Origin of the sequence: Halomonas sp. NO4, assembly GCF_010994375.1 — a bacterium.
GTDB lineage: Bacteria > Pseudomonadota > Gammaproteobacteria > Pseudomonadales > Halomonadaceae > Halomonas.
On record NZ_WHMA01000005.1, the window covers coordinates 109,457 to 200,428 of the forward strand.

At 68.3% G+C, this 90,972-nt stretch carries 79 protein-coding genes, 1 tRNA gene and 1 pseudogene (1 of these 81 running past the window's edge); 31 read left to right on the top strand and 50 right to left on the bottom strand.

All coding sequences use genetic code 11. The annotated features are described in order from the left end of the window. From trkA to FEF15_RS06205, 3 genes are all read left to right on the top strand, one after another. Positions 1–529, top strand: partial view of a Trk system potassium transporter TrkA gene (trkA, locus tag FEF15_RS06195; protein WP_163558281.1) — the 3' portion only. It extends 845 nt beyond the left edge of the window; the window shows 529 of its 1,374 coding nt (coding positions 846–1,374); its start codon lies beyond the left edge, outside the window; its stop codon occupies positions 527–529. An 88-nt stretch (positions 530–617) separates the two neighbouring features. Further along, complete coding sequence (locus FEF15_RS06200; protein WP_163558282.1) at positions 618–2,066, top strand: TrkH family potassium uptake protein; 1,449 nt, start codon at positions 618–620, stop codon at positions 2,064–2,066. Positions 2,067–2,132: 66 nt separating this feature from the next. After that, the gene (locus tag FEF15_RS06205; protein WP_163558283.1) at positions 2,133–3,377 is read left to right on the top strand and encodes a TraB/GumN family protein; all 1,245 of its coding nucleotides are present in this window, start codon (positions 2,133–2,135) and stop codon (positions 3,375–3,377) included. A 16-nt stretch (positions 3,378–3,393) separates the two neighbouring features. Here FEF15_RS06205 and FEF15_RS06210 read toward each other — a convergent pair whose 3' ends face one another. The 3 genes from FEF15_RS06210 to aceK all read right to left on the bottom strand — a co-directional run bounded on the left by FEF15_RS06210 (position 3,394) and on the right by aceK (position 6,904). Further along, positions 3,394–4,221 (bottom strand): DTW domain-containing protein, encoded by an 828-nt coding sequence (locus FEF15_RS06210; protein WP_163558284.1) that lies wholly within the window; start codon positions 4,219–4,221, stop codon positions 3,394–3,396. 151 nt (positions 4,222–4,372) lie between these two features. After that, positions 4,373–5,107: an NAD-dependent deacylase gene (locus FEF15_RS06215; protein ID WP_163558285.1), complete on the bottom strand. Its 735-nt coding sequence runs from the start codon at positions 5,105–5,107 to the stop codon at positions 4,373–4,375. A gap of 51 nt (positions 5,108–5,158) precedes the next feature. Further along, positions 5,159–6,904 (bottom strand): bifunctional isocitrate dehydrogenase kinase/phosphatase, encoded by a 1,746-nt coding sequence (gene aceK, locus FEF15_RS06220; protein ID WP_163558286.1) that lies wholly within the window; start codon positions 6,902–6,904, stop codon positions 5,159–5,161. 222 nt (positions 6,905–7,126) lie between these two features. Here aceK and FEF15_RS06225 point away from each other — a divergent pair, with 222 nt between their 5' ends. Together FEF15_RS06225 and FEF15_RS06230 are read left to right on the top strand one after the other, a co-directional pair. Next, entirely contained in the window at positions 7,127–8,290 is a 1,164-nt protein-coding gene (locus FEF15_RS06225; protein WP_163558287.1) for a glycosyltransferase family 1 protein, read from the top strand. Beyond that, a complete protein-coding gene (locus tag FEF15_RS06230) occupies positions 8,262–8,804 on the top strand; it encodes a phosphatase PAP2 family protein (RefSeq protein ID WP_163558288.1) in 543 nt (180 codons plus the stop codon). Before FEF15_RS06225 ends, FEF15_RS06230 begins: the two co-directional genes overlap by 29 nt. A 27-nt stretch (positions 8,805–8,831) precedes the next feature. On the opposite strand, the gene FEF15_RS06235 is transcribed toward FEF15_RS06230, so the two are convergent. Next, positions 8,832–10,514: a C69 family dipeptidase gene (locus tag FEF15_RS06235; protein WP_205598483.1), complete on the bottom strand. Its 1,683-nt coding sequence runs from the start codon at positions 10,512–10,514 to the stop codon at positions 8,832–8,834. 387 nt (positions 10,515–10,901) lie between these two features. Here FEF15_RS06235 and phnD point away from each other — a divergent pair, with 387 nt between their 5' ends. From phnD to phnE (FEF15_RS06255), 4 genes are all read left to right on the top strand, one after another. Next, entirely contained in the window at positions 10,902–11,876 is a 975-nt protein-coding gene (gene phnD, locus FEF15_RS06240; protein ID WP_163558289.1) for a phosphate/phosphite/phosphonate ABC transporter substrate-binding protein, read from the top strand. Positions 11,877–11,944: 68 nt separating this feature from the next. Further along, entirely contained in the window at positions 11,945–12,781 is an 837-nt protein-coding gene (gene phnC, locus FEF15_RS06245; protein WP_163558290.1) for a phosphonate ABC transporter ATP-binding protein, read from the top strand. Beyond that, complete coding sequence (gene phnE / locus FEF15_RS06250; RefSeq protein ID WP_163558291.1) at positions 12,778–13,587, top strand: phosphonate ABC transporter, permease protein PhnE; 810 nt, start codon at positions 12,778–12,780, stop codon at positions 13,585–13,587. The genes phnC and phnE (FEF15_RS06250) overlap by 4 nt, the downstream gene beginning before the upstream one ends. After that, positions 13,584–14,417: a phosphonate ABC transporter, permease protein PhnE gene (phnE, locus tag FEF15_RS06255; RefSeq protein ID WP_163558292.1), complete on the top strand. Its 834-nt coding sequence runs from the start codon at positions 13,584–13,586 to the stop codon at positions 14,415–14,417. The genes phnE (FEF15_RS06250) and phnE (FEF15_RS06255) overlap by 4 nt, the downstream gene beginning before the upstream one ends. Here the strand turns inward: phnE (FEF15_RS06255) and FEF15_RS06260 are convergent. Together FEF15_RS06260 and FEF15_RS06265 are read right to left on the bottom strand one after the other, a co-directional pair. Further along, positions 14,410–16,152, bottom strand: coding sequence for a bifunctional diguanylate cyclase/phosphodiesterase (locus tag FEF15_RS06260; protein WP_163558293.1), 1,743 nt, complete (start codon positions 16,150–16,152; stop codon positions 14,410–14,412). The two genes, phnE (FEF15_RS06255) and FEF15_RS06260, sit on opposite strands and share 8 nt — an antisense overlap. A gap of 138 nt (positions 16,153–16,290) precedes the next feature. Further along, positions 16,291–16,956, bottom strand: a complete 666-nt coding sequence (locus tag FEF15_RS06265; protein ID WP_163558294.1) for an SDR family oxidoreductase — start codon at positions 16,954–16,956, stop codon at positions 16,291–16,293. Positions 16,957–17,134: 178 nt separating this feature from the next. On the opposite strand from FEF15_RS06265, the gene FEF15_RS06270 reads away from it, so the two are divergent. Genes FEF15_RS06270 through FEF15_RS06280 form a run of 3 tightly spaced genes read left to right on the top strand, consistent with a single transcriptional unit; the run spans position 17,135 to position 18,998 of the window. Then, positions 17,135–17,914: a pseudouridine synthase gene (locus FEF15_RS06270; RefSeq protein WP_163558295.1), complete on the top strand. Its 780-nt coding sequence runs from the start codon at positions 17,135–17,137 to the stop codon at positions 17,912–17,914. Next, positions 17,911–18,753 carry a tRNA cyclic N6-threonylcarbamoyladenosine(37) synthase TcdA gene (gene tcdA, locus FEF15_RS06275; RefSeq protein WP_163558296.1) on the top strand — a complete coding sequence of 281 codons (843 nt, stop codon included), beginning with the start codon at positions 17,911–17,913 and terminating at the stop codon, positions 18,751–18,753. Before FEF15_RS06270 ends, tcdA begins: the two co-directional genes overlap by 4 nt. Before the next feature lie 20 nt (positions 18,754–18,773). Further along, a complete protein-coding gene (locus FEF15_RS06280; protein WP_163558297.1) occupies positions 18,774–18,998 on the top strand; it encodes a DUF1653 domain-containing protein in 225 nt (74 codons plus the stop codon). 5 nt (positions 18,999–19,003) lie between these two features. Here the strand turns inward: FEF15_RS06280 and FEF15_RS06285 are convergent, their stop codons facing one another. From FEF15_RS06285 to lptF, 8 genes are all read right to left on the bottom strand, one after another. Beyond that, complete coding sequence (locus tag FEF15_RS06285) at positions 19,004–19,771, bottom strand: ABC transporter permease (RefSeq protein ID WP_163558298.1); 768 nt, start codon at positions 19,769–19,771, stop codon at positions 19,004–19,006. A gap of 15 nt (positions 19,772–19,786) precedes the next feature. Continuing rightward, on the bottom strand, positions 19,787–20,563 hold the full coding sequence (locus FEF15_RS06290; RefSeq protein WP_163558299.1) for an ABC transporter ATP-binding protein: 777 nt from the start codon (positions 20,561–20,563) through the stop codon (positions 19,787–19,789). Beyond that, positions 20,560–21,648 carry an ABC transporter substrate-binding protein gene (locus tag FEF15_RS06295; protein WP_240454088.1) on the bottom strand — a complete coding sequence of 363 codons (1,089 nt, stop codon included), beginning with the start codon at positions 21,646–21,648 and terminating at the stop codon, positions 20,560–20,562. The genes FEF15_RS06290 and FEF15_RS06295 overlap by 4 nt, the downstream gene beginning before the upstream one ends. Positions 21,649–21,874: 226 nt before the next feature. Further along, positions 21,875–22,357, bottom strand: a complete 483-nt coding sequence (gene bfr / locus FEF15_RS06300) for a bacterioferritin (protein WP_163558300.1) — start codon at positions 22,355–22,357, stop codon at positions 21,875–21,877. A gap of 206 nt (positions 22,358–22,563) precedes the next feature. Then, a complete protein-coding gene (locus tag FEF15_RS06305) occupies positions 22,564–22,770 on the bottom strand; it encodes a (2Fe-2S)-binding protein (RefSeq protein ID WP_163558301.1) in 207 nt (68 codons plus the stop codon). Positions 22,771–22,871: 101 nt separating this feature from the next. Next, positions 22,872–23,354, bottom strand: coding sequence for an RDD family protein (locus tag FEF15_RS06310; protein WP_163558302.1), 483 nt, complete (start codon positions 23,352–23,354; stop codon positions 22,872–22,874). A 35-nt stretch (positions 23,355–23,389) separates the two neighbouring features. After that, positions 23,390–24,454 carry an LPS export ABC transporter permease LptG gene (gene lptG / locus FEF15_RS06315; protein ID WP_163558303.1) on the bottom strand — a complete coding sequence of 355 codons (1,065 nt, stop codon included), beginning with the start codon at positions 24,452–24,454 and terminating at the stop codon, positions 23,390–23,392. Next, on the bottom strand, positions 24,451–25,533 hold the full coding sequence (lptF, locus tag FEF15_RS06320; RefSeq protein ID WP_163558304.1) for an LPS export ABC transporter permease LptF: 1,083 nt from the start codon (positions 25,531–25,533) through the stop codon (positions 24,451–24,453). Before lptF ends, lptG begins: the two co-directional genes overlap by 4 nt. A gap of 161 nt (positions 25,534–25,694) precedes the next feature. Between lptF and FEF15_RS06325 the strand changes: the two genes are divergently transcribed. From FEF15_RS06325 to FEF15_RS06335, 3 genes are all read left to right on the top strand, one after another. Further along, positions 25,695–27,221, top strand: a complete 1,527-nt coding sequence (locus FEF15_RS06325) for a leucyl aminopeptidase (RefSeq protein WP_163558305.1) — start codon at positions 25,695–25,697, stop codon at positions 27,219–27,221. Next, positions 27,218–27,664, top strand: coding sequence for a DNA polymerase III subunit chi (locus tag FEF15_RS06330; RefSeq protein ID WP_163558306.1), 447 nt, complete (start codon positions 27,218–27,220; stop codon positions 27,662–27,664). Before FEF15_RS06325 ends, FEF15_RS06330 begins: the two co-directional genes overlap by 4 nt. 304 nt (positions 27,665–27,968) lie before the next feature. Then, complete coding sequence (locus tag FEF15_RS06335; protein WP_163558307.1) at positions 27,969–30,944, top strand: valine--tRNA ligase; 2,976 nt, start codon at positions 27,969–27,971, stop codon at positions 30,942–30,944. 204 nt (positions 30,945–31,148) lie between these two features. Here FEF15_RS06335 and FEF15_RS06340 read toward each other — a convergent pair whose 3' ends face one another. The 3 genes from FEF15_RS06340 to FEF15_RS06350 form a co-directional block, all read right to left on the bottom strand. Beyond that, positions 31,149–31,604: an META domain-containing protein gene (locus tag FEF15_RS06340; protein WP_163558308.1), complete on the bottom strand. Its 456-nt coding sequence runs from the start codon at positions 31,602–31,604 to the stop codon at positions 31,149–31,151. 31 nt (positions 31,605–31,635) lie between these two features. Next, positions 31,636–32,076 (bottom strand): VOC family protein, encoded by a 441-nt coding sequence (locus FEF15_RS06345; protein ID WP_163558309.1) that lies wholly within the window; start codon positions 32,074–32,076, stop codon positions 31,636–31,638. A gap of 200 nt (positions 32,077–32,276) precedes the next feature. Next, a complete protein-coding gene (locus FEF15_RS06350; RefSeq protein ID WP_163558310.1) occupies positions 32,277–32,735 on the bottom strand; it encodes a DUF411 domain-containing protein in 459 nt (152 codons plus the stop codon). A 203-nt stretch (positions 32,736–32,938) separates the two neighbouring features. On the opposite strand from FEF15_RS06350, the gene FEF15_RS06355 reads away from it, so the two are divergent. Then, positions 32,939–34,006, top strand: coding sequence for a metal-dependent hydrolase (locus FEF15_RS06355; protein WP_163558311.1), 1,068 nt, complete (start codon positions 32,939–32,941; stop codon positions 34,004–34,006). Between the two features lie 82 nt (positions 34,007–34,088). On the opposite strand, the gene FEF15_RS06360 is transcribed toward FEF15_RS06355, so the two are convergent. Then, on the bottom strand, positions 34,089–34,667 hold the full coding sequence (locus FEF15_RS06360) for a Fe-Mn family superoxide dismutase (protein ID WP_163558312.1): 579 nt from the start codon (positions 34,665–34,667) through the stop codon (positions 34,089–34,091). A 117-nt stretch (positions 34,668–34,784) separates the two neighbouring features. Between FEF15_RS06360 and FEF15_RS06365 the strand changes: the two genes are divergently transcribed. Then, positions 34,785–35,438, top strand: a complete 654-nt coding sequence (locus FEF15_RS06365; protein WP_163558313.1) for a metalloregulator ArsR/SmtB family transcription factor — start codon at positions 34,785–34,787, stop codon at positions 35,436–35,438. Here FEF15_RS06365 and FEF15_RS06370 read toward each other — a convergent pair. Together FEF15_RS06370 and metE are read right to left on the bottom strand one after the other, a co-directional pair. Beyond that, positions 35,425–36,216 carry an MliC family protein gene (locus FEF15_RS06370; protein WP_240454089.1) on the bottom strand — a complete coding sequence of 264 codons (792 nt, stop codon included), beginning with the start codon at positions 36,214–36,216 and terminating at the stop codon, positions 35,425–35,427. The genes FEF15_RS06365 and FEF15_RS06370 overlap by 14 nt on opposite strands. A 67-nt stretch (positions 36,217–36,283) precedes the next feature. Beyond that, positions 36,284–38,581 carry a 5-methyltetrahydropteroyltriglutamate--homocysteine S-methyltransferase gene (gene metE, locus FEF15_RS06375; RefSeq protein ID WP_163558314.1) on the bottom strand — a complete coding sequence of 766 codons (2,298 nt, stop codon included), beginning with the start codon at positions 38,579–38,581 and terminating at the stop codon, positions 36,284–36,286. A 102-nt stretch (positions 38,582–38,683) separates the two neighbouring features. Here metE and FEF15_RS06380 point away from each other — a divergent pair, with 102 nt between their 5' ends. Next, entirely contained in the window at positions 38,684–39,598 is a 915-nt protein-coding gene (locus tag FEF15_RS06380) for a LysR family transcriptional regulator (protein WP_163558315.1), read from the top strand. A 2-nt stretch (positions 39,599–39,600) separates the two neighbouring features. On the opposite strand, the gene FEF15_RS06385 is transcribed toward FEF15_RS06380, so the two are convergent. The 21 genes from FEF15_RS06385 to rplU form a co-directional block, all read right to left on the bottom strand. Then, positions 39,601–41,226, bottom strand: a complete 1,626-nt coding sequence (locus FEF15_RS06385) for an ATP-binding protein (protein WP_163558316.1) — start codon at positions 41,224–41,226, stop codon at positions 39,601–39,603. Beyond that, on the bottom strand, positions 41,226–41,939 hold the full coding sequence (locus FEF15_RS06390; protein WP_163558317.1) for a winged helix-turn-helix domain-containing protein: 714 nt from the start codon (positions 41,937–41,939) through the stop codon (positions 41,226–41,228). The genes FEF15_RS06385 and FEF15_RS06390 overlap by 1 nt, the downstream gene beginning before the upstream one ends. A 162-nt stretch (positions 41,940–42,101) precedes the next feature. Then, on the bottom strand, positions 42,102–47,387 hold the full coding sequence (locus tag FEF15_RS06395; protein WP_163558318.1) for an AAA family ATPase: 5,286 nt from the start codon (positions 47,385–47,387) through the stop codon (positions 42,102–42,104). Between the two features lie 34 nt (positions 47,388–47,421). Continuing rightward, complete coding sequence (locus FEF15_RS06400) at positions 47,422–48,975, bottom strand: hypothetical protein (RefSeq protein ID WP_163558319.1); 1,554 nt, start codon at positions 48,973–48,975, stop codon at positions 47,422–47,424. A gap of 159 nt (positions 48,976–49,134) precedes the next feature. Next, positions 49,135–49,833, bottom strand: a complete 699-nt coding sequence (locus tag FEF15_RS06405; protein WP_163558320.1) for a cyclic nucleotide-binding domain-containing protein — start codon at positions 49,831–49,833, stop codon at positions 49,135–49,137. Between the two features lie 301 nt (positions 49,834–50,134). After that, positions 50,135–51,427, bottom strand: a complete 1,293-nt coding sequence (locus tag FEF15_RS06410; protein ID WP_163558321.1) for a pilus assembly PilX N-terminal domain-containing protein — start codon at positions 51,425–51,427, stop codon at positions 50,135–50,137. Positions 51,428–51,438: 11 nt separating this feature from the next. Further along, entirely contained in the window at positions 51,439–51,888 is a 450-nt protein-coding gene (locus FEF15_RS06415) for a prepilin-type N-terminal cleavage/methylation domain-containing protein (protein ID WP_163558322.1), read from the bottom strand. A 5-nt stretch (positions 51,889–51,893) separates the two neighbouring features. After that, positions 51,894–52,310, bottom strand: coding sequence for a prepilin-type N-terminal cleavage/methylation domain-containing protein (locus FEF15_RS06420; protein ID WP_163558323.1), 417 nt, complete (start codon positions 52,308–52,310; stop codon positions 51,894–51,896). After that, on the bottom strand, positions 52,307–52,792 hold the full coding sequence (locus FEF15_RS06425; RefSeq protein ID WP_163558363.1) for a GspH/FimT family pseudopilin: 486 nt from the start codon (positions 52,790–52,792) through the stop codon (positions 52,307–52,309). Before FEF15_RS06425 ends, FEF15_RS06420 begins: the two co-directional genes overlap by 4 nt. After that, a complete protein-coding gene (locus FEF15_RS06430; RefSeq protein WP_163558364.1) occupies positions 52,767–53,195 on the bottom strand; it encodes a type IV pilin protein in 429 nt (142 codons plus the stop codon). The genes FEF15_RS06425 and FEF15_RS06430 overlap by 26 nt, the downstream gene beginning before the upstream one ends. 190 nt (positions 53,196–53,385) lie before the next feature. Then, a complete protein-coding gene (gene ispH, locus FEF15_RS06435) occupies positions 53,386–54,354 on the bottom strand; it encodes a 4-hydroxy-3-methylbut-2-enyl diphosphate reductase (RefSeq protein WP_163558324.1) in 969 nt (322 codons plus the stop codon). A gap of 59 nt (positions 54,355–54,413) precedes the next feature. Further along, positions 54,414–54,875 carry an FKBP-type peptidyl-prolyl cis-trans isomerase gene (gene fkpB / locus FEF15_RS06440; RefSeq protein ID WP_163558325.1) on the bottom strand — a complete coding sequence of 154 codons (462 nt, stop codon included), beginning with the start codon at positions 54,873–54,875 and terminating at the stop codon, positions 54,414–54,416. 140 nt (positions 54,876–55,015) lie between these two features. Then, the gene (lspA, locus tag FEF15_RS06445; protein WP_240454090.1) at positions 55,016–55,531 is read right to left on the bottom strand and encodes a signal peptidase II; all 516 of its coding nucleotides are present in this window, start codon (positions 55,529–55,531) and stop codon (positions 55,016–55,018) included. Next, the gene (gene ileS, locus FEF15_RS06450) at positions 55,524–58,358 is read right to left on the bottom strand and encodes an isoleucine--tRNA ligase (protein ID WP_163558326.1); all 2,835 of its coding nucleotides are present in this window, start codon (positions 58,356–58,358) and stop codon (positions 55,524–55,526) included. The genes lspA and ileS overlap by 8 nt, the downstream gene beginning before the upstream one ends. Positions 58,359–58,367: 9 nt before the next feature. Beyond that, positions 58,368–59,432: a bifunctional riboflavin kinase/FAD synthetase gene (gene ribF, locus FEF15_RS06455; RefSeq protein WP_163558327.1), complete on the bottom strand. Its 1,065-nt coding sequence runs from the start codon at positions 59,430–59,432 to the stop codon at positions 58,368–58,370. 140 nt (positions 59,433–59,572) lie between these two features. Beyond that, positions 59,573–61,147, bottom strand: coding sequence for a murein biosynthesis integral membrane protein MurJ (gene murJ, locus FEF15_RS06460; protein WP_276208202.1), 1,575 nt, complete (start codon positions 61,145–61,147; stop codon positions 59,573–59,575). Positions 61,148–61,280: 133 nt separating this feature from the next. Then, entirely contained in the window at positions 61,281–61,547 is a 267-nt protein-coding gene (gene rpsT / locus FEF15_RS06465; protein WP_163558328.1) for a 30S ribosomal protein S20, read from the bottom strand. A 209-nt stretch (positions 61,548–61,756) separates the two neighbouring features. Beyond that, on the bottom strand, positions 61,757–62,896 hold the full coding sequence (proB, locus tag FEF15_RS06470) for a glutamate 5-kinase (protein ID WP_163558329.1): 1,140 nt from the start codon (positions 62,894–62,896) through the stop codon (positions 61,757–61,759). A gap of 11 nt (positions 62,897–62,907) precedes the next feature. After that, positions 62,908–64,098 (bottom strand): Obg family GTPase CgtA, encoded by a 1,191-nt coding sequence (cgtA, locus tag FEF15_RS06475; protein WP_163558330.1) that lies wholly within the window; start codon positions 64,096–64,098, stop codon positions 62,908–62,910. An 86-nt stretch (positions 64,099–64,184) separates the two neighbouring features. Next, positions 64,185–64,442, bottom strand: a complete 258-nt coding sequence (gene rpmA / locus FEF15_RS06480; protein ID WP_089688443.1) for a 50S ribosomal protein L27 — start codon at positions 64,440–64,442, stop codon at positions 64,185–64,187. Between the two features lie 36 nt (positions 64,443–64,478). Continuing rightward, positions 64,479–64,790, bottom strand: coding sequence for a 50S ribosomal protein L21 (gene rplU / locus FEF15_RS06485; protein WP_163558331.1), 312 nt, complete (start codon positions 64,788–64,790; stop codon positions 64,479–64,481). Positions 64,791–65,032: 242 nt separating this feature from the next. Between rplU and ispB the strand changes: the two genes are divergently transcribed. The 3 genes from ispB to FEF15_RS06500 all read left to right on the top strand — a co-directional run bounded on the left by ispB (position 65,033) and on the right by FEF15_RS06500 (position 67,746). Next, positions 65,033–66,037: an octaprenyl diphosphate synthase gene (ispB, locus tag FEF15_RS06490; RefSeq protein ID WP_163558332.1), complete on the top strand. Its 1,005-nt coding sequence runs from the start codon at positions 65,033–65,035 to the stop codon at positions 66,035–66,037. 90 nt (positions 66,038–66,127) lie between these two features. Continuing rightward, positions 66,128–66,204, top strand: a tRNA-Pro gene (locus FEF15_RS06495). Between the two features lie 210 nt (positions 66,205–66,414). Beyond that, complete coding sequence (locus FEF15_RS06500; RefSeq protein WP_240454091.1) at positions 66,415–67,746, top strand: diguanylate cyclase; 1,332 nt, start codon at positions 66,415–66,417, stop codon at positions 67,744–67,746. 22 nt (positions 67,747–67,768) lie between these two features. Here FEF15_RS06500 and FEF15_RS06505 read toward each other — a convergent pair whose 3' ends face one another. The 3 genes from FEF15_RS06505 to FEF15_RS06515 are packed head-to-tail and all read right to left on the bottom strand — an operon-like array spanning position 67,769 to position 71,097. Further along, a complete protein-coding gene (locus FEF15_RS06505) occupies positions 67,769–69,274 on the bottom strand; it encodes an SLC13 family permease (RefSeq protein ID WP_163558334.1) in 1,506 nt (501 codons plus the stop codon). A 19-nt stretch (positions 69,275–69,293) separates the two neighbouring features. Continuing rightward, entirely contained in the window at positions 69,294–70,865 is a 1,572-nt protein-coding gene (locus FEF15_RS06510; RefSeq protein WP_240454092.1) for a phospholipase D family protein, read from the bottom strand. Beyond that, the gene (locus FEF15_RS06515; RefSeq protein WP_163558335.1) at positions 70,840–71,097 is read right to left on the bottom strand and encodes a hypothetical protein; all 258 of its coding nucleotides are present in this window, start codon (positions 71,095–71,097) and stop codon (positions 70,840–70,842) included. The genes FEF15_RS06510 and FEF15_RS06515 overlap by 26 nt, the downstream gene beginning before the upstream one ends. A 120-nt stretch (positions 71,098–71,217) precedes the next feature. On the opposite strand from FEF15_RS06515, the gene FEF15_RS06520 reads away from it, so the two are divergent. Then, on the top strand, positions 71,218–72,018 hold the full coding sequence (locus FEF15_RS06520) for a TlpA disulfide reductase family protein (protein ID WP_163558336.1): 801 nt from the start codon (positions 71,218–71,220) through the stop codon (positions 72,016–72,018). Between the two features lie 177 nt (positions 72,019–72,195). After that, positions 72,196–75,144, top strand: a complete 2,949-nt coding sequence (rapA, locus tag FEF15_RS06525; protein WP_163558337.1) for an RNA polymerase-associated protein RapA — start codon at positions 72,196–72,198, stop codon at positions 75,142–75,144. A gap of 20 nt (positions 75,145–75,164) precedes the next feature. Here rapA and FEF15_RS06530 read toward each other — a convergent pair whose 3' ends face one another. After that, on the bottom strand, positions 75,165–76,070 hold the full coding sequence (locus FEF15_RS06530; protein ID WP_163558338.1) for a TIGR01777 family oxidoreductase: 906 nt from the start codon (positions 76,068–76,070) through the stop codon (positions 75,165–75,167). Positions 76,071–76,160: 90 nt separating this feature from the next. Here FEF15_RS06530 and FEF15_RS19385 point away from each other — a divergent pair. The 5 genes and pseudogenes from FEF15_RS19385 to phrB form a co-directional block, all read left to right on the top strand. Beyond that, positions 76,161–76,322, top strand: a pseudogene (locus tag FEF15_RS19385) (FAD-dependent oxidoreductase); the annotation flags it as partial. Between the two features lie 175 nt (positions 76,323–76,497). Next, positions 76,498–77,196 (top strand): hypothetical protein, encoded by a 699-nt coding sequence (locus FEF15_RS06535; RefSeq protein ID WP_240454093.1) that lies wholly within the window; start codon positions 76,498–76,500, stop codon positions 77,194–77,196. A 25-nt stretch (positions 77,197–77,221) separates the two neighbouring features. Beyond that, the gene (locus tag FEF15_RS19610; protein ID WP_276208200.1) at positions 77,222–77,350 is read left to right on the top strand and encodes a hypothetical protein; all 129 of its coding nucleotides are present in this window, start codon (positions 77,222–77,224) and stop codon (positions 77,348–77,350) included. Positions 77,351–77,455: 105 nt separating this feature from the next. After that, the gene (locus FEF15_RS06540) at positions 77,456–78,370 is read left to right on the top strand and encodes a MerR family transcriptional regulator (RefSeq protein ID WP_163558339.1); all 915 of its coding nucleotides are present in this window, start codon (positions 77,456–77,458) and stop codon (positions 78,368–78,370) included. Positions 78,371–78,395: 25 nt separating this feature from the next. After that, positions 78,396–79,811: a deoxyribodipyrimidine photo-lyase gene (gene phrB / locus FEF15_RS06545; protein ID WP_163558340.1), complete on the top strand. Its 1,416-nt coding sequence runs from the start codon at positions 78,396–78,398 to the stop codon at positions 79,809–79,811. Positions 79,812–80,125: 314 nt separating this feature from the next. Here the strand turns inward: phrB and FEF15_RS06555 are convergent, their stop codons facing one another. Further along, positions 80,126–81,994: a GGDEF domain-containing phosphodiesterase gene (locus tag FEF15_RS06555; RefSeq protein WP_163558341.1), complete on the bottom strand. Its 1,869-nt coding sequence runs from the start codon at positions 81,992–81,994 to the stop codon at positions 80,126–80,128. Between the two features lie 251 nt (positions 81,995–82,245). On the opposite strand from FEF15_RS06555, the gene fabA reads away from it, so the two are divergent. Together fabA and fabB are read left to right on the top strand one after the other, a co-directional pair. Further along, positions 82,246–82,761: a 3-hydroxyacyl-[acyl-carrier-protein] dehydratase FabA gene (gene fabA, locus FEF15_RS06560; RefSeq protein WP_163558342.1), complete on the top strand. Its 516-nt coding sequence runs from the start codon at positions 82,246–82,248 to the stop codon at positions 82,759–82,761. 13 nt (positions 82,762–82,774) lie between these two features. Further along, a complete protein-coding gene (fabB, locus tag FEF15_RS06565) occupies positions 82,775–83,992 on the top strand; it encodes a beta-ketoacyl-ACP synthase I (protein WP_163558343.1) in 1,218 nt (405 codons plus the stop codon). A gap of 72 nt (positions 83,993–84,064) precedes the next feature. Here the strand turns inward: fabB and FEF15_RS06570 are convergent, their stop codons facing one another. Genes FEF15_RS06570 through FEF15_RS06585 form a run of 4 tightly spaced genes read right to left on the bottom strand, consistent with a single transcriptional unit; the run spans position 84,065 to position 87,790 of the window. After that, positions 84,065–84,829 carry a lysophospholipid acyltransferase family protein gene (locus FEF15_RS06570; RefSeq protein WP_163558344.1) on the bottom strand — a complete coding sequence of 255 codons (765 nt, stop codon included), beginning with the start codon at positions 84,827–84,829 and terminating at the stop codon, positions 84,065–84,067. Beyond that, positions 84,826–85,713, bottom strand: a complete 888-nt coding sequence (locus FEF15_RS06575) for a sugar nucleotide-binding protein (RefSeq protein ID WP_163558345.1) — start codon at positions 85,711–85,713, stop codon at positions 84,826–84,828. The genes FEF15_RS06570 and FEF15_RS06575 overlap by 4 nt, the downstream gene beginning before the upstream one ends. 24 nt (positions 85,714–85,737) lie before the next feature. Continuing rightward, the gene (ssb, locus tag FEF15_RS06580; RefSeq protein ID WP_163558346.1) at positions 85,738–86,313 is read right to left on the bottom strand and encodes a single-stranded DNA-binding protein; all 576 of its coding nucleotides are present in this window, start codon (positions 86,311–86,313) and stop codon (positions 85,738–85,740) included. Positions 86,314–86,368: 55 nt separating this feature from the next. Next, positions 86,369–87,790: an MFS transporter gene (locus FEF15_RS06585; RefSeq protein WP_163558347.1), complete on the bottom strand. Its 1,422-nt coding sequence runs from the start codon at positions 87,788–87,790 to the stop codon at positions 86,369–86,371. A gap of 160 nt (positions 87,791–87,950) precedes the next feature. Here FEF15_RS06585 and uvrA point away from each other — a divergent pair, with 160 nt between their 5' ends. After that, positions 87,951–90,812, top strand: coding sequence for an excinuclease ABC subunit UvrA (gene uvrA, locus FEF15_RS06590; RefSeq protein ID WP_163558348.1), 2,862 nt, complete (start codon positions 87,951–87,953; stop codon positions 90,810–90,812). Positions 90,813–90,972 lie beyond the last annotated feature (160 nt).

The window sequence follows — 90,972 nt, forward strand, 5'->3', positions numbered from 1 at the left end:
CGCCACCAGCAAGCGGCTGCTGGAAGAGGAGAACATCGAGGACTGCGACATCTTCTGCGCCCTGACCAACGACGACGAGGTCAACATCATGTCGTCGATGCTGGCCAAGCGCATGGGCGCCAAAAAGGTGCTCACCCTAATCAACAACGCCGCCTACGTCGATCTCGTCCAGGGCGGCGAGATCGACATCGCCATCTCGCCGCAGCAGGCCACCATCGGCAGCCTGCTGACCCACGTGCGCCGCGGCGACATCGTCAACGTTCACTCGCTGCGCCGCGGCGCCGCCGAGGCCATCGAGGCCATCGCCCACGGCGATACCCAATCCTCCAAGGTGGTGGGCCGCGCCATCGGCGAGATCGACCTGCCCAAGGGCACCACCATCGGTGCCATCGTGCGCGGCAAGGAGGTGCTGATCGCCCACGATGACGTGGTGGTGGAATCCGGCGACCACGTCATCCTCTTCGTCATCGACAAGCGGCGCATCCGCGAGGTGGAGCGTCTCTTCCAGGTCGGGCTGACGTTCTTCTGATGCGGTTACCAGCTCTGCCGACGCTGCCGAGCCGCGAGCCGACGTGGCGGACCGCAACGCCTGCGCTCCCTGCCCTCGAGGGAACGCCATGAGCCTGCGTATGATCCTGCGCATCCTGGGCCTGCTGCTGATGATGTTCAGCCTGACCATGGTGCCGCCGATCCTCATCTCCTGGCTGTTCGGCGACGGTCAGTCGGAGGCCTTCATGGTGGCGATCGGGATCACCGTGGCCACCGGGGCGGTACTTTACCTGCCCAACCGCCGGGCCCACCGCGAGCTGCGCACCCGCGACGGTTTCCTGATCGCGGCGCTCTTCTGGAGCGTGCTGGCGCTGTTCGGCGCGCTGCCGCTGATGTTTGCCGGCGAGGCGGCGCTCGCCTTCACCGATGCCGTCTTCGAGTCCTTCTCGGGGCTGACCACCACCGGGGCCACGGTGATCACCGGCATCGAGCATTTGCCCGAGTCGATCCGCTACTACCGCCAGCAGCTGCAGTGGCTGGGCGGCATGGGGATCGTGGTGCTCGCCGTGGCGATCCTGCCGACCCTCGGCGTGGGGGGCATGGCGCTCTATCGTACCGAGATTCCGGGGCCGCTGAAGGACTCCAAGCTCACCCCGCGCATCACCGAGACCGCCAAGGCGCTGTGGTACATCTACGCCGCCCTCACGCTGACCTGTATGCTGGCCTACATGGCGGCGGGCATGGACTGGTTCGATGCCCTGGGCCACAGTTTCTCCACCGTGGCCATCGGCGGCTTCTCCACCTACGACGCCAGCATCGGCCACTTCGACAGCGCCGCCATCGAGCTGATCTGCGCGGGCTTTCTGATCGTCTCGGCGATGAGCTTCAGCCTGCACTTCCTGGCCTGGCGCGGCCGCCAGCTCAAGCATTACGTGCAGGATCCCGAGGCACGCTTCCTGCTGCTCTTCCTGGCCGGGCTGACGGTGATCACCGTGGTGTCGTTGTGGCTCACCGAGCAGTACGGCATCGAGCGCGGGCTGCGCCACGGCTTCTTCGAGGTGGTCTCGGTGGCCACCACGGCGGGCTTCGCGGTGGCGGATTTCTCCGCCTGGCCCGGAGCGCTGCCCTTCCTGCTCTTCGTCACGGCCTTCGTGGGCGGCTGCTCCGGCTCCACCGGCGGCGGCATGAAGGTGATCCGCATCATCCTCATCCTCAAGCAGGGCATGCGCGAGGTGATGCGGCTGATCCATCCCAGCGCAGTGATCTCGGTGAAGGTGGGCAAGGTGAGCGTGCCGGACGGCATCGCCCAGGCGGTGTGGGGCTTCTTCTCGGTCTATCTGCTGCTGTTCTTCCTGATGCTGGTGGGCGTGATGGCCACCGGCGTCGACCAGGTCACCGCCTGGTCGACGGTAGGCTCGGCGCTCAACAACCTGGGCCCGGCGCTGGGCGAGGCGAGCGCCCACTACGGCGACCTGCCGACCGTCACCAAGTGGATCCTGGTGGTGGCAATGCTGCTCGGCCGCCTGGAGATCTTCACCGTGCTGGTGCTGTTTACCCCGGCCTTCTGGAGAAAGTAGGCCGGGTTTGGCCCGCCGGGCCACTTCATGGATAATCGGCGGTTCCAGCCTTCACTGCGAGCGCCCATGAACGCCCCCCAGGACCCCGTGACTGCTTCCTCGTCCGCCAGTGCCATCAGCGGCCCGCACCGCGTCATCGAGGTGGGGGGGACACGCTATACCCTGCTGGGCACCGCCCACGTCTCGGCCGAGAGCGCCGCGGACGTGCGCAGCCTGATTCGCTCCGGCGAGTTCGATGCCGTGGCCATCGAGCTGTGCGACTCGCGCCACCAGAATCTCAGCAACCCCGACGCCCTGGGCGAACAGGACCTCTTCGCCATCTTCCGCCAGGGCAAGGCCGGCATGGTGGCGGCGAGCCTGGCGCTGGGCGCCTTCCAGCAGCGCGTGGCCGAGCAGTCGGGCATCGAGCCCGGCGCTGAGATGCGCGCCGCCCTGGAGGAGACGCGCCGCGATGGATTACCGCTGCTGCTGATCGACCGCGACGTGGGCATCACCTTGAAGCGCATCTACCACAACGTGCCCTGGTGGCAGCGCTTCTCGCTGTTCTCGGGCCTGCTGGGCAGCGTGCTGTCGCGTCAGGAGGTGTCGAGCGAGGAGATCGAGCGGCTCAAGGAGGGCGATGTCCTGGAGTCGACCTTCAGCGAATTCGCCGCCCAGTCCGAGGCGCTGTTCACGCCCTTGATCACCGAGCGCGACCGCTACATGGTGCTGCGCCTCGCCGAGCAGGCGCCACCGGGCTGCTATCGCCACGTGCTGGTGGTGATCGGCGCCGGCCACCTCAAGGGCATGGCCGAGCAGCTCGAGCAACCGCTGCCCAAGGCGCCCACCGTCGAGCGCGAGGCGCTGGAAACCACGCCCCCGCCGTCTCGCCTGTGGCATGCGCTGCCCTGGGTGGTCACCGCCCTGGTGCTCACCGGCTTCGCCATCGGCTTCTCGCGCAACACCGAGCTCGGCTGGCAGCTGATCGGCGAGTGGTTCGTGATCAACGGCGTGCTCTCGGGCGTGGCCACGCTGTTCGCCCTTGCCCACCCGCTGACCGTGGCCGCCACCGTGGTCGCCGCGCCGCTCACCTCGCTCAACCCCACCATCGGCGCCGGTTTCGTGGCCGCCGGCGTGGAGCTCTTCCTACGCAAGCCCAAGGTGCGGGACTTCTCGACCCTGCGCCACGACGTCACCGCGCTCAAGGGCTGGTGGCGCAACCGCGTCTCGCGCACCCTGCTGGTATTCCTGTTCGCCACCCTGGGCTCCGCCGCCGGCACCTGGATCGCCGGTTTCCGCATCGCCGAGGCCCTGCTCAGCCTGCCCGGCTGAGCCCGGGACTTTCTTTCTATCCCCACTCTCCTCGCCGCGCCAGCAGGCGTTGCATCGCAGCCGTCGGCGTCCCGAGCTTCTCGAAGCGCCGGCTGGCGGCGTAGCTGTCGTTGAAGACGTCGAAGTAGTCGTCGAGCACCTGACCCGCCAGCCCGTCGCCAGACTGGTGCAGCAGCTCGGCGGCCACCTCGGCGGTGCACAGGTGGTCACTGGAGGCCGGCTTGCGCAGCCGGTAGCGGGTCTGGCGCCGAGTGCGCAGGGGCAGTACCGGCAGGCCGTCGAGGTAGGGGCTCTTGCGGAAGATGCGCCGCGCCTGGCGCCAGGTGCCGTCGAGCAGAATCAAGACCGGAATTCTGTCCTCCCCCTTGGCGCGTGCCACGCTGTCCATGCCCACCACGCGGTCGGCATAGTCCGGCTGGTCGTCGGGGAAGATCACGAAGGGCGCATAGCGCGAGTCGGCCAGCAGCGCCAGCAGGCGGTCATCCGGCGCCGTGCGGTACCAGGTGAAGACCTCGGTGCCGGGCAGGACGTCGCGGATCAGCCGCCCGGTGTTGGTCGGCTTGTGGTGCTCCAGGGGATGGGTGAGCAGCCATACCCGCGCCACGCTCTCGGCAGCAACCCGGTAGGGACAGAGGCAGTTGAGTGCCGGCAGGTTGCAGTCCGGGCAGCGCTCGACGAAGCTGCCGCGCGCCTTGAACTCGCGCCGCGGCGGGCGCGGATGACCGGTGGCGGGGTCATGGGAAAGCCCGGTGGCGGGGTCATGGGAGAGCCCGGTAGCGGGGGCATGGGAGAGCCCGGTGGCGGGAGGCTCGGCGAGGGCATCCGGGGAAAAGCGATCGGACATGGGACTCGTTTCGTCTCGACAGGGGGCGGCATTCTAACACGCCTGACCACCGGGTCAGTGCTGAGTCGCGATGTAGCCAGTGGCGCCGGAGCAGCCCCTTGCTCCTCGCCCCTCGTTCCTCGTCCCTCGTCCCTCGTCCCTCGTCCCTGGTCTACTCGAGCAGCGTCTCCGGCACCCAGAGGCGCCCCTCGCGCTGCCAGTGACGCGTCAGCGCCGGCACGCCCTCGCCCGCCGGCCGGTCGAGACGCGTGACGCCCGGCGGTGCCAGGGCGTGGGCCTCGGGGTCGACCAGCACGCAGGGCGCTTCCAGCCCCACCCGGTCGAGCAGCGAGGCCGCCGGCATCACGGCGAGCGACGTGCCCACCACCAGCAGCAGGTCGGCCGCCGCGGCAATCTCGCACGCCTCGCCGAAGCGCGGCACGCTCTCGCCGAACCACACCACATCGGGGCGCAGCTGGCTGCCCTTGTCGCACACATCGCCCAGGCGAATGCCGCCACGGCGCAGCGGATAGCGCAGGCGCGGGTCCACCGAGGAGCGTGCCTGGAGTATCTCGCCGTGCAGATGCAGCACATCCCGCGAACCGGCGCGCTCGTGCAGGTCGTCGATGTTCTGGGTGATGATGCTGACCCGAAAGCCGGCCTGCTCCAGGTCGGCCAGGGCCTTGTGGGCGGGGTTGGGGCGGGCGCGGCGCACCTGGTCGCGGCGCATGTCGTAGAAGCGCAGCACGCGCTCGGGATCGCGTTGCCACGCCTCGGGGGTGGCCACCGCCTCGATGGGGTGGTCGGCCCACAGGCCGTCGCTGGCGCGGAAGGTCTGTATACCGCTCTCGGCGCTGATGCCGGCACCGGTGAGCACCACCAGATGGGGCTGCTGCGACTCGCCCACTGCGCACTCCTCGTCTTGCTTGGCCGCGTCTTGCCGCGTGGCCGTGATGATTCAGTAAACCAGGCCATTGCCCTCGCTGGCGGCGAAACGCTGCTTGTTCCGATAGGGGTAGACGTCGATCACCCGCCCATCGCGAATGGCCTGCTGAAGCCCCTTCCAGTAGTCGGCGTCGAACAGCTCCGGGTGCAGTTCGTAGAAGAGCTTGCGCAGGCGCACGTCGGCGAACAGGAAGGGGCCGAACTCCTCGGGAAAAATATCATTCGGCCCCACCGAGTACCAAGGCTCGTCGGCCAGCTCTTGCTCGGGGTACATGGGCTCGGGGATATGGCGGAAGTTACACTCGGTGAGGTAGCAGATCTCGTCGTAGTCGTAGAAGATCACCCGGCCGTGGCGGGTCACGCCGAAATTCTTGAGCAGCATGTCGCCGGGAAAGATGTTGGCGGCCGCCAGCTGCTTGATGGCGTTGCCGTAGTCCTTGAGCACGGCGTGCGTTTCGGCGGCGTCGCACTGTTCCAGGTAGAGGTTGAGCGGGGTCATCATGCGCTCGGTGTAGCAGTGCTCGATGATCACCTTGTCGCCCCGAAGGTAGACGGTGGAAGGCGCCACGCGCAGCAGCTCCTCCAGGCACGCCGGGTCGAAGTGGTCCTGGCGGGCGATGAAGTGCGAGAACTCCTGGGTGTCGGCCATGCGCCCCACACGGTCGTGGCGCTTGACCAGGCGGTACTTCTCGCGCACGTCCTCGCGGCTCATCTCCTTGGTGGGGTCGAAGCGGTCCTTGATGATCTTGAACACGGTGCGAAAGGAGGGCAGCACGAACACCGCCATCACCATGCCGCGCACCCCGGGGGCGATGATAAATCGGTCCTCGCGCTTGGCCACCTGCTGGTTAAGGGCGCGGAAGAACTCGGTCTTGCCGTGCTTGAAGAAGCCGATGGCGGCGTAGAGCTCGCCGGCGGGCTTGTCGGGCATCAGCTCGCGCAGGTAGTTGACGAACTCGCCCGGCACCGCCACCTCCACCTGAAAGTAGGCGCGGGTGAAGGAGAAGATGATCGACACCTCGTCCGACTCGATCAGCACGGTGTCGAGGTGCAGGCCGGCCCCTTCGTCGTGGAGCACCGGCAGCACCAGCGGCACCTGCGTACCCCCGCCACGGATGCGCCCCACCAGGTAGGCTCCCTTGTTGCGGTAGAAGACGCTCTTGAGCAGCTCCACCTCGGCATCGGCGGCATCGAGGATGGCCGCCGGCAGATGGCCGCGCAGGAAGTCGCCGCCCTGCCCGGCATCGTGCTCCAGGTCGTCGAAGGGGGTCTCGAAGGGCGCCTCCGCCAGGGCCCAGCGCACCGCCGCGTTCCAGTCGCCATGGACGGCAAAACGCCGACACAGCTCGATGCCGGAGCGGTGCGCGGCAGTGTCCCGGGAACTGTAGACGAACATCCAGTCATTGCGGATGTGGCGGTGGTGGAACACGGAGCAGAACAACGAGTTGAAATAGGTCTCGGCCAGCTCGTAGTCGAGGCGCTGGCTGATCAGCTCGGCGTAGTGCTGCTTGGCCTCGCGCCAACACTCGCAGTGGGTGAGCTCCTCCTCGCTGAAGGTGGTCTCGAGGCGCTCCAGGGTCTCGTTCACCTTCTGCTCGTAGAGGTTGATGCGCTCCGCCGAGGCCTGCTGCGCCTCGCGCCAGGCGGCGTCGCGAAAGCGGCGGCTGGCGTCGGCGGTGATCGCCTTGAAGCGCGAGCGGTACTCGTCGAAGCCGTGGAGAATGGTGGCGGCGAGGCGGTAGGCGGGCGACAGCTTCATGGCGGACTCCGGGCAGCGTGACCCCTCAGCATCGCGGATTTCGCCGGCGCCGGCGAGCCGACCATGGTGGATCAGCGTGTAGCGATATGACAAGACGCCCCTGGCTCGGCCGTGGGGCCTGCCCTGTCATGGTTTTATCACGCCGCTGTCGCCGCGTCGTCATGGCGGCCCGGCACCCTTGGGGTCGAGACCATCCCGGCCGACCGACGACGAGGAAGCCCCATGCGCATCTGTCTGGTCAGCGAGACCTGGCCCCCCGACATCAATGGCGTCGCCCACACGCTCAACCACCTCGCCGAGGAGCTGCACGGTCGTGGCATCGCCCTGCAGCTGATCCGGCCGCGGCCACGCCTGGCCCGGCACCGGCAACGGCGCGCCGGCATGCAGGCGGAGCTGCAGGTGCGCGGCCTGGGGCTGCCCGGCTACCGCGAAGTACGCATCGGCCTGCCCGCCCCGCGTCGCCTGCTTCGCCTGTGGCGCGAGCAGCGCCCCGATGTGGTCTATCTCGCCACCCAGGGGCCGCTCGGCTGGTCGGCGCGACGCATTGCTCGCCGCCTGGGCATCCCGGTGGTCGCGGGCTGGCACACCAACTTCGATCACTATTGCCGTGCCTACGGCCTGCCCTGGCTGGCCCCGGCCATGCTCGCTGGCCTGCGCCGCTTCCACAATGGCTGCGCGGCGACGCTGGTCCCCACCCACGCCCAGGCAGAAACACTGGCCGAGCGCGGCTTCGCCAACCTGGCGGTAATGGCGCGCGGCATCGACGGCGAGCGCTTCTCACCGGCCCATCGCGACCCAGAGTTGCGCGAGCGCTGGGGCGTCGATGCCCATACGCCGGTCGCCCTCTACGTGGGCCGGCTCGCCTGGGAGAAGAATCTGGCGCTGCTGGAGACGTGCTTTCTGGCCCTGCGGGAGGCGCGGCCGGAGATGGCGCTGGTCATCGTGGGCGACGGGCCGGCGCGGGCCCGGCTGGAGGCGGCACTGCCCGAGGCGCACTTCACCGGTTTCGTGCCGCGCGAGGCGCTGGCCCGCCACTACGCCAGCGCCGATCTCTTTCTCTTCCCTTCGCTTTCCGAGACCTGGGGCAACGTGGTGCTGGAAGCCATGGCCAGCGGCCTGGCCGTGGTCGCGTACCGCCATGCCGCGGCGGCAGAGTTGTTCACCCCGGAACGCAACGGCGTGGTCGTGCCGCCAGGCGACGACGACGCCTTTCGCCGGGCGGCCGTCACCCTGGGTCAACAGCCGGCACGCTATGCCCGGCTGGGTCGCGCCGCACGCCAGCGCGCCCTGGAATGCCGCTGGTCGGCCATTGCCGACACCTTCCTCGCCGTTCTCGACCACGCCCGGGAGAGCCCCCATGAAACCACGCGCGCCTGCGGTGTTTGAGCGTCTCGACCTGCTGGAGTGGCAGCTCTGCCAGCGCATCGCCCGCTTCAGCCTCTATCGCCCCTGGCTCGCCACCCTGCGCCTGGCCAGCAAGCTCGGCGACTGGCCGGTGTGGGTGGCACTGATCGTCGCCCAACCCTGGCTGCACGACGCGGCGGGCCTGGCCTACCTGCTGCAGTACAGCCTCACCGCCCTTCTCGCCATTGCCGTGTATCGCCTGGTCAAGACGCGGCTGTGCCGCGAGCGCCCTTTCATCACCTTCGGCTCGCGCATCACCTGCCGCGAGCCGGCCCGCGACCGCTACAGCTTCCCCAGTGGCCACACCATGCACGCGGTGCTGTTCTGCGTGCTCACCGCCCATCACGCCCCGGCGCTACTGCCGGTGCTGGTGCCGCTGACGCTGCTGATCGCCGTGTCGCGGGTGGGGCTCGGCCTGCACTACGTCAGCGACGTGATCGCCGGCGGCGCCATCGGCTACGCCTTCGCCGTGGCGAGCCTCACGCTGGCGGGGTGACCAGCGGCCGCCATCCTGCCCGCGCACTCAAGGCACCAGCCCCGCGTAGCCATCGTAGCGGCCGTGCTCGCTGGGGTACTCGTCCAGCGCCGGCTCGTAGCAGTGGATCATGGCACCCCAGCCGTGGCGCGCCATCGGCTGGCTGGTGGCCGGGGTCGTCTCGCCCTCCTGCGCCTCGCCTTCGGGCCGGCGAATGCCGTACTTGGCACGGGTTTCCCGCTCCACGGCGCGTACCAGGTCTTCGCCCAGCGCCAGGCCGTCGAGCAGCCGCTGTTTCACTTGGTAGGTCAGGTGGGCCCGCGCCTTGGCGTTCTCGCCCGCCTCGAACAGCCCCAGGGCACGCTGCTCGACACTGGCCCGTTCGGCGATCAGCTCCCGCTCGAAGGCCTCGAGTTCGGCGGTCACCGGGCGCAGGAAGTCGGTGGGGTGCTCGCAGGTATGGTAGAGCAGCCGCTTGAAGGTGCGCGTGGCGTAGCGCGTGGCTTCCAGCGGGCCGTAGTCCGGGTCGATGAAGTGGGAATCCGCGTCCTTGGTCATGTAGCGGTGTTGCTGGAACTCCGGCGGCACCTCCTCGGTACCCACGGGAATGCCCACGAAGGGCGTGGTGATGGCACTGGTCACCGCCACCCACAGGGTCTGAAGCTGGGGAGGCACGTCCGGGCGCAAGTGCGCCACCTGGCCGTAGCCCGAGAAGTCGGTGGACCAGCGCGGATCGCGCACGTAGGCGAGCATGTCGTCCAGGCTCACTGGCGCCATCTCGCGCAGTTCCCGTTCCCGCTCCGGCGGGTTGCGTCCGGCCGTGTAGAATGCCGGGTAGAAGTCGCCCGGGTCCTCGGCCGGAAACGGCTGACCGTAGACGGCCTGGACGTTGAACGACTCGCCCTCGCCGTCCCACCAGCCCTGCTCGCGGGCAACGGCGACGAAGTTGTCGGAGGCCAGGTAGTCGTCGCTCGACGCGTGGTCGACGGGGAAATCGTGGATATACCCCGGGTACATCACCCGCACCTCGTCCGGGCCCAGGCGCTCGGCGACCCAGAGTCCCTCGCCGCCGGCGTAGTTGATGAACGCCCAGCCCTCCTCGGCATCGGCGATCAGGTGAGAGTTGCCGCCATAGGTCGAGAAACCGTGCTCGTCGATCAGGCCCCCGATGATCTCCACGGCCTCGCGGGCCGTGGTGGCGCGCTCCATGATGGCCTTGGCCAGGTCACTGTACTGCGGGCCGGTCTGCGGGGACTGCTCGGCGGCGGTTTCCGACCTCTCCACCAGCTCCGGGCGCGACGGCGACCAGATATCGCGGGCCGCCACGCCGTGCTCGTTCAGCCCGCCGTTGGTCAACGGCGGCGGAAAGCCGGCGAACTCCGAGTAGTTGGAGCTGATGTATTTGTAGGTCACCTCGGCCTGGGGAATCTCGATCAGCTCGCCGGGAATGCGCGCCTGGTCGGTCACGCCTACTTTCCAGGTCGCTCCCTGGGGATGGGCCTGGCGCGGCACGATCTCGATCCAGTGGCTGGAGGGCTCATGGCCGAAACCGGCCAGCAGGGTCGAACCGTCCTCGGTCAGCTCACTGCCGATGTAGATGCCGAGGCTCTTCGCGTTGGGATGCCCCATCTCCGATGGTGCTGGATTCCCGGCCAGTGCTGGGACTGATACCGCGGACACCAGCAGCGACATCACCACCCCCCGCCATTTCCTTTCGGTCGTGCGTTTCATGATGACCTCCCGCGGCCTGTGTTCACGTCGGCACAGTCAACACGGGCGGTGGACCGCGCGCTGGCCAGTAAACTAGGCCTAGCAGGGGGACCGGGGTTGTCAAATCAGCATCTGCCGAATCGGAGCGATCCGGAGCAGACTGGCCATCGGTGCGGAATCGACCAGGGTTTCGCTGACCCTGCCGGTCAGGCCACGCTCGTTTGCGGCACTGCCTGCCAGGGACTTGGCCCACCGTCGCGCCCGGGTGGCAGTAATCACCACGCATGACGGCGCCGTCATCGCGACTTCATCGCGACTTCATCGCGTCGTCACCTCCCTGACCCGGCACTGTCACACGCTCGCTCCAGCATGACGCCTGTGTTCCTTATCCCAACACAGGTGAGCCCCATGCCATTCGTACTCCGCAACCGCCTCTTGCTCGGTACCACCATTGCCGCCACGGCCTTCGCAGCCGGCATCACCACTGTCCAGGCCGATTTCGCCTTGAGCGAGCGCTACACCGACAACGACGGCGACCTGGTGGCCGATATCCCCGAGGACGAGTCACAGTGGCTCGACCCGGACACCCTGGTGTTCGCTTACACCCCGGTGGAGGATCCCGCCGTCTACGCCGAAGTGTGGGCCGGCTTCCTGGAGCACATGGAGGAAGTCACCGGCAAGGCCGTGCAGTTCTTCCCGGTGCAGTCCAACGCCGCCCAGATCGAGGCCATGCGCGCCGGGCGCCTGCACGTGGCCGGCTTCAACACCGGCTCCAACCCCCTGGCGGTGGCCTGCGCGGGCTTTCGCCCCTTCGCCATGATGGCCGCCGAGGACGGCAGCTTCGGCTATGAGATGGAGATCATCACCTACCCCGACTCCGAGGTGCGTGAGGTGGAGGACATTCGCGGTCGTACCCTGACCCACACCTCCGAGACCTCCAACTCCGGTTTCAAGGCACCCACCGCCCTGATGGCCTCGGAATTCGGCATGACCTCCGGCGAGGACTACGAGGTCGACTTCTCGGGAAAGCACGACAACTCGGTGCTGGGCGTGGCCAACCAGGACTACGCGGTGGCCACCGTCGCCAACTCGGTGAAGAACCGCATGATCGACCGCGGCGTCATCGACGCCGACCAGGTGGAGGTGCTCTATCAGTCGGACACCTTCCCCACCACCGGCTACGGCACCGTCTACAACCTGACGCCGGAGCTTCAGGAAGCGGTCCAGGAAGCCTTCTTCAGCTTCGACTGGGAAGGCAGCGCACTGGCCGAGGAGTTCGGTCGCAACGGCGAGGAGCAGTTCATTCCCATCAGTTTCCAGGAGCACTGGTCGGTGATTCGCCAGATCGACGAAGCCAACGGGGTCGAATACGACTGCAACTGAGCCCTCTCTCCATGCGAGATCGCGGGCGGCCTGGCCGCCCGCCTTTTGCGTTCATTGCGGAGACTTCCGTGCTAGACATTCAACGACTCTCCAAGACCTATGGTTCCAGAAGCGGCGCCACCGGCGACAGGGCCCTGCGCGACGTCTCCTTCCGCGTGCCGCAAGGCCAGGTGATGGGGCTCATCGGCCCCTCCGGCGCCGGCAAGTCGACGCTGATCCGCTGCATCAACCGTCTGGTGGAACCCTCGAGCGGCGCGATCCGCCTGGGCGAGACCGACCTCGCCGCTCTGGGTAGCCGCGACCTGCGCCGTGCGCGCCGACGCATCGGCATGATCTTCCAGGAGTACGCCCTGGTGGAACGCCTCACCGTGATGGAGAACGTGCTCTCCGGTCGGCTGGGCTACGTGCCTTTCTGGCGCAGCTTCACGCGACGCTTTCCGGGCCGCGACATCGAGAACGCCTACCGCCTGCTCGACCGGGTGGGGCTGCTCGACCACGCCGACAAGCGCGCCGATGCCCTCTCCGGCGGCCAACGCCAGCGAGTGGGCATCGCCCGCGCCCTGGCCCAGGAGCCGGAGCTGCTGCTGGTGGATGAGCCCACGGCCAGCCTCGACCCCAAGACCAGCCGTCAGATCATGCGCTTGATCACCGAAATCGGCGCGGAACGCGACCTGCCGACCATCGTCAATATCCACGACGTGCCCCTGGCGCAGCAGTTCATGGACCGCATCGTCGGCCTGCGCGGCGGCGAACTGGTGTTCGACGGCAGCCCCGAAGCGCTGACGGAAAGCCAGCTCACCACCATCTACGGCGCCGAGGACTGGACCGCCATGCGCCACGCCCATGAAGAGAACGAGGCCGCCGAACAGGCCAATCGCCTGACGCTGGCGGGAGGTGCCGGATGAATGGAGTCGGCCACTATCCGCGTCGCTGGCGCCGCCCCCCGCAGATCGTCACCGACCGCGGCTGGCGCCAGGCACTGCAGCTGGCCATCCTGGCCTATCTGGTGCTGGCCGTGGGCACGCTGGAGGTCGACGTATCGCGGGTCGTCGAGGGCCTGGAGCGCGGCGCGCGTTTCATGCAGGGCTTCTTGCAGCCCGACTTCGTGAGCCGCTGGAGCGACATCCGCCAGGGTCTGATCGAAAGCCTCACCATGACCCTGACCGCCACCGTGGTGGGCATTCTGGTCTCGGTGCCCATCGGCATCGGTGCGGCCCGCAACCTGGTACCGCAACCCGTCTACCTGGTGTGCCGCTCGATCATTGCGGTGAGCCGCTCGCTCCAGGAGATCATCATCGCCATCTTCCTGGTGGCCATGTTCGGCTTCGGCCCCTTCGCCGGCTTCGTCACTCTGGCCTTCGCCTCCATCGGCTTTCTCGCCAAGCTGCTCGCCGACGACATCGAGGAGATCGACGCCAGCCAGGCCGAGGCGATCCGCGCCACCGGGGCCAGCTGGTGGCAACTGATCCACTACGCCGTGCAGCCCCAGGTGATGCCGCGGCTGATCGGCCTGTCGCTCTACCGCCTGGACATCAATTTCCGCGAGAGCGCGGTGATTGGCATCGTCGGCGCCGGCGGCATCGGCGCCACCTTGAACACCGCCATCGACCGCTACGAGTACGACAGTGCCGGCGCCATCCTGCTGATCGTCATCGCCATCGTCATGCTGGTGGAGTACAGCTCCAGTCATCTGAGGAAATATCTGCAATGACCCGACTCGATCCGATCGCTAACGAGCCGACCCACTACGCTCAAGTGTGGTCCTTCCGCACGCCCAAGGCGCGGCTGGCGCTGTGGGCCGGCTGGCTGGCCCTGGTGGCACTCTTCGTATGGTGCTGGCAGGTGATGAACGCCGGCACGATGTGGGTCTTCGTCGCCGACGCGCCGAGCCAGGCGGCCGACATCGGCAGCCGCATGTTCCCGCCACGGCTCGACTACCTGCCCGAGCTGCTGGCACCGCTGTGGGACACCCTCAACATCGCCACCCTGGGCACCCTGGGCGGCGTCATCCTGGCGGTACCGGTAGCCTTCCTGGCGGCGGCCAATACCACCCCCTCGGCGCTGCTGGTGCGCCCCATGGCGCTGTTCGTCATCGTTGCCTCGCGCTCGATCAACTCGCTGATCTGGGCGCTGCTGCTGGTGGCCATCATCGGGCCGGGCCTGCTGGCCGGCATCGTGGCCATCGCCCTGCGCTCCATCGGCTTTGTCGGCAAGCTGCTGTATGAAGCCATCGAGGAGACCGACGTCCGCCAGACCGAGGCCGTCACCGCCACCGGTGCCAGCCGCTCCCAAATCATCCACTACGGCATCGTGCCCCAGGTGCTGCCGGCCTTCTGGGGCATCTCGGTGTTCCGCTGGGACATCAACATTCGCGAGAGCACCATCCTGGGCCTGGTGGGCGCCGGCGGCATCGGCATGAAGCTACAGTCGTCGATCGACACCCTTGCCTGGTCTCAGGTGGCCACCATCCTGATCGTGATTCTCGCCACCGTGGTGGTCAGCGAAGCGGTCTCGGCGCGAGTGCGCCGGACGCTCATCTAGTCAGGCCGCGCCGGTCGACGAAGAGGCTGTTGCCGGCGCGCTTCTTGGCCTGGGCCTTGAGCTCGGAAAGCTCGGCGGCGATGCCGAGGGCATTGCCCCCTTCGCCCTTGGCGACGGGACGCGCCCCCAGGGACAGGCTGACGATGGGGTAGAAGGTCGCCACCCCCTGGCGGTTCTCCACGCGGATGCCGCCGGCCTGCCGGTCGAGGGCGTCATAGAAGTCGGGAGCCAGGACGGCGAAGGCGTCGAGAATGCGCCGGCAGGTGTCACGCCAGCAGGCCTGATCGAGAAGCAGCACGAAGTCATCGCCGCCCACATGGCCGACGAAGTCCTCCTCCCCCACCTGGGTCTGGAGCAGGTGCGCCACGGCGACGATCACCCGGTCCCCGCGCGCATAGCCATAGGCGTCGTTGAACGCCTTGAAGTTGTCCAGGTCGCAGTACACCGCCGCGAAGGGCGCCCCGCTCGCCAGCCGCCGGGCGAGGGTTTCGTTGATCAAGATATTGCCCGGGAGACCGGTCAGCGGGTTGGCGTGGCGCGCCTGGCGAACCTGGATGGCGGTGATCTCGCGCAGCAGGTCGACGATGGTGCCCATGCCCAGGTAAACGCCGAGATCGTCTACGATCACGAAGTCCTCTTGCTGGAGGTCGTGGCGGTCGGTCAGCTCTTGGCTGAGCTTGGCCAGCGGTGTCTCCTGGGCGGTCACCAACACCTGAGTATCGAGGAGCTCGCACACCTGGCGGCGGGCATAGAGGGCGTGGCTGAAGGGGTTGGTGAACAGCGTCAGAAAGTCGTTGCGGCGCACCACGCCCAGGGGACGACCGTCCCGCTCCACCACCGGCACGCAGCGCAGCCGGGGCTCGCCACGAAAGCGCTCGACCAGGGCCGGCACGGGCAGCGTCGGCGCGACCGCCTCGACGGGGCGGGTGATGGCACAGGCACAGCGCACCGGCTCGCTGCACAGCGGCGCCGGGGCGGGCAGCAGGTGGTCGACGCTCAACGGCGGCATCGCGCTGGGTCGGGCGAAGAAGTAGCCCTGCAACAGGGAGAGCCCGCGGTCGAGCTCCCACAGACAGCGATGCTCCTGCTCGGTCTCGATGCCCTCGGCGATCAGCTGGCAGTCGAGGCTGCGCGCCACGTCGAGGATCGAGCGCAGGAACTCGCGCTTGGCCGGCGCCTGGTCGATGCCGGCCACGAAGTGGCGGTCGAGCTTGACGAAGTCCGGGCGCAGCTCCGACCAGTGGCGCAGGCTGGAATGCCCGGCGCCCAGGTCGTCGAGCGCCACCTGGAAGCCCATCTCGCGGTAGTGGGCCACCGCCTGGCGCATCAGCGCGTAGTCGTGGATGGGCATGTGCTCGGTGAGCTCGATCACCACCCGACTGGGGGCCAAGTCGGCCTCGTGGAGGAAGCGCAGGGTCAGCCCCTCGCGAAAGTCGCGCTCGACAATGGTGGCGGGCATGACGTTGAGAAAGAGCCGCCCGGGCAGCCCCAGCGCTGCGAAACGCTGGATCGCCAAGCGCCGGCACAGCAGGTCCAGCTCGACCAGCGAGCCGGCCCGGGTAGCCAGGTCGAAGAGCGCCACCGGGGAGCGCAGAGGGGAGCCCTCCGGGCCGCGGATCAGCGCCTCGTAGCCGTGGATCGTCTGCCGCCCCACGTCGACGATGGGCTGGAAATACACCCGTAGCTGCTCGCCCTCAAGGATGGCCCTGAGTGATTGCCCCTCCTGTGCCGTCATTGCGCCTTCCGTTCACCGCCCTGTTATAAGACGAGGATGCGACATCGCCATGACAAGAGCGTGACAGCGACGACGGTTGCCTGGCATGGCAACCGGATGACATCGGGTGGCGTTTCCGAGCGAGCGGCTGCCCGGGGCCTACCAGGGCAGCGCTTCGCCGTTGCTGTGCCAGAAGGTGCCAGTGGTCTCGAGGGTCAGCGCCGCGATGCGCTCGGCGATGCCGGCGGCGGCCTCCTCGGGGGGAATCAGGCCGCCGAAGTTGACCATGCGCGTCTTCACGTAGCCGGGGTGGAGCTGGATCACGGCGATGCCGCGGGGCGCCAGGTCCATGGCCAGCGACTTGCCGAAGGCGTTGAGTGCCGCCTTGGAGGCGCGGTACCCGTAGCGGCCGCCGGAGTCGTTGTCGGCGATCGAGCCCATGCGGCTGGAGACGTTGGCGACCTTGCTGCCCTCGCCGAGATTGTCGAGCAGCGCCTCGGTGAGGCGCAGCGGGGCATAGGCGTTGATCTCCATCTGCGTGCGGATGGTGTCGAAGTCGAGCGCGCCCAGTGATTCATCGTGAAGCAGGCCGGCATTGTTGATCAGCAGGTCCAGGCGGCGGCTTGCCAGCTCCCCGGCCAGGCGTGCCACGTCCTCGGGGCGGGTCACGTCGACGCCTTCGATGAGCGTCTCGGACACCTCGGCCAGCTCGTGGGAGGCTTCACGGCAGACGCCGATGACGCGCCAGCCGGCGGCGTGATAGTGGCGGGCCAAGGCCAGGCCGACGCCGCGGTTGGCGCCAGTGATCAGTACGGTGGAAGACATGGCGACTCCTGCTCTCTGTGTGGTGACGGGTTACCCACCACGTTGGGGGGCGTCGGCGTCACTTCAAGCCGCAGCGCCATCGCGCGGCCAATCGATGCTTGCCAGGCTAACCGCATCGGATGACAGCTCAGCCCCCAACGGCGACAATGGCGGGCCTTTCGCAACACGCTGAACCGGTATGCCGGAACCGCTGACGATTCTCCATCAGGACGACCACCTGGTCGTCGTGCACAAGCCCGCGGGGCTGCTGGTGCACCGCACGGCCCTGGCGCGCGGCGAGCGCGAGTTCCTGGTGCAGCGGCTGCGGGACCAGTTGGGCCGGCGCGTCTATCCGGCCCACCGCCTCGACCGCCCCACCTCGGGGGCGATGGTATTCGGCCTCGACCCGGCGATCGCCACGCGGCTGGGCGAGGCCTTCACCGAACGCCGCGTCGAGAAGCGCTATCTCGCCGTGGTGCGCGGCCTCGGCCCCGAGGATGAGCGGCTCGACTATGCGCTGCGCGAGGAGGACGGCCATCGCCCCAAGGCCGAGATGCCCGCCCAGCCGGCACAGACCGCCATTCGCCGGCTCGACAGCGTGGAACTGCCGGTCGCCGTGGACCGCTACCCGACCAGCCGCTATTCGCTGATGGAGGCGCACCCGCTCACCGGGCGTCGCCACCAGATCCGCCGCCACCTGTCGCGCCGCGGCTACCCGATCATCGGCGACGCCAAGCACGGCAAGGGCAACCACAACCGCTTCTTCGCCGAGCGACTGGCCTGCCCGCGCCTGCTGCTGGCTGCCGTGGAACTCGCCTTCGACCATCCCGTCGAAGCGTATCGCCTGGTGGTCAGCGCAGCCCTGGATGCGCCCATGACGCAGCTGTTCCGGCGCTTCGGCTGGGCCGGCCACCTGCCGGTGAACGCCGCTCGTCACGCGCCTCTCCGTACTCCCCAAGCCGAACCGATCACGCCATGACCGACCTGACTGCCACTCCCGCCCTGGACGACCATGAGCTGCGCTTCGGCGGCATCCGCCGCCTCTACGGCCGCCGGGCCTTCGAGCGCTTTCGCACCGCCCACGTGGTGGTGGCCGGTGTGGGCGGCGTGGGCAGCTGGGCGGTAGAAGCGCTGGCGCGCTCGGGGATCGGCAAGCTCACGCTGATCGACCTCGACGACGTCTGCGTCTCCAACGTCAATCGCCAGCTGCATGCCCTGGACGGCACCATCGGCCGCCCCAAGGTGGACGTGCTCGCCGAGCGCTGCCGGGCCATCCAGCCCGGCATCGAGGTGGTGGCCGACACCGCCTTCGTCACCCCCACCAACCTGGCCAGGCGGTTGCCCCTGGATGCCGACCACGTGGTGGACGCCATCGACAGCGTGGTCGCCAAGGCGGCGCTGATCGCCTGGTGCCGGCGCCACAAGCTGCCGATCACCGTGACCGGTGCCGCCGGCGGCCAGACCGACCCAACCCGCATCCGCATCGCTGACCTAACCCGTACCGAGCACGACCCGCTGCTCGCCAAGGTGCGCGCCCGGCTGCGCCGCGACTACGGCTACTCGCGCAATCCCAAACGCCGCTTTTCCGTGGAATGCGTCTACTCTGACGAACAGCTGATCTATCCCGGCGCCGACGGCGAGGTGTGCGCCACCAAGCCCGGCCAGGGCGAGGCGACGCGCCTCGACTGCGCCTCGGGCTTCGGCGCCGCCACCTTCGTCACCGGCAGCTTCGGCTTCGTCGCCGCCTCACGGGTGCTTACGCGGCTGGCCAAGCAGGCCGCCGCGGCGGCCGATGAAGACGACAAAGCTGATCCATGACCCTCAGGCTGGAGTTCCCGATGCCCCCTTCCCTTCCCGTCCCCGGCATCTACTGCCACTACAAGGGCAACCACTACGAGGTGCTCGGCGTGGCCCACCACAGCGAAACCGAGGAACCGCTGGTGGTCTATCGCGCGCTCTACGGCGAGTATGGCCTCTGGGTGAGACCGCTGGACAACTTCACCGAGACCGTGGAGGTGCAGGGCGAGCCGGTGCCGCGCTTCGAGCTCGAGAAGGCGTTCTGAGCCGCCTAGCGCTGTCCGCGGTGCGCCCACCCCGTCATCCGCTTCTCCAGCGCCGCGAACAGCTCGTACATCACCATGGCCATGGCGCTGATCACGATCAGCCCGGCGAACACCAGCGCCATGCGCATCTGCGAGCCGGCGCTCATCATCAGGTAGCCGATGCCCTGGTTGGAGGCCACCGTCTCGGAGACCACGGTGCCCACGAAGGCCAGGGTGATGGCCACCTTCAGCGAGGCGAAGAAGTAGGGCAGCGAACGCGGCAGTCCCACCTTGAGCAGCACATCCATCCGCCGCGCCCCAAGCACGCGCAGCACGTCCTCGAGCTCCGGCTCCAGGGTGGCGAGCCCGGTGGCCACGTTGACCACGATGGGAAAGAAGCAGATCAGAAAGGCGGTGAGAATCGCCGGTATCGAGCCGATGCCGAACCACACCACCAGGATGGGCACGAAGGCCACCTTGGGAATGGCGTTGAAGCCCACCAGCAGCGGATAGCAGGCGTGGTAGAGAAAGCGCGACGAGCCGATGAGAAAGCCCAGCGCCAGTCCCACCACCACGCCCAGGCCAAACCCGGCCAGGGTGGTCCAGAAGGTCTGCCAGGAGTGCACGCCGATGGGCCCGGCGAAGGCCACCAGCGCCTGAGCGGTGGCCGAGGCGCTGGGAAAGATGAACTCGGGGACATCCAGGGCGCGCACCGTCACCTCCCAGACGACCACCAGCGCCGCCACCGCGATCCAGGGGGCCAGGCGCTCGCGCAGCTTCTCGTTGCGGGTCATGCTCTCTCCTTCGACTCAGGCACTGCGAATCTCGCCGATCTGGGTACGCAGCTCCTGCACCAGGGCGGTGAAGGCCGGCTCGTAGGTGCTGGCCAGCTCGCGGGGGCGCGCCAGTTCGATCTGGCGCCGCTCGATGAGACGCCCCGGCCGACGGCTCATCACGTAAACGGTGTCGGCCAGGAACGCCGCCTCGCGCAGGTCATGGGTCACCAGCACCACGGTGAAGCGCTGCGCCTCCCAGAGATCGCGCAGCACGCACCACAGCTCCTCGCGGGTGAAGGCGTCGAGCGCAGCGAAGGGCTCGTCGAGCATCAGCAGGCGCGGACGATGAATCAGCGCGCGGCAGATCGAGGCGCGCTGCTGCATGCCGCCGGAGAGCTGCCAGGGGTACTGGTCTTCATAGCCCGCCAGGCCTACCGTGCGCAGCAGCTCGCGGGCCCAGCCGACGAACTCCGCACGGCGCTTGCGAAACTGGCTGCGGTAGGGCTTGACGATCTCCAGCGGCAGCAGGACGTTGTCCAGGGTGGTGCGCCAAGGCAGCAGGTTGGCGTTCTGGAAGGCCATGCCGGCGATCTTCAGCGGCCCGCTCACGGCCTCGCCGTCGACCCGCACCGTCCCGCCGGTGGGCGCGTGCAGCCCGGTGCACAGCTTCATGAAGGTCGACTTGCCGCAGCCCGACGGCCCCACGAAGGCCACGAACTCCCCCTCCTCGATGGTGAGGGAGATGTCCTCGATGGCGTTGCCGGAGTCGTCGTAGGCCAGGCTGACCCGATCGAAACTGACGAAACTCATTCGTTCTGCCCGGGGAAGATCATCCGCTCCGCCTGGGGCGGCAGGTAGGCGTCGGTGAACACCTCATCGGCGCTGGGTACCTCGGGCAGATCGTAGGCGTCGGCGACCAGTTGGATGGCGTTGGCCAGGCGCGCCTCGTCCACGGCCCCCGCCCCGTTGGCCCGCGCGTCCGGTGTGTCGATGCTGCCCTCGATGGCCAGCTTCAGGCGCCGGGTCTCCAGGTCCACGTCGATGAGGGGGTCGCGCTCCTGCACGTAGGCGATGGCGCCTTCCGGGTCGGCCAGGGTCGCTTCGAGGGCGCGGTTGAAGGCGCGCAGGAAACCGGCCACCGCCTCGGGATTCGCCTCGGCGAACACCTCGCGCACCACGATGGCGTTGCCGTAGAGCGGCACGCCGTACTCGGGAAAGGGCATGATCGTCAGCGCCTCTTCGCCCATGCCACGGCCTTCCAGGTTGAGCAGGCTGGTGAAGTAGAAGCCGGTGATGGCGTCCACGTCGCCGCGCACCAGCAGCGTCTCGCGCAGGGTGGGGTCGACGTTCTGCCACTCGACGGCGTCCGCGTCGAGGTCGTTGGCGTCGGCGAAGATCCCCCAGGCGCGGTAGCCGGTGTCGAAGGCGGGGGCAGCCAGCGACTTGCCGGCCAGGTCCGCCGGTGTCTCGATGCCGCGATCCTTGCGCGCGAAGACTGCCGCCGGGGTGCCGTCGTAGACCACGTAGACGCCCTGGATGCCGGGTGCGTCGGGATTCTCGGCCAGGAACTCCACCAGGGCGTTGAGATCGCCGAAGCCCATCTCGTAGGCCCCCGAGGCGACCCGATTGATCGCCCCGGCGGAGCCGCTGCCCGAGTCCACCTGGACCTCGAGCCCCTCCTCGGCGAAATAGCCGCGCTCGACCGCCATCAAGAAGGGCGCCGAGGGCCCCTCGAAGCGCCAGTCGAGCTGGAAGCGAATGGGTGTGGTGTCGTCCTGGGCCGCGGCGCTGCCCACTAGGGTCAGGAGCAGACAGCCGGCGACCAGGCTGGCCAGTCGGGAGAGAAAGCGACTCATGATGGTGCCCTCATGTCTTGGAGTTGTCGTTGTTGCCATGCAGGTTTCCTGCCAGCCTGCCGCCGCCACGGCCCGGCACGCCATGGTGTTGCGCTGCGGGGCGCTCAGATCGCCATAACGGTGCACGAAAGGCGGCGAAGCCGGTCCTTGTGCACCAGCGTAGATCATCGGGTGACGTTTCCCAGGGCAGCGGCACGCCGCAACGACAGCGCCCGCACCGGCAGGGCCGATGCGGGCGCATCACGTTCCGAATGGCTGGCAGGCGTTACTCGTCGCCGGCCTCCTGCATCTGCTTGTGCAGGTAGTTCTCGATACCGACCTTGTCGATCAGGCTGAGCTCGGTCTCGATGTGATCGATGTGACCCTCCTCGTCGGAGAGGATGTCGCGCAGCAGATCGCGGGTCACGTAGTCCTGTACCGACTCGCAGTAGGCAATCGCCTCGATGTAGCCCTGGCGCCCCTCGTGCTCGAGCTTGAGGTCGCACTCGAGCATCTCGCGGGTGTTCTCGCCGATCAGCAGCTTGCCATAGTCCTGCAGGTTGGGCATGCCCTCGAGGAAGAGGATGCGCTCGATGAGCTTGTCGGCGTGCTGCATCTCCTCGATGGACTCGTCGAACTCCCACTTGGCCAGCTTCTGCAGGCCCCAGTCCTTGTACATCTTGGCGTGCAGGTAGTACTGGTTGATGGCCACCAGCTCGGCGCCCAGGGCCTTGTTGAGATGTTCGATGACCTTGGCATCACCTTTCATGATCTCTCCCTCTTCATCACGGAATGGACGGTCCTGAGTGATCAGGATAGCAGCCGTGTCGGCAATGGACCGCACGGCAGGTGCCCCCAGTATTGTCCACCGAGGGCCAAAAGTCCAAACACGACAATAGCTTGGGAGAATATCAACAAGAATGAGAAGGATTGGCTATCGACGCCGCGGCGAAGGGGTGTCGGCGGGGAAGGAGCTCAGACGGCGTAGGCCAGGTCGTCCACCGAGGCCGCCATCTCGTTGACGATGGCCTCGCGGGTGATGTGCTTGGCCACGCAGGCACACTTGCCGCACTGGGTGCCGCAACCGGTCTCGCCCTGGACCTCGCGCCAGCTGCGGGCGCCGCCCTCGACGGACTCGCGGATCTTGTGGTCGGTCACGCCCTTGCAGATACACACGTACATTGCAGCACCTCGCCGTTCGTCACGAGATCGAATGTAAATGATTCGCATGGCGTGTCGCAAGGGGAAATCGAAAATTTTCTGACTGGAGTCATGCACGGTGGCTATCGACCCCGCGCCGCTTTGGGCAGCACCACGGTGCGCGTACCGGAGGCGATGTCGGGCCAGCTGCGCCGTTCAGCATCGAACAGCACCCACAGGTAGCCGAGGCCGAAGGCGGCCAGGGACAGCCAGGCCACGGCAAAGCGGATCAGGCTCTGGGCGAGCGAGATGGGTCGGCCGTCGCGGGTCTGCACGCGCAGCCGCCACACCTGCATCCCCAGCGTCATGCCGGCACGCTTCCAGCAGAAGGCGAAAAAGGCGAAGGCACTGGCAAGCAGCAGGGCTTGCAGCGTAAGCCGCTGCGCCAGGCCGGTTCCCACCGCCTCGGCGCCGATGCCGATCACGAAGCGGAACAGGGCCAGGTGGGCCACGGCCACCAGCAGCCAGATCGCCGCCACCAGGAAGCCGTCGTAGAGCATGGCTCCCAGGCGCCGGCCCAGTCCCGCGGGCCAGGCGTCGTCGAGGTGGTCGAAGCGTCGCGGCATGTTCTTTTCTCCTTATCTCTACAAAAGGGGCACTCTCAGCCACTGCGGCGCAGCATATAGAGCCCCAGCGCGGCGCACAGCAGGGTGGGCGCCAGCACCGCCCAGGCCGGCGAGAAACCGAATACGGTGGAGGCCGGGGCCAGCAGGTCCTGCAGGTACTTGAAGGTGAGGCCGGTGATCACGCCGTAGAAGACACGGGTGCCCGCCGCCACCGTGCGCAGGGGACCGAACACGAAGGAGGCGGCGACCAGCACCAGCGAGGCCATGGTCAGCGGCATCAGCAGCTTCTGCCAGAAGTAGAGCAGCGGCTGGGTGGCATCCAGCCCCTGGGCGCGCAGGTAGCTGGCATGGGCCCACAGCTCGCTGGGTGCTTGACTCTGCACCTCGCGCAGCAGGCGATCGAGCTGGTCGGGGCTGAGCTGGGTGTCCCAGGGCCGGGTCGCGTGGCGCTCGACCTCAGTGCGCCCCTCCAGGAAGCGGGTCGTGGCCACGTCCTCCAGCTGCCAGGCGCCATCCTGCCAGACCGCCCGCTGGGCCACGGTGGCCTCGCGCAGCGCATGCCCCTCGAAGCGGTAGCGGGTCAGGTCGAGCACGGTGTCGTCGGCGCGGATGGCGCCGAAACGGTAGATGCTGTCGCCCTCGCGCTGCCAGGCGCCACGCTGGGTGAGCACGGCGCCCTCGCCCTGCAGCTTCTCGAGCCGCCAGGCGCTGGCGAACTGCTCGGTGCGCGGGCTCACGTACTCGGCGATCAGCAGCAGGAGCACCACCACCACCAGCACCGGTTTCATCACGCCCCACAGGATGCGCACCAGCGAGCGGCCGGCCGCGCGCATCACGGTGAGTTCGTTGCTCGAGGCCATGCTGCCCAGGCCGATCAGCGCGCCGATCAACACCGCCACGGGCGCGTACTGGTAGAGACGCCACGGCAGGCGCATGAAGAGGTACTGCAGCACCTGGAAGGCGCCGTAGTCACCGGACACGTCCTCCAGGTCGTTGATGTAGGTGATCACCAGGTCGAGGCCCAGCAGCACCACCTGGACGACGAGGATGGCGCCGAGCACGTTGCGCGCGATGTAGCGGTCGAGGCGATCGACGATCATCCCGCCATCCCCTGGCGCTGGGCGCGCACCATCAGGCCGAGGCCGAGGGCCAGGAAGGCGGCATGGATGGGCCACATCCCCACCGCCACCGGCAGCGCGCCACGCCCGATGGCGTCGAGGGCCGCGAGCAGCAGGCTCAGGTAGCAGACGTGCAGGAACACCGCCGGCAGCAGCTTGGCAAAGCGCCCCTGACGCGGGTTGACCCGGGAGAGCGGCATGGCCAGCAGGGTCAGGATGAACACCATGACCGGCAGCGACAGCCGCCACTGCAGCTGCGCCTGGGCTCGTGCCTCGTCGCTGGCCAGCAGCGAGGCAGTGGAGACCAGCTCCGGCGATTCGAGGTCGGAGCGATCTCCGGCCTGGGAGAGGCGCACCGCGTAGGTGGCGAACTCGAGACGCTCGGCCACGTGGCGCCCCGGCTCGACGCTGTAGCGCTCGCCCTCGCTGAGCACCAGAAAGCGGCTGCCGGTCTCCTCGTCCACGGTCTGGTAGCCGCTGGCGGCACGGGTCACGGCGCTCTCCGGCGTGCCGTCACGGCGCCGCTGGCGCTCGCTGATGAACACCTCCTGCATGTGGCTGCGATCATCATCGTACCCCTCGGTATAGGCAGTGCGCCCGCCGCCGAAGTCCTGGAAGCGCCCCGGCGCCAGCGCCGTGAAGTCCAGGCGGCTCTGCTGCTCTTCGAGCAGCTGCTCGTTGTGCAGGGCCCCGGCGGGGGTCAGCCACAGGCTGCACAGCCCCACCAGCACGGCCACCACGGTGGCCGGCACCAGGCTCACCTGCAGCAGGCGCAGGGGGCTGGTGCCACAGGCCACCAGCACGGCGATCTCGCTGTTGAGGTAGAGCTGGCCGTAGGCAAGCAGGATGCCCAGAAAGAAGGCCAGCGGCAGGATCAGCTCGAGAAAGCCCGGCAGGTGATAGAGCATCAGGGTGCCGAGAATGCTGACCGGGATCTCCCCCTCGGCCGCATTGGTGAAGTAGCGGATGAAGCGGCTGCCCATGATCACCAGCAACAGCACGCCGGCCACCGCCGCCATGGTCATCAGGATCTCGCGGGTCAGGTAACGGAAGATGATCATGCCGTTCGTCGATGTGCCGCTCGTTTATGCATTGGGGCCATGCCTTGGGTACACTGGGGTGATTGGGCACGCGCCACGCGCCGTGCCGGCATTATCCAGAATCCCTCAACGCTTGTAACCCCAATCGCTCGTAACCCCAACGCTTGTCTTGTGGAGTCGCCATGGAATTCCCCGTTCAGACGGCCAATCCCGCCAAGGTCGAGACGGCCTGCCTTGTGTTACCGGTATTCACCGACGGCGAACTGCTGCCGGCAGCCGCCAAGCTCGACAACGCCAGCGAGCGGCTCATCGGTCAGCTGATCGAGCGCGGCGACTTCGAGGCCAAGCTGGGCAACGTGCAGCTGATTCCCTTTGCCCCGGGTCTGGGCGCCGACCGCCTGCTGCTGGTGGGCCTGGGCAGCCGCGACAAGTGCCAGGAGGGCGCCCTGCGCAAGGCGCTGGACGCCGCCTTCGCCTCGCTGGCTCGGCTCTCCGTGGACGATGCCGCCGTGGCCTTCACCGACGTGCCGATCGCCGACCGCACCTGCGACTGGAAGGCCCGCATGGTCGCCGAGGCCGCCCACCGCGCCGTCTACCGCTTCAGCGAATTCAAGTCCGAGCCGGAGCCGACTCCCAGCCTGGCTCGCGTGACCCTGCTGGTGAGCGAGGGTGGCAACCGTCAGGCGGCCGAGGCCGGTGCCCGCATCGGCGACGCCATCGGCCAGGGGGTCAACCTGACGCGCACCCTGGGCAATCTGCCCGGCAACGTCTGCACGCCCCGCTACCTGGCCGAGCGCGCCGAGCAGCTCGGCCAGGCCTCGGACGGCGCCCTCGGCGTCGAGGTGCTCGACGAGGCGGCGCTGGAGCGCCTGGGCGCCCACAGCCTGCTCTCGGTGGGTCGCGGCAGCGACGAGCCCTCGCGGCTGATCGTCATGCACTACCGGGGGGCCGAGAGTGACGACGAGGCACCGCACGTGCTCATCGGCAAGGGCATCACCTTCGACACCGGCGGCATCTCGCTCAAGCCCGGCGAGGCCATGGACGAGATGAAGTTCGACATGTGCGGCGCCGCCAGCGTGTTCGGCACCGTCCAGGCCATCCTCGCGCTCAAGCCCAAGCTCAACCTGGTGGCCATCGTCGCCGCCGCCGAGAACATGCCCGACGGCCGCGCCACCAAGCCCGGCGACATCATCAAGACGCTCAAGGGGCTCTCCGTGGAGGTGCTCAACACCGATGCCGAAGGGCGCCTGGTGCTGTGCGATGCCCTCACCTACGCCGAGCGCTACCAGCCCGCCAGCGTGGTGGACATCGCCACCCTCACCGGCGCGGCGATCATCGCGCTCGGCCACCACGCCACCGGCCTGCTGGCCAACGACGACGACCTGGCGCTGGACCTGCTCGACGCCGGCGAGACCGCCTGGGACCGCGCCTGGCACCTGCCGCTGTGGGACGAGTACCAGGAGCAGCTCGACTCCAACTTCGCCGACCTGGCCAACATCGGCGGCCGTCCGGCGGGCACCATCACCGCCGCCTGCTTCCTGTCACGCTTCGCCGATCAGTTCCCCTGGGCACACCTCGACATCGCCGGCACCGCCTGGCAGAGCGGCAAGCAGAAGGGCGCCAGCGGCCGCCCGGTGGGGCTGCTCACCCAGTACCTGCTGGACCGCGAGGAGGAGTCGCGCAGCGTGGAGAACGGCAACGAGCTGTGACCCGCATCGACTTCTACATCCTGCCCGACACAACGCTCGAGGCGCGTCTCGGCTTCGCCTGCCGGCTGGCCGAGACGATCCACGGCAAGGGCTACCGGCTGCACCTGCACGCCGAAGACGAGGCCATGGCACACGACCTCGACGAGCGGCTGTGGACCTTTCGCCCCGACGCCTACCTGCCCCATGCGCTGCTGGGCAGCGATCTGGCCGACAGCGTCGCGGTGACCATCGGCCACGCGGGCCCGCCCGAGCCCGACCGGGGCATCCAGGCACTGCTCAACCTGGCCCCGGACATTCCGGAGTGGTTCTCGCGCTTCGAACGAGTCGCCGAGATCATCAACCAGCACCAGCAGGTGCTCACCGCCAAGCGCGCCTGCTGGCAGACCTACAAGCAGCGCGGCTATCCGGTCCAGGCGCATCAACTGCGCAGCCAATCGGACTGAGCCCACTCCCCGGGCACATGGCAGTGGCTGCTTTCTACCTTGGGTAGCAAATCAGGGTGGGAGGCCGATTTATCGGGCGAAGGTGCCGCCAGGCGCCCGGTTCTGGCAGCGCTGCGCGCTGCTTCGCGAGCTGAAGCTCCCTCCCACGCTAACCGCGACAGCCTTGGTATCGACACTCCTCGCCCATGACGCCGGCCGACGCAACAGGCTATAATCGAACCCATTTTTCGCACCCGCACCGCGACACCGCCCCGGCGGGTCGCGCCGTGCCGCGCTGCCACCTTCTCTTCGACCCGGAACGCCCATGGACAAGACCTACCAACCCGAGCAGATCGAATCCCGCTGGTACGAGCGCTGGGAAGCCGACGGCCATTTCGCCCCCTCCGGCGAGGGCGCGCCCTTCTCCATCATGATCCCGCCGCCCAACGTCACCGGCAGCTTGCACATGGGCCATGCGTTCCAGGACACCATCATGGACACCCTGATCCGCTGGAAGCGCATGCAGGGCCACAACACCCTGTGGCAGGTGGGCACCGACCACGCCGGCATCGCCACCCAGATGCTGGTGGAGCGCAAGGTCGCCGCCGAGGAGGGCAAGACGCGCCACGACCTGGGGCGCGAGGCCTTCATCGACAAGGTGTGGGAGTGGAAGCACGAATCCGGCGGCCACATCACCCGCCAGCTGCGCCGCATGGGGGCCAGCGTCGACTGGTCGCGCGAGCGCTTCACCATGGACGACGGCTTCTACAAGGCGGTGCAGGAGGTCTTCGTGCGCCTCTTCAACGAGGGGTTGATCTACCGCGGCAAGCGCCTGGTCAACTGGGACCCGACCCTGCACACCGCCATCTCCGACCTCGAGGTAGAGAACCGCGACCAGCAGGGCCAGTTCTGGCACTTCCGCTACCCGCTGGCGGACGGCGTAACCACCGACGCGGGCCTCGACCACCTGGTGGTCGCCACCACCCGCCCCGAAACCCTGCTCGGCGACACCGGGGTGGCGGTCAACCCCGAGGACCCGCGCTACGCCTCGCTGGTGGGCAAGTTCGTCGAACTGCCGCTGGTGGGCCGCCGGATTCCCATCGTCGCCGACGAGCATGCCGACATGGAAAAGGGCTCGGGCTGCGTGAAGGTCACCCCCGCCCATGACTTCAACGACTACGAGGTCGGTCGCCGCCAGGGGCTGCCGCTGATCAACGTCTTCACCCAGGACGCCGCGATCCTCCCCCAGGCGGAAGCCTTCGACATCCAGGGCCGGCCGCTGCCCGACATCGACACCACCCTGCCCGAAGCCTACGCCGGGCTCGACCGCTTCGAGGCGCGCAAGCGCATCGTCGCCGACATGGAAGCCGCCGGGCTGCTCGAGCAGGTGGAGACGGTCAACAACACCCTGCCCTATGGGGACCGCTCAGGCGACGTCATCGAGCCGCTTCTGACGGACCAGTGGTTCGTCGCCGTGGAGAGCCTCGCCAAGCCCGCCATCGAAGCCGTGGAGAAGGGCGACATCGAGTTCGTGCCGAAGAACTACGAGAACATGTACTTCTCGTGGATGCGCGACCTGCAGGACTGGTGCATCTCGCGCCAGCTGTGGTGGGGGCACCGCATCCCGGCCTGGTACGACGTCGACGGCAACGTCTTCGTGGCGCGCAACGAGGTCGAGGCGACCCGCCAATACCTGCTCGAGCTGGCCGACTTCATCGAGCACGAGCAGGACGATTTCGACACCGCCATGCGCCTGCGCTCCTTCGACCAGCTGCTCGGCAACACGCCCCAACTCACCAGCGACGCCCTGCTCACCATGGAGCGGCTCGGCGTGCCGCGCCTCACCCAGGACGAGGACGTCCTCGACACCTGGTTCAGCTCGGGCCTCTGGACCTTTGCCACCCTCGGCTGGCCCAATCGCGGCGAGGACTTCCGTACCTTCCACCCCTCCAGTGTGCTGGTCACCGGCTTCGACATCATCTTCTTCTGGGTCGCGCGGATGATCATGCTGACGCTGAAGTTCACCGGCGAGGTGCCCTTCAAGCAGGTCTACGTCCACGGCCTGGTGCGCGACGCCCAGGGCCAGAAGATGTCCAAATCCAAGGGCAACGTCCTCGACCCCATCGACCTGATCGACGGCATCGACCTGGATAGCCTGGTGGAGAAGCGCACCGGCAGCCTGATGCAGCCGCAGAAGGCCAAGGCCATCGCCAATGCCACCCGCGACGAGTTCCCCGAGGGCATCGAGCCCCACGGCACCGACGCGCTGCGCTTCACCTTCCTCTCCCAGGCCACCACCGGGCGCGACATCAAGTTCGACATGGGCCGCCTGGACGGCTACCGCAACTTCTGCAACAAGCTGTGGAACGCCTCGCGCTACGTGCTGATGAACGCCGAGGGCGAGGATTGCGGTGCCGAGGGCGGCGAGGTGGAGCTGTCGCTGGCCGACCGCTGGATCGTCTCCGAACTGCAGCGCACCGAGGCGCAGGTGACCAAGGCGATGCAGGAGTACCGCTTCGACCAGGCCGCCCAGGCCCTCTACGACTTCCTGTGGGGCGAGTACTGCGACTGGTATCTGGAGCTCTCCAAGCCGGTGCTGTGGGACGAGGCCGCCAGCGCCGAGGCCAAACGCGGCACGCGCCAGACGCTGGTTCGCGTGCTCGAGGCGATCCTGCGTCTCGCCCACCCGATGATGCCCTTCATCACCGAGGAGATCTGGCAGCGCGTGGCGCCGCTGGCCGGCAAGACCGCAGGCGAGGGGCGCGACTCGATCATGGTGCAGCCCTGGCCGCAGCCCGAGCCGGAGAAGATCGACGAGGCCGCCGGCCGCGACATCGCCTGGCTCAAGGGCGTGATCGTCGCCGTGCGCAACGTGCGCGCTGAGATGAACATCGCCCCCGGCAAGCCGCTGGAGGTGCTGCTCACCAAGGGCAGCGCCAGCGACCGTGAGCGCCTGGAGGCCAACCGGCCCTTCCTGGCCAAGCTGGCCAAGCTCGAGCGCGCCGAGTGGCTCGACGACCCCGAGCAGGCGCCGCTTTCCGCCACGCAGCTGGTGGGCGACATGGAGGTGCTGGTGCCCATGGCCGGGCTGATCGACAAGGAGGCCGAGCTCGCCCGCCTCGCCAAGGAGATCGACAAGCAGGACAAGCTGATCGGCGGCATCGAGAAGAAGCTCGCCAACGAGAGCTTCGTCGCCAAGGCGCCCGAGGCAGTAGTGGAGAAGGAGCGCGGCAAGCTGGCCGACTTCCAGGCCGCCCGACGGGTATTGGTTGAACAACGCGACAAGATCGCCGCGCTGTAGGAAACACTGATTTGTTGCTGCGCTCGATATCCTGGCCGCCGGCAGTGCTCGCCATCCTCATGTAGCAAGCTACACTCCGGTGGCTGCGCTCCGGCGGCAACCAGCCTCTCTTCGCTCGCGACACAAAGCAGTTGTTTCCCCGGTTCTTATTAACGCCAATGGCCCGCTCAAGCGGGCCATTGGCGTTTCAGCGTTGCGGCTGGCTCAGTCGGCGCGTCGCCAGCCCCCCAGCACCCGCTGGTCGGGGCCGAAGAACACCATCCGGTCGTGGTCGATCAGGTAGCGGTAGGCGTTCTCCAGCATGGCGGTGACGCGCTCGGCATCCTCGGCCTCGGGGCAGGCGCGCCGGGTGGTGGCCAGCTCGGAGAACTCGATGCGCTGGTTCTCCCCCAGGCGGACCTGGCCGGTGAGCCGGTTGCAGCCGTCGCTGCCGCTCACCCGACCCTCACCGGAGACCGTGAAGTGGGGCGTCTCGGGCATGGACAGCCGCTCGTCGGTGCCCACCAGCAGCAGGTTCCAGCGCGGTCCCACTACCGGCCCGGCTACGTCGTCATCGTCAGCCGGCAGGCGGGCATCGGGCGCCGGCCGGCCGCCGCAAGCGACAAGCAGCAGGGCCGTCACTACCAGCAGGACCAGCCCCGCGGGGCGCAGCTTGATCATCGTTGGGTTCCTTCCATCGCTGGGTCCCGGCTTACCAGGTGCCGGTGTTCTCCATGGACGCCCACGGCTCCCTGGGCTCCTGAGGCTCGCCCTTCTGCAGCAATTCCACGGAGATGCCGTCGGGGCTTCGTACGAAGGCCATGTGGCCGTCGCGTGGCGGGCGGTTGATGGTCACGCCGTTGTCCTGCAGGTGCTGGCAGAGCGCGTAGATATCCTCGACGCGATAGGCCAGGTGGCCGAAGTTGCGACCGCCGGTGTACTCCTCGGGGTCCCAGTTGTAAGTCAGCTCGAGCTCCGGGGCCTTGAGCTCGGCAGAGCGCGCCTCGTCTTCCGGCGCGGTGAGAAAGACCAGGGTGAAGCGGCCCTTCTCGCTCTCCTTGCGGCGCACTTCCTTGAGGCCCAGCAGGTCACAGTAGAAGCGCAGCGAGGCGTCCAGGTCGCTGACGCGCACCATGGTGTGCAGGTACTGCATGGTCAACTCCTTTCTCGGGTCAGGGCACTCGCAGTGTGCATCCGAGACCGGGGCTGATCCGGCGGTAGACCTTCGCGGAGGCACTGTAAACCCGTCCTTGGGCGCTACATTCGCCATCCCTGGCGAATGACCTCCGCTTCGATCTACCCCCGGCGCCCCTCAGGTGTGCTCGACCGCGACTGCCCGGTTCTCGGTTGGGCTTATTGGGTGTACTCGTTGAAGATTGCCGGCGTACGCTCATCGCGCCGCCAGCTGAGCACGGCGTAGTCGTCAACGCGCCCGGTCTCCATGCCCGGCGTGCCGTGGGGCATGCCCGGCACGGCGAGCCCGGCCACGTCGGGCTTCTCCTCGAGCAGGCGCTTGATGTCGGCCGCCGGCACGTGCCCCTCGATAACGTAGCCCTCGACAGTGGCCGTGTGGCAGGAGGCGAGCTCGGGCGTGAGGCCGTGCTCGAGCTTCACGGCACGCATGTCCTGGGTGTCGTGAATCGCCACCTCGAAGCCGGCGGCTTCCAGGTGCTCGGCCCAGGCGGTGCAGCAACCGCAGTTGGGATCCTTGTGCATCTCCACCAGCGGCTCGGCCACCGCGGCGGAGGCAAACAGCAGCAGCGCGCCGGCCAGCAGCGGACGTGGCAGGCGGCGAACGGCGAATCGGGTCATGGGCAGCATCTCCTGCGCGAGTGAAGCGACGTGGCTGGGTGAATCCTGACAAGGCGCGAGCCGCTTGCCAATAGCCGCGGCGCCACGACCGCCGGCCAGCCATGAGACCGGCCCGCCCCGCGAGGGTTTCACCCCGGGAGGAACCGCCGGGCCACGCCTGGCATCATAGCGGACATCCGCTGCCACCGAAGGACTCCCGTGCGATGGACACCCTGACGCAAGCCGCCTTGGGTGCGGCCGTGGGCGGTGCCGTGCTGGGCCGGCGCCTGGGCCGCAAGGCGGTGCTGCTGGGCGCGGCGCTGGGCACCCTGCCCGACCTCGACGCCCTGATCGACTACGGCGACGCCGTGGCCAACGTGACCCGGCACCGCGGCTTCTCGCACTCGCTGTTCCTGCTCACTGGCCTGGCCACCCTGCTGGCGGTGCTCGCCCGGCGCTTGGCCGTGAGTCGTGACATTTCCCTGGGCCGCTGGTGGAGCTTCTTCGCACTCTGCCTGCTCACCCACCCCCTGCTCGATGCGCTGACCACCTACGGCACCCAGCTGTGGTGGCCGCTGGACGTGCGCCCCACCGCCTGGCCGGTGGTGTTCATCATCGACCCACTGGTCACCCTGGCCCTGCTGGTGGGCGTGGGCACGGCGCTTGCCACCGGCAATGGCCAGCGCGGGCCGCGCTGGGGGCTGGCGCTCACCGGTCTCTACCTGCTGCTGGCGGTGGGCGCCAAGGCCTGGGTGGAGCAGCGCCTCGAGCCCGTACTCGCCGCCGAGGGCCTCGAACACGCCCCGCGGCTGGTGCAGCCCACGCCCTTCAACATCCTGCTGTGGCGCGCCACGCTGATCGACGGCGATCGCCACCACGAGGCCCTGATCGGCCTTTTCGACGGCGACGTTCCGCCCGCGCTGGAAACCTATACCCGCGGTGCCGAGCTCGCACCGGCGGCGCTGGCCACTCGCCACGGCGCGCGCCTGGCATGGTTCGCCGGCCCCTTCCTGCGCTATGAGGTGCAGGCGCATGACGGGGAGCCGACGCTGGTCGCCACCGACCTGCGCCTCGGCTTTCCCGGCTTCTTTCCCTTTCGCTTCACGCTCGCCACGCGGGCCGATGAACGCTGGCAGCCGGTGGCCAGTTCCGAACAGCTGCCCGCCCCACGCCGCGCCGACCGCGAGGCCCTGAGCCGCCTGGCCGGCCGCCTGATCGGCAGCGAGCCGCGGCTGTGCACCAGCCACTTCGTCGCCCCGGAGTGGCGGCTCTCGATCCCCGAGGGCTGCTGAGCCGGCGGCTGCCGCACAGCACGAGGCCCCGCCATACGGCAGGGCCTCGTTGTCACCGAATGTGCCGCAGCGGCGCCAGCGATCAGCTGAAGTTCTGGGCCACGAAATCCCAGTTGAGGACGTTCCAGACATTCTCCAGGTACTTCGGCCGCGCGTTGCGGTAGTCGATGTAATAGGCGTGCTCCCACACATCGATGGTCAGCAGCGGGGTCTGGCCGTGGGCGATGGGTGTGTCGGCGTTGCTGGTGTTGACGATGTCCACGCCGCCGTCGTCGGTCTTGACCAGCCAGGTCCAGCCGGAACCGAAGTTGCCCACGGCATTGGCGGTGAAGGTCTCCTTGAACTTGGCGAAGGAGCCGAACTTGGCATCGATCGCCTCGGCCAGCGCCCCGCTCGGCTCGCCGCCGCCGTTGGGCGAGAGGCAGTGCCAGTAGAAGGTGTGGTTCCACACCTGGGCGGCCTGGTTGAAGAGCCCGCCGGAGCTGGACTGGATGATCGCCTCGAGGGACTTGTCGGCGTTATCGGTGCCGTCGATCAGCTCGTTGAGCTTGGTGACGTAGGCCTGGTGGTGCTTGCCGTAGTGGTACTCGAGGGTCTCGGCGGAGATGTGCGGTTCCAGCGCGTTCTTCTCATAGGGGAGTGCGGGCAGTTCGAATGCCATGCTCTATCGCTCCTTGCTTCACGGTCGATCCGGGGCCGACTGGTCCGCCGTACTTGCCTGCGGCGCGCCCCGGGGTTATTTTCCAAGCGAGCACTTAGATTAATTCCCGCAGGCGCCATGTCAAGCGATGCTAATGAAAAACCCGCCCCGTCCAGCACCGCCGAGCGGCTGCTGCACCTGCTGAAGACCGAGGGCCCCGACTCGGCCGCCGCCCTGGGCGAACGGCTGGGCACCACCGGCGAGAACGCCCGCCAGCATCTCATCAAGCTGGCCCGCCAGGGGCTGGTCACCCACCGCAACCGCAGCCGTGGCGTGGGCCGCCCCCAGGCGGAGTGGCGGCTGACCGAGGCCGGCCATCGCCACTTCCCCGATACCCATGCCGAGCTCGCCACGCGGCTGATCGCCAGCGTGCGCGACACCCTCGGTCCCGAGGCGCTGGACACCCTGGTGGCGGCCCGCGAGCGCGAGACCCTGGCCCACTATCGGCAGGCGCTGAAAGGACTGGAAACGCTCGAGGCGCGGGTGGCCGCCCTCGCGGCGCTGCGTAGTCGCGAGGGCTACATGGCCGAGTGGCGGGCGGAGAGCGACGGCAGCCTGCTGCTGATCGAGCACCACTGCCCGATCTGCAGCGCGGCCCGAGCCTGTCCCCGCTTCTGCGAGGCGGAGCTTTCGGTGTTTCGCGCCGTGCTCGGCGACGGCGTCAGCGTCGAGCGCGACGAGCACCTGCTCGCCGGCGCACGACGCTGCGCCTACCGCATCATCCCTCCATAGGGGCGATGCCCTGGCCACAGCCCCGGTAGGTTTCCCCGTCGATCGTCAGGGTCACCCGGGCCGGGAAGGGCTGACCGCTCATGGAGTCGAAGCAGGCCTTGGCTTCCAGCTCGAGGGTGAAGGGCCGGTCGGCGCGCCCGCTGGCCAGGGTCACCCGGCCGGCGCCGTTATCCATCTCGGTGACGCGATACGGCAGGGTGGCCTCGCGCTCGCCGTAATCCAGCACCAGCGAGAGCTCGGGCTCGTCGTGGGCCAGGCTCACCGTCCAGCCGGGCTCGTTGCCGCGCCCGTGGAACATCACTCCGGGGCGCTGGCGGCGCGTCAGGGCATCGCGGCTCAGCTCGGCGGTGCAGTCGAGCCGGCCATTGGCGCTCTCCACCATGGCCTCGTCGCCCTTGGCCCAGAAGCTGAGATCGCCCTGCTGGTAGCGCGAGCCGCTGGCCACCACGGCGGGCGACAGGCGATAGGCGCCATGAGCGGACCACAGGCGCAGGTCCTCCTCGGTCACCGCGGAGACCAGATCCTGGGCCGGCGTGCAGCGCCACGCCTGGAACTCGCTCGCCCCGCCGGGAAACAGCAGCGACGGCATCAGCGGCGCGGTGGGCGCCACCTCCCGGGTGGCACCGGGCCGTGCTGCCTGGCCGGCCTCTCTGACCTCGGGGACCGCCCGCTCGGCGGGGGCGGTGGCACAACCGGACACCAGAGCGGCGGCAGCGAGCATCAACGACAGGCGGGGGGCGCCACCCGGGCGCGGCGCACGAGCAGAGAACAGCGACATGACAGGCTCCTTGCAGGTCGGGATTCCAGCGCCGCCAGCATACCAGGCCGCCGCACGCTTCGCCGCGTCAGCCGTGGCGACGCCGCAGCACCCGCGCCGCCTTCACCATGTTGGCCAGCGCCGGCTCCACCTCGTCCCACTGGCGGGTCTTGAGGCCGCAGTCGGGATTGACCCAGAGCCGCTCGACGGGAAGGCGCTCGGCGGCCTTCTCCATCAGCGCCACCATCCCTTCGACCTCTGGCACGTTGGGCGAGTGAATGTCGTAGACGCCGGGGCCGATCTCGTTGGGATAGGCGAAGTCCCGAAAGGCGTCGAGCAGCTCCATGTGGGAGCGCGAGGTCTCGATGGTGATCACGTCGGCGTCCAGGGCGGCGATGGTGCCGATGATGTCGTTGAACTCCGAATAGCACATATGGGTGTGGATCTGGGTCGCATCGGCCACGGCGCTGGCGGCGAGCCGGAAGCACGCCACCGCCCAGTCGAGGTAGGCCTGCCACTCGCCCTGGCGCAGCGGCAGCCCCTCGCGCAGGGCCGGCTCGTCGATCTGGATGGCGCGGATGCCGGCCGCCTCGAGGTCGGCGACCTCGTCGCGCAGCGCCAGGGCGAGCTGCCGGCAGGTGGTCTCGCGGGGCTGGTCGTCGCGCACGAAGGACCACTGCAGCAGAGTCACGGGGCCGGTGAGCATGCCCTTGACGGGCTTGTCGGTGAGCGACTGGGCGTACGCGCTCCAGGGCACCGTCATGGGGCCGGGACGGCTCACGTCGCCGACGATCACCGGCGGCTTGACGCAGCGCGAGCCGTAGCTCTGCACCCAGCCGCGGCGGGTGAAGGCGAAGCCGTCGAGCTGCTCGCCGAAGTACTCCACCATGTCGTTGCGCTCGGCCTCGCCGTGGACCAGCACGTCGAGCCCCAGCGCCTCCTGGCGGCGCACGGCATCGGCGATCTCGGCCGCCATGCGCGCCTCGTAGTCGGCGGTGGCGAGTTCGCCGGCCTTGTGGGCGCGGCGGGCGGCGCGAATCTCGGCAGTCTGGGGGAAGGAGCCGATGGTGGTAGTGGGAAAGAGCGGCAGGGCCAGCGCGCGACGCTGGATTGCGGCGCGCACGGGATAAGCGCTGTGCCGTTCCTGGTCCGCAGCCTCGACGCCCGCCAGCCGCGCGGCGACTTCCGGGCGCTTCAGACGCGGCGAGTCGCGCCGCGCTTGCAGCGCCCGGGTGACGTCCGCCAGCCGCGCCCGGTCCGCCTCGGTGGCGCGACCGTCCAGCAGGCGCGCCAGGGTCACCGTCTCGTCGAGCTTCTGGCGGGCGAAGGCCAGCCAGCTCGTGAGTTCGTCGTCCAGCTCCGTCTCCCCGGCGAGATCCACCGGCACGTGCAGCAGCGAGCAGGAGGGCGCGATCCACAGACGCTGGCCGAGGCGCATGCGGGCCGCGGCCAGCCGCTCGCGCAGCACCGCCAGGTCGGCGCGCCAGACGTTGCGCCCGTCGATGGCCCCCACCGAGAGCACCTTGTAGGCGGGCAGGCGGTCGAGCACGGCGTCGAGCTGCTCGGGCGCGCGCACGACATCGATATGCAGGCCATCCACCGGCAGGGTCACCGCCACCTGCAGGTTGTCGCCCAGCCCGCCGAAGTAGGTGGCCAGCAGCAGCTTCACCGGGGCTCGGCCCAGCACGCTGTAGGCGGCCTCGTAGGCCTGCTGCCAGTCGCGTGGCAGGTCCTGCACCAGGGCCGGTTCATCGAGCTGCACCCACTCCACGCCCTGCTCCGCCAGACGGGCCAGGATCTGGCCGTAGACGGGCAGCAGGGCCTCCAGCAGGCTCAGGCGATCCAGCCCCGGGTCGCGGGTCTTGCCCAGCCACAGCCAGCTGAGCGGGCCGAGCAGGGTCGCCTTCACTGCATGCCCCTGGGCCTGAGCCTCGGCCACCTGGTCGAACAGCCGACTGCTGGCCAGGCGGAAGGTCTGGCCGGCGTGCAGCTCCGGCACCAAGTAGTGGTAGTTGGTATCGAAGAACTTGGTCATCTCGCAGGCGGCGGCCGGCGTGCCGCTGGGCGCCCGGCCACGGGCCATGCGAAAGGCGGTGTCCAGGTCCACCTCGCCGCGGGCGAGTTCCGCCTCGGCGCCGAACCGCTCGGGCACGGCGCCCAGGGACACCGAGAGATCCAGCACCTGGTCGTAGAAGGCGAAGTCGCCCACGGTGACCCGGTCGAGCCCGGCCTCGCGTTGGGCCTGCCAGTGGCGCGCCCGCAGTTCGCGGCCGGTGGCCTCGAGAGATTCGCGGTCGCTGTCGCCGCGCCAGTAGGCCTCGAGGGCGTACTTGAGTTCGCGCTGCGCCCCGATGCGGGGGTAGCCCAATACATGAGCGATGGTCATGGTGAATCCTTTGTTGGATGAATGATTCAGTAAAGTCTCGCTGGCCACCCCCGGTGAATCAAACTAAACTTTCTAATCTCCAACTTGAAGCGATTTCACTCGATGCTCGAACTACGCCATCTCCGCACCCTGATCGCCCTGCGCGACGCCGGCTCGCTGGTGGAAGCCGCCGAGCGGGTCCACCTCACCCAGTCGGCCCTCTCCCACCAGATCAAGGACCTAGAAGAACGGCTGGGCAGCCCGCTGTTCGTGCGCAAGACCCGCCCGGTGGAGTTCACCCGCGCCGGCCAGCGGCTGCTTGCCCTGGCCGAGCAGGTGCTGCCCCAGGTGCGCATGGCCGAGCGTGACCTGGCTCGACTGGCCGGCCAGGAGGCGGGACGCCTGCACATGGCCATCGAATGCCACAGCTGCTTTCAGTGGCTGATGCCCACCATCGACCACTTCCGCGACCACTGGCCGGAGGTGGAGGTCGACATCCCCGGTGGCCACCACTTCGACCCACTGCCGGCGCTCGCGCGCGAGCAGCTCGATCTGGTGATCACCGCCGACCCCCAGCCGCTCGCCGGGATCCACTACGAGCCGCTGTTCCGCTATCAGGGCCTGCTGGCGGTGGCCCGCCAGCACCCCTTGGCCGGCCGGACCTTCGTTACACCGGAAGAACTGGCCGAGGAGACGCTGATCACTTACCCCGTGGAACACGGCCGCCTCGATGTCTTCACCCAGTTCCTCGACCCGGCCGGCGTGCGGCCGCGGGAGGTGCGCACGGCGGAGCTCACCATCATGATGATGCAGCTCGTGGCCAGCGGCCGCGGGGTGTGCGCCCTGCCCAACTGGGCGCTGACGGAGTATCTCGCGCGCGACTACGTGAAGGCGGTGCCGCTTGGCGACGGCGGGGTGTGGAGCACGCTCTTCGCCGCCGTGCGCGAGGAGAGCCGCCCCCTGCCGTGGATGGAAGACTTCCTGCGCACCGCCCGCGAGACCTCCTTCGCCGTGCTGGACGGCATCCGGCCGGCGTGAATCTACGTCTCGCGGGGCGGGGAACGGCGCGGCAGCAGCAATGTGAAGCGCGCGCCGCCGAGCTCGGGGCTGTCGTCCACCATGGCGCTGCCGCCGTGCCAGGCCATGATCTTGTGCACGATGGAGAGCCCCAGCCCGTAGCCGCCGGAGCGGCGGGTGCGGCTGTCGTCGAGTCGGGCGAAGGGCTTGAAGACCGCCTGACGGTGCGCCTCGGGCACGCCGGGGCCGTCATCCTCCACGTCCAGGCGCACCGCGCGAGGCTCGGCCGCGAGGGTCACCCGTACCACCGAGCGGGCATGGCTGCAGGCATTGGCCACCAGGTTCTGCAGGGCGCGCTGCAGATAGCGGGGCTCGGCCTCGACCTCGACCTCGCCGTCCGCCACCAGCTCGATGCGCAGCTCGCCATGCAGCGGTGACAGCGCCTCCACCACCCGCCGGGCCATGGCGAGGCAGTCGACGGGCTCGGTCTCCATGGGCATGGTCTGGACCTGGTCGCCGCCCAGCCGCGCATAGGTGAGGATCTCGTCGATCAGCCCGTCAAGTTCCTCGATGTCGCTGTCGATGCCGACCAGCTGGCGGCGGACCGCCTGATCGTCGGTCATGTCCTCGACCATCTGCACGGCGAAGCGGATGCGCGCCACGGGGGTGCGCAGCTCGTGGGAGACGGCGCGGATCATCTCCTGCTGCGCGCGCAGCAGCGACTGCACCTGGGCGGCCATGCCGTTGAAGGCCATGCCCAGCCGCCCCATGAAGTCGCCGCTCTCCACCTTGACCCGGGTATCCAGGTGGCCGCTGGCAATGCGCGTGGCCGCCAGCTCCAGACGCGCCATGCGCGCCTCCACGCCGCGCACGATCACGTAGATGGCCCCGGCCAGGCCGAGCAGGATGATCACGGCGAGCAGGATCGACAGCGACAGCGGCATGGGCTCGAAGGCATTGAGCGGCCCCACCTGAACCCATTCTAAGCCGGCCGTCTCGGTGGGCAGGCGCAAGTAGAGGGAGAGCGCCCAGCGCTGGGGCAGCAGGCGGATGACCACCTCCGCATCCTGCAGGCGGGCCAGCTGTCCCGGCTCCAGGTCCTCCGGCGGCGTCTCGGTGAGCACCAGAGGGATGGCCGAGCCCTGCAGCTGCTCGAGGCGCTCACGGCGCGCCTCGCCCTGAACCTCGGACAGCCAGCGCCCCAGCATACCGGCGAGCCCCAGCAGCTGATGCTCGCTGAGACTGGAGAGCCGGGCGGTCAGCACGCGGGGCTCGCCAGGCAGCATGCGGTGCAGGACCCAGCCCCCCTCGTCCCCCGTTTCCACCAGGGTGCGACCGGCCTCCAGGCGCGCCCGCTCGAAATAGCTCAGCGGGTGGGAGGGCAGCGCGTGCAGCTCAAGGGCGATGTCGAGCTCGCGTCCCTGACGCTGCAGCCAGGCGGCACGCTCGGCCTCGGGCTGCGCCGCCAGCTGGGCGGTCAACAGCGCCATGGGCGAGGTGGCCAGCTGCTCGTGGTAGTGCTCGCGGCGCACCCGGTCGACGAGCAGGAAGCCCCCCACTGCCAGGCCACCGGTGAGCACCAGCACCAGCGCGATCAGGACATAGACACGCAGGAAGGTGTTGTCGACCAGGACCCGGGGAAGTGCCATCAGCCATCCTTGACGAAGAGGTAGCCCTTGCTGCGCACCGTCTTGATCCGATGCGGGTGGTTGGGATCGTCACCGATCTTGGGGCGGATCCGCGACACCCGCACGTCGATGGAGCGGTCCTGACCGTCGTACTTGATGCCGCGCAGCTGCGAGAAGATCTCCTCGCGGCTCAGCACACGCCCGGCGTTGCTGGCCAGCAGCCACAGCAGGTCGAACTCGGCGCTGGTCAGCTCGATGCGATCGCCGTAGAGCCACGCCTCGCGGGTGGCGCTGTCGATCTCCAGATTGCCGAAGGTGAGCCGCATGCCGCCCGCGGCCTCGCTGCTCTCAGAGCGGCGCAGCAGCGCCCGCATGCGCGCCAGCAGCACCCGCGGCTGCACCGGCTTGGCGACGTAGTCATCGGCGCCCATCTCGAGGCCCAGCACCTGGTCCATGTCGTCGGTACGCGCGGTGAGCATGAGTATCGGCCCGGAGTAGTCGGTCCGCGCCCGGCGGCAGATCGACAGGCCATCCTCGCCGGGCAGCATCAGGTCGAGAATCACCAAATCCGGCTGCAGCGCCACGATGTGCTCCACACCGCGCGCCCCGTCGGCCTCCAGCGTCACGCGAAAGCCGTTGGCCTCCAGGTAGTCGCGCGTCAGCGTGGCGAGGCGCTCATCGTCCTCGATGATCAGGACGTGTTCCCGGTCTCCGGGTTCCAGGTTGTCTACCATCCTCGTCATTCCCCGTACTGGACTGCCGTTACCGTACAACGACAATCTGTTGCATCATTACTGACTGAAGGATACCCGAAAAGCGGCCCGGTGCGCGCCAGGGATTGCCGCGGTGCAGGGAAAGGCGACGAGACCAGGCGACCGGCGAGGGCCGTGAGCGGCTCAGCTCGGGGCCTGTGGCGGCAGCAGTACCCCGGCATGGTCGGCCTGGAGCCGACGCGCCACGACGTCGTCCGGATAGGACGCCAGGTAGGCCGCCAGCCGCTGGCTCGCAGCGCTTGAGGCGCCCTCCTGAAAGAGTGCTGTCACCGCCTCGAACTCCTCACGCCCCGCCAGCAGCGTGGCGCGCCGGGCGTCGGGATAGACATCCAGGCACTCGTAGAGGGTCACCGCCTCTCTACGCCCGCGCAGCGCGACGCGCCCCAGACAGCGCAGCGAAACGCGCTCCCGCTGCCGAAGGGTGGCCACCGTGCCCTCACCCACCAGCAGATCGGCGCCATAGTGCTTGGTCAGGCTCTCCAGCCGCGATGCCGTGTTTACCGCATCGCCCAGCACCCCACACTGCATCTGCACCGGGTCGCCAATGGTGCCCAGGATGACCTGGCCCGACTGAACACCGATGCCGAACTGCAACTCGGGCAGCTCGCCACGCCGGTCGTTGTAGCTGGCGAGCCCCCGCGCCATGGCGATCGCGCCGTGCAGGGCGGCATCGGCGCTGTCGGGAAACAGCGCCAGCACGCCATCCCCCAGGTAGCTGCCGATGAAGCCCCCGTTGGCGGTGATGCCGGGCTGGACATGCGCCAGGTAGCGGTTGATGACGCGGATGGTCCCCCCGGGGCCGATCTCCTCGGAGAGGCGCGTGAAGGCGCGCAGGTCTGCGAAGAGCACCGTCATCTGCCGCTCGGCGGCATGGTCGAGCTCCACCTCGGTGATGCTCTCGTAGCCCAGGGACGCCAGCACCTGCTGGGGGACGAAGCGGTGATTGGCCTTGGCCAGGTGGGTCTGGTGCACCAGGGCCTCCTGGACGCGACGGTAGAGGCGCGCATTCTCCAGGGCGATGCCGGTCTGGGTGCCGAGGGCGCGGATCATCGCCACTCGGCCCGGCGGGAACGCCCCCGCGGCGGCATGGTTCTCGAGATAGATCGCCCCGGCCACCCGGCCGGCAATCGAGATCGGCACCCCCAGCAACGACTCCACGCCGGCGCGCGCGACGTGCGCGTTGTCCGCGACCAGGGCATCGCTGCGCGCCTGGTTGACCGCCACCGGCTCGCCGCCGCGCAGGGTCAGCTCGACCACCGGCCCTGCCACGGGCTCGAAGTCCGCCAAGGGGGTGGCCAGCCGCCGGATGCCCTCGCCGCCGACGGCTTCCACCTCGACGGTACGGGTCCCGGCTTCGTCCAGCAGCACCAGCAGCCCCCGGTCGGCGTTCCCAGCGCGCAGCAGCGTCGTCATCAGGCGCTCCAGCAGCGCATCCTGGTCGATCTCGCTGGAGATCGCGCCGACCGCGCCCATCAGGCCCTGAAGGTCCAGGTTGCCGCCGTCCGTGAGCGGCGACGCCGCGTCTGCCAGCGGCGCCTCCTCGGCCAGGTCCAGCGCCCTGGCCGCCTGATGCGCCAGCGACGGACTCCCCCAGCGGGCATAGAGGGCGACGACACGCTGGCCGAGGTGGGCCACCTCCGAGAGGTTGCCGGTCAGGCGCAGCACCTCGGCCAGCCGCTGTAGCGCCAGGGCCTGGAAGAACGGCAGCGCAGGCCCCGCCAGGGAGGCGGCATGATGCAGGGTCAGGACCGCCTCAGCGTGGCGGCCGGCCGCGATCAGCGCCTCGGCCTCGAGCAGGGCCACCCGATGCGCCAGGTTGTCGGGGGCATGCCGGGCCCAGCGGCGCAGTCGCCGCCGCTGCCGGGGCAGGTCGCGCCAGGCCCGGCGCGCCTCGGCGCCCGGCGCGAGGCGGTAGGTATTGAGGCTGCGAAAGAAGACCAGCGTCACCAGCAGGCTCTGCCCCACCAGCCCCTCTTCCTGCGCCGCGATCCGGCGGAAGCGCCGCTCGGCGCGCTCGTGACGCCCCGCCAGGACATCGAGGATCGCGGCCGGCAGCAGGCTCATCACCCGCTGCACCCGGTTGTCCTCACGCTCGAACTCCTGCATGCGGGCGGCGAAATCGAACCAGGGCCCCGAGAGCTCCTCGGGCAGGCTCTTGCGCTGCAGCAGTGCCATCAGCTGTGCCCAGGCCAGGAAGGAATGCTGCGTGTGCGGCTGATTGGCGTCACGGAGGTAGTCGATCACCTGCGGATGGCGGGCGGGAAAGTCCAGCGAGGCCCCTTCCGCCATCCAGGTGTAGACGGCCGCCCCGCCGCTGTAGACCGCGGTCTCCTCGTCGCCCGCCTTGCGACACCACTCCCAGCCCTCCAGCAGCTGAGCCGCCACCTCGCCGTAGGGACGCGTCCAGTGCAGGATGAAGGTGCGCACCACGAAGGCGGCCCGAGCCTGTTCCGGGCCGGGATAGCGACGCCCCACCGCCAGCGACAGCTCGCCGAATGCGCTGCCCCGCTCGATCCAGCCCAGGACACCGCACAGCACCAGCCCCCAGACCGCGAAGCCGTAGGCGGAACTCTTGTTGAGCCCGTGCACCAGGCTCAGCCGGGTGCAGAGGATGCCGATCAGCGGCAGCATGTTGGGATTGCTGAAATAGGCCGTGCTGGCCGAATTCGCCAGCAGCCGCACCGCCTCGATGATCTTGCGGTCCTCCGCCGGAGGCAGCGACGCATAGCGGGACGGCGGGGTGTTCCACTGGTCGAGAAGTGCCCTGACCGTGGCCATCAGCACATGGCCGCGGTGCGGCCTGCGGGCCAGCCTGACCCCCAGCGACCCGGCCGCCTCGACCAGCACGTCGCTGGCCTCCTCGAAGCGGCGCTCGGCGGCCAGGTATTGCAGGCGCAGCCCCTGCACCCAGGCCCGGTCCACCGGGTCGAGGGTCTGAGCGAGCATGTGCTGGGCCAGCGCTTCACACTGCCGCGCCTCCCCCAGGGCCAGCGCGCACTCGGCCAGCCCTTTGTTCAGGCCGAGCACCAGGCCGTGGTGCTCGCACCAGTCCTCGTCGGGCAGCAGCTCGAGGGCCACGCGGAAATAGCGCCGCGCCGTGGCGAAGGCCTGAGCCTGATAGACGGCCCTGCCGGCCTGCAGGCCGATTCGGGCGTAGCGCAGACGCTCGGCCGGCGCCTCGACCAGAGAGGCCCCGTCGATGACGTGGCTGAAGAGCTCGACCACCCGCCCCTTCCGTTCTTCGGGACTCAGCGCCTGCAGCAGCAGGCGCACCACGTTGAGGTGGCGCGAGGCGCGCAGCCGCTCGTCCAGCCGGTCGTGAACCGCCAGGCGAACCTGATCGTGGCGGAAGCGGTAACGGGCCGACTCCAGCCCGGCAAGCTCGGCCTCCGGCACCTTGAGCTGCCCCAGCGCCTGAAAGACTTGGTGGTCACCCCCGTGGGGCACCAGGATGCTCGCCGCAACGGCTGGCTCGAGCCGCGAGGCGGCCTCGCCCTGCGAGAGCAGGTGGACCTGGGCCAGGGTGCGCAGCGTGAAGGTGCTGCCGATGCAGGAGGCCGTCTCGAGCAGGTCCACGGTCGGGGCGGAAAGGCCGTCGATCCGCTCGACGAGAAAGCGCGTCACGCTCTCCGGCACCAGCGCCTCGCCCAGTCGCGCCAGATCCAGCCGCCAGCATCCGGCCGCGGCATCCAGCGTGATCAGGCCCCGCTCCTGCATCGCCTGGAGATACTCGCGCACGAAGAAGGGGTTGCCCCTGGCGACGTGATGGACATGGCGGGCCAGCTCGGCGACGTCGTCCCCATCGCGCGACAGGGTCCTGGCGAGCAAGGCCCGCACGGCCGCCTCGGGCAGGGGCCCCAGCTCGATGCGCTCGCAGTGCGCTACCTGGGCCCGCACCGCCTCGAGGCGGCGGCGCACCGGGTGCTCCGACCACAGCTCGTCGGAACGAAAGCCCAGCATCAGCACCAGGTTCTCCAGGTCGGGGGCCTCGACCAGGGTGCCGATCAGTTCCAGGGAGGCGGGATCGGCCCATTGCAGGTCGTCGAGAAAGAGCACCAGCCGCTCGACCTCATCGGCAAACACGCGCAGAAAGCGCACCACCACGCCGTTGAAGCGCCGGCTGGACTCGTTCGGGGAGGCCTCGTCCAGTTCCGGCTGCGGGCCCAACAGTCCGGCCAGTTCGGGGATGGCGTCGGTCAGCAGCCGACCATGAGGGCCCAGCGCCGCTGCCAGCCGCTCCTTCAGCCGCTGGACCTCGGCCTCTCGTCCCGACAACGCCTGCCGCAGCATGCCGCGGGTGGCCTCGAGGAAGGCGAGGAAGGGCTGATGCTGACGAAACTGGTCGAACTTGCCGGCCCAGAGGCGAATGCCGTGCTCGCGCAGCGAGTAGCGCAGGTGCTGGACCAAGGCCGTCTTGCCGATCCCGCTGGGGCCGGAGACGAGTACCGCCACGCGCTGCGTCGCGGGCGACCCGGTCAGCGCCGCCAGCACCCGCTCGACCTCGCGCTCGCGCCCGAACAGCTGATCCGGCAGCCGACAGTGCATTGCCACGTCGCGCTGCCCCAGCGCGAAGGCACGGATCGCTCCGGTGCGCTGGAACCGCCGCCGGCACTCCTCCAGGTCATGCAGCAAGCCCGTGGCACTGAGGTAGCGATCGTCGGGCTGCTTGTTGAGCAGGCGGGCGACGAGCTCGGCATAGGGGCGGGGCAGGTCCGCTCGCTGCTCGGTGAGCGAGGCGGCCACGCGTGTGGCATGCGCATGGACCAGGGCCGCCGGGTCGGCTTCCGCGAACGGCGGTGACCCGACAGCCAGAAAGTGGAAGATGGCGCCAAGGCTGTAGAGGTCGGAGGGGAAATCGGGCGCGATGGCCAGTTCGCTGCACGCCTCGGGGGCCGCAAAGGCGAGCGCGGCCGACCTCTCCCGGTCGACCGCGTCGAGCGCCCCCGCCTGTTCGGGGCGAAAGGCGAATTCCAGGGTGACGAGCCGGCTTCGCTCGGCCGTGGCGTCGAGCAGGAGGGTATCGGGACACAGGGCCAGATGGACAATGCCCTCGGCGTGCAGCGCCAGGACATTGCGGGCCACGGCGATGGATACCGCGAGCAGTGCGTCGAGGGGCAGACCGCCGGCGGGAACCTGCTGGCGCAGCGGGACCGCCGGCGGGTCACGCCAGACCATGGCGACCCCGGCATCGGTGCGCACGACCACCAACCGCTCGGGTGTCACGCCCGGCGGCAGCTCACCCGCCAGCTCGTAGGCGCGCTGGTAGCGGGCCAGCTGGCGCAGTTCCCCCGTTGGCTGCCTGGGGACTTCGATCAGCACCGCCTCCCCGGCGGGGGAGTGCCCACGATAGAGCAGGGTCGTGGCGGTTGCCGCCAGTCGCGCCTCGACGCGGTAACCGGGTAAGTACATCTCGCCCTCTGGCGACCGCAAGTCGCCTAAGCGTTCAATACTGGATGCTGGCGGGAATGGTGTGCGCGTACTGGTCGGGCGACTCCGCCTGGAGCGGCTGGAATTGCACGCCGCCGTACCGGCCCTTGTCGATGTCCGCACTCACCTGCCGCAAGTCATCATGAAACCGGTCCGCCGCGGCCTGCAGCCCCGAGTCGAGAAACGCATACTGCGTCTCCAGCAGGTTGGGCGGGATGGCCCAGGTGCGAAAGAACATCTCCTGGGCCAGCTCGGCACGCGCCAGGTCGTCCCCCGTGAACACCTCGCCGGGCTTGACCGGCGGTGCCTCGCAGTCGCGAGGCGGGGCCCGCCGGATACGCAGGCATTTGTTGACCGCACTGCGATAGCCGGTCTCGGGGTCACGGTGGGTGATGGCGGTGGCGAAATTCTCGTGATCCCCGCCATGGACGACCGAGTTGTTCCAGATGTAGATGGCCATGGCATGTGCCAAGATCTCGGGCTCGAGGCTCTCGCGGGCATCGGGGAAGCCCAGCACATGGGCGTGGCAGTAGCGGGCCCAGTTCGCCACGTAGCGGCTCTGCTCGGGCGAAGCGAGAATGTGTTCCGCCACGCGACGGGTGAAGGGCAGGAAGGCGTTGTCGAAGTAGCCCTTCAGCCAGGCGACGTAGCGCCCCGGGGTCTCGAGCTGGGGGCGCATGTAGTCGAAGGCGGGATAGGCATTGCCGTAGCGCGATGCCGGCAGGCCGCGGTAGCCCGCCCCGAACAGCTGCTTGACGTTGAAGCCGTTGGCCGTCAGCGGGTCGAAGCGCGTGCCCTGGGCGTTGTTGGCCACCACCGACTCGGCGCTTTCCAGCACGGCATGGTCGAGCGGCAAGGCGTAGGTGCTGTGCGGGGAGAACAGCTGAAACAGCGGATGCGCCACCGGAATCGCGGTCTTGGTGATGGCGTTGACGGCATCCATGGGAAAATGAATCGCCGGATGGACCACGAACAGGATGTGGTAGGAAGCCCCCTGCAGGGCGTAGAGCTTGGCGATGTCCCAGGCGCTGTCCTCGGGTTGAATCCAGACACCGGCCTGGCCCTCGTCATGGCCCAGCTGAATGCAGCGCACGCTGGGCGCCTGACTGTCCGGCTGCTGAATGAAGACCTTGGTCGCGGCGACATGGGTTCCGGGAATCGGGTCGATGAGGTGCATCGCCGAGAAGTCATACTTCCACCAGCGGCCCTCATCGAACGGCAGACCGACCGGGCAGGGCTCGCGATCCCGCTCCTCCAGCGGCCGGTAGAAGCGTGTGAACAGGGTCTCCAGCATCATCTCGTTGAAACGGGCATCGTCCACGCCGTGCCAGCTGTCCAACTGGCGAGCCGCCATCCGGGCCGCCACCGGCTTGAACTGCAGCTGCGCTTCGAGGTAGCGCTTGCCGATGGTCTGCTGGAACAGCAGATCTTCCATCGGCGGAATATGCAGGACCTCGTCAGCGCACTGAAGCGGGTAACTGGGCGATGGCTGCGGCCAGGGCCCCTTGCGGGCATACAGGAACTGCTCGGGAAAATCGCCTTCCTCGGGAACGGGAGCTTGCTGAGACATGGCCGAGCCACCTTCGTCAGGGAATGAGCCGTCGCGAGCCGGGCCGCCAGCAGTGAAGCGAGCCCCGCCTTCCGCCCATGGGAAATCACCACAGTCAAAACCAATAGTCGATGACAGTCAGTTACGTCAATTGACAAAGAGCCGGGCGATGGCCATGCCTCAGACGCCGCTCTGGAGCCGCTCATTGGCGGCCACCAGCTTCATCCGGGTGTCGAGGTAGAGGGTGTTGTCGAGCATCATGCGAAGCTCCGGGTCACGCCGGCAGAGCCGCAGAAGAGCCTCCGTGGTGATGATGAAGTAGCGCGACGGCTCTGCCAGCGTCACGGTGGCCGTTGCCGCTTCGCCGCTGAAGCAGGTCATCTCGCCAATGAAGCTCGGCGGGCGGCAGTGGCCCACCAGCCGCCCGCCCGACCAGACCTCGGCATGGCCCTGGGAGAGATAGATCAGTGCGCCGATGCGTTCCCCCTGGGTGGCCAGGGTGGTGCCCGCCTCGGCACTCTCCCAGCGCCCGGCCTTGAGCAGCCTGCGCGCCATGGGAGCAGTCATGCCGGGGAACTTGGCCTGAATGAACGCCTGCTCCTCGTCGTTGAGGCGCACCAGGTAGCGCAGTATCAACAGCCTCGCCAGGCCGGCGAGGCTAATCAGGATCCACAGGACCTGATTGATCACCGAAGAGAGGTTGAAATTCTGCGACAGCGAGGTCAGCACCAAGGTCGCCCCCAGCAGGTTGATCAGGGTGTAGGGGTAGTTGTTACCGCGCAGAAAACCGAGCTGCAGGCCGGCATAGGCGCCGATGAACAGGGCCACACCGGTCATGCCCAGAACATCGTGGATCAGACCCTCCGGGTAATCCAGCATCGCCCCTCCTGCGAGTCCCGGAACGGACGGCGCCTTGCGTCAACTGCGCCTCCATCGGCATATACTGAGGAAAGGTTAGCAGCATCACGGCTATGCTGCCGGGCAGCGGAATTGATTCTCACCCGCGCCAGGCGTAGCGTGATGAGACACATCCACAGGCAGGGAGGGCCGCTCCATGGCCGATGGGAAAAGCAAGAGCGTGATCAAGCGGGTGTATGTGCCGACGCATGTGAAAGTCGGGCCGAATGGGGAGCGGGTGATTGTGCCGGGGCATTATCGATGACATGCGCTCAAGTTTACTTCAAGGCTCATACCACTCCCCAATGAAATTACCTTCGAATATCAGGGTATCATCTTCTCTCTCATTTTCGAAGTGCCACTTATCTTTTGCTTCCTGGCTCAGCAGGTCAAATGCAGCATTCAAAGAAGCTTGGTCATATCGATAATCATTACCACCTCCCCCAGAAATATCAATTGACACTGGATCATATCCCAAATCGCCGTCTTCGCCACGACGGCTATATTTTGATGTTATGATGGATCCATCAAAATCGCTCCCTCCCCCACCTTTAACGGAATAGTCACCCAGAACAATTATCACGCCATCAAACCCGGGATCACCCTTAAACTCGATATCACCATCAACCACCAGAATCCCGCTACCTTCCACACCTCCTGAAAAATGCTCACTATCGGGCTCTACATAACTGCCTTCAGCATCGTACCCGCCAACACGAGCCACATAGCTGTCTCTACCTGTCAAGAAGTTAATGCCGCTCAACTCACCACTGAGTGAGTCAATCTTGTTGGCCTCGCCATAAACCATTCCAATAAACTCATGAAACCCAGAAATCTTGCTTTCCCTTAATATTGGCTCGGATATATTGCTATCTATACCACCTCGATAATTGCATAGCCGATAATTTTGACCACCTGTGTCTTTACAGGCACCATCGGGGGGAAAGTACACACCATCCTCGACAACGGGATCATCATCATTATCACCCAGCAATGAATCGATTATCCTTTCTGCTGAAGCAACATCCATGGTACTGATTGCCGCATTAGTTCTTCCATAAAGCTCTTCCTCTTTCGTGCCATCATATTCTGCTTGCGAGCTTACTGGGCTGAAAAAGTCGATAGGTGAAGGTATCGTTTTTGGCGAAAGGCCAAGGAAGCCTACTCCAGCCGGGTCAATGATTGCCACGACCTCACGGGAAGCTCCCACTCCACCTATCACCCCCTTGCCCTTGACGAAATGAACATTTTCCGAAACTGATTTACCTAATACATAATAGCAACTCGCCTTTTCCAGGCTGGCTGTACAGAGATCACCATCTTGTTTAAAATCCACACTTTCAATATCTGAAACCTCATGGAAATCCAGTGTCGTTAAACTTCTTTTATCTTTTATATCAGCAATCTTTTCTGAAACAGCCAACTCCGCTACCATCTGCGCTTCAGTTGTCGCCTTGTAATTTCCCGCCAGTCGCTCGTCAACCAGCGACGACTGCATACCGGAAAGGCCGAGCATCAGCGACATGGTCAGCATGGAGAGGACGACGACCAGTGCAGCACCATTTTGCTGTTTCATATGACACCCCATCAATTGGCAACGGCTTCCGTACGGTTCATGGCGTGAAATACAAACTCATCATAACCCTTTTCATTATTACTCTTCAACTTAAGCGTTATCACATATGGCCAACTCGATTCATCAACAATATCTGAATCATCGTACAGCCCATCAACAACCGGCTCGCCTTCGTAAACGATACTATAGCTATCACCATTCACCGAAGGAGATATAGTATATTTATCTGAATCATAATCTCCACGACGAATCTCACGAAGCAATACATCAGCAGCAAACGTTAGCGCCGCTTGCTTATCAGCCAATTCCTCTACTTTTCTGAAGTTCTGAAACCCTGTCAGAAAAAACTGGCCGGCACCCAGAATGATGACGAGGCCGATCAGCAGCGCCACCATCAGCTCGACTAGGGAGAATCCTCCCTGCTTCGCACTGCATGTCAGCGCCGGCCTTGTCTCATCCATTGCATTTACCCTGAGATATCCGGCAGACGGTATAGGTATTCAAAGCGTCCATCTCCTGCTTCAAGGCGGTTTTCTTCCCAGTTCACCGTTGCCTTGTATTCGCAGTCTTTTTCTTCCGAAACCTGACTATTTCCTGCATCCGACATGATTTTCCCGTCACCGAACCATTGCTCGACCCAATCGCTGGAGAGGGCTGAAATGTCCGAACCACTAGGACAGCCATTCAGTTCAGCCAATTTCGCCCATGTTCTTTCCTGGGCATCTATGGCAGCCAAAGTCGCTACGGATCTCTGATACCCCGCATGCGCACTCTGCAGCGACTTGATCTGCATGGCGGCAACGCCAAGAAGACCAATGGAAAGCACCACCAGCGCCACCAGCGCTTCGATCAGGGTGAAGCCGCTTTGCTGCTTCGTCTTCATGAGCCACCTCGACCGATTCTGCCGAACCCACTGATTTCGATGCTCTTGCTGTCACCAGTGTCATGGGTGACCGTCAGTGTGCATCCGCCATCGCAGTCGGAGCTCTCGACGATCCGCCCCAGCCTGTCGAACTCGACGACGTTGCCGTCCGAAACCGTCACCTCATCGCCGGTGGATTCACGAATGCGAATGGCACTACCGCTTCCGTCGTCTGTCACGTAGACCCGATACTCCCATGGCGAGCTGGCCATGACCTCGAAGGAAACTTCCTCCCTCCGCTTGATGGCCTCGCTGCGGGCGAGATACAGGCCGGAGAGGATCTGGTTGTAATCGCTGTTGAGCCGGTTGGTGGCCATCATGCTCTGAAACCCCGGAATGGCGATCGTCGCCATGATGACGATCACGGCGATGGTGATAAGCAGCTCGATCAGCGTGAAGCCGCGCTGCCACATGCCGTCACCAGCAACCGGATTGGGCTGCATCCGTCTCTCCGGTTTCATCGACGCTCAAGGTGCCGCATGCATCGCTCGTTTGAGAGCCCGAAGGAGTGGCCGTAACGTCGAAAGTGCTGCCATCGGCTGTGATCGAGAAGCTGTAGTAATCGCTCTGGGCATTGGCATTGCTCTCGGCTGTAGTGGCCGGAGTGCAGCTCGAATAGCTGTAGCTGTCCGTGTAGCAGCGCTCCAGCGCACCAGCGATATCCATCAGGAAGGACTGCGCTTCCGCTCGCCGACCTCTCTCCACATACCCCGTGTAACTCGGGTAGGCAATCGACGCCAAGATGCCGATGATGGCCACGGCGATCAGCAACTCGATCAGCGTGAAGCCGGCGCTTCGGCGTGCCGTGTGCGGCGGAGTTGGGGGCTGGCGTCGGCGGCGATGCATCACGCGGGGCGTCTCCCTGACTGGTTACGTTCGGTTTCAGTATGTGGCAACTCAGTCGTTAGTGCCAGGACCAGGATCAAGAATGCCGGGCATCGGCCCGGCATTCCTGTTGAAATTCGACTGACGGGTCTCGCCAGGCGAGAACCAACCTTGTAGCACCTGGAAGGACTAGGTGACTAGTCGCTGGCGGCTAATCACTGGCAATGAGGCGCTCGCGCAGCTCCCGCGGCATGGAGAAGGTGATGGTCTCCTCGCGGCCAGCGAGCTCCTCGGGCGCCGTGGCGCCGAGGCTTTCCAGGCGCTCGATCACCCCCTTGACCAGCACCTCGGGGGCGCTGGCGCCGGCGGTGACGCCCACCGAGGTCACGCCTTCCAGCCAGGCCGGGTCGATCTGCTCGGCGTTGTCGATCAGGTAGGCGGGGGTGCCGACCCGCTCGGAGAGCTCGCGCAGGCGGTTGGAGTTGGAGCTGTTGGGGCTGCCCACCACCAGCAGCAGGTCGCTGCCGGCGGCCAGGTCACGCACGGCGTCCTGGCGGTTCTGGGTGGCGTAGCAGATGTCGTCCTTGCGCGGCCCGTCGATGGCGGGAAACTTGGCGCGCAGGGCGTCGATCACCTTGGCGGTGTCGTCCATGGAGAGCGTGGTCTGGGTGACGAAGGAGAGGTGCGCCGGGTCCTTGACCTCCAGCGCTGCCACGTCCTGCTCGTCTTCCACCAGGTAGATCCGCCCGCCATGAGAGGTGTCATAGCGGCCCATGGTGCCTTCCACCTCGGGGTGGCCTTCATGGCCGATCAGGATGCACTCCTGGCCGCGCTTGGCGTAGCGCAGCACCTCCATGTGCACCTTGGTGACCAGCGGGCAGGTGGCGTCGAAGACCTTGAGGCCGCGGCGCTCGGCGTCCTCCTGCACGGCGCGGGAGACGCCGTGGGCGGAGAAGATGACGATGACGTCGTCGGGCACCTCGTCGAGCTCCTCGACGAACACCGCCCCGCGCTCGCGCAGGCTGTCGACCACGAAGCGGTTGTGGACCACCTCGTGGCGCACGTAGATGGGCGGGCCGAAGACGTCCAGCGCGCGGTTGACGATCTCGATGGCGCGGTCGACGCCGGCGCAGAAGCCGCGCGGATTGGCCAGCCTGATCTGCAAAGAATTAGCTTGCATGGTTACGTTGCCTTGATGCTCGAGCATCTGCCTGTGAAAAGCGGGAAAGCGGCGTTGACTCAGTGTGTTTGAGCGGGTTTCACGTCTACGACTTCCACTTCAAACGTCAGGGTACGCCCTGCCAGCGGGTGGTTGAAGTCCACCTCCACCCGGGTGTCCTCGACCGACTTGATCACGCCGGGCAGCTCGCCGCCGGCGGGGTCGGCGAAGGACATCACCGTGCCCACCTCGGGCTCCATGTCCTCGAAGTCCTCGCGCTTGAGCACCTGGATGTTCTGCGGGTTGTGCTGGCCGAAGGCGTGCTCCGGGGTGATCTCGAACTCGCCGCTCTCCCCGGCGCCCATGCCCTTGATGGGATTCTCGAAACCGGGCGGCAGGTTGCCGTCGCCCACCGCAAAGGTGGCGGGCGCCTTGTCGCGGGTGGAGTCCACTACGGTGCCGTCTTCCAGCTTGAGGGTGAAATGCAGGGTGACTTCCATGCCCTCGTCGATACGATATTGCTCGCTATTCTGGTCGGTCATGGGATCTTGGGCTCAGTAAAGAAGATTAAGTTCGGTGGCCTCACTGAGGCCGGGCGACACCACCGGGGCGCCTGCGGCGCCATTCGCCCGGCAGAGCCGGCCTCCCACGGGTGGCCAACGGCCAGTAAAGGATAATTCTCTTATCGCTTGCTGGCGCGGCGCTTCTCGCCGAACACCGCCTCCCAGATCAGGCCCGCGGCGCCCAGGGTGATGCCGATGTCCGCCACGTTGAAGGCCGGGTAGTACCAGCCGGCGACGTGGAAGGAGAGGAAGTCCACCACGTAGCCGTGCACCAGGCGGTCGTAGAGGTTGCCCAGCGCCCCGCCGATGATCGCCGCCAGCGAGGCGCCGAGCAGCTTCTCGTCGGCCTTGAGCCGGCGCATCCAGATCGTCAGCCCGATGCTGGCGCCCACGGCAATGGTGGCGAAGAACCAGCGCTGCCAGCCGGGATGATCGGCCAGAAAGCTGAAGGCCGCGCCGGTGTTGTGCAGCAGCGTCAGGTTGAAGAAGGGCAGCACTTCCACCGGCCGGGCGTATGTCAGCCAGGCCGTGGCGGCGTATTTGGTGGCAAGGTCGAGCACCAGCACCGCCGCGGCCAGCCACAGCCAGCGCAACGGGCAGTGCATGGGCGGCACCGCTTGTTGGCCTTCAGGCATGGTGGCGCGTCTCACCAGGGCCGTCGGGCAGGTTGCTCACGCAGCGCCCGCACAGGTCCTCATGGCCGGGGTGGGTGCCCACGTCGGCGCGGTGGTGCCAGCAGCGCTCGCACTTGGTGTGGGCGCTGGCCGCCACGCTCACCTTGAGCCCCTCGAGCTCGGTAGCCTCGGCGGCCGTGCCGTCGGAGAGCGGCGCCAAGGTCACGTCGCTGGTCAGCATCACGAAGCGCAGCTCGTCGCCAAGCTTGGCGAGCGTGGCACGCAGGGCGTCGTCGACGTAGAGGGTGACCTCGGCCGCCAGGCTGCCCTTGATCACCTTGGCATTGCGGGCCTCTTCCAGGCGCTTGTTGACCGCCTGCTTGACCTCGAGCACCTGCTCCCAGAAGTCGCGGCCCATCTCGGCGTCGGCGGCAAGCGTCGCCAGGCCCGAGTAGTACTCCTCGAGCAGCACGCTGTCGCTGCGCTCGCCCGGGATGTGCTGATAGATCTCCTCGGCGGTGAACGAGAGGATCGGCGCCACCCAGCGGGCCAGCGCCTCCACCACGTGGTAGAGCGCGGTCTGGGCGCTGCGCCGCGCCACGGAGTCGCGCTGGGTGGTGTACTGGCGGTCCTTGATCACGTCGAGGTAGAAGCCACCGAGCTCGCGGGCGCAGAAGCCGTGCACCTGCTGGTAGACGTCGAGGAAGCGGTACTCCGCATAGGCCGTTTCGATGCGCGCCTGCAGCTGGGCAGCGCGGTCGACCACCCACTGGTCCAGCGCCAGCATGTCGTCGAAGGCCACGGCGTCGCGCGCGGGGTCGAAGCCGTGGAGGTTGGCGAGCAGGAAGCGCGCGGTGTTGCGGATGCGCCGGTAGACGTCGGCGGTGCGCTTCAGAATCTCGTCGGAGACCGCCATCTCACCGGCGTAATCGGTAGAGGCGACCCACAGGCGCAGGATATCGGCGCCGAGCTTGTCCATCACCTCCTGGGGCGCCACCACATTGCCCATGGACTTGGACATCTTGCGGCCATGGGCGTCCACGGTGAAGCCGTGGGTGAGCAGCCCGCGGTACGGCGGATGGCCGTCGATGGCGCAGCCGGTGAGCAGCGAGGAGTGGAACCAGCCGCGGTGCTGGTCGGAGCCCTCCAGGTAGAGATCGGCGCGCGGGCCGCTCTCGTGACCGTGCGGGTGCGAGCCGCGCAGCACGTGGCGGTGGGTGGTGCCGGAGTCGAACCAGACGTCCAGGGTGTCGGTGACCTTGTCGTAGTCGGCGGCCTCTTCACCCAACAGTTCGGCGGGCTCGAGACGGAACCAGGCGTCGATGCCCTCGGCCTCGACGCGCTGGGCGGCCTCCTCCATCAGCTCGACGGTGCGCGGATGCAGCTCGCCGGTGGCCTTGTGCAGGAAGAAGGGAATCGGCACGCCCCAGTTGCGCTGGCGCGAGATGCACCAGTCGGGGCGGTTGGCGATCATGCTGTGCAGGCGCGCCTGGCCCCAGGCCGGGGTGAACTGCGTGGCCTCGATGCCGGCGAGCGCGCGCTCGCGCAGGGTCTTGCCGTCCTTGCCTTTCACGTCCATGCCCACGAACCACTGGGCGGTGGCGCGGTAGATCACCGGGGTCTTGTGGCGCCAGCAGTGCATGTAGCTGTGGGTGATGCGCTTGTGAGCGAGCAGCGCGCCCACCTCCTCGAGCTTGGCGACGATCTGCGGGTTGGCCTTCCAGATCAGCTGGCCGCCGAAGAACGGCAGGTCGTCGGCGTAGACGCCGTCGCCCTGCACGGGGTTGAGCATCTCGCTGAAGTCCATGCCGTGGGCACGGCAGGTGACGAAGTCGTCGACGCCGTAGGAGGGCGCGGAGTGGACGATGCCGGTGCTGCCCACCTCGACCTCGACGTAGTCGGCCAGATACACCGGCGACAGGCGATCGTAGAAGGGGTGGCGGAAGCGGATGCCGTCGAGCCGCTCGCCGGTGGCGGTGGCGATGATCTCGCCCTCGAGGCCGAAGCGCTCGAGGCAGCTCTCCACCAGTTCCTCGGCCAGCAGCAGCAGGCGACCGCCGGCCTCCACCAAGGCGTAGGTGAACTCGGGGTGGACGTTGAGCGCCTGGTTGGCGGGCACCGTCCAGGGCGTGGTGGTCCAGATGACGATGGCCGCGGGCCCCGGCAGTTCGGCGAGGCCGAAGGCGGCCGCCAGCTTGTCGGCGTCCTCCACCGGGAAGGCCACGTCGATGGCGTCGGACTGCTTGTCCTGGTACTCCACCTCGGCCTCGGCCAGCGCCGAGCCGCAGTCGAAGCACCAGTTGACCGGCTTGAGCCCCTTGAAGACGTAGCCGGCTTCGACCATGTCGGCCAGGGCGCGGATCTCGCCGGCCTCGTTGGCGTAGTCCATGGAGCGGTAGGGCTGCCCCCAGTCGCCCACCACGCCCAGCCGCACGAAGTCGGTGAGCTGCGCCTCGATCTGCTCAGCGGCGTAGTCGCGGCACAGCGCGCGGGCCTGCTCGGGCGCGAGGTGCTTGCCGTGGGTGGTCTCCACCTTGTGCTCGATGGGCAGGCCGTGGCAGTCCCAGCCGGGCACGTAGGGGGCGTCGAAGCCGGCCAGGTTCTTCGACTTGACGATGATGTCCTTGAGGATCTTGTTGACGGCGTGACCGATGTGGATGCTGCCGTTGGCGTAGGGAGGGCCGTCGTGCAGCACGAAGAGCTCGCGACCGCGGCGTTCCTCGCGCAGGCGGTGGTAGAGGTCGAGCTTGTCCCACTGCACCAGCCGCTCGGGTTCACGCTTGGGCAGCATGCCGCGCATGGGGAAGTCGGTTTCGGGCAGGTTCAGCGTGTGCTTGTAGTCGCTCATATCCGGGGATCAGCCGTCGTCGTGGTCGGCGGGCAGGTCCGCCGAGGAGTCGGAAGTCACGGCCTCGCGCGCCAGCGGCGCCGATGCCAGGAAAAGGGTGTCGTCGCCCGCGCCCGGTGGAGGCTCGGCAAGAGCGCCCGCGGCGAGGGGTTGGCTAAAGTAGCCGCGCGCGCGGCGCTGGTCGGCGGCAATCTGGCGCTTCAGCGCCGCGAAGTCGTCGAACTTCACCTCGCCGCGCAGCTTGGCGCAGGGCGTAACCGCCAGCCGCTCGCCGTAGAGCTCGCCGTCGAAATCGAACAGGTGCACCTCGAGCACCGGCCGCTGGCTGCCCACCGTGGGCCGCCAGCCGATATTGGCCACGCCGGGGCGCCGGGCGCCGTCGGGCAGCTCGACCATCACGGCGTAGACGCCGCGCAGCGCCAGCGGCAGGGGCAGCAGCGGCAGGTTGGCGGTGGGCACCCCAATGGTGCGCCCCAGCTTCTGGTCGGCCACCACCCGGCCGGAGAGCCGGTAGGGGCGGCCCAGCATGCGCGCCGCCTGGGCGAAGTTGCCGCTGGCCAGCAGGGTGCGCACCCGGGTGCTGGAGACCCGCTCGTCGTCGAGGGTGAAGGTGCGGGTGTGCTCGACGCCGAAACCCTGCGCCTCGCCCACTGCCGTCAGCAGGTGGAAGTCGCCGCGCCGGTCGCAGCCGAAGCGGAAATCGTCGCCCACCACCAGGTGGCGAACCCCCAGGCCCTCGATCAGCACGCGATCGATGAAAGCCTCGGCGGTAAGGCTTCGCAGCGCGTCGTTGAAAGGCAGGCAGAGCACGTACTCCACGCCGCACTCCCCGAGCAGGCGCACCTTCTCGCGCAGCCGGGTCAGCCGCGGCGGCGCCTGGTCGCCCGCGAAGAACTCGCGGGGCTGCGGCTCAAAGACCACCACCGTCACCGGCAGGCCGAGCCGCGAGGCCTGCTCGCGACACTGCTCGAGGATCGCACGATGGCCGCGGTGCACCCCATCGAAGTTGCCGATGGTGGCCACGCAGCCACGATGCGCCTCGCGCAGGTTGTGCAGTCCTCGAATCACTTGCATGGGTCACCACCCGGACGGTGTAAGGTCGTCGATTATAACGGACCGCAGGCCCCTTGACAGCCGCGTCGGCTTGGTCTTGGGGTCTGGGCTCACGTCAGCGGTTCCTGCGCCCTGCCCTTCATGAGAACTAGCCCTGCGAACTAGCCCTTCATGCGAAAGTGGCGCAGGCGCACCCCGGTGGCGGCCAGCCAGGCGAAATAGAGCCCGGCGCCCAGCGCCACCAGCGCTGCCAGCCAGGCCGCGCGCGTCCACACAGACCAGCCGAGCCATGCCGGCCAGTCGGGCGCAAGCCACGCCAGCCCCGCCACCATCACCGCGCAGCCCCCCAGCAGCTGCACCGCATAGCGCTTCCAGCCGGGCTGAAAGACCAGCACGCCTTCGCGACGCAGCAGCCAGCCCAGCAGGCCGGCGTTCAGGAAGGCCGAAAGTGCCGTGGCCAGCGCCAGGCCGGCGTGGGCCAACGGCCATATGAGAATCAGGTTGAAGACCATGTTGGCGACCATGGCGATGATGCCCACCTTCACCGGGGTCTTGGTGTCCTGGCGGGCGAAGAAGCCGGGCGCCAGCACCTTGATCAGCATGAAGGCAACCAGGCCGACGGCATAGGCACGCAGGCTCATCGCCGCCATGGCGATGTCGTGCTCGGTCATGGCGCCGTAGTGGAACAGGCTGATCAGCAACGGCTCGGCGAGCACGACCAGTGCCAGCGCCGCCGGCAGGCCGAGCAGGAGCACGGCGCGGATCGCCCAGTCGAGCATGGCGCTGAAGTGCTCCCGGGACTGTTCGGCGTGGCGTTTGGAGAGCGCCGGCAGGATCACCGTGCCGATGGCGATGCCGAACACCCCCAGCGGCAGCTCCACCAGGCGGTCGGAATAGTAGAGCCAGGAGACGCTGCCCGCCGCCAGCAGCGAAGCGAGCACGGTGTCGAGAAGCAGGTTGATCTGCGACACCGAGACCCCGAACAGCGCCGGGGCCATGAGCCGGAGGATGCGCCGCACCCCGGCGTGGGCGAAATCGGGCCAGGGCCGAGGCAGCAGACCCAGGCGCGCCAGGAAGGGCACCTGAAAGGCGAGCTGGGCAAGCCCGGCGATCAGCACGCCCCAGGCCAGCGCCATGGCGGGCTCGGCGAACAGCGGCGTGAGCAACAGCGCCGAACCGATCAGCGCCAGGTTGAGCAGCACGGGGGTGAAGGCCGGCACCGCGAAGCGGTTCCAGGTGTTGAGCACGCTGCCGGCGAAGGCGGTGAGCGAGATCAGCAGCAGGTAGGGGAAGGTGAGGCGCAGCATGTCGGCAGTGAGCGCAAGCTTCGCCGGGTCGCGACCGAAGCCGGGGGCGAAGAGCCATACCAGCCAGGGGGCGGCAAGCATGGCCACCGCAGTGATCAGGGCGAGCACCGCCGCGAGGCTGCCGGCCACCGCATCGAGCAACTCGCGGACCTCGCGCTTGCTGCCGCGGGTAGCCACCTCGGAGAGTACCGGCACGAAGGCCTGGTTGAAGGCCCCCTCGGCAAACAGGCGACGCAGGAAATTGGGAATCTTGAAGGCGACGAAGAAGGCGTCCGCGCCATTGCCCGCCCCGAGCAGCGCGGCGATGACCACGTCGCGCACCAGCCCCATGACCCGCGAAAGCATGGTCATGGCGCTGACCACCAGGCCCGAGCGCACCAGCCCGCCGGCCTTGGGGGCCACGGCGCGCTCGTCATCGCCCGCGGGCAGGGGCGGCGTCTCGGGGTCCGGTGGCGAAACGGGCGATTGGCGGTCCGTCACGATCTTCCTCGGCAGGGATTACGTCAGGCGGGCAGGCACAAAAAAACCGGCCGCAGCCGGTTTTTTCTGGCGCCTCACCGGCTTACGCCGCGAGTGCCTTGATGCGCGCGTTGAGGCGGCTCTTCAGGCGAGCAGCCTTCTTCTTGGAGATCACGTCCTTGTCGGCGATGCGATCGATGATCGGCTGCGCCTTCTTGAAGGCGTCCATGGCCTGGGCGTGGTCGCCGCCGTTGATGGCCTTGATCACGCTCTTGACGTAGGTACGCACCGTGCTGCGCTGGCTCGCCTTCAGGACACGACGGCCCTCGGCCTGACGGGCGCGCTTGCGGGCTTGCTTGCTGTTTGCCACTGACTGTCTCCTTGGAGAAAGTTGTTGCCGCCGACACCGCGCGGCACATATTTAACCGTTTGATCCGACAGGAAAATGCGAAAATCCCCGCCGGCTTGGCCATCTGGCCGACCGCCTGCTGCGAAGCGATCGCTACGGGCCGTGTCTGAGAGGATGGCGCATCCTATCACAACCCTGCCGCGTCATGCCAGCGACGGCCAGGACGCCATTCACAACACGACCAGGTTGTCGCGATGGATCAGCTCCGGTGCCTCCATGAAGCCGAGGATCGCCTCGATCTGGTGGCTCGGCCGCCCCATGATCTGGCGGGCGTCCTCGGCGCCGTAGTTGACCAGCCCCTTGGCCACCCGCTCGCCGTGCTCGTCGACGCACAGCACCATGTCGCCGCGCACGAAGCTGCCCGACACGGCCTTCACCCCCACCGCAAGCAGGCTCGACCCCCGGTCGCGCAACACCTTCACCGCGCCGGCGTCCAGGGTCAGGCTGCCGCGTACCTGCAGCTGGCCGGCCAGCCAGCGCTTGCGCGCCGCCATAGGTGCCTGGTCGGGACTGAGCAGGGTGCCAAGCCGCTCGCCGTCGACCAGCCGGGTCAGCACCTCGAGCTGACGCCCACTGGCGATCGCCGTGAAGGCGCCGGAGCGCGCGGCCAGGCGCGCCGCGCGCACCTTGGTGGCCATGCCGCCGCGCCCCAGGGTGCCGCTGCCCCCGGCCACCGCCGCGAAGGAGGGATCGTCGGCGCGCCCTTCGTGGATCAGCTGCGCTTCGGGGTGATGGCGCGGGTCGGCGTCGAAGAGCCCCTCCTGGTCGGTGAGGATGACCAGGGCATCGGCCTCCAGCAGGTTGGCGACCAGCGCGCCCAGGGTGTCGTTGTCGCCGAAGCGGATCTCGTCGGTGACCACGGTGTCGTTCTCGTTGACCACCGGCACCACCCGCAGGTCGACCAGGGTGCGCAGCGCCGAGCGGGCGTTGAGGTAGCGCTTGCGGTTGGAGAGGTCGTCGTGGGTGAGCAGCACCTGGGCGGTGAGCAGGTCGTGCCGCGCGAAGTGGTGCTCGTAGCACTGGGTGAGGCCGTTCTGCCCCACGGCGGCGGCGGCCTGGAGTTCGTAGACCGCCGAGGGGCGCGCCTGCCAGCCCAGGCGCACCATGCCCGCAGCCACGGCGCCGGAGGAGACCAGCACCACTTCCACCCCGCGCCGGTGCAGCGCGGCGATCTGATCCACCCAGCCGCCGATGGCCGCCTCGTCGAGGCCGCGGCCGTCGTTGGTCAGCAGCGCGCTGCCGATCTTCACCACCACCCGGCGGGCGTTACGCAAGGCGTCGCGGCCCCGCCCCTGCTCTTCGAGCGTCATCTCATGCGCTCCTACTCCACATACTCGACCTCGACGTCGTAGTCGTCATCATCGAAATCGTCGTCGTCATCTTCATCACGCGGCTTGCGCTTGCGCCCCAGGCGCGCCTCGGCGCGGGCCACGGCCTCGGCTTCCATGCGGGCGCGCATCTCGCGCTCGTGCTCGGCGACGGTCTCGTCTTCGTGCTCGAGACGGCGCTGCTCGGTGAGCCAGCGGTAGACCGCCTGCACCAGGGCCTCCGTGCCCTCGCTGGCGATGGCGGAGATGCGGAAGACCGGCCCCTGCCAATCCAGGTCGCGCACGATCGCCTCGGCCACTGTCTCGCGGTCGGTTTCCGGCAGCAGATCGAGCTTGTTGAGCACCAGCCAGCGTGGCCGCTCGGCGAGAGCGGGCGAGAACTGCTCTAGCTCGCGGGCGATGGCCCGCGCCGCCTCCACCGGGTCGGACTCGTCGAAGGGCGCCACGTCCACCACGTGGAGCAGCAGTCGGGTGCGTGTCAGGTGCTTGAGAAAACGCAGCCCCAGACCGGCGCCTTCGGAGGCGCCCTCGATCAGCCCCGGCACGTCGGCCATGACGAAGTGCTCGTGGGTGCCGAGCTTCACCACGCCCAGGTTGGGCACCAGCGTGGTGAAAGGATAGTTGGCCACCTTGGGCTTGGCGGCAGAGACCGCGCGGATCAGCGTCGACTTGCCGGCGTTGGGCATCCCCAGCAGGCCCACGTCGGCCATCACCTTCATCTCCAGGCGCAGGTTGCGCCGCTCGCCTTCCGTGCCCGGCGTGGTCTTGCGTGGCGCGCGATTGGTCGACGACTTGAAGTGGATGTTGCCCAGCCCCCGACGCCCGCCCTGGGCCACCAGCACCTGCTGGCCGATCTCGGTGATGTCGGCGATCACCTCCAGGGTCTCCTCGTCGATCACCGTGGTACCCACCGGCACCTTGACCACGAGGTCGCTGCCGGCTCGGCCGCTCATCTGGCGCCCCTGGCCGGGACGCCCGTTCTCGGCGCCGTAGAAGCGCTGGTACTTGAAATCGATCAGCGTATTGAGGGAGTCGTCGCCCACCAGGTAGACGCTGCCGCCATGGCCGCCGTCGCCACCGTCGGGACCGCCCTTGGGCACGTATTTCTCGCGGCGGAAACTCAGGCAGCCGTTGCCGCCCTTGCCGGCGGCGACGATGATCGAGGCTTCGTCGACGAACTGCATCGGTTCTCTCTCCGGACGGCACCTGCCGTCATGATACAAGAAGGCCCCGCCTGAGCGGGGCCTTCCTGCGGCAAGCGCCAGGCGTCTCAGGCAGAGACGACGCTGACGAACTTGCGGTTCTTCGGACCCTTGGTCTCGAACTTGATCACGCCGTCGTTCAGAGCGAACAGGGTGTGATCACGTCCCAGGCCCACGCCGGTACCGGCATGGAACTTGGTGCCACGCTGGCGAACGATGATGTTGCCGGCGGTCACGGTCTGGCCGCCGAACAGCTTGACGCCAAGGCGCTTGGATTCGCTGTCGCGACCGTTACGGGTAGAGCCCGCTGCCTTCTTGTGAGCCATTGCAAATACCTCGCTGGTTCAGGGGGAACGGACCGCTTAGGCGGAGATCCCGGTGATCTTGACTTCAGTGAACCACTGACGGTGGCCCTGACGCTTCATGTGGTGCTTGCGGCGACGGAACTTGATGATGCGCACTTTCTCGCCACGGCCGTGGGAGACGACCTCGGCGGAAACCTTGGCACCCTCGACCAGCGGCGCACCGACCTTGACGTCGTCGCCGTCGGCCACCAGCAGCACCTCGTCGAAATCGAGGCTCTCGCCAGTCGGCAGCTCGATCTTCTCGAGTTTGAGGGTCTGACCTTCTTGAACGCGGTACTGCTTGCCACCGCTCTTGATAACTGCGTACATGCTTCTCTCTCCAGGACTCATCGGGGTTGGCTCTTCATCGGCCTGCTGCGAGTGGCGCCCCTTTCGGCAGCCATCTGACAGGGAGCATGATGAGTGGGGCGCGAATTATAACGGCCGGCGCCATGCCACACAACCCGCCGCCCGCGCGTGCTTGACGCCCCTGCGGGGGGCCCATAGCATGGCCGGCAACCCAAGGCCTGCGGCGCCCTGCGCCGGCCCCACTCGCGCAACGATACCGACCCATGCCCGCCAACGCCTCCACCACACCCGCCTCACCGACAGACGCCGCGTCGCTGCACGCCGCGGTCGCCGACGACTTCGCGGCGGTCAACCGCACCATCATGGCGCAGCTGGCTTCCCGCGTACCGCTGGTGGAAACCATCGGCCAGTACATCATCGCCAGCGGCGGCAAGCGCCTGCGCCCCCTGCTGGTGCTGCTCGCCGCCCGAGCGCTGGACTACCGCGGCGACAAGCACATCGAACTGGCCACCCTGATCGAGTTCATGCATACCTCGACGCTGCTGCACGACGACGTGGTGGACGAATCCCACCTGCGCCGCGGCAAGGCCACCGCCAACGACGCCTGGGGCAACGCCCCCTCGGTGCTGGTCGGCGATTTTCTCTACTCGCGCTCCTTCCAGATGATGGTGGCCGTGGGGTCGATACGCATCATGGACGTGCTGTCGGCCGCCACCTGCGTGATCGCCGAAGGCGAAGTGCAGCAGCTTACCAACGTCGGCAACCCCGACACCGACGAGGCCGCCTACTTCGAGACCATCCAGGGCAAGACCGCCATGCTCTTCGAGGCGGCCTCCCACAGCGGCGCCATCCTCGCCGGCGCCTCCCCCGAGCAGGAGAGCGCCCTGCAGCACTACGGCCGCTACCTGGGCCTGGCCTTCCAACTCGTCGACGACCTGCTCGACTACCAGGGCGACGCCCAGGCAATGGGCAAGAACGTCGGCGACGACCTCGCCGAGGGCAAGCCCACCCTGCCGCTGATACAGGCCATGGCCGCCGGCACCTCCGAGCAGCGTGACCTGGTACGGCACGCCATTCGCCAGGGCGGCCTCGACCATCTCGACGCCGTGCTCGCCATCGTCCGCGACACAGGCGCCCTGGACTACACCCGCGACCGCGCCGTCGAGATGGCCGACCGCGCCCTCGCCCAACTCGACGCCCTGCCCCCCAGCCGCTACCGCGACAGCATGGCCGAACTCGCTCGCCTCGCCGTCGACCGCCAGGCGTGACCGCCACGACGCCTCGCGGGGGCTTGCACCACGCAATGATTCAGGTATAGTACGCAACGCGTTGCCGGCAACGATCCTGGCAAGCGATCACGGAGTATAGCTCAGCTTGGTAGAGCGCTGCCTTCGGGAGGCAGAGGTCGTAGGTTCGAATCCTGCTACTCCGACCACCGGATCCTAAGGCCCTGCGTATCACGCAGGGCCTTTTTCGTGCATCCATGAGTTGCCGGCGCCTCCTGCCACACCCCCTACCTTTGGGCAACTCGGGTGATCCTCTCCCGAAAAGGCGGTATGCTGCGTCGACCATCGCCTCAGCACCAAGGGTTTCTGTTTTCAGACGCATCCCCCGAGACCCTTGTTGTAGAACAAGGAGAGTGCTCGTGACGTCCGACGGGCTCGATACCGCTCCAAGCCATTACACTCAGCGCATCCGGTCCCCTCGCGAGGTCTGGGCCGGCGTCGATATCGACACCCTGCGCGAGAAGTTCTACCAGCTCCATATCGCGGTGGAGCAGAGCCCGGCCGCCACCGCCATCACCGACACCGACGCCCGCATCGAGTACGTCAACCAGCGTTTTCTCGACGTCACCGGCTTCACGCGCGAGGAGCTCATCGGCAAGACCCCGGCGATGATCCAGTCGGGCATGACGCCGGAGCACGTCTACCGCGACATGTGGCAGACCCTGCGCAGCGGCCGGGTGTGGAAGGGCGAGTTGCAGAATCGCAAGAAGAACGGCGAGCTGTACTGGGAGTCCGAGGTCATCACCCCGGTGCGCGACGACCGCGGCCGCATCGTCAACTTCATCGCGGTGAAGGAGGACATCACCGAGCGCAAACGCCAGGAAGACGAACTCAAGGTGCTGGCCAGCGTCTTCGAGACGGGCCAGGCGACGCTGATCACCGACCCGGAGATGCGCATCGAGAAAGTCAACCAGGCGTTCACGGACATCACCGGCTACCGTGCCGAAGAGGTGATCGGCCAGACGCCGCGCCTGTTCAAGTCGGGCGTGCACGATCGTGCCTTCTACGCGCGGCTGTGGGAGGCGGTCCTGGCGACGGGACACTGGCAGGGCGAGATCTGGAACCGCAACAAGTACGGCGACATCTACCCGCTGTGGCAGTCCATCACCGCCGTTCGCGACGCAGCCGGCGAGATCCGCCACTTCATCGCCGTCTTCCACAGCATCGCCGAGCGCAAGCAGATGGAGAGCGAGCTGGAGCGCCAGGCCACGCGCGACCACCTCACCGGCACCCACAACCGCCGCGCCTTCGACAAGGCGATTCGCCAGGCCATCCGCCAGGCCGAACAGGGTGATGCCACCTTTTCGCTGCTGCTGTTCGACATCGACCACTTCAAGTCGGTCAACGACTCCTACGGGCACGACACCGGCGACGCCATTCTCCAACGCCTGGCAGAGCGCGCCAGCGAGGGGCTGCGCAGCACCGACCTGCTGGCCCGCTGGGGCGGCGAGGAGTTTGCCATCCTGCTGCTCGACACCCCGCTCAAGGGCGCCGCCACCTTCGCCGAGCGGCTGCGCCACCAGGTGGCGGCGTCGCGCTTCCAGGGCCTGGCCATCACCATCAGCCTGGGCATCACCGAATACCAGCCCGGCGACGATCTCGAGCGCATGCTCGCGCGCACCGACGACGCCCTCTACCGCGCCAAGCGCGGCGGCCGCAACGCCGCCGTGGTGGCCGACCAGCAAACCTGAGTCGGCGCCACTGCTTTCCGGCTCACACCGCCCAGCCGAAGCCCAGTACCGGCATGGCCAGGGCGAAGACCACCAGGGTGATGATCAGCACCCCGGCGAGACTCACCAGCGCCCCGGCCCGCACCATGTCGATCACCTTGAGCTTGCCGCTGGCGAACACCACGGCGTTGGGCGGGGTGGCCACCGGCAGCATGAAGGCGCAGCTCGCGGCCATGGCCACCGGCACCGAGAGCAGCAGCGGACTCGCCCCCAGGCTCACCGTCAGCGAGGCGGTCAACGGCAGGATGGCCGCCGCCGTGGCGGTGTTGCTGGTCACGTGGCTCATCAGCATCACCACCGTTGCCACCAGGGCGACCAGCCCCCAGGTCGGCCAGTCGCCGAAGGCGCCGAGTCCCTCGGCCACCGCCGCCGCCAGGCCACTGCCCTCGATGGCGCTGCCCAGGCTGAGCCCGCCGCCCACCAGCACCAGCACCCCCCAAGGCAATTGGCGAGCGCTCTCCCAGTCGAGCAGGAACTGGCGCTCGCGCCAGCGCGCCGGCACCGCGAACAGCAGCACGGCCCCCATCACCGCAATGCCGGCGTCGCTGAGCTCGAGGCCGGGCATCCAGCCCTGTAGCAGCGGCCGCGTCACCCAGGCCAGCGCCACCAGGGCGAAGATCAGCGCCACGCGACGCTCGGGGGGTGTCATGCGGCCCAGGTCGGCGGCCTGCTCCTCGAGCAGCGCCGCTACCCCGGGCAGGGGCTCGCGCGGCAGCGGGTAGACGACACGCGTGAGCAGCCACCAGGCCAGTGCCAGCAACGCCAGTGCCGGCGGCACGGCAAACAGCATCCAGCGGGCGAAGCTGATCTCGATGGCGTAGCTGTCGGCCATGAAGCCCGCCAGCAGGGCATTGGGCGGCGTGCCGATCAGGGTGCCCATGCCGCCGATGTTGGCGGCCAGGGCAATGCCCAGCAGAAGGGTCAGCGCCATGTGGCGGCTCGCCCCCACGCCGCCTCGCCGCTCCAGCAGACCCAGCACGGAGAGCCCGATGGGCACCATCAGCGCCGCCGTGGCGGTGTTGCTCACCCACATGCTGAGCGCAGCCGTGGCCAGCATGAAACCGCCCACCAGCTGATGGGGGCGATGCCCGCACAGCCGCAGAACCAGCATGGCGATACGCCGGTGCAGGTTCCAGCGCTGGATCGCCTCGGCGAGCAGGAAGCCTCCCAGAAAGAGAAAGATCAGCGGGTTGGCATAGGGGGCGGCCACCGCAGCGATGGGCGCGGTACCCAGCAGCGGCAGGATCACCAGGGGCAGCAGGGCAGTCACCGCGAGGGGCACCGGCTCGGCCACCCACCAGATCGCCATCCAGGCGGTCAGTGCCACCACCTGCCAGGCGGCCGGCGGCACGCCCTCCGGGGCCGGCAGGACAGCCAGCAGCAGGGCCAGCAGCGGGCCGGCGAACAGCCCCACCGCCAGCCAGGCCCGTTGCCAGCGCGCGCGACGCGCCCGCTTCGCCTTATCCTCATCCTCCTGCACCTCGCTCATCCCCTCCCTCCTTGCCGGTCTACAGCCAGGGCGCCAGGGGCAGCATCCGTCCCAGCCAGGCCAGGAAGTGCCGCCAGCGGCTGCCCGGCTCCTGCTCGAGCCGTTGCGGCACTCCCGCCACCCGGGTCTCCCAGGTGAGGCGTCCGGCCGGGCTCATCGCCACCCGATAGCTCAGCGCGGGATGGGTGCCGCGGTCGACCAGGGCGCGGAAAGCGCCCACCAGGCTGTCACTGCGTACCAGCAGGCCGATCTCGCTATTCCACCATACCGAGCGCGGGTCGGCATTGGCCGAGCCCACGAACAGCCACTCCCCGTCGATGGCCAGCGCCTTGATGTGCAGCGCCGAGGCGGACGCCCCCAGGCCGGCGTCGCGCTCGCCGAGGGTGGCCGAGGTGCTCTTCAGCTCGTGCAGGGCCACGCCGCGGTCGATGAGCACCGGGCGATGGCGCTGGTAGGCGCCGTGGACGAGAGGCACGTCGGTCGCCTCCAGGGCGTTGGTGATCACCGCGACCTCGACTCCCGCCTCGGCCAGGGCAGCGAGCCACTCGGTACCGCCCTTGCCGGGCACGAAGTAGGCGAAGATCAGCGTCAGGCGCATCGCCGGCGTGGGCGCCTGGGCGAGCAGCGCTCCCGCCAGGGTCCGCGCCAGCGGGGGCCGTCCCGGCCAGGCCAGCTTGCCGGGCGGGTCCCACAGCGCCACGGCTTCGCCCCAGTGCAGTCGCTCCACCGGAGCGGTGCGCTGGCCGCGCTCAGACTGGCGACGCAGCGCCGCCAGGTAGGGCGCATCGGCCTCGCGCCACGCCGCCAGGCCCTCGGCCAGCGCCCGCCAGGCCGAGGGCGAGGCCTGGTGGAAGCGCGCCAGGGGCTGGGCCAGGCCATGGTTCCAGTAGAGATCGAAGCTGCGCGCCAGCGACGGCACCACCGCGCCGATGGCCATCAGGTCGAGGTCGGTGAAATTGCGCGGCGCGCCGGCGCTGTAGTATTCGTCGCCCAGGTTGCGCCCGCCGACGATGGCCACGGCCCCGTCGGCGAGCCACAGCTTGTTGTGCATGCGTCGATGCTGGCGGCTCGCCTGGGGCAGCGAGGCGAGCACCCGCAGGGCCAGCGAGGAGCGCCCCACCGCCAGGGCATTGTAGACCCGCACCTGGATGCGCGGGTGGCTGTCCAGCGCCGCCAGCCGCTCGCCCTGGCCGGCGGCATCGAGGTCGTCGAGCAGCAGCCGCACCCGCACGCCGCCCTCGGCGGCCCCCAGCAGGCGCTGCAGCAGCAGGCGGGTGGTGAGGTCGTCGCCCATGGCGTAGGTCTGGATATCCAGCGCGCGCTCGGCCTGGTCAGCGAGCAGGGCGCGCAGGCGAAAGGCATCCTGGCCGCTGGCCAGCAGGGCGACACCGCTCTCACCCGGATGGCCGACCGCGTTCAGCGCGGCCCACTGCCCCAGCCAGGTGTCGCCGGCCTCAAGCGGGGTGAGCGCGGAGGCATGCTCGCGGGGTACCGGGGCCGCGCAGCCGGCCAGCACCAGCAGCGCCAGCAGCCACCCGCGCCAGCGCCGCCGGGCGCGCCGGCCGTCAGGCAGGGTCGTCGTCGTCATCATCGGCTTGGGCGTCGGCCAGGCGCCGATCCAGGGCCTTGCGTGCCCGATTCCGCCGATAGAGGCGCACCACGGCGATGACCAGCGCACACAGCACCATGGTCGCCAGCGTCCAGCCCTGCCAGGGCCGCGCGGCGTCGCCCATCAGCGTTTCCAGGGTAATGATGAGGATGAAGCCGAGCGCCTGGCTGGCGATGGCCAGGGCGCGCAGGGTATCGAAGGCTTGCTTGGCCATGGGGACTCCTGGCGGGTGACACGTCGGGCAACGCACAGTAGGCTTGGCCGGACATCGTGACGCAAGTCCGTGATTCTACCCGGTCCCGCCGCCCGCGCCGACCCATGACGGAGCCCCTCCATGGACGCCATCGCCCTCGGCCCCGTGCTGATTTCCGTGCCGCGCCTCTATGCCCTGGGCTGCGCGGTCCTGCTGCTCGCCGCCGCCTGGCTGCTGCTGGGCCTCTCGCCGGGCGCCCGGGCACGCTGGTTCAACGGCCTGCTGCTGGCCTGGCTGGTGGGCGCGCGACTGGGCCACGTGGGCCTCAACCTGGACGCCTACGCCGCCGCCCCCCTGGATGTCCTCAAGCTGTGGCAGCCCGGCTACCACGGCCTCTGGGGGCTGCTCGCCGCCCTGATCTGGACCGCCTGGGCCCTGCGCGACCACCTGCTGCGCCTGATCGGCGCCATGGCGCTGACGCTGGGCGCCTCGGTGCTCTGGCTGGTGCTGGTCACCCTGGCCCCGCTGGGCGGCGACGGCGGCCTACGCGAGCTGCCCGAACTCGCCCTGGAGAACCTCGAGGGCGAGACCGTCGAGCTGTCGTCGCTGGCCGGCGAGCCGCTGGTGCTCAACCTCTGGGCCACCTGGTGCCCGCCCTGCCTGCGCGAGCTGCCCCTGCTCGCCGAGGCCGACCGGCGCGACAACGTCACCGTGGTGGTGGCCAACCAAGGCGAGGAGCTGCTCCAGGTGGCGCGCTACCTAGACGACCAGGAGCTCAGCTTCCGTTATCCGCTGCTCGACCCGCGCCAGGAGCTGATGGTGCTCAGCGAGTCGCCGGGGCTGCCCACCACCCTGCTGTTCGACGCCGAGGGGCGCCTCGTCGAGCGCCATGTGGGCGAGCTGACCCGTGCCCAGCTCGATACCTGGCTGGACGATCACTGAACCGACGCGAGAGCGGAGCCCAGGCTCGCGGCACGCGGCACCGGCGGCCGGTCGAAAAGGCGCCACCCCGCCCTTAAGCCGCGCCGGCCTTTGCGTTAGAATCCCCCGCCCCATGCCCGCCCGCCGGTCCCACAATGGCGGCGCGCGCACCGTTACTACCGCATCCTCCGAGGCAGCATGAGCGACTTCTTCCCCGGCCAGCGCTGGATCAGCGACGGCGAGGCCGAACTCGGCCTGGGCACCATCCTGAACAGCGATGCCCGCAGCGTCACCGTCCTCTTCGGCGCCAGCCAGGAAACCCGAACCTACAGCAGCCGTCAGGCGCCACTGACCCGGGTGGTGTTCGGCAGCGGCGACCGTATCCAGGCTGCCGAGGGCTGGACCCTCACCGTCGACGACACCAAGGAGATCAACGGCCTGATCGTCTACATCGGCGAGGACGAGCGGGGCGAGCTCACCGAGCTGCCCGAGGCGAAGCTCGCTGACACCATGCAGTTCGACCAGGCGCGCGACCGCCTGCTTACCGGCCAGGTGGATCGCAACGACTGGTTCGACCTGCGCTTTCGCACCCTGCACCACCACCATCGCGTGGAGCAGAACCCCGCCCTGGGGCTGGCCGGGCCGCGCATCGACCTGATTCCCCATCAGCTCTACATCGCCGACGAGGTCGCCCGCCGTCGCGCCCCGCGCGTGCTGCTCGCCGACGAGGTGGGGCTGGGCAAGACCATCGAGGCAGGGCTCATCCTGCATCGGCTGCTGCTCACCGGCCGCGCCGAGCGTGCGCTGATCCTGGTCCCCGCGAGCCTGACCCATCAGTGGCTGGTGGAACTGCTGCGTCGCTTCTCGCTCCGGGTGACCCTGCTCGACGAGCAGCAGAGCGAGGCCCACGGCGATGCCAACCCCTTCGAGGCCGGCCAGCTGGTACTGGCCAGCCAGGAGTGGCTGTTCGCCAACCCCCACCGCCAGAGCCAGGCGGAGGCCAGCGACTGGGATCTGCTGATCGTCGACGAGGCCCACCACCTGGCGTGGAGCGAGCAGCAGGTGGGGCCCGGCTACGCCTGCGTGGAGCGCCTGGCCGCCGAGAGCGAGGGCGTGCTGCTGCTCACCGCCACCCCGGAACAGATGGGGCTGGAGAGCCACTTCGCCCGCCTGCGTCTGCTCGACCCCGACCGCTACCACAGCCTGGCCGCCTTTCGCGAGGAGGAGGCGCACTACGTGGAGGTCGCCGAGGCGATCGACGCCCTGGAGCGCATCCCCGGCGAGGAGGCGGACCGCGCGCGGGTCGCCGCGGTGTCTGACGAACCCGACAGCCGGGCGCTGCTCGACACCCTGGCCAGCCCCGAGGGCAGCGACGCCCAGCAGGCGGCCGCTCGCGACCAACTGCGCGAGTCGCTGCTCGACCGCCACGGCACCGGCCGGGTGATGTTCCGCAACAGCCGCCGCCACGTGGGCGGCTTCCCCGAGCGCCACCTACACGTCGCCGAACTGGAGCCCCCCGCGGCCTACCGCCGCGTGCTGCGCAAGCTGGCCCGCGACGAGGACTACCTCGACGAGCTGCTGATCGAGACCGGGCTCGACCACCCCGAGGTGCTGGTCCATCTGGACGCCATGTACCGGGCGCTCGCCGACGACCCCCTGAACGGCGAGCCCTGGTGGCAGATCGACCCGCGCGTGACCTGGCTGCTGGAGCGCCTGGCCGACGACGGAGAGGACGGCCTGGCCGGCGGCAAGGTGCTGGTGATCGCCCACCACCGCGAGACCGCCCAGGGGCTGGCCGAGGCCCTGCGGGTGCTGGGCGGCTACCACGCCCCAGTGTTCCACGAGGGGATGTCCCTGGTGGAGCGCGACCGCGCCGCGGCCGCCTTCGCCGACGAGGAGGACGGCAGCCAGGTGCTGGTGTGCTCGGAGATCGGCTCCGAGGGGCGCAACTTCCAGTTCTGCCGCCACCTGGTGATGTTCGACCTGCCGCTGCACCCTGACCAGCTGGAGCAGCGCATCGGCCGGCTCGACCGCATCGGCCAGCGCCATCCCATCGAGATCCACGTGCCGGTCTTCGCGGCCAGCCCCGGCGCGCGGCTGCTGCGCTGGTACCGCGACGGCATGGACGCCTTCCGCGCGCCCCACGGTCTGGGCAGCGAGCTCTTTGCGGCCTTCGGCGACGCTCTGGCCGACGCCCTGCTCGACGACGAGAGGCTGGACGAGGTGGTCGCCGAGACCCGGACGCTGTTCGAGAGCCGCCTGGCCGAGCGCGACGCCGGGCGCAACCGGCTGCTGGAGCTCAACGCCTGCCGCGGTGATCGTGCCGAGGCGGTGAGCGAGGCGATCCAGGAGCTGGACGAGGACCGCGCCCTGCCCCGCTACCTGGAGCGCGCGCTGGACATCTTCGGCGTCGACAGCCAGGAACTGGGGGGCGGACTGCTCCACCTGCAGCCCGGCCCGCAGATGCTCGACGGCCTGCCGGGGCTCGCGAAGGGCGAGGAGGGCTTCTCGGCCACCTTCTCGCGGCTGCGCGCGCTCTCCCGGGACGATGTGCAGCGGCTCTCCTGGGAGCACCCGCTGCTGCGCGAGATGATGGGGCGCATCCTCGACGGCACCATGGGCAACACCGCGCTGGCGCTGCTCAAGCACCCGGCGCTGCCCGCCGGCCGCGTGATGGTCGAGCTGATCTACCGCACCCACTGCCCGGCGCCCAGACGGCTGCACCTCAACCGCTTCCTGCCGCCCACCGCGGTACGCGTGCTGCTCGACGAGTCGGGCACCAACCTCACCGACAAGATCTCCTTCACCGGGCTTGCCAAGAACGTGCAGAAGATCAAGAAGGCCATGGCTCGCGACCTGATCCGCAGCCGCCTGGACGCGCTGCGCGAGCTGCTCGACCGCGGCGAGGGCGAGGCGCAGCGCGAGCTGCCCTCCATCGTCGAGGCTGCCCAGGCGTGCATGCGCGAGTCGCTGGACGGCGAACTCGCCCGCCTGGTGGCGCTGGCGCGTCGCAACCCTGCGGTGCGCGACGACGAACTCGACGCGCTGCGCGACGAGCGCGCCGCCCTGGACGCGGCAATCGAGGGCACCCGCCTGCGCCTGGATGCGGTGCGGGTGATCGTGACCGTGGGAGAGGAGACGCGCTGACGCCCTCGGTACAAAACGGTTCAGCCGAGGATATCGGCCAGGGCCGCCTCCAGGGTCTCGAAGCGGAACGTGAAGCCCGCTTCGAGCAGCCGCGCCGGGCGCATGTCGGCGCCGGTGAGCAGCAGCCGTGACATCTCGCCGAAGGCGGTCTCTAGCAGGATGGCGGGCACCGGGAAAAACGCCGGTCGCTTGAGTTGCCGGGCCAGGGCGCGGGTGAACTCGGCGTTGGTGACCGGGTGCGGAGCGCTGCCGTTGAAGGGGCCGTCGAGGTCGTCGCGCTCGAGCAGGAAGCGAATCGCCCGCACCAGGTCCTCGCGGTGGACCCAGGGCATGTACTGCCGCCCGCTGCCGAAGCGCCCGCCCAGCCCCAGTTTGAAGGGCGGCAGCATCTTCTTCAGGCTGCCGCCGCCCTGATCCAGCACCAGGCCGATGCGCAGCAGCGCCACCCGGGTGCCGTGCTCCGCCGCCTCCTTGGCGGTGTCCTCCCAACGCTTGCACAGCCGATGGGCGAACTCGTCATGGGGCGCCGTCTCTTCGGTCACCTCCCGATCCCCCTGGTCGCCGTAGTAGCCCATGGCCGACCCCGAGACCATCACCCGCGGCGCCCCAGCACCGCTCTGCGCCAGCTGCTCGCAGAGGATCACCAGGTCGCGGGTGACGTTGACCCGCGAGTCGATCAGGCGCTTCTTCTGGTCGTCGCTCCAGCGCTTGGCGGCGATGGACTCGCCGGCCAGGTTGACAATAGCTTGCGGCGGTGAGTCGATGAAATCCAGCACCGAGCGGCGGATGTCGGCGCCCGTCGGCAGGCGCGACCGCACCGCCTCGGGGTCGCGAGACACCACCTGCACGCGGTGCCCGTCCTTGGCGAGCCGCTGGCACAGCCGCTGGCCGACGAAACCACTGCCTCCCGTGATCAGCACGCGCATTGCGATTCCCTCCCATGGTGTCGACATGTTATACAGCTGTTATACATCTCTGCTAGTCTAGGGGCATCAGCCAACCGGTGCGAGACCGCCATGACAGCTGCCGTTCGCCCCACCACCGCCATCATCGGCGCCGGCATCGCCGGGCTCGCCTGCGCCCGCGCGCTGCAGGACGCCGACTGCCCGGTCACCCTGTTCGAGAAGGCCCGCGGCCCGGGCGGCCGCATGGCCAGTCGGCGCCTCGACCAGGCCGTCGTCGACCTGGGGGCTCAGTACTTCAGCGTAAGGGATGACACCTTTGGCCGCGAAGTCGCCGACTGGGCGACGGCCGGCCTGGTCGCCTCCTGGCCGACCCGCGGCTACCGGGTGGAGGGCACCACCTGGCGGCCCCAGCACAACGACCGGGCTCGCTATGCGGGGGGTGCCGCGCATGAGCGCCGTGACCCGCCACCTGGCCCGCGAGCTGTCACTGGTGACCGAGACCCGGGTGACGCGCCTCGCCGCCGCACCCGATGGCTGGTGGCTGAGCGACCCGGACGGCCTCGACCACGGCCCCTTCGACCGGGTGGTGATCACCGCACCCTCGCCCCAGGCCCTGGTGCTGGTCGAGCCCCACGACGCCGCCCTGGCCCAGGCGTGCCGCGAGGTCATCCAGCGCCCCTGCTGGATGGCCTGGGCACGCTTCGACGGTCCGCTGCCGCTGTTGCCCGACGTGGCCGAGGAGTGGCAAGCCGCCACGGTGGCCACCGGGCCGCTGCGCTTCGTCGCCCGGAACGACCACAAGCCCGGGCGCGCCCGCCAGGGCGAGAGCCTGACCCTGCTGGCGCGGCTCGCCTGGAGCGAGGAACAGCTGGAGGCCCCCGCCGACTGGGTGGCCGAGCAGCTGCTCGACGCCTTCTGCGCCAGCCTGCCCGAGGGCACGCCCCGGCCGATCCCTCGCGAGACGGGGGCGCACCGCTGGCGCTTCGCGCAACCCGATGTGTTTGCCCGCGGCGAACCCGTCAACCGCGACTACCGGCGCTCGACGAACGGCCTGGCGCTGTGTGGCGACGGCTGGCGTGGCCCGCGGGTCGAGGATGCCTGGCTGTCGGGCCACCATCTCGGCACGGTCCTGGCCGGCAGCCGATGACACTGATCCGCACTCGGAAATGCCCATGTCCTACTGCCTGATCCTGCCGGCCCACGGCTCCCCCGCCCCCAACGGGCAGGCGCTCTTCCAGCGTCTCGCCGAGGCCCTGGCGGCGGTGATCGCCGAACAGGCTGGGGAGGCGCCCCGTGACTGACTCACAGCGGTTGTACATCGCATGATTGGTGTACAATATTATGCGGCACAGGGCTCGAGGCGTTCCGCCGGGCCGCATTCGCGCAAGCAAGAGGCAACCCCCGCCATGACCGACACGAGCTCCCATCCGGCCGACACGCCGCTCTACCCCATTCGCGAAGTGTCCCGTCTCACGGGAGTCAACTCGGTTACCCTGCGGGCCTGGGAGCGTCGTTACGGCCTGATCCGCCCCCAGCGTACGCCCAAGGGGCATCGCCTCTACGCCCGCGAGGACATCGAGCGCGTCGAGCGCATCCTGCAGTGGCTCAATCGCGGCGTGCCGGTGAGCCAGGTCAAGGACCTGCTCGACCAGCCGGAAGCCGCCAGCGCCCCCGAGCCCGCCTCCGACGACTGGCAGAGCCAGCGGCGCCAGCTCACCGCCGCCGTGGAGACCCTCGACCTGGGGCGGCTGGAGACGCTGTTCAACCAGAGCCTGGCCCTCTACCCGGTGAGCACCTGCCTCGCCGAGCTGTGGCAGCCGGCGGTGCGCGAGCTGGAGGAGCACTGGGACGATCAGTTGGGGGCGCACCTGCAGCGCCTGAGCCTGGAGGCCTTCCTGCGCACTCGCATCGGCACGCGCCTCTACCACGCCAACCAGGTTTCGCTCGGCCCTACCTTGCTGGTCACCCCGTTGCCCGAGGACCCCGGCCCGCTGTGGCTGCTGCTCGCCGCCCTGGCGGCCAGCGACGCCGGCTACCGCGTGCAGCTCTTCGATGGCCCGTTGCCCTTTGCCGAGCTGCCGCTTGCCGTGGAGCGCCTCAAGGCCAGCGCCCTGCTGCTCGCCAGCGGACGTGCCGAACGCGCCGACCTGATCCGTCGCCAGCTGCCACGCCTCGCCGAGCAGCTCGAGGTGCCCCTGGCGCTGTGCGGGCCGGTGGCGCGCATTCGCGAATCGGAGCTCAGCGACAGCGGGGTGGCGCTGCTCGGCGACGACCTGCCCCAGGCCGTGGCGCGGCTGCGCCCGCTGCTGCGCGACGGCTGACCCGCAACGCCACCGGAGCCCCCCGATGCCGCCCGTGCTGGCCTGGTTTCGCAGCGACCTGCGCATCCATGACAACACCGCCCTGGCCGCCGCGGCGCGCCGCGGACCGGTGATCGCCGTGTTCCTGCGCGCCACGGCCCAGTGGCGCCGCCACGGCCACGGCGCCAACAAGCTCGACTTCTGGCAGCGCGGCGTGGCAGCCCTGGGCGAGGCGCTGGCCGGCCTCAACATCCCCCTGCTGCATCGCGACATCGACGACTTTCGCCACGCCCCCGCAGCACTGCTAGCCCTGGCCCGCGAACACGGCGTGGGCGAGCTGCACTTCAATCGCGAATACCCGCTCGACGAGCAGCGTCGCGACGCCGCCGTGGAAGCCGCCTTCGCCCAGGCGGGCCTCGCGGCCACCGGCCATCACGACGCCGTGGCCTTCGCCCCCGGCGAGCTGCTCACCGGCAAGGGCGACTTCTACGGGGTGTTCACGCCGTTCGCCAAGGCCTGGCATCGCCAGCTGAGCGCCGAGCGTCTGGCGCTGCGCGACACCCCCGCCCCCCAGGCGCCGCTCTCTCTCGCCGCCGACCCGCTCCCCGCGCAGCCCGCGCTCGAGGACACCCCGGTGGCCGCCAGCCGCTGGCCCGCCGGCGAAGAAGCGGCCGCCGACTGCCTGGCACGCTTCCTGCGCTTTCGCATCCGCCACTACGCCCGCCAGCGCGACTTTCCCTGCATTTGCGGCACCAGCGAGCTCTCGCCCTACCTGGCGCTGGGCATGCTCTCCCACCGCCAGTGCCTGCAGGCCGTGCTCGCCGAGAACCACGGCGCGCTGGCCGAGGGCAATGCCGGCCTCTCCGCCTGGGTAAACGAGCTGGTGTGGCGGGAGTTCTACCAGCACGTGGCGGTCGGCTTCCCGCGGGTGTGCCGCCACCGCGCCTTCCAGCCCCACACCGAGCAGCTCGCCTGGCGCAACGACGAGGCCGGCTTCGCCGCCTGGTGCCAGGGGCGCACCGGCTACCCCATCGTCGACGCCGCCATGCGCCAGCTCACCCGAACCGGCTGGATGCACAACCGCCTGCGCATGATCAGCGCCATGTTCCTGGCCAAGCACCTGCTCATCGACTGGCGCCGCGGCGAGGCCTTCTTCCTGCGTCATCTGGTGGACGGCGAGTTCGGCGCCAACAACGGCGGCTGGCAGTGGGCAGCCTCCACCGGCACCGATGCCGCTCCCTACTTCCGGATCTTCAACCCCACCACCCAGGCGCAGCGCTTCGACCCGGAAGGGGCCTTCATCGCCGAATTCGTACCGGAACTGTCCAAGATTTCCGCCCGCCAGCGACATGACCCACCCCATGCCGTACGTCAGCACCTGGGGTATCCGCTCCCCATCGTCGACCACAAGGCCGCGCGGCAGCGCGCCCTGGATGCCTTCAAGTCCCTGAAGACCGTTTGATTCCTCCCTTGCACAGATACGGAGAGCCCCGCATGGCCACCGACCCTGCGCTGGAAGCGTTCTGCGCCGTCTTCAATAAGCTCGACAATACCTGTACACCTGGACGCAGCACCTCGAGCATCCGCGGCTGGCCGGCGGTCGGCCGATCGCCGTGGCAGGCTGCTCGCGGCTGACCTTCGCCGCCGACGACACCCAGCGAGTGTGCCGCCACCGCGACCACTTCGACGTGGGCGCCATGCTCTACGAGCAGCCCCGCTGCTAGGCTTTGCCCGAATAGACGGCGCGCGATGCTGTCGCGATGGACAGGGCAGCGCTCAGGCGGTCGGCTGGGAGCCCAGGGCGCTGGCGTCGACACGCTCCGCGGCCGAGGCCTGCTGCCACTGCTCGATCAGCGCCGCGGCCGACACTGGACGGGCGAAGAGGAACCCCTGGATCAGCGAGCAGCCGGCCTCGCGCAGGAAATCGAGCTGGGCCCGGGTCTCGACGCCCTCGGCGATCACGTCCAGCTCGAGGCCGCGGGCCATGGCCAGGACGGCGCCGACGATGGCGGCATCCGCCGCATCCTCGGGCAACGAGCGGATAAAGGCGCGGTCGAGCTTGACCTTGTCCAGCGGCAGGTGCTTGAGGTAGGAGAGCGAGGAGTAGCCGGTGCCGAAGTCGTCGATGGCGATGCAGTGACCCCGGGCGCGCAGCGCCTCGAGGCGCGGCACGATGTCGCCGGCCCGCTCGTCGAGCAGCACCGATTCGGTGATCTCCAGGCCGAGCTGGGCAGCGGGAATGCCGTGGCGGGCGAGCCCCGAGGAGAGCGCCGACTCGAGCTCGCCCTGGAACATCTGGATCGCCGAGATGTTGATCCACACCGGCAGCGCCGGCAGGCCCAGCTCGCGCCAGCGCGCCATCTGGGCCAGCGCCTCGTCGATCACCCAGTTGCCCAGCGAGCCCATCAGGCCGTGGCGCTCGGCCAGGGGAATGAACTCCCCCGGCGAGACCATGCCGTGCTCGGGATGGCGCCAGCGCAGCAGCGCCTCCATGCCCACGGCGGCCCCGTCACGGGTGTGGTGCTGGGTCTGGTAGTGCAGTTCCAGCTGATCGCCGGTGGCCAGGGCGTCGCGCAGCGCGTAGACCAGCGCCATGTGCGGGCTGTCCTGGACGTCGAGGGCGGGCCGGAAGCGCTGGCTGAGGTTGCGGCCGTGGCGCTTGGCCGAGTAGAGCGCCGACTCCAGGCGCTGGAAGAGCACCCCGGACTCGCGGCCATCCTCCGGGGCCCGGCAGCTGCCGATAGAGAGCCCCAGGCGCAGCGTGCGGCTGGCCACCTCGAAGGGCTCGCTCAGGTACTGGCGTAGCCCCGCCACCCACTTGTCGTGGTCATCGAAGGTGGTGGTACGGATGACCAGGAACTCGTCGCCGCCCAGGCGGCCCACCACGCCGCCGGCCAGGTGGCGCGCCAGGCGCTGGCCGAAGCGCGCCAGCAGGCGATCGCCCTGCTCGACGCCCAGGCTGTCGTTGACCGACTTGAAGCCGTCGATGTCGATGATCGCCATGTCCAGGCTCTCGCCGGCGCGCAGGTGGCGCAGCCGCGAGGTCATCAGGTCGTGCAAGCGACGGCGGTTGGGCAGGCCGGTGAGGGGGTCCTCGAAGCCGATGCGGCGCAGGTCCTGTTCGCGGGCCTTGTGCACCGAGATGTCGGTGAAAGTGCCCACGTAGTGGGTGATGCGCCCGCGCGCGTCGGTGACGGCCTTGAGTCGCAGCCATTCAGGGTACTCGTCACCCTGTTTGCGACGGTTCCAGATCTCGCCCTCCCAGCGCCCCTTGGTGGCGAGCGTCTGCCAGAGTCGCTGAAAGAAGGCCGTGTCATGCCGGGCGGCCACCAGGCTGGTGGCGCTGAGGCCGCGTACTTCCTCCTCGGTGAAGCCGGTGATCCGGGTGAAGGCGGGGTTGACGGCCAGGATACGATTGTCGGTGTCGGTGATCTGCACGCCCTCCTCGGAGAGCATCAGCGCCTGCTGCATCAGTTCGGCATTGAGCCGATCTCGCCGCAGCTGACGCCAGGCATCCACGCCGCCCAGCACCACCACCCCGACCGCGACCAGGCGCAGGCCCGGCGACGGCAGCCAGACACAGGCCGGCAGGGCGGCCAAGGCAAGCCAGATCGGGGGGCGATTGAGGGTCAGGGATGGCACCATGGCGGGTTCCGGTGGGCGGCTGAGTGGAGCAGGCTGGCACGGCGCCGCAAAACGCCGACAGTACAGGAAGGTATCGGCCCTCCGGCTCCACACTTTACCCCTTCGCTCCCGGGGCGTCATGCCTGGCGTGCATTCGCCCGCCACGGCCAGTAGACTAGGCGCGGGGCTGTCCGGGCGGGACGGCCGCCTGCGCCATGCCGTACCGCGACATCCGCGGCAGGCCCACAACAACTGCGACTCGGAACGAATCAGTGACCAAGCAACACTCTTTCGAACGCGAAGAACTGCTGGCATGCTCGCGCGGCGAGCTGTTCGGTCCCGGCAACGCTCAGCTGCCGGCCCCCAACATGCTGATGCTCGATCGCATCACGCGCATCCACGAGCAGGGCGGCCAGTTCGACAAGGGCGAGTTGATCGCCGAACTGGATATCCATCCCGACCTGTGGTTCTTCGATTGCCACTTCCCCGGCGACCCCGTGATGCCCGGCTGCCTGGGGCTGGACGCCATGTGGCAGCTGGTGGGCTTCTACCTCGGCTGGCTCGGCCACCCGGGTCGCGGTCGCGCCCTGGGCTGCGGTGAGGTCAAGTTCAGCGGCCAGATCCTCCCCGAGGCCGACAAGGTCACCTACCATATCCACATCAAACGCATCATCACGCGGCGCCTGATTCTGGGCATTGCCGATGGCACCGTGTCGGTGGATGGCCGCGAGATCTACCAGGCCCAGGACCTGCGTGTCGGCCTGTTCACCTCCACTGCGAATTTCTGATCAGGAGGCTTCCATGCGACGAGTGGTAGTCACTGGCCTGGGCATCGTGTCTTGCCTGGGCAACGACCGGGAAAGCGTCGTCGAGGCGCTCAGGAACGGGCGCTCCGGCATTCGCTTCAAGGAGGAGTACGCCGAGCGCGGCTTCCGCAGCCAGGTCGCCGGCGTGGTCGATATCGACCTCGAGGCCCTCATAGACCGCAAGCTGCTGCGGTTCATGGGCGATGCCGCGGCCTACGCCTATGTCTCGATGGCCCAGGCCATCGAGGATGCGGGCCTCACGCCCGAACAGGTCTCCAACGAGCGCACCGGGCTGATCGCCGGCTCTGGCGGTGCTTCCAGCGCCAACCAGGTCGAGGCGGCCGACATGATGCGCGAGAAGGGGCTGCGTCGCGTGGGCCCCTACCGGGTCACCCGCACCATGGGCAGCACCGTCTCGGCCTGCCTGGCCACGCCCTTCCAGATCAAGGGCGTCAACTACTCGATCTCCTCGGCTTGCGCCACCTCGGCCCACTGCATCGGCAGCGCCATGGAGCAGATCCAGCTGGGCAAGCAGGACGTGGTCTTTGCCGGCGGCGGCGAGGAGGAGCACTGGACGCTCTCCTGCCTCTTCGACGCCATGGGGGCGCTGTCGACCCACTACAACGACACGCCCGACAAGGCCTCACGCCCCTACGACCAGGCCCGCGACGGCTTCGTCATCGCCGGCGGCGGCGGCATGCTGGTACTCGAGGAGCTGGAGCACGCCAAGGCCCGCGGCGCGACGATCTACGCCGAGCTGGTCGGCTACGGGGCCACCTCCGACGGCCACGACATGGTCGCGCCGTCCGGCGAGGGCGCGATACGCTGCATGCGCCAGGCACTGGCCACCGTCGATGGCGACATCGACTACATCAACACCCATGGCACTTCCACGCCGGTGGGCGATGTCGCCGAGCTCAAGGCGATCCGCGAGGTGTTCGGCAATTCCACGCCGGCGATGAGCTCCACCAAGTCGCTGACCGGCCACTCCCTGGGCGCCACCGGCGTGCAGGAGACGATCTATTCGCTGTTGATGATGGAGCAGGGCTTCCTGGCGGCTTCGGCCAACATCGACAACCTCGATGAGCAGGCCGAAGGCTTCGATATCGTCACCCAGCGACGCGACGGTGTCGGCGTCGAGCGGGTGCTCTCCAACAGCTTCGGCTTCGGGGGGACCAACGCCTGCCTGGTGCTGCAGAAGTACCGCGACTGATCGCGGCACGCTGCCCCGAACGACAACGGCGCCCCGCGGGGCGCCGTTGTCGTTCGGGGCAGGTCGCTGGCATCAGGCCAGGGGCTTCTCCTCGCTGACCGCCAGGGTGATGCCCGGCGGCCGCGGCACCTCGGAGATCTCGCCGAGCCGCGCCTCGATCCACGCCTCCACCTCGGCGAGCACCGCCTCGGGGGAGCGGCCTTGGGTGGCGATCGGCTCGCCCACCACCAGGCGCAGCGTCCCCGGGGTCTTCACCCAGTGTCGGCCCGGCCAGCGCTCGCCGGCGTTGTGCGCCACGGGCACCACCGGCATGCCGGCACGGCAGGCGATCACCGCGCCGCTCTTGTTGTAGCGCTTGCGGTTGCCCGGCGCAACCCGCGTGCCCTCGGGGAAGATCAGCACCGATAGCCCCTCTTCCAGACGCTGCTTGCCCTGGGTCAGCACCTGCTTCATGGCCCGTGCCGGACGGGAGCGGTCCAGCGCGATGGGGTGCAGCAGACGCAGCCCCCAGCCGAAGATCGGGATATTGAGCAGCTCCTTCTTGAGCACCGTGCACACCGGCGGCTTGAGCAGCTGCAGGTAGACGGTCTCCCACTCACACTGGTGGTTGGCGAGTATCACGCAGGGACCCTCGGGCAGGCGCTCGCGCCCGCGGATCTCGTAGCGCACGCCGCAGCAGAGTCGGAACCAGGCGACGATGAAGTGATTGTAGAGGTTGAGCAGCCGGTAGCGCGACTTCAGCGGCAGGAAGGGGGACGGCGGCAGGAAGAGCAGGCCGCACACCAGCATGGCGACGAAGTAGCCAGCGTAGAAGAGCACACTGCGAATCACGTTCATGGCCGGGCGTCATCCTCTTCCCGGGCGGGCGTGCGCGCCTGAATCCAGACATCCAGCATGCGCCCCACTTCCAGTCGCCAGGGCCGCTGGTGCACACCGAACGCCTCCAGCACCCGCCGACAGTTGAGTACCCGGCGCAGCGGCTGATCGTGGTGGTGCTTGAGCGCCTTGACCTCACCCAGCCGAGGCTGCTCGCCGAGCCCCTCGAGCCGCGTCGCCAGTTGGGTGCGCACCATGGAGGCGAAGGTATAGGCGCTGACGGGTTCAGTACCCGCCAGGTGATAGGCACCCCAGGCATCGGAACCGCAGTTGAGCTGGTGCAGCATGCCCACCAGCGCCATGGCCACCGCATCTGCCGAGGAGGGACAGAAGATCACGTCCTGGGCCGCACGCACGACGTCGCCGACCATCAGGCTGTCGATGAGCCCGCCCAGCCAGGCATGCCCCCCTTCCAGAGCAAAGAGCGGCCCCAGACGCACGATCAGGTGGTGCGGGTGGCCACTGCGGATGCGATCACCGATGGCGATCAAGCGGCGCAGGCTCTCGTCGCGCGGCGCCGGAATGACGTGTTCGTCGATGGGGGCGTCGAAGCCGTCCTGATAGAGCTGATCGGAGACACACCACACCAAGGGGGTGGCGGTCTCCCGACAGGCCGCCAGGCAGACGTCCACCCCTTCGCCATGGGCAATCACTGCGGCCGGCTCGATGTCCATGGGCCCGGCGAGCGGCGGGATAATCACCGCATCGGGCGCCAGCTCGCGGAGCTGCTCGGCCGACACCGACAGCCCCGGCTCGATGACCAGCTCGGTGTCGCTGCGCCGATGGGCCACCCGCGCCAGGGCCAGGTTCAGGCAATGGCCGGCATCCAGTATCAGCAGCCTCACGCAACCTCCTCGATGGCCCGGGATCTAGAACGGGATTTCATCGTCGAAATCGTCGAAGCTGCCCGGATCGGGGGCACCGTAGTTGCCCTGCTGGGATGAGTTGCCCTGCTGCTGGGGCGGGGTGTTCTGAGGCGGACGAGTCGACTGGGCCGCCGGGCGCTGCGGTTGACCGCCGCCGTACCCGCCCTGCTGCGGGGCATTGCCATAGCCGCCCTGCTGGGCCTGACCACCACCGAAGCCACCGCCCTGGAAGTCGCCGCCACTGCGCGAGTCGAGCATCTGCATGTCGTTGACCACGATCTCGGTGGTGAAGCGGTCCTGGCCGTCCTGCCCCTGCCACTTGCGGGTCTGTAGACGCCCCTCCACATAGATGCGCGAGCCCTTCTTGAGGTACTGCTGGGCGATCTCCGCCAGCTTGTTGAACATCACCACATTATGCCACTCGGTACGCTCCTGGCGCTGGCCGCTCTGGCGGTCCATCCAGGTGTCGGTGGTGGCGAGACGCAGGTTGGCGACGGGGTTGCCGGAGGGCATGAAACGTACTTCCGGGTCCTGCCCCAGGTTGCCGATGAGGATCACTTTATTGACGCCGCGGGCCATGCTGGACTCCCTGTTGTATGTCGTAAGGCGCGCATTGCGCGCATTGGGCTCGTGGTTACGAGCGCGGTTGCTGTTCCGCCGCATCCGACTTGCTGCCGGTGCGGTGGGAGCGGGTCAAGCGCGCCAGCGCCTGCTCGTCGAGACGCCGTCGGTCCACCTTGAGGTAGGCCAGGCGCTCCTCGGGGACGACCAGCACATCTTCGACCCCGGCCACCTCGGCGAAACTCGCCATCAGCGTGTCGAGGGCATCTTCGGGGTGGTCGTCGTCCAAAGCCACCACTTCGCTGGAGAGGTGCGGCGGCGCCGGCATACCCAGCATCACCAGCCCCCAGGCGAGCGCCAGCAGGCCCGCGCCCAGGAACACCGCCGCCAGCCCCCATTGCTGGGCCAGGAAACCGCCCAGCACCCCGCCCAGGAAGGCGCCCAGGAACTGGCTGGTGGAGTAGATGCCCATGGCCGTGCCCTTGGCCCCGGCCGGCGCCAGCTTGCTGAGCATCGACGGCAGGGTCGCTTCGAGCAGGTTGAACGCAATGAAGAACAACAGCAACCAGGCGAACAGCGCCAGGCTGCTGCCGGCCAGCCCTCCCAGACCGAAGAGGCTCAGGGTGATGGCCGCGATCGCCCCCAGGCACATGCCCTTCATGCGCTGGCGCTTCTCGGCGACGATCACCAGCGGCACCATGCCGACAAAGGCGAGGGCCATGACGCCGAGGTAGGTCAGGCCGTGGCGGTCGACGGCGATGCCCGCCTCGACCAGTCGGAAGGGCACGGCGACGAAGATCGCCATGAGCACCAGGTGCAGGGCGAAGATCGAGAGGTCGAGGCGCCACAGGTCGGCGCGGGTGATGATCTCGCCCAGCTGCGCCCGGTCTATGCCCACGTCGCGGTGGCGCAGCCGGCGTGGTGCGGGGGGCACCAGCCAGGCGAGCACGGCCAGGCCCAGCACCGCCAGCCCGGCAGTGAACCAGAACACCGCGGCCAGGCCCAACCCCGCCGCCAGCCAGGGGCCGAGCACCATGGCCACGGCAAAGGCCACACCGATGGAGAGCCCGATGGTGGCCATGGCGGCGGTGCGCACCTGCTCGCGGGTCTGGTCGGCGAGCAGCGCCATGATCGCCGCCGCCACCGCGCCGCTGCCCTGCAGGCAGCGCCCGACGATCACCCCGGCGATGCTCTCGGCGCTGGCCGCCACCACACTGCCGAGCAGGAACAGCACCAGGCCGGCGGCGATCACCGGCTTGCGCCCCAGGCGGTCGGACATGACCCCGAAGGGAATCTGCAGGATCGCCTGGGTCAGGCCGTAGATACCCAGGGCCAGGCCCACCAGCAGCGGCGTGGCGCCGGCCAGGTCGTCCGCGTAGAGCGCCAGCACCGGCAGCACCATGAACAGCCCCAGCATGCGCGTCGCATAGAGCCCGGCCAGGCCGGTGATGGCACGCCGTTCGGTGGAGAGCAGCAGTCCTGAGACCTTGCGCATAGAGTGTTGCACGTCCTGGGTGGGCGGGCCGCGGCCCCGTGGGTGAACCGTCTATTCTAGCGTCTCCGCCCGGCGCGGGAAACGCCAACGCCGGGGCACTTTGCCGCTGCCCGCCGAGCGGCCGTATAATGAACGTTTTGCCGCGCATCACGAGGTGGGAATGGACAGGATTCTGGTCAGGGGTGCCCGCACGCACAACCTCAAGCAGATTGACGTCGAGCTGCCCCGCGACCGACTGATCGTGGTAACCGGGCTGTCCGGCTCCGGCAAGTCGTCGCTGGCCTTCGACACCCTCTACGCCGAGGGGCAGCGTCGCTACGTGGAGTCGCTCTCCACCTATGCCCGCCAGTTCCTCTCGATGATGGAGAAGCCCGACGTCGACCACATCGAGGGGCTGTCGCCGGCCATCTCCATCGAGCAGAAGTCGACCTCCCACAACCCGCGCTCCACGGTGGGCACCATCACCGAGATCTACGACTACCTGCGCTTGCTGTTCGCCCGCGCCGGCACGCCGCGCTGCCCCAAGCACGGCGAGGACCTGGAGGCGAGCACGGTGTCACAGATGGTCGACCAGGTGCTGGCGCTGCCCGAGGGCAGCAAGCTGATGCTGCTCGCCCCGGTGGTCAGCGGCCGCAAGGGCGAGCACCTGCAGCTGCTCGCCGAGCTGCGCGCCCAGGGCTTCGTACGGGCGATGATCGACGGCCAGGTGCTCGAACTCGACGACATCGCCCCGTTGGACAAGAACAAGAAGCACGACATCAGCGTGGTGGTGGACCGCATCAAGGTGCGCGACGGCCTGCAGCAGCGCCTGGCGGAGTCCTTCGAGACCGCCCTCAACCTCGCCGACGGCACGGCCGTGGTTCACTTCATGGACGGCGAACAACCCGACATCCCCTTCTCGTCGCGCTTCGCCTGCCCGGTGTGCGGCTACGCCATCGCCGAGCTCGAACCGCGAATGTTCTCGTTCAACAACCCGGCAGGCGCATGCCCCACCTGCGACGGCTTGGGCGTGCAACAGGTCTTCGACCCCGACAAGCTGATCAGCCACCCCGAGCTGTCGCTGGCCGAGGGCGTGATCAAGGGCTGGGACCGGCGCAGCGTCTACTACTTCAGCCAGCTCCAGGCGGTGGCCGAGCACTACCGCTTCACCCTGGAGACGCCCTGGCAGGAGCTGGCCCGCCACGAGAAGGAGGTCATCCTCCACGGCAGCGGCCATGACGACATCGCCTTCCACTACGTCAACGACCGTGGCCGCAAGGTCGTCCGCGAGCACCCCTTCGAGGGGGTCCTGCCCAACATGCAGCGCCGCTACCGCGAGACCGAATCGAGCATGGTGCGCGAGGAGCTGGCGCGCTACATCGCCGAGCGCTCCTGCCCCACCTGCACGGGGTCACGACTGCGCAAGGAGGCCCGCCACGTCTTCGTCGACGGCCACAGCCTGCCGGATATCGTGGCGCTGCCCATCGGCGAGGCCTGGGAATACTTTCGCCGCCTCACCCTGCCCGGGCGCAAGGGCGAGATCGCCGTCAAGATCGTCAACGAGATCCAGGCGCGCCTGGAGTTTCTGGTCAACGTCGGCCTGGACTACCTCAACCTGGAGCGCAGCGCCGACACCCTCTCGGGCGGCGAGGCGCAGCGCATCCGCCTGGCCAGCCAGATCGGCGCCGGCCTGGTGGGCGTCATGTACATCCTCGACGAACCCTCCATCGGGTTGCATCAGCGCGACAACGACCGACTGCTGCGCACCCTGACCCGCCTGCGCGACCTGGGCAACACCGTGATCGTGGTGGAACACGACGAGGACGCCATCCGTGCCGCCGACCACGTCCTCGACATCGGGCCGGGCGCGGGCGTGCACGGCGGCCGCGTCGTGGCCGAAGGGACGCCCGAGGCGATCATGGCCAGCCACGACTCCCTGACCGGCCAGTACCTCGCCGGCCGGCGCCGCATCGAGGTGCCGCCGTGGCGCATTCCCGGCAATCCGGAGAAGACGCTGCGCCTCACCGGCGCCCGCGGCAACAACCTGCACGACGTGTCCCTGACGCTGCCATTGGGGCTCTTCGTGTGCGTCACCGGCGTCTCAGGCTCGGGCAAGTCGACGCTGATCAACTCGACGCTGATGCCCATCGCCGCCCGCGAGCTCAACCGTTCGACGACGCTCACCCCGGCGCCCTTCGAGCACATCGAGGGCCTCGAGCAGCTCGACAAGGTGATCGACATCGACCAGAGCCCCATCGGGCGCACGCCGCGCTCCAACCCGGCGACCTACACCGGCATCTTCACGCCGATCCGCGAGCTCTTCGCCGGCACCCAGGAGGCACGCTCGCGCGGCTACAAGCCCGGACGCTTCTCCTTCAATGTCAAGGGCGGGCGCTGCGAGGCGTGCCAGGGCGAGGGCATGATCAAGGTGGAGATGCACTTTCTCCCCGACATCTACGTCCCCTGCGACGTCTGCCAGGGCAAGCGCTACAACCGCGAGACGCTCGAGGTCCAGTACAAGGGCAAGAGCATCCACGAGGTGCTGGAGATGACCGTCGAGGACGCCCTCGCCTTCTTCAGCCCGGTGCCGGCGATCGCCCGGCGCCTGCAGACCCTGATGGACGTCGGCCTCTCCTACATCCGCCTGGGGCAGAGTGCCACCACCCTCTCCGGCGGCGAGGCGCAACGCATCAAGCTGGCCCGCGAACTGGCCAAGCGCGACACCGGCCAGACGCTCTACATCCTCGACGAGCCCACCACCGGGCTGCACTTCGAGGACATCCGCCAGCTGCTCACCGTGCTGCACCGCCTGCGCGACCACGGCAACACCATCGTGGTCATCGAGCACAACCTCGACGTCATCAAGACCGCCGACTGGCTCATCGACCTGGGTCCCGAGGGGGGCGCCGGGGGCGGACGAATCATCGCCGAGGGCACCCCGGAGCAGGTCGCCCGGCTCGAGCACTCCCATACCGGACGCTTTCTCCGGCCGCTGCTGGAGCGGGCCAAGCGTCACGCCGCCGAGCCGGAAACCACGGCCTGAGCGGGTGCGAGGTGCGAGGTGCGAGGTGCGAGGTGCGAGGTGCGAGGTGCGAGGTGCGAGGTGCGAGGCAGTATCGATTCTGCCCTGCTAGCCAAAGGGATTCCTGATTACTCATGTTGATCAGCCACCATCCCGTCAGTCTCTCCTATACTGATGTTAT

Coding starts and splice junctions, on each gene's coding strand:
- FEF15_RS06295 (WP_240454088.1), bottom strand. CDS start 21,648: ATGGCAACAACGACAACTCCAAGACATGAGGGCACCATCATGAGTCGC.
- FEF15_RS06515 (WP_163558335.1), bottom strand. CDS start 71,097: ATGGCCAAGCAAGCCTTCGATACCCTGCGCGCCCTGGCCATCGCCAGC.
- cgtA (WP_163558330.1), bottom strand. CDS start 64,098: ATGCAGTTCGTCGACGAAGCCTCGATCATCGTCGCCGCCGGCAAGGGC.
- FEF15_RS06355 (WP_163558311.1), top strand. CDS start 32,939: ATGGACACCCTGACGCAAGCCGCCTTGGGTGCGGCCGTGGGCGGTGCC.
- FEF15_RS06410 (WP_163558321.1), bottom strand. CDS start 51,427: ATGAAACAGCAAAATGGTGCTGCACTGGTCGTCGTCCTCTCCATGCTG.
- FEF15_RS06385 (WP_163558316.1), bottom strand. CDS start 41,226: ATGGCACTTCCCCGGGTCCTGGTCGACAACACCTTCCTGCGTGTCTAT.
- FEF15_RS06340 (WP_163558308.1), bottom strand. CDS start 31,604: ATGATCAAGCTGCGCCCCGCGGGGCTGGTCCTGCTGGTAGTGACGGCC.
- FEF15_RS06285 (WP_163558298.1), bottom strand. CDS start 19,771: ATGACCCGCAACGAGAAGCTGCGCGAGCGCCTGGCCCCCTGGATCGCG.
- FEF15_RS06510 (WP_240454092.1), bottom strand. CDS start 70,865: ATGATGACGACGACGACCCTGCCTGACGGCCGGCGCGCCCGGCGGCGC.
- FEF15_RS06520 (WP_163558336.1), top strand. CDS start 71,218: ATGGACGCCATCGCCCTCGGCCCCGTGCTGATTTCCGTGCCGCGCCTC.
- FEF15_RS06530 (WP_163558338.1), bottom strand. CDS start 76,070: ATGCGCGTGCTGATCACGGGAGGCAGTGGTTTCGTCGGCCAGCGGCTG.
- proB (WP_163558329.1), bottom strand. CDS start 62,896: ATGACGCTCGAAGAGCAGGGGCGGGGCCGCGACGCCTTGCGTAACGCC.
- ssb (WP_163558346.1), bottom strand. CDS start 86,313: ATGGCCCGCGGCGTCAATAAAGTGATCCTCATCGGCAACCTGGGGCAG.
- FEF15_RS06200 (WP_163558282.1), top strand. CDS start 618: ATGAGCCTGCGTATGATCCTGCGCATCCTGGGCCTGCTGCTGATGATG.
- FEF15_RS06280 (WP_163558297.1), top strand. CDS start 18,774: ATGCCCCCTTCCCTTCCCGTCCCCGGCATCTACTGCCACTACAAGGGC.
- FEF15_RS06325 (WP_163558305.1), top strand. CDS start 25,695: ATGGAATTCCCCGTTCAGACGGCCAATCCCGCCAAGGTCGAGACGGCC.
- bfr (WP_163558300.1), bottom strand. CDS start 22,357: ATGAAAGGTGATGCCAAGGTCATCGAACATCTCAACAAGGCCCTGGGC.
- aceK (WP_163558286.1), bottom strand. CDS start 6,904: ATGAAGCTGTCGCCCGCCTACCGCCTCGCCGCCACCATTCTCCACGGC.
- FEF15_RS06430 (WP_163558364.1), bottom strand. CDS start 53,195: ATGCATCGCCGCCGACGCCAGCCCCCAACTCCGCCGCACACGGCACGC.
- FEF15_RS06230 (WP_163558288.1), top strand. CDS start 8,262: ATGAAACCACGCGCGCCTGCGGTGTTTGAGCGTCTCGACCTGCTGGAG.
- FEF15_RS06425 (WP_163558363.1), bottom strand. CDS start 52,792: ATGCAGCCCAATCCGGTTGCTGGTGACGGCATGTGGCAGCGCGGCTTC.
- metE (WP_163558314.1), bottom strand. CDS start 38,581: ATGACCATCGCTCATGTATTGGGCTACCCCCGCATCGGGGCGCAGCGC.
- FEF15_RS06405 (WP_163558320.1), bottom strand. CDS start 49,833: ATGCTGGATTACCCGGAGGGTCTGATCCACGATGTTCTGGGCATGACC.
- rplU (WP_163558331.1), bottom strand. CDS start 64,790: ATGTACGCAGTTATCAAGAGCGGTGGCAAGCAGTACCGCGTTCAAGAA.
- fabB (WP_163558343.1), top strand. CDS start 82,775: ATGCGACGAGTGGTAGTCACTGGCCTGGGCATCGTGTCTTGCCTGGGC.
- phrB (WP_163558340.1), top strand. CDS start 78,396: ATGCCGCCCGTGCTGGCCTGGTTTCGCAGCGACCTGCGCATCCATGAC.
- lptG (WP_163558303.1), bottom strand. CDS start 24,454: ATGATCGTCGATCGCCTCGACCGCTACATCGCGCGCAACGTGCTCGGC.
- FEF15_RS06205 (WP_163558283.1), top strand. CDS start 2,133: ATGAACGCCCCCCAGGACCCCGTGACTGCTTCCTCGTCCGCCAGTGCC.
- FEF15_RS06335 (WP_163558307.1), top strand. CDS start 27,969: ATGGACAAGACCTACCAACCCGAGCAGATCGAATCCCGCTGGTACGAG.
- phnE (WP_163558292.1), top strand. CDS start 13,584: ATGACCCGACTCGATCCGATCGCTAACGAGCCGACCCACTACGCTCAA.
- FEF15_RS06370 (WP_240454089.1), bottom strand. CDS start 36,216: ATGTCGCTGTTCTCTGCTCGTGCGCCGCGCCCGGGTGGCGCCCCCCGC.
- FEF15_RS06505 (WP_163558334.1), bottom strand. CDS start 69,274: ATGAGCGAGGTGCAGGAGGATGAGGATAAGGCGAAGCGGGCGCGTCGC.
- FEF15_RS06235 (WP_205598483.1), bottom strand. CDS start 10,514: ATGAAACGCACGACCGAAAGGAAATGGCGGGGGGTGGTGATGTCGCTG.
- lspA (WP_240454090.1), bottom strand. CDS start 55,531: ATGCCTGAAGGCCAACAAGCGGTGCCGCCCATGCACTGCCCGTTGCGC.
- FEF15_RS06570 (WP_163558344.1), bottom strand. CDS start 84,829: ATGAACGTGATTCGCAGTGTGCTCTTCTACGCTGGCTACTTCGTCGCC.
- FEF15_RS06310 (WP_163558302.1), bottom strand. CDS start 23,354: ATGCCGCGACGCTTCGACCACCTCGACGACGCCTGGCCCGCGGGACTG.
- ribF (WP_163558327.1), bottom strand. CDS start 59,432: ATGCAAGTGATTCGAGGACTGCACAACCTGCGCGAGGCGCATCGTGGC.
- FEF15_RS06390 (WP_163558317.1), bottom strand. CDS start 41,939: ATGGTAGACAACCTGGAACCCGGAGACCGGGAACACGTCCTGATCATC.
- fkpB (WP_163558325.1), bottom strand. CDS start 54,875: ATGACCGACCAGAATAGCGAGCAATATCGTATCGACGAGGGCATGGAA.
- FEF15_RS06540 (WP_163558339.1), top strand. CDS start 77,456: ATGACCGACACGAGCTCCCATCCGGCCGACACGCCGCTCTACCCCATT.
- uvrA (WP_163558348.1), top strand. CDS start 87,951: ATGGACAGGATTCTGGTCAGGGGTGCCCGCACGCACAACCTCAAGCAG.
- FEF15_RS06365 (WP_163558313.1), top strand. CDS start 34,785: ATGTCAAGCGATGCTAATGAAAAACCCGCCCCGTCCAGCACCGCCGAG.
- FEF15_RS06260 (WP_163558293.1), bottom strand. CDS start 16,152: ATGACGGCACAGGAGGGGCAATCACTCAGGGCCATCCTTGAGGGCGAG.
- tcdA (WP_163558296.1), top strand. CDS start 17,911: ATGACCGACCTGACTGCCACTCCCGCCCTGGACGACCATGAGCTGCGC.
- FEF15_RS19610 (WP_276208200.1), top strand. CDS start 77,222: ATGTCCTACTGCCTGATCCTGCCGGCCCACGGCTCCCCCGCCCCCAAC.
- FEF15_RS06535 (WP_240454093.1), top strand. CDS start 76,498: ATGAGCGCCGTGACCCGCCACCTGGCCCGCGAGCTGTCACTGGTGACC.
- phnE (WP_163558291.1), top strand. CDS start 12,778: ATGAATGGAGTCGGCCACTATCCGCGTCGCTGGCGCCGCCCCCCGCAG.
- FEF15_RS06225 (WP_163558287.1), top strand. CDS start 7,127: ATGCGCATCTGTCTGGTCAGCGAGACCTGGCCCCCCGACATCAATGGC.
- FEF15_RS06555 (WP_163558341.1), bottom strand. CDS start 81,994: ATGGTGCCATCCCTGACCCTCAATCGCCCCCCGATCTGGCTTGCCTTG.
- FEF15_RS06345 (WP_163558309.1), bottom strand. CDS start 32,076: ATGCAGTACCTGCACACCATGGTGCGCGTCAGCGACCTGGACGCCTCG.
- rpmA (WP_089688443.1), bottom strand. CDS start 64,442: ATGGCTCACAAGAAGGCAGCGGGCTCTACCCGTAACGGTCGCGACAGC.
- FEF15_RS06265 (WP_163558294.1), bottom strand. CDS start 16,956: ATGTCTTCCACCGTACTGATCACTGGCGCCAACCGCGGCGTCGGCCTG.
- FEF15_RS06305 (WP_163558301.1), bottom strand. CDS start 22,770: ATGTACGTGTGTATCTGCAAGGGCGTGACCGACCACAAGATCCGCGAG.
- FEF15_RS06270 (WP_163558295.1), top strand. CDS start 17,135: ATGCCGGAACCGCTGACGATTCTCCATCAGGACGACCACCTGGTCGTC.
- FEF15_RS06210 (WP_163558284.1), bottom strand. CDS start 4,221: ATGTCCGATCGCTTTTCCCCGGATGCCCTCGCCGAGCCTCCCGCCACC.
- ileS (WP_163558326.1), bottom strand. CDS start 58,358: ATGAGCGACTACAAGCACACGCTGAACCTGCCCGAAACCGACTTCCCC.
- ispH (WP_163558324.1), bottom strand. CDS start 54,354: ATGCAAGCTAATTCTTTGCAGATCAGGCTGGCCAATCCGCGCGGCTTC.
- ispB (WP_163558332.1), top strand. CDS start 65,033: ATGCCCGCCAACGCCTCCACCACACCCGCCTCACCGACAGACGCCGCG.
- lptF (WP_163558304.1), bottom strand. CDS start 25,533: ATGATCATCTTCCGTTACCTGACCCGCGAGATCCTGATGACCATGGCG.
- FEF15_RS06420 (WP_163558323.1), bottom strand. CDS start 52,310: ATGAAGACGAAGCAGCAAAGCGGCTTCACCCTGATCGAAGCGCTGGTG.
- FEF15_RS06400 (WP_163558319.1), bottom strand. CDS start 48,975: ATGTCTCAGCAAGCTCCCGTTCCCGAGGAAGGCGATTTTCCCGAGCAG.
- rapA (WP_163558337.1), top strand. CDS start 72,196: ATGAGCGACTTCTTCCCCGGCCAGCGCTGGATCAGCGACGGCGAGGCC.
- FEF15_RS06395 (WP_163558318.1), bottom strand. CDS start 47,387: ATGTACTTACCCGGTTACCGCGTCGAGGCGCGACTGGCGGCAACCGCC.
- FEF15_RS06350 (WP_163558310.1), bottom strand. CDS start 32,735: ATGACCCGATTCGCCGTTCGCCGCCTGCCACGTCCGCTGCTGGCCGGC.
- FEF15_RS06380 (WP_163558315.1), top strand. CDS start 38,684: ATGCTCGAACTACGCCATCTCCGCACCCTGATCGCCCTGCGCGACGCC.
- FEF15_RS06585 (WP_163558347.1), bottom strand. CDS start 87,790: ATGCGCAAGGTCTCAGGACTGCTGCTCTCCACCGAACGGCGTGCCATC.
- FEF15_RS06415 (WP_163558322.1), bottom strand. CDS start 51,888: ATGGATGAGACAAGGCCGGCGCTGACATGCAGTGCGAAGCAGGGAGGA.
- phnD (WP_163558289.1), top strand. CDS start 10,902: ATGCCATTCGTACTCCGCAACCGCCTCTTGCTCGGTACCACCATTGCC.
- FEF15_RS06360 (WP_163558312.1), bottom strand. CDS start 34,667: ATGGCATTCGAACTGCCCGCACTCCCCTATGAGAAGAACGCGCTGGAA.
- FEF15_RS06290 (WP_163558299.1), bottom strand. CDS start 20,563: ATGAGTTTCGTCAGTTTCGATCGGGTCAGCCTGGCCTACGACGACTCC.